An 85902-nucleotide genomic window follows, 5' to 3' on the forward strand; every position below is an offset into this window, starting at 1 on the left:
GCTATACGAACGAAATCGTCCTGCCTATGGACAGCCAGCAGCTGACCAACGTGGCACTCGGTGCCAATGGCCTGATCGATGAACGTACTGGCGGTATTGATACACAAATCGGTCAACAGCTCGACGTAATTATGCATGCGCAGAATTTTCAGGCATTGGAAGCGACCTGGCGCGGCCTCTCTTATGTCGTATCGCGCAGTGAGACCGGTAACTTGCTCAAGCTTCGTGTGCTCAACGCGAACAAGGATGACTTGCGCAAGGAACTGGAGAAGGCCGCTGATTTCGATCAGAGCTGCATCTTCAAGATGATCTACGAGGCCGAGTTTGGCACCTACGGTGGTTCGCCGTACAGCTTGCTGCTGGGTGGCTACGAATTCGACAATTCACCGAACGACATGTCACTGCTGAGCAAAATGACCCAGGTCGCAGCGTCTGCGCACGCTCCGTTCATCGCCGCAGCGGCACCGGGTCTGTTCGGTCTGGACGGTTTCGACAAGCTGGCCAAGCCACGTGATCTCAGCCAGTTGTTTGAATCGCCTGAGATGGCCGAGTGGGCCGACTTCCGTAATAGTGAAGATTCGCGCTACGTCGCGCTCGCGCTGCCGCATGTCTTGCTGCGATTGCCCTATGGCAAGGATTCCCGTCCAGCAGAAGGGGTGAAATACGAAGAAACGGTAACCGGCGACAACGGTCCGGACCACAATGCCTTCCTCTGGGGCAATGCGGCCTACGTGATGGCCGAACGCATTACGTATGCCTTCGCGCTCTATCACTGGACCGCCGCGATTCGCGGTGTGGAAGGTGGCGGTCTGGTCGATGGCTTGCCGATTTATACCTATCGCGACGATGCCAATCTGGTGAACATGATCTGCCCGACAGAGGTGTCGATCACCGATCGTCGTGAGAAAGAACTCAACGACCTGGGTTTCATCGCCTTATGCAATTGCAAGGGGACGGGGCAGGCGGCGTTCTTCGGTGGTCAGACCACCAACTTGCCACGTCAGTACATCAGCGACGAAGCCAACGCGAATGCAAAGCTATCAGGCATGCTGCCCTACATCCTGGCCGCATCGCGCTTTGCGCATTACATCAAGGTGATTATGCGCAAGAAGATTGGCGCATTTCTTACCCGCGGAAATATCGAGGGATACCTCAACACCTGGATCGCCCAATACGTGCTGCTGGACGACAACGCCGCGCAGGAAGTGAAAGCGAGTTATCCGTTGCGCGCTGCGCAGATCACCGTCACCGACGTGCCCGGCTCTCCAGGTTCATACAAGGCGACGGTATTCATCAAGCCGCATTTTCAGCTCGAGGAGCTGACCACCTCGATTCGCCTCGTGGCGGATTTGCCCGCTGGCTAAGCGTGCTCGGTACACACGCAGGCCTCGGATATCACACCTGGAGCGAATATGGATCTCATTCTCTTGCAACCCGGCGACGCATCCATCTTTGGTGGCGCGAACGGCTGGAAAGGCGGTGGCAGTCTGATCGACAACACCTGGCGCGACAAAGTGCTCAATCTCGGTCAGTGCTTTGAACTGGTATCCGTGCATCAAGGCATGAAGCAGCAGATCACCACCGACGTAAGCAACTCGGCACGAACCTCCGGACGTCCGATCATCACTGAATTCACCTGTGTGAAATACGTCGACAAGACATCGGTGAAACTCTACGAATATTGCCTGAGCGCGAAGCCGCTCGGGAAGGGCGACAAGAGTCCATCGAAGATCTACATCGCGCGCAACTCGGGCGAAGACACCGCCAACATTCTCACGATCGAACTGCGCGACGCGATTATCAGCGAGATTCAGTTCCAGTCCAATCCCGACGATATGCCGACCGAGCAGTTCAAGCTCAACTTTACCGAAATACTCTGGACCTACACCGTGCAACAGGCGGATATGGATCCTGCCGGCAATATGCACTCCGGCTGGAGTATCGCGCGCAACCGTCCGATCGGTCAGTTCACTACGTAACGGTCAATCAGCGCCGATGGGGAGGTGTGTGTGCAATTCCTGATGGAGCGATTGGTCAACCGCACCGACCCTGCGATGGGGCTGGAGCCACCGTTCGATCTTGCGGCGGCTGTCGCTGAGCAAATCCAGCGCATCGTGGAATGTCGTCCGTTTGCGGGTGGGCGCGGTATGCGCGTTTGCGATTTCGGGATGCCGAATATCGTCGAGTCCAGCATTGGCATGAACGATCACGAGCGCTATGGCGCGCGACTGGCAGAAGCGATTGCACATTACGAACCGCGCTTGCAAGACACGCGTTTGGAATGGGTATCGACCGGAAAGCCTTTGCGTCCACGTTATCTCATCGTGCACGGGCACTTGCTACAGAACAGCGGAGCAAGCGTGTTTCGCTTCGAGCTGCCATGTCCGGACGACGTGACATGAATACCGATGCACCACGTCTGAAAATGTGGTTCGAGCAGGAACTGGCCTCGTTACGCAACGAGGCCGTGGATTTTGGTACCTCGTTTCCAGCTATCGCGAAAACGTTGGAGCTGAGTGCCGGTCGTAGCAATGATCCGCATGTCGAAATGCTGATGCAGTCGTTTGCCTGGCTGACCGCTCGATTGCGCTACCAGCTGGAAATCGACCAGGCGGTCTTGCCCAATGCATTGCTGGGTTTGCTGTATCCGCATTTGGAAGCGCCGTTGCCTTCCATGCTGGTCGGCGAGATCGAGGTGCGCCCGGACGGCGCCAATTTTGTCCATGGTGCAACGCTCGAACGCGGCCGTTACGTCTACGCGATTGCTACCAATGATATCGGTCAGCAAGTACGTTGCCGCTTTCGCACATGCTACGACACGCCGTTGTGGCCATTGAAAGTGACGGATCTGAGCGCGGTAGCCGCGAATGCATATGCGTTGGATACGGCCGACACGCGCACGCTCTCGATCGTGCGCGTAACGATCACGGGCATGGGCAAAGACCCGATCCACGCGTTGAAAATGCCGTTCCTGCGCTTTTGCATCAATGCCGAACACAAGCAGGCTTATTCGCTCTATGACGCGCTGTCCACGAATCTGGTGCGGATGGCCGTGCGCATTCCCGGAAGCGGCGAACTGCGCTATCTCGACGCCGCACAATTGACATGGTGCGGTTTTCGGCAGGATGAGGCGATGCTGGGTATCAATCCGCTCACGCATCCCGGCTATCGCCTGTTGCAGGAGTATTTTGCCTTTCCGCAGAAATTCATGTTCTTTGAAGTGGCTGGTATGGATCTGACCAGCATCGACAAGAAATTCGAGCTGCTGTTTCTGCTGGATATACCGCCATCCAGGCATAACACGCTGGATAGCGAACTGCTTCGACTCAATTGCCTTCCGCTGATCAATCTCTATCCGCAGCGCATCGAGCCGTTCGTACTCGACCAGCAACATTACGAGTATCGAATTATCGGCGATCAACAGAATCATCGTTTCTGCGAAATCTACAGCCTCGAAGAGCTCGTCTCGATTCGTCCGGATCGAAGTCCACGTCCGATCGCACCCTATTTTTCGCTGGACGATTTCCAGCAGATGGACAAGCTCGATTATTTCTACGCGCCGCGTCGCGAGGTCAACCAGACCGGTGCAGTGCATGGCACCGAAATGTATGTGTCATTTCTCGATCCGGAATTCGATGTCATCCAGCCTGCCGAGGAAATGATCGCTGGTACTGCGCTATGCACGAACCGACGCCTGCCGTCGCAGCTATTGATTGGTGGTCTGCTCTATCTGGAAGGTGCTGGCCCAGTCGCTACGCTCAAGGTAGCGAGCAAGCCGACACCGAACCAACCACCGCAAATGGTTGGCGACCGACCGTGGGCGTTGGTGTCGCAGCTTTGTCTCAATCATCTCTCACTCGTGGATGGTGAGCAGGGCCCGCCGGTGTTGAAGAACATGCTGCGATTGCATGTGGGGCCGGCAAGCCTGACCGGTTACCGACAGATCGACGGTCTGCGCAGTTTGCAGAGTCGGAGGATTCAGAAACGCATGCCGCGTCGAGAAGCGTGGCGTGGTTTTGTCGAGTGTCTGCAAGTGCGCTTGCAGGTAGACCAGGGGCATTTCGAGAGCGGTAGCGCGGTGCTGTTCGGCAGCGTGCTGCATCGTTTCCTGGCTTTGTATGCGGAAGTCAACACCGTCGTTGAACTGATTCTCGAATCGTCCGATCGCAGAGGAGAACTGAAATCATGGGAACCGCTGACTGGCGCACAGGTGAACCTCTAGCCAGTCGTTTGCAGAAACGGCCGGCGAGTTTCGATTTCTTCCAATGGGTGCGCATGGCATCGTGGCCGAATCGCGATACCTCAACACCCGATGTGGCGGAGCGGGGTGCACGTCAGGTCGGGGGACAACTGCGTTTTCGTGGGGAAATGTCGTCGGCGTTTCCCGGCTGCGAAATTTCAGCGGGTCGTCTGCGTACGGTCGTGCGCGGGAAAGCAAAGTCGCGCCGGGTCGAATTGTTCGTCTCCAACTTCGTATTGTCCGGCGTGCTTGGGCCATTGCCCGATAGCTTCGCGGAATGGGTGCGACAGCGGATGTCCGAGCGCGACCCGGCGATGGCGGAGTTTCTGGATATTTTCAATCACCGCATCAGTACGCTGCGTTATGAGCTGAAAGCGGCAAGTGTCCCCGCATTCGATGCGCTGCGTCCGGAATACACTCGTTACGCCGAAGCCGTCGGTGCGTTGATGGGTCTGGTGGCATTTGAAGGCGAGGGTGCGCGCATACTCGCTCGACGCGTACCCATCCCCAAACGCGCGCTGCTCGCGCTATGCGGTCTGATCGGCGATGGACGCAAGAGTGCAGCGCAGGCAGTGATCGTGCTCGGTATTTATCTGCGCTCGCCAGTACGGGTTGAAGAGTTGCTTGGTGCATGGCGCGATATAGAGCCGCGCGATTACACGCTGTTGGGTAAACGCAAGCTGGTGGATACCGCGCCGCTTGGACGGCGGTTGTGGGTCAATCATGCCGCGGTAGGCCTCGCGGTCGGGCCCGTTCCGTATGCACGTTTGTGCATGCTGGTTGCCGATTACGCAAAGCTCGAAACCGGTGCGCATGACAACCGATTCGGTAACGGTTATGTCGGCTTCGCGGCGATGGTGCATTATCTTTTCGATCGCCATGTCGATGTCGTGGTGACGGTAACCGTCGATGAGCAGGGAATCCCACCAGCCATGTTATGGCGGCCGCGGCGCATAGCCGGCTTTGGTAGCAGTCAAGGGTTGCGCCTCGGTCAGACGGCATGGTTGCGCGGGCAGCCTGCGTCGCCGCGCCAGGTGCGCTTCACCATCCCCATGGATGCCGTGGTGGAGGCCGCATGAACGCCCTGGCTGCCGATACTGCCGGGCGCACAGCGATCAAGCCGATCGGCAAGATCGGCAGCGCCGATTCGCCTTTGTTGTATCTGCATTGCGGTATCGCCTTGGCGGGTAATCAGTGGTTGGGCGACGAAACATTCCGACTGCTTTCCTTTGAAGGGCAGGAGACTGCTTCCGAACCATTCGATTACCAATTGCAGTTGCGCGGCAATACATCGCCACGGCACGGTCGTGCGATCAACTTCGACGCCGTGATCGGACGCCCGGTCACTGTGGGTATCAACTATCCGACTCCAGGCAGCCAACCTGACGCGGCAGCGCGCTTCTTCCAGGCCTTGCAGACTGGCTCTGCACCGGATATCACTCTATACAACGGTCTGGTGACGTCATTCGCGATGGACGAACCGGGCGTGTATCGGCTCGGCATGAAGCCGGCATTGTGGAAACTGACACTGACCAACCGTTACTGCGTGCATGCGCAAATGAACGTGCATGACGTGATCACCAAGCTGATGCGTCTGCATTACATCGATTTTTCGCTGGATGCCGTTTCGGGCAACGACAATATAGCGATTGCCCGCGTGCAGGACTGGTTGCAGGCGGGTGAGAGCGACTACGAATTTCTGCGCCGCATGATGACCAAGGCGCATATCTACTATTACTTCAAGCACACCGGCAATACGCACACGATTGTATTCGCCAATCGCGCGGCGTATCCCAAGGCATTCGGCGATCGACCGTTGCGCTATACACATACGTCGATGGATGAGTCCGGCTTGCAGCAAAACGATGTCGTGTTTCAGTACAGCTACCAACAATCGCTGACGAGTACCGGTGTCAACGGTGTGTTTGCGCATCAGGAAAGTGCGTCGGAACAGGATCCGGTTGCCACCTATCAAACCTTTGCGTCGCACACGCCTGCCGATGCGGGCGAGCTTCCTTTCAACCAGTACCGCACTTACCAGTATGGCATGAGTAGTGCGGAAGTGCGCCAGTACATCAAAAGCACGGCATCGTGCATGGCTGCATCCGCGCAGCAGCTATCGGGCGCCAGTACCTGCACAGGTTTCCGGGTCGGCTATCAATTCAGCCTGAGTGGCGAAGTCGCGTCCGGCGTGCATCCGTCACCGGTTCGTCCTTCGCTGGAAGGCAAGCAATTCGTGCTGAGCAAGGTGCAACACAAAGCCAGCGCAGAGGGCGGCTATACCAACAACTTCGAGGCAACCGATGCCGGCCGCATACTTACGATGTTTTCGGTGCAGGACACGCAACAAGGGGCCATCCTCGCGAAGGTCATCGACGTGGCCGGCCATGGTCCGACCGACTGGCGCTACTACGAACCGAGCAACTTCGATCCGGAACTGAGTCGTCTGCGCGATACCGAGGCGGCGCCGCCCAACCTGCTTGCCAAAGGTGTCTACGTCGAGTTTTCCAGCCCTGGCGCCGCCAGCGGACCGGTGTGGGTGAAACTTGCCTCGCACATGCTCACCGTACCTGAAATCGGTGTCATGGTGCTGGTGACACGTGCGAACGACGAGTCCGAATTGCCTGAGGTGCAAAGCATTGTGCAAGCCAATGGCACCCTGGTGGTCACGCCATCGGGATGGACAGCCAACACACATGTCGGCAGCAGCTATTCGACAAGTTACGGCGACGGGCAAAGCATCCGCTTCGGGCGTACATCGGCTTATGACCTCGATCGCGCCATCGGCATCGTGTCATCCACCTACGAGTCCGGCGAGTATCGCGACACCAGCTATTCGCAAGGTGGCAGCTACAGTTATGCCACGTCCGAGAATGCCGCGGATGGCCTGCTCAGCCGCTCCGATTCCTTCGGTTGCACCTACAGCACGCATGAAGGCAAAGAGGTATGGAGCAAGAGCACGATAGGCGGCAGCAGCAGTTACAACACCGTCAATGGCGATACCTACAGCGAAGACACGGTCTCTGGCACCAGCACACGTTTTTCCACCCAAAACATCGTGAAGAGCCAGTCGACGACGAATCAGCAAAGCAACGTCAACGCGATTGGCACCAATACCAGCATTGACGCAATAGGAACGAGTACCTCGATGTCGACAACGGGCGTGAGCCTGGGCCAATCGACTGTGGGCATGGCCACGCAAGTAGCGATGACCGGTACGCGCCTGGATGCTTCCGTCACGGGCGCATCCAGCAACACCTCAGTGACAGGGTTGGCGCATGCGATATCCGCTACTGGAACGAGCGATTCGACGTCCGCAACCGGTAGCAGTACACAGACCAACCTGACCGGGTCCAGCGTCAGCACATCACTGACCGGTAGCGCTGTGCAGACGAATCTTACCGGCAGCAGTGTAGATACCAGCATCGTCGGTGACGCGACACGAATGAGCGTCACCGGTAGCAGTACGGGTATCAGCGTGACCGGCACGACGACCGACGTCAGCGTGACGGGCGATGAGACACGCGTAGGCGTGCATGGGAGTTCCACTACCGTGGACATCACCGGCTCAGGCATGGCCGTAACGATCGCTGGTGCACGTCTTTCCATGGAAATCGTCGGCATGAGCATTTCGATTCCAGTGATGTACATCTACGTATGAGGCGTGCATGAAGATCGTCAAACCCATGACATTGGGGCTTATGCACCGGCCGTATCTCTGGCGGGGGCAGCATCGGCTGCTGGTGGCAACGCTGGGGTTTTTTACATTGGGCGGCCGCGCCGAAAACTTGCTGCGCGATAACTTGCAGTGGCGCAAGGTGATGGCTGCGCTGCCTGCGGGAAGGCCACTCGACGAGCTCATGCCCAAGGTGCGTGGCGAAGTACTGCTGGCCGGGAGTGCGTATGCGTCGCAGGGCCTGGCAACCACCGAACAAATGGTGCGGATGCAACTGGGCACGCTCGACAAGCGTGTGAGAGTTATTGGCGATCGGCAATGGCTGTACGGCCTGCTGCCGTTGTATCAAGTCACCGCGCCAGTGCCGTTTACGCAAATGCCGCTGACTTGGGACCGTGCCTTTGGGGGCGTACGTCATCCCGGTAATCCGCAAGGCTGCGGTTATGCACCTAATCCGTTCGCTGCATTTCTGGGGCGCAATCAGGGGCGCATGCCGAATCTGGAAGACCCGCATCAACCGGTGCGTCGACATGGCCATCGTTACCAGCCGGCCGGTTTTGGCGCACTCGACGTCGGCTGGTGGCCGCGACGTCAATGGATAGGCACCTATGGCCGGCATTGGCAGGCCAAGGCGTTTCCAGGTCTAGCCGACGATACCGATCCGGAGTTTTTCAACGCGGCACCGCAAGACCAGCGCATCGACGGGTGTTTTCAAGGTGGCGAAGCGTATCGTCTCGAAGGCATGCACCCGACACTGCCGCTGATCGAGGGTTGGTTGCCCGAGTTGCGGCCGCGCGCGTTCGTCCATCGCAAGAGCACAGCCGCCGATGCGGTGGAGGAGGTTGCGCTTGCCTTCGATACGGTCTGGTTCTTTCCCGATGCCGAACTCGGTCTAGTGATTCACCGTGGCGAAGTGCCAGTCGAAGATAGTCTGGCGCTGGATATCGAAGCCCTGATGGCCGCCTACGAGCATGCCGCCGATACGCCACGCACACTCGTGCACTACGGTGAGGTGCTTGCGCTGCGCCTGAATCGGGACACGGCGGGGCGCCATGTGTTCAACGAAGCACAACTGACACCGGAACCGGACGCTGCCGTGCGTGCTGCACGCAGCCTCGAAGATCAGCAGGAGCATGCACAACGTCATGCCGCACGCGTTGCACGAGATACTGCGCTGGCGGCCGAGTTTGAATCCGCCAGCGGCATGCCCGCACCGATGCCACCGGTATCGTCTGCACCGACACTTCCGATTCCATCGGCTGCTGCTTTGCAACGTGGTGACTTCGATCTCGGTCCGTTACTCGATAGCGCCGATCAGCTGATCGCACAGACGCGCGATCGCGCGCAAGCCAGTCAACAAGAAGCCGCCGGGCAGCTCGCTCAATTGCCCACTGCGACAGCGAATGCCGCGACATCTGTCGAGCAGGCGCTTGCGCGCGCAAGTGGTATCAGCGAATCGCTGAGTACCCTGGCTGAATTTGCCACGCTGCTTTCCTTGCCAGCGTTATCGATCGAGCCTTTACAAGATCTTCAGCGCCGCGCGCGACTGGCGGCGCCTAATCCTACTGCGCCGATTACGCCGCTTTCCACCGAAGCGGCGGTGGCGATCGGTCAATGGGTACTGTTGCGTGTACGCGAAGGCGCGTCGTTACATGGCTGCGATCTGGCTGGTGCCAATCTGCGCGGCGCGATGTTATCGGGTGCCGACATGCGCGGCGCGCTGCTTGAAGCCTCAGACCTCAGCGGTGCGCAACTCGACGGTGCCGATCTGAGTGAGGCGGCTCTGACCGGTGCGAATATGGATCAGGCCAATTGCACCTCTGCGCGATTCGATGGCGCCAATCTCGCGCAGACTCACGCGCGGCAAGCCGTCTTTCGTGGTGCCAGTTTCTGCGGCACCCAGGCGCCCGAGTCCGACTGGTCCAACGCGGATCTGACGGGCGCACGTTTCGAGCAATGGCTGGCTCCCAATATTGTGCTGCACGACGCGACCATGGCACACACCACCCTCAACGATTGCGTGCTGTTGCATGCCAAGGCCGATGGCAGCGACTGGTCTCACACGGTATGGCGGAGTACGGTCGCCCTGGGTTCCTCGTTCCATGACAGCGAATGGAACGAGGCGAGCCTGAGCCGTTGTGTCTTGATGGAATGCCGTCTTACAGATAGCCGCTGGTACAGCGCAGAGCTGAGCAGGGTGCAAGCAGGCGGCGGCGCTGACTGGAGCCGGGCGGACCTGCGCCGCATGACAGCCAGTCATAGCAGCTGGCGCGATGCCACGCTCACCGATGCCAGCCTTGCCGATGGCGAATTCCGCGAATGCGATTTCAGTGGAACGCGACTGGACAAGGCGATTCTCGAACGCACGTTGTTCTATCGCTCGTTATTCATGGGCGGTGTATTGACGGCCTGCCACGCCGAAGCCGCCGACTTCTTTCAGGCCATATGTCGTCGTGCTGATTTTCGCGATGCCGATCTGCAAGGTGCAAATTTTGTTCAGGCGGAATGCACGGAAGCCCGTTTCGATCATGCGCGTCTGGAGAATATCCGTATCGAGCCCGGACGGAGGCTGCGCGAATGATCCAGTGGAGCGATATCGACTATCTGCAACGACTCGGTCGGCCCGTTCACGACGTGGACTTGGGGGCGCTCGACGGTCGCGGACGCGTCATCGACCATCTCGTTGCCAGTCATGTGACGTGGCGGACAGCTGCTTTATGCGGGAGTCGCCTCAGTGGACTCACGTTCGTTGACTGCGATCTGCGCGGCGCCGATCTGCGCGATACGGTACTCGACACATGCAGCTTCACACGCTGCGATCTTGGCGACACGCGCTGGGAGAATGCACGCGGCAACCAGCTGACATTCACCGATTGCACGCTGACGAATAGCCAATGGCAAACAAGCGACTTGGCTATGAGTGCGTTCATCAAGTGCGACTTGCGACTGGCGTCTTTTGCAAAAGCCTCATGGCAACGAACCGTCGCGACCCAATGCACATGGGATGGTGTTTCACTGGAACAAGCGCAAATCGGCCAGTGCGTCCTGGTCGACATGGATTTTCGTCGGGTCGATATTGTCGGATTGGTCGCTCAGGCGACCGTCCTGCGCAGTGCGTGCTTCGACGGTATGGACTTGCACACATTGAGTCTCCCACGTTGCATGCTGGATGAAGCTAGCTTTGTCGAGGCTGATTTGCGTGGTGTCGATTTACACGAAGCCAATTGCCGCAAGGCACGGTTCGTGCGCTGCAACCTGCAGGGGACCAATCTTTCGCGTGCCTTGATGCTTGAGGCCGTGCTTGAAGATGTCGACGCACGCGGAATGATCTGTGCGGGCACAATTTTCCAGAACGCATCGTTGCAGCGCGTTTGCCTGGTTGATGCCCATGCAGGAAGCAGTGTGTGGGATCACTGCCAATTGCAGGATGTGGAGTTCGTGCGTGCTGACTTGAGCTACACACGTTTCGATCATGCAAGCGGTTCCGACATCAATTTTCGGCATGCGAACCTCGCGTATGGCAGCCAGCACAACACGCAGTTCGCGCAAGTAGATATGCGTCACGCAAAACGTACCCGTTTACGCAAAACCTCATCCGCACGGCTGATTGCCGAAGCGCGATCACTTTCCCTGGAGACACGCTAATGTTTGCCGCCAACCGCCGGAGTTTCTCGCGTACACGCAGTACACCTCAATTATCTGAAGCTGTTATCCACGAAGCTGTGGATAACGAGATGTGGCGACTACAAGACGGCCGTTGCGCAAGACAGGCCACATCGTGCCTTATCACGCCACAGGCAGGCGATCGCGTGTTGCTGGTATGCATGGCCGATGACAGCCATTACGTATTGCATGTGCTTTCGCGACAGGATAAACGCAGCGCAACCCTGGCCGTTCCGGGTACGGAGCGATTGTCGATCCAGCAGGGAAGTATCGATGTGTCAGCGACCCAAACGATCGCGATGCGTGCTGGCGGTGAGGTAGCGATCACTGCCTTGCATGGCCCGCTTTCGCTGGGGGCGCCCAATATTTTCACCAGTGCGACGGAGTCGCTGGTTCACACCGCACGTAGCTATGTAGGACAGGTCGAGCAGCTGCTGTTCAAGGCAAGCCAGCTACTGCGCTTGCATGGTGAGCAGGTGATCGTGACGGCGCGACAAGACGCCAAGATTGATGCCGAACGCATCAGTCTGGGATGAGCGATGTTTGTCAACATTAATCTCGGCGTACTCAGCTTCGCGTTTCCGGACGTGTGCTTCGTGCCCGTACTCGGCGTACCGGTGCCGACACCGTTTCCGAACATTGCACTGTCCTTTGCGGACATACCTGTGCAGTTTGAAATCATTATCGGCGGTGGTCTCGCGGAGAACCTGCTTACCATCGGAGCCATCAGCAACGGCGATCAGGTTGGTGCGGAAGGTGGCGTGGTCTCTCATCTTTTCATGGGACCGTTTCGTTCGCTGCTTGGCAGCTTCAAGGTATTCATGGGCTGCATCCCATGCACGCACATGCTTGGCATCGTGGGGCAGAATGGTCTGTTGCCCAACATAGTGGGTATCACGCTCACGCCTGCACAGATCTGTGTACTGGTGTTCGGTTGATGCGGGCGCCAACCAACAGTTCCATGTTGAAACTAGTGTTTGCATGCACATGCTTTCTGTTGGCAGGTTGTAGTGCTGTCGCGAACCTGTTGCCGTGGCATACGCAAACCACGCGCCTGTCGAGTGTGCGCGTAGCGGCCCCCCCGGGCGCGAATCTGAATTCGGCCACGGCACTGGACCTGGTGTACGTCTACAACACCGCGAGTATCGCCATGTTGCCCAAGACCGGACCGGATTGGTTTTCGCAAAAAATCGCCTTGCAAAACGGACTGGGCCTCGCGATCGACATCGTGTCGTTGCAAGTGCCGCCGGCCACGGTGATCGATCCGGTCGTACTGCCGAAACGTGCCAGCAAGGCTGTGGCGGTTTTCGCATTCGCCAATTATCTGGCTCCAGCTGGACAGGCACGCAGCGACCTTACCCAATTCCGTCGCGCCGTGATCTGGTTGGCACCAACACAAATCACCATCACCGAACAGTAGGGCAAACCATGAACGCTATCGCCGACAACTTGCCCGCATTGCCCGAAGCCGTGTCCTGGTCGGAGGGCATGTTGCTGTCGCCGCAACACTTTCAGCAAAACGATATCTATTGGAATAATTACCTGCATCACCAGTTGTCCGTGTTGCAGCCTTATTGCTGGGGGGTGCTCGATCTGGCTTTGGACGGCGCCGAACTACTCAAGGGCAGGGTGGTCTTCGAGCGACTGCGTTGCGTGATGAATGACGGTCTGCTGATCGACTTTCCCGGTCACTTCGTACCGCAGGACATGTCACTGGATCTTTCCAAGCATGACTGGAATGTAGAACCACGCGTCGTTGTGCAATTGCGCGTGCCGATTCGTGGAAAGGGTGCTGCCAGCAATATCGGAGACATGCAACGCTATACCACCGAGCCCGGCAGCCTGGAGGCGGACGAAAACACAGGCAAGGACGAGATAGCAGTCGATCGTCTGCGCCCGAAGATGAGTCTGGTCGCTGGTGTGTCCGTCGCCAAGTGCTATTGCTCGTTTCCACTGCTGGAGCTGCGCGGTGACTCGCGTGGTGTACACCTAACGGAATACCACCCGCCGTTGCTGCGCTCGGATGCGTCGCTCTATCTGGGCGACGCGTCGCTGCAACGTGTCCTGAAAAACTTATCCGAAGCGATGTGGAAAAAATACCGTGAGTTGCTGGGTGTGCGTATCGATGATCGCGGCGAGTCGCGTTACGACGGTGAATCGAGCGCACAAGTGATGGCTGCACGTTACCTGGTCATGGGCCTCCCGCGTTTCGATGTGCTGCTGCAATCGGGAACCACGCATCCCTACGATCTCTATGTCGCGCTATCGCAACTGGTTGGCTTTCTCGCTGCCACGCCCGGTGCGTCGCAGCCACCAGCCATGCTGGCCTACGATCACAATCAATGCATGCCGCTGTTTCAACGTGCCATCGACTATGTTCTGGTACAGCTTGCACGCATGAATGCGGATTACAGCGTGATCGACTTCCAGCAAGTCGGTGTCTCTGGTTTCCGTTGCATGTTGCCGCAAGGTATTGCAACCGACAAGCTGCTGATCGAGCTGCGTCCGCGCGCGGGACAAAATACCAAGACGCTCGACACCTGGTTAAGTGGAGCGCGTATCGCAACCGAGGAATTGATTTATATCCTTGTGCGTCGTCGTTTCTCCGGTGCCACGGTAACAGCTGCCGATGCCGCAACGGTCGCCGCACTGAATCTTCGTCCGGGTGCATTCGTCTACGCGATAACCGGCGGCAGTATCGACGTCGATGCAAGTACCGCGAAACCACTGATCCTTGACGGACACACCTTGGTGATACTTGGCGAACCAGATGACAAGGTACCGGCTGGCATTACGCTGTATTTGCCGCGTAAACCGGCAACGGCAATCAAGGTGGGAGCATCTTGACCGATGGCGACTGCCAACCCCGATCCTGCGCGCAGTTTTCTGGTGACCCGTTTCGCGGGTTTCTATGAGGAAGTGGCGCGGATAAAGGTCGCCGTTGAGAAAGGTGAGCTTGCACGGTTGTTGCAACCGGATTCGCCTCTCGAGCAGATTGCGCCAAGCGATCAAGCTGAACGTGTTGCCAATCGATTGCTCGCGATACTGGATCGCCAAACGCGCGCGGTCGCTGCTGTCGCTACCGAAGCGGAGATGGAAGCCTATCGCCGCACACGCTACATCATGGTCGCGCTGGCCGATGAAATCTTCATTCTCAATCTTCCGTGGGATGCCGCAGAATATTGGCCGAAGTACCTGCTCGAATACAGCGTCGCACACACGCGTATTGCCGGACGGCAGTTCTTCCTCTACGTCGAGGAATTGATGGGATGCCGTGACCGCACGCCATTGGATGCGGATTTTGCGGCGGTATTGCTGCTCGCGATGCAGCTCGGCTTTCAGGGAATGTATCGCGGAAACGATGGCCGTGACACGCTCAGCGGATATCGAAGCAAGCTTTACCCGATGGCGAGTGGTCTCACTCTCGAAGATCGCCGTGGCCATATGTTTCCACAAGCCTACGACTACACGGTGGTATCCGATCGCGACAATACGCGGATAGCGCTCGCACCATGGGTAAGGGCGACGGTGTACGGTGCGCTCGGCTATCTGGTGCTGTCATCGCTGATCTGGCTGGCGTTGACGTGGTCCTTGCTCGGCGTGATAGATGGTGCAACACATCAAAACTGCGTCATGAAAAACGACAGCATGGTATGTCGTGTCACGTCCGGATCTGCGAGCACCCAATGACCCCCGTGTTCGCCGCCAGCCTGATTCTTGCGGCGATCGCCTTTGTCCTTGTTGCGTGGCTTCTGTGGCGATCGCGTAGTACCAAGGCGGTGCAAGGACCGAAGCCAGCTGTTGCCACTGCACCGGATAAGCCTTCGCGATGGGTGAACGTGCGCAACGCGTTACGGCGCAGCTATCAGACGATCGATCGCGCGGTGCGTTATGTAATGGCGCGCCGCGATTGGCGTTACCGGAATTCATGGCTATTGCTGATGGGCTTTTCCGGTGACGGCAAAAGCAGTATTGCCGCATCGATCCCGCAGGATCTCGAGCGTGCGTTGCAACGACGCGATGCAAAAAACGAAGCTTTTTTAATAACGGCGGTTCCCAATTCGAAATGGCACTTCCTGGAAAAAGGCATTCTGATCGACCCGAGTTGCAGCATCGGGACGCCTGCTGCGGCACAAAACACTGATGCACGCTGGCCGGACATGCTGGCGAACATCGATAGCTTGCGACCAGACCGCGCGCTGGACGGCATCGTCTGGGTGATCTCCGCGGCTCGTCTGTTGGCTGCCAGCGATGCAGAATGCGCCGCGCTGGGTCGCTACGCGTTTGCACGTATCAACGAGATGCAGGATGCGTTCGCCTTTGCGCTACCCGTCTATGTGGTGGTCAGTCAATGCGACGCCATACAAGGCTTCAGCGCGTTCTGGACCGTGCAGGACAAAACGTTGCGTGGCGAAATGGCGGGATGGTCCAGTCCGAGCATCGACGATAACGGGCTGCCTTCAGAATGGGTCGGCAAGGCTTTCGACAAGCTGATTGACGGTTTGCGCGCATTGGTGCTTAACGCAGCAGCCGTAAAGGACGAGATTGATGACGTCGATGACTTCTTCTTGTTTCCGCGTTATATGCGCACCTTGCAAACATCGGTGCAGGCATTTCTGGAGGTATTGTTCAAGACCAACAGCTATGAAACGCGTGCGTTTTGCCGTGGCGTTTACTTCACCGGCGTGGTCGCCAGCGAAAAAGCGACGAGCGTGGTCAGCACTGCCCGCAAGGATGTCGCTTTCATCCAGGGGCTGCTGGAAGACAAGGTATTCGCCGAGCGAGGACTCGCGCAACGCACTCAAAAGGGTCTGCTCGCGCGCAATCATTTGATACGGCGGCTACAGATCGGTTTGATTTTTGCCAGCATTTCGCTTGGCATAGCGTTGCCGTGGAGTGCGTCCCAAGTTAATCAACGGGCACAGGCGTTGCGCGATACCGTGGTGAATATTTCGGTCAACAGCAAGACCCTCAGTCAGCATAGCTGTCTGGATGAACAGCGCGTCTACCAGCTCATCACGCAAGTCACCGCGCTGGATCAACGTACGCGCTACATAGCCATTCCGTTGTCGTGGATCGACCGCCGTATCAATAGCGGCATTACCAAAGTCATTTCCATTAATGCATTGCAACAAGTCGTGTTGCCGTCATTGTCATGCAAGCTGCAACAACGCATCGACATGTTGTCAGCGACTACCCTGAACGTTGCTGCGTTGCAATCGGCACCCGATGCGGCCTACGCAAATGACCGTTTGCAACTCAAGCGACAGCTGGCTGATCTCGGCACGCTGGAGGAAAACCTCGATCACTTTGCTGCCATCGCTGAACCTGGCTTGCAAGTTGAAAAGCGTCAACTTCTTCTCTATTTCGGCGCGCTTTGCGAATACGCCTATGGTGACCCACTGCCGGCGAATGCATTGAAAGAGGACGGAGCACTCGCTGACGCACTGGTTCCTGCGACGTACAGCGATGAACCGAAAATCAGCGCGGCGTTACGCACTCAGCTGGTGGAAAAGTTCGACAAGATGGCCGCCAACGCACAGGGCGACTTGCTCAAGCGCATCGGGGAAGGCGTGCCGCTGCTGGCGTCATTGCAAGCCGCAGCCAATACACCACAAGAGAACAAGCCACCGATACTGCCGCAGCTGCGCAACTTCAACAATTGGCTGAAATGGGTTCGCGGTGCGTGGTTGTTATCGACGCCGACCGAAAACCCATGTACGCGCATGAGCGATGAGGTCAAGCCTGGCATCGAAACGCTGATCAGCAAATATCATTACGACGCGAACCTGCTTGCCACGCTCGATCATTTCAATGTTGAGCAATGCTATCAGCCGGTGGTCGATAGTTTGCGTAGCGCGACACTCGCACCTTACAACGCATTGTTCTCCGTCAATCCGTCCACACAGGAGTTGGATGGTGTAAGCCCAGGCCTCGGTAATGAAGCCACTGGCTTGAATGCGCTCGCTGACGTCGATTATATGCAGCTGAAGTCGACGCAAGCCTATAGTTGCAATGGTGCTGGTGCAGGATGGCGCAGCGGCACTTTCAGCGAAGTGCTTGGGGAAGTACGCCAGTATCAGACATTCGCAAATCTGCAAAAGACAGCGACGCTGGGGCCTGCTCCCGCAAACGATCCGTTATACGATCAGTTGGCGCGAGCACAGTTGCAAGTAGCGCTCGAAGATAGCTTGGCACGTAATCAGCGCACGCAAGTCAGCGAAACGGTCGATGCGGGGCTGGATGCAACATCACAGCTCGATCGCGAACTATCGACCGAGAGCGTCAACGTTTCCTCCTCAATAGGTCCGTTGCTTCAATCCTTGCGCGGCTTCCGGCAATTGGGGCTCGACAATCTCGCGGGCGAGGTCAGTCAATGCGCGCAGAACTACGCATCAAGCATGCTGCTGGATGTGTCGGAACTGGTGTCATCCAGTCATTTGTATGACCCATCCGTCCAGGACAGCTCCGATGATTCCGCAGTAATCTTTGATCTCGGTGCCACTCCGGTTCTGCAAGGTTATCTGGATCAGCAACTGGCGCGCGTGCAGGTGCTGTCCAGCTATGCGGCGCCGTTCGTGACGTTGTTGAAGGGCTCCAATGGCGTCAACAACAGCATGCGTGCCAACACGCAAACGGATGTGTATTGGGGGAATACGATCAGTGAATTGAATCGAGCCGTTCAGTTCGCCGATCCCGCGGGGCAAGTGGGTCAGCTCAATGATCTTTTCCTCAAGCAACTTTCTGCAATGAGCTACAGCAATTGCTCGAACACGCTAAATGGGTATATAGCACCAGCGATCGGCAATGACCTGTTTTCGCTGCGGCGCCAGGCCGTGGTGCAAATCGCGCAGACCGCCTGTTCAAATCACGGGCTGGATAATTCCAATCTGCACTATGTACGGATCGGCATGTTGTTCAACAGCCAGCTGGCTGGTCGTTATCCGTTCGGTCCGGCAACCTCGCATGAAGTGTCACTCGCGATCGTCAAGGCGTTCTTCGTTTATTACGCAAAGGAAAAGCCCGAACTGGAAACGTGGCTTGCGACGGCCACTAGCGACAAGGCTAAGCGAATGAAGACGTTTATAGATCAGCTTGACACTGTGCAGTCTTTCCTCAGTGGCAATCTTTTGGCCATGCCACAGAGTGCGCCGATCACCGTCGATGTGGGTTTCCGCGCATTGCCCGCCAATTCGCCAAACAGCGATCAGCTGATCGCATGGGCCATGCGCAGCGGTGACAACACCATCGGCTGGCCCGGTGCCACTACTCGCGTATTGTGGAATTTTGGTGATCCAGTGTCGCTGGATATGCAGTGGGCAGACCGCTCGCATTACACACCGTTGCCGGACCCAGCTCAATCGGACCTGACGGTGAGTGGTTTTCATGCGACGTTTCAGGCTACGGGGTCATGGGCGCTGTTGCAGTTGCTCGATCTGCACAAGTCGAATGCCAGCGCCTCCAACGCACTTGATTCCAATCTCCAGTTATTGCAGTTCCAGTTGCCGCTATTGACCAATGCCGATGTAGCGCGCAGCCAGGGCAATACCACCAAGGCGCAGTTCTATCTCACACTGAAATTCGCCGCCCCCGATCCGGTCAGCAAGGCTGTTGTGCCGCTTTCTGTGCCGATATTCCCGCGGGAGGCGCCTGTTTTGTGGTGATTTCCATCAATCGCAAGGAGTTCCGCTCATGAACATGCCTGCATATGTGATGCAAGGCGACGATACGTTGCCGCAAGGACATGTCGCCAAAGCTATGGATGATAACGGCTATTTCAAGCGTTACTTCGATACGTCGCTGGAAGCGCTGCTGGCGCCACTGGACGGTGAGCATCCAACCGGGCTGCCTGTACGCGGCACGATGATCTATCGCATGGTGGAGCAGGCACGCCGCAGCGACGACGTGACGCTGCCGATGGGCTCGTGGGCGGTGGATCTGAAACGTGCGAACTGGCCTAAAGTTTCGACGATGATTGTCACCGTCCTCAGCGGAACCGCCAAGGATCTGCAACTGGCGTCGTGGCTGCTCGAAGCGGAAATCCATCAGCGCGGCTTTGCGGCGATTGCACCGTGCATCACTTTGCTGCACGGACTTTGCGATCAGTGGTGGAGCGCATTGCATCCGCAGCCAGACCACGGCGACTACGATGCGCGCATCAATATCGTGCAATGGGTGAACGAAAAGCTGCTTGCTACGTTGTCGCTGATACCGTTGGTGAGCGAAGGTGAACATCGTGCAAGCTGGTCGCAATGGGAATTGGCGTATTACAACGAGCGCCTGATTGCGGTGCATGGGACGTTGCCCGAAGAAGCCCGCGACGCAGCCACGTTGGAAGATTTGCACGTATTGCTAGGCGTCATAAAGCTGGATATTTTGCGCGGGCGTTATGCCGAACTGACTGACGCACGTACGGCGATTGCCGACTTCGAGGAAAACTTGCGTATCCATCTGGGATACGAAGCTCCGTCGTTGGGCAAGCTCGACGATTTGCTGGTACATGTCCAGGCGCCCATCCGTGGCGAAATTGCCCGACGAGGCGAACCGCTGGAATATTCAACGGTCGCCACAACACCCGATGACCGCATGTCGGATGTTGCGGCCGTAGCGCATGGCGGCGCAGATGACCGGCATGCGCAGACGGAACACGACGACGAAGCTTTTACCGATCGTGAAAGAGCCTATCGGGCTCTGGCTGACGTCGCCGACTTCCTGCTTCAGATCGAACCGCATAGTCCGGTTCCTTATTTGATTCGTAGGGCAATCGAATGGGGCAGTCTTAACGCCGCCGAGTTGTATTGCGAGGTTTTCCAGAAGTCTGGCGGTCGGATCGATATCGTCGACCTGTTCGGTATCGGTGGACAACATGAGTCGCGTCAGGAGGGTGCATGAACACGGCACAGGCATGGACGCCAGCAAGCACCGCTGTTTCCGAGACGAATAAGCTTGGCGATGGCATCGAATTCACCGAGTTTGCACAGGCCATGCATGCACCGTCGCTCACCGTGGATGCCATGGCAACGCCTTGTTTGGCTGACGCATGGGCGAAGGCGATAGTGGAAGTTTGGCAGCTTGAATATGAGGCAAGCAGCCTCGATCCGGAACAGCCACTTTACGTGCTCGATCTGAGCCCCGGCAGCGGCCATTTCGCACGACTGATTTTGCAAGCCTTGCGCGAGCATATGAGTCGATCCGATGCGCATACACACAACTTGCGATACCTGGCTTGCTTTGATCAGGAAAGCATCGAGGTGGATTGGATCGTTGACGCAGGCTTCGCCGGCGATGAGGGAATTGACACTCTGACGTGGGATCCTTCGTGCGAGTCAATGAACCCGGTGCCACCGAGTACGCAGTACAACTATCGATGGAATGCGGCGGGCAATCCCGTCGCGGTGCTGGCGCTCGGATATCTACAGCGCCAGTCTGCCCAATTGCGCGCCGTGCACTACGGTCAATGGCTCGAAGGGCGCGTATGCATAACGGCCAGCGATGCATTGCATTACGACGTCAACTATCAGTGGGAAGATATTTCCGGAAGCAACGATATGGCGTTGCCCGAGTCACTGCGACAACGCTACCTGCGCACGTTGCAAAGCGTGTGCGTGCTGATTCCCGATGCAGGCCTGCGTGCATTGCACTGCATAACAAAGATATCCGCTGGCAGATGTTTTTGGCTGGCTGCGGATAGGGGTGTAATGAACGAAACGCAATTGCGCTGGGGTGCATCGTCGCCGCCCGCGCAGTGGCAACGCTCCGGTGTCGCGTTGCCAGTCAATTTCCACGCGCTCGCCTACGATCAGATCAGAGAAGGCGCATGGTCAAAGCATTGGCAGCTTGAAGATGTCGGTATCGTTGTGCAGGTACTCTGGCGCCACGATGGTATCGATGTTCCGCCGGTATGCTACCAAACGCTCGCAAGACTGCTCGGTGCTTACCATCCCGATGAAGCGCTTTGCTGTCATGAGATGGCATCGGCTTTGCCGATGGAAGCGTCGCCCGCATTGCGCTTGACCCTCATGCGCGCAGCAGGTTACGACCCAAGAGTACTGCGTTCTACATGGTCGGTTTGGGCTGAAACACCGCCAGAATTTTCCGATGCCGAGCGTCAAAGTTGGCGCGATGCACTGCCGTATGCGTGGAAGTATTGTCCACGCTCAGGCGATGAATCGATGTTGCGCCATCAACTCGCTGTCGTTGCGACACACCTTGGGTTATTTCAACTTGCCAGGGATATCTTCGCGTTCGACGCCAACGCCAATTGCGTCGCATGGTGCGATGCGATGTGTGGTGATCTTGAGCGTGCATTGGAACGTTTAAGCGGGCAGGCTGATGCTGATGACTTCGCGATGTTGTTGCATGAAGAGTTCGCTGCCCGTGCCGCACACTGGCGGACTTTGGACTGGTATCACGCTGCTTGCGCACGCGATGGCGATCTCGCGCTCGAACCGCTGGGCGCTGAGCACGTGGATGCTTTTTTTGACCAGTATCGCGACCCACAAATAGGAATACTCACAGGGTTACCTGATTTCGAGTCGCCTGATGCGGTGCGTGCGTGGATCATCTCACGAGGCAACGACGCCGGCCGTGCGAGCTACGCCGTGATGCATGCTGATGCAGGGTTCGTCGGTGTAGTCAGCCTGCATGCCAGTGAGGGTAGCGGGTATTTCTATTTCTGGATTGGTTGCGACTATCAGGGACGTGAATACGGTCGCCGTGCGGGACGACTCTTGCAATTGCAGGCAGCGGCATGGGGTGTCCCCTATCTGTTTACCTCAGTCTACACAGATAACCAGCGCTCTCTGGACGCGTTGGAGTCGCTGGGGTTTCGACGCATGAACACCCGTGCAAAGCCACCAGATGACGAGTTGATTTTTATGCTTTGCGAGCTATCCGATGGCATAGAGAACCGGGTGTCGCAAAGCACGGTGAATCGCCTGGCGAATCTTCTGATAGCGACGGAATCGCATCTCGTTGTGGACTCTGCGACGTCAGACGTCGGCACTTTGACCATGACTATCTGAGGCAATGACCTATGCCAGGTAAAAAGAAGGTCAAGCGTCTTTAGTCGATGAAATGCATTCGCATAACGAAAGCGATTGGTTCGACAACAAATCGTCAACGAAAGGATCAGGCGCATGGCTTCAAATCCGAAGAAACGACCACGTGATTCAACGGCGTTACCGAAAAGTGCCCCGCCGACAAAGCTGCATGCCTCGCGAATGCCCGCGCTCAAATTTCCGCATGAGGCTTTCAATAGCCAACAGATGGCTGCAGGCCAAGGGCGGAAGTTTCACGAATTTTCCAGTTTCTCACTGGCAAGCAGTGCCGATCGGGACAAATACATCAAGGACACCGGTCTAAAACGCATCAGCACGACGCAAAATTGGGGAATCCCCTCTGGGCCTCCGAGTACACCGTCGCTTGAGGCGCCGAGAATGTATCGATCGCGGCGGGGTTCGATCAGTGGGCTTGCACCGATGCCGGATGGCTCCGTTGGAGGGTGGCGTCTGCACTCGCTGCCGACTTCCGAAGCATTGCGAAACCAGGATGTTTCGGACAGCACGGAGTTCGCCGATGCTTACAGCAAACGGGCGAAGATTTTGACCAAGCCAATATTGAATAGCCGAAACAAGGAGCAGACGGTCAATGCGGTTCTTTCGGATTTCGGAAAAGTCCGCTATGACACCAGCCAGAAAGCATTTCAATTCACCGATGTAACGCACGCGATGGGCGTTTCCGGTAAAGGCATGAACAACAAGACTAGCAGTCCACCCGAGGAGATATACGCACCGAGCATCTCCGTATCCAAGGCTGATGGTAAATCCGGCACGCCTGCGCAAACGTATCACTCTGAACCCATGGCAATAACGCTCCATAACGGCGCCCGTACAACGAAGCTTGAAGACGAGTCGGGCATGGTGGGCATTTTCGCAAGTATTCCCAACCAGGTATGTTTTCAGTGCGGGCGCATGTTTCAGGAAAAGGTAGGCAAGAATGCCGTAATAACTGGTGTTCCGGGTCGCCCTTTCGGCGGCCAGATCGAAGGAGATACTTTCATGGATTTAAGCAAAACAACCGTGTCACGTGCCGCACCCATGACGGAGTTGGAGGGAAACAGTAAGAACGCTTCGGAAGTAACGTCCATTTACGAACATCACAAAAGGACGCATGCAATCGCCATGAGTGATTGAAGCAATGATGCGGTTCCGCAACCAAACGAGGCTAACGGTATATGGATAATTCAAAGCCAAAACGCGGCGGCTCACAAACGGATATGGGGCTGTCCATGTTTCACGCCGCCAAGGCATCCGGCACGATGGCTGACATGGCTCAGATGGGAATTCGTAAAGAAAGCCAGAAGCGAGCCGAATCTAAGCGGATAGGTGATGTTACTGGTCAGCGTAAGGCAGCACGGAACATGTTTGTACAAGCCGTCAAGACGGTCATCCATCGGAATCGCGAGCTGAAAAATCTGGGCGGCCTGGTCGCGAGTGCGGATGTACGAACCTTGCCGAATCGCACTTTCTTCTGGAGTGGCGACACACAGGATTCATCGGGAAATACCGTCAAGAGCGCGATGGCGACCGCCCAGCATCTCGCCCAAAAGTCGAGCGGAAGTACCGTTGAGATGACACCTGGTGGAAAGCTTCTGGATAACTACGCTGGACACCCGAACAGCTTCAATTACCTCAAGGAACGCTTTCAGTACACCACGTCGGCAAAATGGAAAGAGCCCCAAGCATTACGTGAAAGTCTGATTACCAAAGGTGCAACAAATGCGGGCCGGGATGTTCGTCAGGAAATGGATGCTGGCTTATTCGATCGCTTGACCACGACAGATAAAGCAGGGAAAAAATATGGTCCGTTGGCACGCCCGGGTTCCGCTGCGGGCGCCTTATGGGATGTTGTTTCCGTCCGTTTTGCCAAGCAGGCAGTCGGCAGGGTAGATGTAATCCACGCTGCACCAAGCACTGATCCCTATTTCAAGAGCAACACCTTTCAAGACAGTACATGGATTACGAAAGAGCAGCCCACCTTGAAAGATCAAGGTAGAACAACCATCACCGAGCGCTTTGCGGAACACTTGCAGGGACATCTGCAAGGACCAAAGCATACGGGACTGCCAGATTGGTCGGGAACAGGGGGATTCAGAGGGAATTTGCGTACGCAGACGAGCGGAAGCTTGACGCCTGGAGTGCAAAAACCGCGCTCCAAGCTTTAATTGTCGTACATCAGCTAACTGAGCCTTTCAATGATAAAGATGACAGGGGTAAAGGAGGGATAGCGATCCAGACGCTGTTGCATCTGGACGCGAGCGCAGTTTGTTTCCGAAGTGCTATATGATAATCATCATATTAAATTTCAAGCGAATGCCAACATGGTTGCTCTCAGGCACAAGCAGGGACGAGGTGCTTCAATGCCGCTTTCAGCAGCGCGTCGGAAAGTTTGGGGTCGTCGACAGCGCGCGCCATGACCAATGCGCCAACCATCGTGGCTGCAGTGACCAGCGCGTGCTCATGCGCACCGGGCTGCCCCCAGTCGGGCGACTGACGGGCAACGACATCGATCATTTCCTTGATGCGGCGCGTGGCGGCTCGCCGTACCTCGGGCGCCTGGCGTGGCATCTCCGAGCCGAGGGCAGCAACCGGGCAGCCCATTTCAGGGCTTTTAATGTGCTCCTTCGATAGATAGGCGCGCAGCAGCGACTGTAATGCTTGTTCCGGCTGCACGCTGGCGGCGATGCGCGATGATGCGGCGACGGCCTCCGCGCCAGCGCGATCGGCTGCTTCGGCAAGCATCGCCTCGCGTGAAGGGAAGTGAGCATAGAAGCCACCATGCGTGAGGCCAGCCTCCTTCATGATATCGGCGACGCTGGTGCCGTCATAACCACTACGACGGATGGCGCGCGCGGCGGTTTCGACGATGCGTTCGTGCGTAGCTTCTTTGGATCGGGTAGCGGTTCTTTTCATATGACGTACATCATATATAATGTAGCACCAAACGCAAGACTGTATCTCCGCCTATACCAATCGTATTTGACGATAGCTCACTAGATGGCCTTCCATTCAGCGATCCACTAAAAGCCAAACTGGCTATCGCTCAGCCTTCAGCATTGGTCATTCGGCGGTTCATTACAGGGTCTTCACGACGATCTCTCGGAAAAAAAGCAAATGCGATTAGTCGCAATCGCAACTCTGCTTCGATCAAAAAGAGGAGGGCGTTGGGGCCGCAGCGTATGGCACGAAAATATAGTGACGCTGGTCGCACCTTTTCGCTATACGCCTTTTATGCATGCACTAGTCTTTCATAAGATCGATCTAAAGCTGCAAAGCATTCGGATTGGACACTCAGCGACCACGGGTGGTTGGATGTCGTGTGTTTCGGGAAGTGCAGGGCAGCATGGCTTTACATGCAGATGCCTATAGCGGGCAGCAGCATGGCTCTACACGCAGATGTCTATAGGGGGCATCGGAAGCAGGTTTCAGCAAATTCGTAGGTCGAACATCCCAGGCTTCGGCGCAGGGCATCATGTCCAGTCGTTGCGGGGAAGTGTTTGCCTCACGTGAGCCGAGTCCCGCAGTCGAACTCTTCGGTGACTCTTCGAGTCGTGATTGCGTGCGTGGCGTAACGGAATGACGGAAGCCCGCCTATGTCTCCAATTCCGACCGATTCGTTCATGCCGTCGCGTGGCCTGGATGCCATGAATCAGCTGTTCGACCAATGTAAGTTCGAGGCGGTTGCGCTCAGGGGGAGTGGATTGCGCGGACTATCCGGCAGTCGCCTGCACGCCGGTGCGTCGCTCTGTAGTTTCGTGTTCGATTTTCCGTGTCACGGTCGTTTTCCAGTGCCGCACGGCAACTACCTGCTTTGCCACGTTCATCATGCAAGCCCGGAAAGTTGGTGCACCGGTATGCCGTTGCGCTCAGGCACAACCGTGATCGGGCTGCCCGGCAACTCCTGCGAAATGATGCTAAGCGCACATTCGATGGTCAGCGTATTGATGGCTCCTCTACACGATGGTGTCATGCGCGTCCTCGAAAGAAATCCGGTTTCGTTCGGCTTGATGGGCCACCGGTTTTCGATATACGGGCCGGAGTGTCTCGCCGGTACACCTTGGGGGTTCCGCTGCGAGTCGGCGTTCCATGCGCTGGTTTGTACACGAGGTGGTGAAGGCAACGCGGTGGGTGAAGACTTCTTTGACGCCTTGCTCGATCCACGCGTGCTGGATGATCTAGCGGCCCGGCCGCGTGGTCCGGTGTCAAATTTCGGTCGCCACCGGGCGCATTACCGTTCCTTTCGGCGTGCGGTGGATTTCATGCGTGCGAACTTGCAAGACGATATCTATCTCGACGAACTGGCGCGCTCCACTGGAATGAGCGAACGCGCCTTGCGCTACGCCTTCGCCGACCTGCTTGGCGTATCCCCCGCGCGTTACCTCGCCTTGCTCAGGTTGCATGAAGCCAGCCGGCGGCTTTCTGCTGCAGGTGTCGGCCGTCTTTCCGTGAAGTCGGTGGCGATGAGTTGCGGCTGGTGGGATCTGTCGCGTTTTGCGGCTAACTACCGGCGGGCCTTTGACGAACATCCCAGCGATACGTTGATGCGCGCTTGCGGCGTCGCTTGCTGAGATACCGCACGTAGGTTGGGCTGATCGCGAGCGAAGCCCAAAACATCGTACCTTCCCGGTTTACTCATCCGCACAAGTGCGTGTCATCCCATCTATGGCCACATATATGGCCATAGATGGGATGTCGGTATTCGCTTGCGTGCAAACCAATCGGAGTGCGACATATCGCAAACGTGCGCTCCGACACACCTTGCCAAATTTGCTTAGCAATTGCCGAGTTCGCGTTGCATTCGCGCTGAATTTGCCTGTTGTGTCACGCAAGCTTCCGCTTCAATGAAACCCACGCCGGACGATGCTTGTGGGAGAGCGTCGTTATCGCGCAGGCACAGGGAGTGAAGAGGGTGATCATGCGCAATTTCCATCTTGTCGATACCCGTGCCGGGACGCTTGTCCCGGTATCTGCACAGTACTCGAGCGCAGCTGCCGGCACCCGCATGCGTTTCGTTCCAATAGATGGGTCATCTGACGTGCATCGACCGAATGGGAGCTGCTTCCACGCGCGTGGGCGGCCTGCGTCGGCACGTCGACACTGACGTCATGCGCGAGAGTTCGTTCCCTGAGATAAGTCTCAGATCTTTTGTTTTTGTGGGGATTTTTCGACACGATTTTTGAACCAGCACCGGGACGGCCCGCTGCTCTTCCAGCGCCCGTGAAACCGGGTTTCGGAGAAGTCTATGAACAGGATCTATAGCAAAGTCTGGAATGCTTCGTTGCATCAGCTCGTGGTGGGTTCGGAGCTGGCGACATGCCGTCAGGGCACCGCCGTCGATCGACGCGGCGTGTCCAATCGTCCACCCCTGAGCCGTATTAGCGCGAGCGTTCTGACTGCGCTGATCGCGCTGGGCTGGGCGGATTGGGCCAGTGCGCAATCGGTGGATTGCACCGCGTCGCCGTACAATGCCTACAACAGCACCGCGTCGTGTATAGGTTATGGGGCCACCGCCAGTGGGGTCGGAGCCACGGCGCTGGGTTCGATCTCCAATGCTTCCGTATTGGGTGCGACCGCAGTGGGGTACGCAGCCCAGGGTACGGGGCAGAACGCTGTAGCCGTCGGTTTTCAAGCCTATGCCTCGGTCATCAACTCCATTTATATCGGAGCGCGTTCCGCTACCGGCACTGGCGCGACTGCGGGCGGAGCGATTGGTATCGGTACCGATGTGACGGCTTCCGCTGCGAATGACGTAGCGATAGGAACGCAATCCGCTGCGAGCGGTACGCAATCGGTAGCTCTTGGCTATGTGACGAATGCGGTCGGTGCCAACGCCGTAGCTTTGGGTGCCGGAGCCAATGCCAACGGGCAGGCGGCCACTGCCCTTGGCAGTAACGCTATTGCGACTGGCCTCAATACCGTCGCCTTGGGGCCCGGAACTGCCGCCACCGCGCAGGCGGCAGTTGCACTTGGTGTCAACTCCGACGCGACGCAGGCCAATGCCGTTGCCGTAGGATCGGGCGCTATATCCAATGCGACCTATGCAACCGCAGTGGGTTCCGGCGGCACCACTGCTGCTACGGCGGTGCAGGCCACTGCTGCTGGCGCGGTCGCGCTCGGCGGTAACTCGACCGCGGGCGCCGTGGCATCGGGCGTCAATGCTATTGCCATCGGCGCTCAGTCAACCGCAACGCAATCCAGCGCCATTGCGGTCGGTCTGCTGGCGAATGCTACCGCGGCCAATGCCATTGCAGTGGGAGCCGCGGCCAATGCAACGGCCGGCGAAGCGACTGCCCTTGGGTATGGATCAGTCGCCAATGGCACCGGAGCCACCGCGCTTGGTTACATCAGCAATGCAACTGGCAATGCTTCGCTCGCTGTGGGCTATAACAATTCCGCCAACGGCACCCATGCGATAGCCATGGGTTTTACTTCGAACGCGACCGGACTCAATGCCACGGCGATAGGCGGAGCAGCCAACGCCAGCGGAACGGGAGCAACGGCCTTTGGCGTTAACTCCGTGGCAAACGGCACTTCTACAATTGCCATCGGCGAGACCGCCAATGCCTCGGCAACGAACGCTACGGCGATCGGCAATGCTTCGAGTGCGCTGGCTGCATCCACGGTGGCTATCGGCGATACAAATACCGTCGCTGCCACGGCCGGCGCGGGTTCCTTCGCTGGCGGACAAAATTCCCAAGTGCTCGGCGGTACGGGTGCGGTGGCCATCGGCCAGGGCCAGGTCGCCAACGGCAACGGCGCGGTAGCGATTGGCGATCCCAATAGCGCCATCGGCAATGGTGCCGTTGCCGAAGGTGCGAACAACACTGCCACTGGCAATGGTGCAGTCGCCATTGGCAACGGCAACGTCGGCAATGGTCAAGGCGCGGTGGCATTAGGCAATGCCAGTAATGCAACAGGGGCAAGCGCCATTGCTCTTGGCGATACGGCGGCCTCCAGCCAGACAAATGCTGTTGCATTGGGCGCCGGTGCGACAGCGGGTGCGCAAGCAGGCGATGTGGCGCTGGGTGCAGATTCGACCACCGCGACTGTCGTGGCGACGACGGGCACGACGATCGGCGGCACGGCCTACACCTTTGCCGGCATCTCGCCGACCAGCACGGTAAGTGTGGGTACGGCGGCCAGCCCTCGCACGATCACCAATGTGGCGGCGGGTCGCATCAGCGCAACGAGTACGGATGCTATCAACGGTTCGGAACTGTATGCGACGAACCAGGCGATCGATAGCCTCGATACGTCGCTTTCCGGCCAGCTCACGCATTACTACAGTGTCAACGATGGCGGCACGCAGCAGAGCAACTACACCAATAACGGCGCGACAGGTACAGATTCGCTCGCGGCAGGCGTAAATGCCTCCGCTACGGCGACGAATGCCGCGGCGATCGGCTTCGGCTCGCAAGCGTTAGCGGCGTCGACCGTTGCGATCGGTGACAGCAATACGGTGGCGGCCGGATCGGGCGCCGGCTCCATCGCTGGCGGCTATCAATCGCAAGTATTGGGTGGCACCGGTGCGGTGGCGATGGGCGCGAACAACACGGCCAATGGTAATGGCAGCTTGGCGATTGGTGACGCCAACACGGCGACCGGCGATGGCGCGATAGCCTTGGGCAACGCCTCGTCCGCAGCGACGATGGGCAGCCTGGCTATCGGACAGGCTGCTACAGCAACCGATCAGGGGACGATCGCCTTGGGCAGAAATGCAAGTGCAAGCGCTCTCGAAGCGATTGCCATAGGCGATCAGGCCGTCGCTTCGGCTCAGTCGACGACTGCATTGGGCGTTGCAGCCCAGGCAACGACTTTCTCGGCGACCGCTATTGGCAACGATGCGCAAGCCAGCGGGATGTTTTCAACCGCTTTGGGTGAACTTACCGCGGCGACTGGTGTAAGTTCGACTGCCTTGGGAGTAAACGCGACAGCAACAGGCAACAGTTCTGTGGCACTTGGCGACTCGTCCGTAGCAAACAATGCCGGTGACGTGGCACTGGGATCGAACTCGACGACGGGAGTGGCCGTTGCCACGGCCAGCACGACGATCAACGGCACCACATACAACTTCGCCGGTACCACCCCCACCAGCACGGTAAGCGTGGGCAGCGCCGGCGACGAGCGCACCGTTACCAATGTGGCGGCCGGTCAGATCAGCGCAACCAGCACGGATGCGATCAACGGTTCGGAGCTGTACGCAACAAACCAGGCGGTCGACAGCCTTAGCACGACCGTCACCAATGGACTGACGCACTATTACAGCGTCAACGATGGCGGCACGCAGCAGGCCAACTACAGCAACAACGGCGCGACAGGTACGGATTCGCTCGCGGCAGGTGTGGCGGCATCGTCCACGGCGACCAACGCCTCAGCGCTGGGCTACAACACGCAGGCGACGATCGCCGATAGCGTGGCGCTGGGTTCGCAGTCGGTTTCCGATCGTGCACTGACGCCGGCCAGCGGCACTATCGGTGGCACGATCATTCCCTACAACACCACGGACCGTACGCTGCTCGGTGCCGTATCGGTAGGCAGTTCCACCACCTACCGACAGATCACCAACGTGGCCGACGGCACGCAATCAAACGATGCGGTGACGGTGCGGCAGCTCACTGGCGCGCTGACCTCATTCGCCACAACCACGACCAAATATTTCCACGCCAACTCCACCGACCCCGACTCGCTAGCGGCAGGCAATAATTCGATTGCGGTAGGCCCGAACACCGTGGTCAACGGCGACAACGGCGTTGGCATGGGCAATGGCGCGCTGGTACAGCAGAACGCACCGGGTGGTGTAGCGATCGGCGAAAACGCCACGTCGAATCTGCAGGATTCGATCGCCTTGGGCACGAATGCCACGGCGAGCGGCATCCAGTCGATTTCCATCGGTGCGGGAACGACGACCGCCAATCCCACCGATGTGGCGCTGGGGGCAGGCGCATCGGCCTCGGCGCAGGCCGGTGACGTGGCCCTGGGGGCGAACTCAACGACCTCGACCGTGGTTGGCACGAGCAACGTGACGGTGGGCGGCACTACCTACGCGGTAGCGGGCACGGCGCCCACCAGCACGGTAAGCGTGGCCAGCGCCGGCAATGAGCGCACCGTGACGAACGTGGCGGCGGGTCAGATCAGCGCCACCAGTACGGATGCGGTGAACGGCTCGGAACTGTATGCGACCAATCAGCAGGTGAGTGCCAACACCACGGCGATCAACAATCTCGACAACACGGTCACCAACATTTCCAACAACTCCAGCAACAAGTATTACTCGGTGAATTCCACCGGCAATGCGGCTTCCTCGACGGGGTCGAATGCGGTGTCGGTCGGTCCATCGTCGTTGGCCTCGGGCAACAACAGCACGGCTGTCGGCAGTGGTTCGACAGCGAGCGGCAACAACTCGGTGGCCCTGGGTGCCGGTTCCACCGATGGCGGCCAGTCGAACGTGGTGTCGGTCGGCTCACCGACGCAGCAGCGGCAGATCACCAACGTGGCAGCGGGCACCGCGCCCACGGATGCAGCGACTGTCGGGCAGGTGAATGCCGGCGTCCAGACCGCGGAGAACTGGGCGCAGAACTACACCAACCAGCAGCTGGCTGGTCTCAATCACGACTTGAACACCGTGGGGGCGCGTGCCAATGCCGGCGTGGCCTCGGCCATAGCGATGGCGGGCTTGCCGCAGGCTTATCAACCGAACCAGAGCAGCGCGGCGGTAGCCCTTGGTTCGTTCCACGGTGAGGCGGGTATTGCCGTCGGTCTGTCGACCATTACCGAAAGCGGCCGCTGGGTCTACAAGCTCAATCTTAGCGACGACTCGCGCGGTGATGCGGGTGCGAGTGTCGGCGCGGCAATGGTCTGGTGAGGAGAGATAAAGCCATGATGACAAAACACTGCAAATCCGCCGTATCGAGCCAGCGCCTTGTGCTGGCGTGGACCCTCGTGCTTGCCTGCCTGCTGCTGGACGGATGCGGCAACGTCAGCCAGGGTGTCGCCAAGGATGGTTCGGGCGCGCAGCAACTGGTATGGCCTGCGCCGGGAGATGTCACACCGATACATCACGGCGGTACCTTTCCCGAGCTTGTCGCCTTGCGTGCCGTGCATGCCGGCATGAACAAGCAGCAGATTGCCTTGCTGATCGGTTATCCGCACTTCGAAGAAGGCATATGGGCGGTGCACGAATGGAACTACGTGTTCAACTTCCGCGATGCCGATTCCGATCGCGTCACCGTCTGCCAGTACAAGATTCTGTTCGATCAGGAAAAGCTGGCGCGCAGTTTTTACTGGAAGCCGGAGGACTGTTCGCGCTACCTGAATCCGCGTGTAAATCCACCGGTTGCCACGGTGGTCAGCAAGACGACGGAGCAGGTCACGACGCTTTCGGCAGATGCCTTGTTCAAGTTCGACCGTTACTCGCGTGCAGACATTACGGACGGTGGGCACACGCAGCTCGATCGTCTGGCTGAGGCGCTACTGGCCGAGCAAGATCACATCGTGCGCATCCGTGTGTTGGGATATACCGACAGGCTCGGGAGCGATGCTTACAACGAGACCTTATCGCAGCGCCGCGCCGATACCGTGGCGGCCTATCTCGTCGAGAAGCACGTGCCATCGGATCTGATTGGGACGGAAGGCCATGGCAAGTCCGATCCGGTGGCGCAATGTCCCGACGATAAATCACGCACCAGGTTGATCGCATGCCTCGCGCCAAACCGGCGTGTGCTGGTGCGCGTAGAGACGCGCGGTGGCTGATGCCGCCGTGCTCACTCAGTTATAAGAAAGGTGACGCCATGTTTAGAAAAAGTCTCTTGTCCGTTGTGCTGTGCACGGGTGCATTCGCGGCTTACGCGCAATCTTCGTCACCGGTGGCTCCAGCAGCTCCACAGCCCACGCCCGAACAGCAACGCCAGAATCAGCAAATGGAACGAGCGGCGCTGCAAGTGATCCAGATGGTTGATCAGAAGCAGGCTGCCCAGGTATGGGATGGGGCTTCTACCGTCACCAAACAGATCGTCAGTCGCGATGCTTTTGTACGAGGGGTGGATGCCGACCGCAAAACCGTTGGTTCACCCGGGGCACGTAATCTGGCCTTGCTGACGTACAGCCAGTCTGACGGCAGAAAACTTCCGCCGGGCTTGTTCGCCAATGTCGCTTTTGCCACGCACTTTGCCAATGAAAAGCAGCCGGTGCGCGAGTTGATTTCATTCCATCTGGACAATGATCACGTATGGCGTGTGACCGGTTACAGCCTGCGATGACGTGCATGGATCTTTCGGCCTGAATAAGAGCTCAAGGAAAAACCATGCTTGACCCCTCAGCGCTGCAATCCATGAACGTATTGTGGGCCACGCCCTGTTATGTCTCGGCAGTGTCCATGCACTATGTCACCAGCATGTTCGAGCTGACCCATGAAGCAACGCGGCTTGGGCTGAGGTCTTCGTTGCACATGCGCGCAGAAAGCTTGGTAACCCGAGGAAGAAACGAGATCGTAAAGTTTTTCCTGATACACCCGGAATACACACACCTGTTCTGGATCGACGCGGACCTGGCGTTCCAGCCCGCCGCCGCTATGCGCCTACTGCTCTCCGATCACGATGTGGCCGCAGGGGTCTACCCGATCAAGCGCTTCAACTGGCCCGCACGGGGCCTGCCGGAAGGCACCACGCAAGAAGCCTTTGAGACGCTCTACACGGACTATCCCTTCAACGCGGTCAACCACGGCACCGAACCCTTGCAGAAGTTCATAAAGAACGATGGCTTTGTGGAGGTTGCCGAGGCGCCGACAGGTTTCATGGCGATCAAGCGCCAGGTCTTCATCAAGATGATGGCCCACTATCCTGAGCTGAATTATGTTCCGGATGGACCGCCCAATAATCCGGAAAAATCCTATTACTGGCTGTTTTTCGACTGCATGATAGATCCGGACACGCGCCGTTATCTCTCCGAAGACTACGCCTTCTGCCATCGCTGGCGCCATATCGGCGGCAAGGTGCATGCCGATATGCATTCCAATCTTGGTCACCTGGGGCAGCACTTGTTTCATGGCAACCTGGCCGAAAGCATCCGCTTGCGGAACGGGCCGTTGGTATCGATGTGCGAAGTGCCATAGGATCGAACCAGGCTAGGGCGTTTCGTTATGCACAGCATACGGGCCCTTCTTGCGCTTATACGGCGGCGCACCTGCAGCTTGGCCAGCGCATAGAGCCGGTCCACCCGTTTGTGATTGACGATCAGGCCGTCCTGACGAAGCTTCAGGTAAATCATGCCGGCACTGTAGCGGCGATGCCGATGCGCCAACGCGATGATGCGCTCGCGCAACGCCCCATTGCGATTGCCTCTCATAGCGCAGCGCACTGGCACTCATGCGCACCACACGCAATACCCGGCGTTCACTCAATCCGCTGTTCTTCATTTGCCACACCGCTCATCGTCGTACCGGTGTCGCTTGAACCGATTGGTCATCCGATAAGTGCCTACTGAAATCAGCTAAGAAGGGAAAATGCCGAAAATCAACCTTCTCACGGAGACGAGTCAGGCGTTGAGTTGACCAATCAAACTGCCAAAAAAATCTGGAGTAGATCAAAATATCCGCGTTAATGGGGCAGAACCTTCAGGCTGCTTTTTCCGCCGCGAGAAAGACCATGCGCGGCGGCGGGTGCATGAGAAACTGTTGGTGCGAGATGTTCCATGCATAGGCACCGGCCAGCGGAAATACCACGCGATCTCCGGGTGCCAGCGCTTGCACCGGCTGCAAGCGTGCGAGTACATCCTTGGGCGTGCATAGCTGTCCGACCACGGTGACGTGCTGATGCTCGATCGTCGGGGTGGCCGCGCCGCGCAGCACGAAGAACGGATGGTCATGACCCTGCGCTGGTGGCGTGCGGAAATGGTGGGTGCCGCCGCGAGCAATGGCAAACCATTCGCCGTGATTGCGTTTGATGTCCAGTACTTCCATGACGTAGTAGCCACAGGCAGCCGTGACGTAGCGGCCCGGCTCGAAACGCAGTATGGGATCGTTATCACGTCCAGCCAGCAGCTGCCGCAAGCCGTCGCAGAAACGCAGCCAGTTGAACGAGCGGACTGGATCGGCATAGTCGACGCCGAAGCCGCCGCCAGCATTGAGTACCTGCACCTCGACCGCGTGCTCGCGGCGCCAGCGTGCCACGATGTCGAGATAGGCGCGCACGAGTTGCAGCTGCATACCGGCATCCAGCTGGTGCGACATCAGGTGAAAATGAAAACCCTCCAGGTGCAGCCACGGGCTTTGCCGAAGACACGCCAACGCCTGTGGCAAGGTGTCCTCTTCCATCCCGAAGGGCGTGGGTTTTCCGCCCATCATCAGACGTGTATCGGCGATGCCGGGTACCACCATATTCATGCGAAGGTATATCGACACGCGTTTGCCCACCCCAGCGGCGATGCGTGCCAGCCGTTCCAGTTCGCCGAGGCTTTCCACGTGAAGACTGCAATCGGGCAGCGCGACTGCCAGTGCCAATTCGCTGTCAAGCTTGCCCGGACCACCGAACAGCAGCGGTGAAGTGGCCTGCTGTTGATGCAGCCAGCGTAGCTCGCCACCGGAGGCCACTTCGAAACCATCCACCAGTGGCGCCAAGGTATCCAGTACAGCAGGCTCGGCATTTGCCTTCACGGCGTAGTACAGCTGGCACCGTGGCGGCAGCGCGTCACGCATCGACTGCGCGTGGCGTCGCAGGTTCTCCAAATCGTATATGTAGGCACAGATCGGCTCGTCACCATCGTGGCCCAACCCGGCGATCGTTTCGCGGACGCGGCGGGATTCGATATCCAGACTCATGCGGCCACTCGTGCCGCGCCGCGTCGGCGGATCGGATTGGGCAGGTCGGTGTAGTCGGCATCGCGGTCGGCACGCTGGAACAAGCGCGTGCGCAGGTTGTTTTTGCTCGGCAGGGTTTCCCCGTTGAGAAGTCCGCGCAATAGTGGTTGCTCGCCGTGAACACGCTGCCAGTCTTCGGCGATTCGCGCCACGCACTGCCATAGCCGTGCTTCCAAAATCTCGTCGCCATCGGCGAGATGGAACATCGCCTCGGCGAGGTTGTTTACAAGGGCACAGTAGCTGATGCGCTTCCAGCCAAGCGCACGTGGATAGTGTACGGACTCGCGCGCATGCGCGGACAGCTGCGTGAGTCGGTTAGCCGGCCACTGCTCGGCAACCAGTTTGGTGCCTTCCAGATCACGTATCCAGACTCTTGTCGGAAGGCCACGATCGAAGCCGATCAAGGTGTTCTGCAGATGGGGTTCCAGCACCGTACCGTGTTTGAAGAAAGCGAGCCAGACGCCGTCCAGCAACAACCGCGCATAGGCTTCGAACCAGTTCTCGACGACGTGCGCATAGCTGCCAAGGCTTTGCGCCTGACGCTGCAGCAGGCGGCGACAAATGCTGTCGCCGTTGCGATCACGAGCGAACAATGAGCCGGCCATCTGCGGCCGGTAGCGCTCGCGCAGCAGTGCGGGAAAATTGTCGCGGTAAAGGATACCGAAGCTCTCGCCAAGCTCTCGCTCCGCTTCCGGACTATCACCGAAGGCGCTGAAATCCAGCGTCGTGGCGGCCGGCTCGGGCAGCACGTCGAAACCTGGCACGCGGTGGCGTACGTCTTCCCATACCGGCGCCAACAGCGAGGTCAACGCCACTGCACTCTCCAGTTCGTACCAAGCGTTCTTGCGTACGCAGTTGGTCAGCCGCACGTGGATGGAAAGCTTGAGAAAGTAATCCAGCTGCGGGTGATACAGCGTACGCACCGACGAGGTCGGCCACATGGCGGTGCCGCGTGGCCCCAAGGGTTCGATCCAACCAACTGCACGGGCTTTGCGGAACAGGGGATTTTCCAATACACGGGTTGCCTCCCACGGGTGGCATGGGTAGCAATGTTCATCGCCTGCCAGTTGGCTCAGGCTGGCACGCACGTCGGTGCCGCGTTGATGCAGCAGGCGTGGATCGATGCGAAACCAGAACAGCGAAAACAAAGTGCGCGCTTCCGGCGAACAAGCCAACACTTGTTCGATATCGACACCTTCGCGGCTTTTGGGGGTGGGATGTAATGCATGCCCCCACGGCATGCCTTGCTCGGCATCGAGCAGCACATCGCCGGTTTCCTGAGTTTGTGCGGCGTGTTTCAGCAGGCGACGGGTAATCTCCACGCTGTTCGTGCTCTGCGCCAGCAGCGCGTGGTTGAAGCCGCATTCGGGTGCCAGCCGGTCGAGCAGAAAATGCACCAGCGCTGTCGCATCGGCGCAACGCCAGGGTTCACCCGGCACTTTGAGATATGGCGCGCCCAGATATTCGGCGCGGCCGAGTCGGCTTATCCGTGTTGCCTGCACGAGCAACCGGTAGCCGGGTTGAGCAAAACGGATCGCGATCAGCCGGCCGACATCGCGTCTGAGGCTCATCGGACGGTCGTTGCCGCGATAGTCCAGTTCCGCTTCATTGCGTGGCAACGCAAACTCGCGCAGATAACAATTCAACCAGCAGGCAATCGCCTGCGCTTGGGCCTGGCCGTCGTACCACTGTTCAAGCATCGCCTGCTGCAACATAGGGCTGTCTCTGTTTGCCGGAATAGAAAACCAGGGTGGCAGCGGTCAACGCGATGGCGCCAGCCAAAGCAGCCGCGAAGAAGGGCATAGCCAGTCCGTAACGATGAACCAGTGCGCCGGCGACAATGCCGCCCAGCGCACCGGCCCATTTGCCGCAAGAGTCGAACAGGCCGAACAGACGACCGGCCGGTGCATTTGCCGCGCAGTGGCTGAGCGCACGATTCAAGCCGCAGATTGCCAGGGTCATACCCACACCATAAAACACCCGTACGGGGGCCAGCAGAGCGGTATGCGTCAACATGGCCTGCATCAGGCTGGTGCAAGCGAGCAAGCCCAGCCCAAGCAGTAGCAGCCGTTGCGGCATCAATGAGTTGGAACGCTGCCACGGCAGAATCAGCAAGTAGACCAAGTGGGGGAGGCTGTAAATCAGGCCGGCCATGCTGTCGCTGGTAATCCCCAGGTTTCTGCAATACAGGATGAAGTAGGGAAAGGTGACGACGACCGCGAAGTAATAGAGAAACTGCACCGTCAGCAGCCCCCACAGTTCGCGATGGATGCTGTTCGCGGATTGCGCCATGGACCTGCCAGGCGAATGCTGCGTGTGGGTTTCCACTGTATCGGGCGGAAGCCTGGAGGTGATCACTAGCCCCAGCAGCGGCAGCAGCGATAAATATCCATACAGGCTTTGCGCTAGGCCGCGGTCAATCGCCACGCCGAGCAGGATCGGCGCAGTCAACATCGCCAGGCGTGCAGAGAATTGGGTCCAGTCCAGTGCCCTGGCTAATGCGGGTCCTTTCGATTGCGTGGAGAGATACGCATTGGCCGCGGCGAGTGAACCGCCACAGCTGCCCTGGATGATCAAGGCGACGACAAATACCATCAGGTTCGGTGCACAGCCTGCGAGCATAAAGCCGAATGCCAGCCCCACTTGGGCGCGCATCAACGACAGCTTGCGCCCGTATCGGTCGGCCAGCCGGCCCCAGCCGGTGGCGGTGAGGGCGGTGCAGATGGTCGGCAACACATACAGTGTTCCAGCCAGCCAGTCAGGTGTGCCTGGTGCCAGTTGCGCCAATACGCTGGGCATGAAAACAGGCATGCCCAGCGCGGTGAACGCGGCCAGATAGTGGGCTGTGAGGACAGCGCCAAGTACGCGCATCAGCCAAAGTCTCCGGCGTGTTGAGCGAGGTTGCTGTGTGCAATCGTTGTGTGCGTACCCTCAGGTGCCAACATGAAGTTGGGTGCACTCGTGCCATAAAATTTCTGGATGTCGGTGGCGCCCGTGGTCTGCTTGCTGAGCAGGCTGCCTGCACTCAACAGATACTTCACTGGCAATTTCGGCGCACTGAGCAGCGTGTGTGCCGGGCCGGTATCCACGCCTTGCTGTTGCAGATTCTGCAATGTCTGGGTCAAGCTCTGACGCAGTGCGTCGTACATCGTGCCGCGCAAGGGTTCGTCGTCGGCAGCCAGACCTTCCAGCACCGCGAGTAGATTCAGTTGCAGGGTGATCGTGCAGAACATCTGCCCGAGTGCGGTTTCTTCCTGCACCAGGATGCGTTCGTTGTGCAGCGGACCGAAGCCATCCAGATCAGGCAGCTGGGTTCGCAGGCGCGGAGCCCATACGCGACCGGCATCGTTGTCCTTCATCAGCAGGCGTAATGGCGAGCCAGTGCGGTAGATCAAAACGGCGTTTTGCTGGTTGGCTTCCAGTGCGATGCCATAGACCAGCCACAGGCGCAAATGTATGTTGCACAGAAGATCGAGGTATTCGCGCCACCAGGCGAGTGTGTCGCCATCGTGATAGCGATCGACCAGATGCGCGGCCAATGCTCGTCCATCGGGCATCGTTCCACATAGTGCAGCTACTGGTATCAAGCAGTCTTGCTCGATCGAGGTTGGATAGACGCGCACAAGGTAGGACAGGTGCTTGCTATCGGCAGCGTGTCCATAATGGCTTTCGTCGACATGCAGATAGCGATCGCGTAAATGGACATCGCGGCTGCCGATGTCGGTGAGCACACGTTGAAACCAGAGTCCGTCGTACAGCGACGAGGGTTTCATCATGCGCAGGCTCAATGCGCCCAGCGTATACATCAATAGCGGTAGCTTCAGATGATGGCGCGGGTGCTCGATCGGGATTACCGTGCGTACCGACAGCGTAGGGCGCACGCGCAGGTAGGTTTTGGGTGAGCACAAACTACCCGCAGGCAATGCCAGTTCGTGTAGGCGTGACCATGTCATTGGATGTACCGGCCATGCGACGTGTGTGTCGTCCAGCGATGGATCGAGGCCCAGGTCGTCCATCCGCGGCCAGAATGCCGGCGCGTATGTAGAGACAGTGATTTGCTCGCGTGGAACGGCCAGCCAGTGCAACTCGAACGAGGGATTGAATTCGGGGGCGTAGGCGCGCATGGCCGTTTCGTCAAGACCGGTCTTGGCGCGGGCGGTAGGGTAGAACGGATGGTCGCGGTAGCTGGCGACCTGATCGGCACGCAACAAGCGCTCACCCCATTCGGGATGGTCTAGGACCTGAGCAAGATGACGGGCATGATGCTGGTAAGCCTCGCGCGCCAGTGCACGATGGTCGGCGGCAAGTATCGCTTCGTCGACGTAGCGGCGATGAAGCGCCTGTGTTTCCTCGTCCAGTCCTTCAGCCAGCAGGGTCAGCCATCGCTCGGCGCCATATTCAAGTTGTGCGTCTTGTGCGGTCTGTCTTATCCACGCATCGCCGAGTGCGTTGACCGGCTGCATGTAATCACTCTGGCGGATCGGCAACCAGAGGATGCCTCCAGGCCAGTGCGCGATCCGCCACCATGCAGGAGGCTCGCTGCGAGTTCTCCATGCGTGTTTTACCAGCGGCGGCGCTATCGTTTCACGGCCTGTGCTGACGATGCCTCGAAGATTTTCGCGCAGACAGCAATCGATGATGCGCTGGGTGATATAGGCGTGATCCGCATCGCGGTCGAGCCAGATCATGCCGGTTGCTCCAGCGCTGGGAAGGCTATCGATTGGATCTGCCAATGCAGCTGCGACTCGATCTTTGCGACGGTCTGGACCAGGCTGTCGTGATTGTCGGCGACGACACTGAGTACACCCAGATAGTCCTTGTTGGAGTGGCTGAGGCGAATGACTTCGCCTTTCTGGCGTAGGCATCGATAAACTGCATGCGCCTGATCGGTTCGTTCGATATGCGGATCGCTGGTCTCGATCAGTCGTCCTTCCTGCTCAGCCACATAGAAACGCAACATCGCCTGCCGCGCGGTTGCCAGCTCCTGGTGGATTTCTTCCTGGTCGAGTTTCTGACCAAGGTGCAGTCGCAAGATCCATTCGAACCAGAGGCCGCCAAACATGCGATCGAGCATGAATTCGCAACCATCGCCGATGCTGCGATAGTTGATTTCGACTAGCACGGGACCCTGCGCAGTCAACGCGAATTCGCTGTGACAGACGCCAAAATTGATACCGAGCGCCACTACTTGCGCCAATGCCTGCTGGCGATAAAGCAGGATATTCGGACCGTTCCAGACCGACTCCAATTCGATGAAGTGCGGCGGTACGGATAAACGAGTATCAAAGCCGCCAACAGCGCAGATGTGTCGGCCATCGCCCAGCGTTTCGAGGCTGAACAAAGGGCCGTCCAGAAAACCTTCGAGCAGTATCGTGCGATGCGGATGCTGATTCCAGAAAGCGCGGCTGTATGCCTGCAACTCCGCTGGCGAAGCACAAAGCTGGACATCAAGTCCGGCGACGCCTTCGCGCGGTTTTACGATCAACGGATAATGCAGATCGATTGGTAGCTCTTGTCCTTCCACCAGCGCATGGAACCAGGGTGTCGGCAGATCAAGCTCGCGCAATCGTCCGCGCATCGCGGCCTTGTTCTTGGCGGCATAGCACACGCGCCAGTCCTTGCCGGGCAGGCCGAAAGCCTGCGCGACGAGGGCGGTAGATGTTTGCAGATGATCACTGTTGGAGAACACTGCGGCTGGGCGGATGCCCGCATCATGCAATACGTCGATCACGCCTAGCGGACTGAACACGTCGCATTCGATGATTCGCTGCGGTGCATAAGCCGGTTCGCGACTGAAATACTCCAGATGATCGAGCCGGTGATCGGTCAACAGCACGACAGGTAGGCCCAAGCGCTGCGCGGCGGGCAGAAAACCTTCGGTGATCGCGGCATGGCGGATATGGGTAAGGATGACCAGGGGCGAGACATTCATGTTCTGAGGATCGCTTGGGAAAGGGAGATCAAAAAGTCAGCTCGGCTCCGGCGGTGAACGTGCGCTCGGGCCCTGGCTCACGGCCCCACGGGCTGGTGTCGATGCCTCGGAACCAATAGTGCTTGTTGAAAATGTTGTTCATCGCCAGCGTGCCCTTGAGCACACTGCTGCCCTTGCGCAACAGAACGCGGGTGAGCTGGGCATTCCAGATCCAATAAGCCGGCAGTTGGCCGACAGAGGCGATCGCGTTTTCCTGACGAGTGTTGGCTGCGTCGGTGTAGGCCTTGCTGAAGTAGTAGCTGTTCAACGCGATGTTGGTATCGCCCAGTGTGTAGTTCGCACCCAAGTTGAACTGGTTGCGCGAGGTGAAAGGCACTCTTTTGCCTTCGTACTGCCCCGATTCCTGGCTGGCATCCAGGTATGCATAGCCGGCGTCGAGTTTGAGTTGGCGCAGCCACGCCGGGTTCCAGTCCAGTTGTACTTCGGCGCCCTGGTTGCGGGTCTTGCCGATGTTGTAATAGCTGGCGGTGGTGCTGTTGTACTGGATCTGTTTGTCGAAGTTGATTCGATAGAGGTCGAAGTTGACGTTCACGCCTTCGTTGGGGTGGTAGCGCGCACCGACTTCGTAGTTCCAGGCCAGTTCCGAATCGAGATTGTTGCCGTAGACGATCTGCGTAACCTGCGGCGCGCGCAACGAGCGCTGGGCGTCGGTATAGACGTACCACTGTGAGCTGGCCTGATAGCCGACGGTAAGCCCTGGCAACAGGTTGCGGATATTGTTCTGGTACTGGTTGACGTTGATCAGATCGCGAAAATTCGAATCCAGGTGCTCATAGCGCAGGCCTGGTGTAACGACCAGTTGGTCGTCATAGAAGCCGACGGCATCGCTCAAATAAGCGCTCCAGGCGTGGTTCTTGAATTGCCAGTCGCGGAACAGCGAATAGCTGCCGTCGACCAGACTGGTGGCATCGGCGAGATAACCGATGCTCTCGCTCTCCGCGCGTGCGCCGAGTGCCCATTGCTGACTCACGCCACCAGACTCCATATGCAGATTGAGTTGTGGCTGGGTCCCGTAAACACTGAAAGTACGAGGGCCGCCGTTATCCAATTGCGGCGGCAGGTTGGACAGCCACGTTTGCGCCGATGAGATACGCGTGCCGAATTCGAAGTTGCGATCACTTCGCCAGTCGAAGCTTGTCCAGGAAAACTGCGATTGATCGAACGGGCCCCAGGCACCGAGATCCTGCTGATAGGTCAGTGAGCTGCGCGTGGTACGGCCGTCGAAGGCGTCGAGCGGGCGGGTCGCCTGGCGCGGGTTCTGCTGATAGTCCGCCACTGACAAAGCACCGGCCAGATCCATGTCGGCGACATAACGTTCCACGCTGGCTTTCAGCAGCTTGTCGTCGGCAAGCCACCATTCCGCACGCAGACGTACATTCTTTACATCGGTGTCGCTGTGATCGCGCCAGTACTCGCCCTTGAGCGAATCGGCGTCGAGCTGCAAGCCAAAGTTTGGAGTGAGATAGCCGCCGGTGCTGAGCGACGTGTCGCGCAAAAAGTGGCCGGCACCGCCGGCGGTAATTTTCTCGCCCAGCGTGGTGGTCCATTTTTCCGGAATCGGTTTGCTGACCAGGTTGATCACTCCACCGACGTTGTTGGGCCCGTACTGCACTGCTGCGCCACCCCGTACGATATCGATGCGCTCGATCTGATTGAAGGTGACCGGGAACAGCGAGAGACTGGTCTGGCCGTAGGGCGCTAGCGACAGCGGAATACCATCCTCAAGCAGTTGTACGCGACCGCTGCGGCTTTCGTAGAGGCCGCGCAACATGATTTGCGGCAGCACACCGGTACCGGTCTCGTCGAAGATCTTTATCCCCGGCACGTGCTGCAAAGCGTCGTCCAGCGAGCGGTAACCGCTGTTGACCAACTCATCGTGGCCGATGACTTGGCGACTGCCCGCATAGTGGCTCACTGCGGTTTTGCTGGAATCGCCCAGCAAGGTTCCGGTTACCGTCACGGTATCGAGCTTGTGTACCTTCGGATCGTCCCGTGTCTCGTCGGTGCTATCTGCCGCAAGCAAGGGGCCTGCGATCAGTGTGCAACCGATCGCGATACCGAGCAAACGGGCGCGGGGCAGGTCTCTCATGGATTTGATACCTTGGTGTTAGTTGAAAGGTGGTAGTGATCGATCAGGCTTCACGTAGAGCGAGCTGGCGCGTCCTCAAGGCGGTTTGCAGCAGCCCACGGTCTTCGCCAGCGAATAGCCAGTGGAGGTTTTGTCCGAGCCAGTGGTCACGCTGTTCGTCATTACGTGGGTTGGCGCAGAAGGGAATGTCGGCGAGACGGCAGTGTTCGGCCATTTGCTGCAGTCGTGCCCAGACGTCTGGATGCTGCGGATGCGGCCCCAGCCCCAGATCGAGGGCCAGGTCAAACGCGCCTTCCATGATTAGCGAGACGCCGGCCACGGTGAGGATTTCAGGCAGCGCATCTAGGCCAGCGGCGCTTTCAATCATCGGTACGATGCGGATCTCATGACGGGTACGCTCGATGTATTCGGCCATCGGAATCTTGCCGAAGCCCGTGACTCGCCCGCCGGTGATGCCGCGTCGGCCCCACGGCGGAAAATGTGCGGCACCTACGGCACGTCGCGCTTGTTCGGCGGTCTCCAGGCGCGGAATCACGATGCCTTTGGCGCCAGCGTCGAGTACGCGCCCAATCAGCTTTTCATCGACCTCCGGTACCCGCACCCATGGCTCGCAACCACCCAGCTCGCAAGCACGGATCCCATGCTGAAGCTGGTCCGGCGAGACCAGCAGATGTTCCAGATCAAGCACCACGAAGTCGTAACCGGCGTGGCCGATCATTTCGCAAAGCAGAGGCGCGGGCAGTGAATTGAGCAGCCCGATGGAGCGACGCATAAAAGGTATCCATGGGAGTGACGGAATGCGGTGCACCTTACATATAATGAGAATCATTATCAATAAGAATGTTCGTCTTTTGTGCATTCGGTCATATGAGTCAATCGCTACCTAGTCGATCCGGTAAACACCGATGCGCAGCGGCAGTACAAACGAAAAAGCCCACTTGATGAAGTGGGCTAAATCATTGATATACATGTGGCTTAGGAGGAGATCAAACCGTTGGAACGGGAATTTTCAATCCTCTCCTCAACGTGTTGGATCAACGGGATCGAGTAACCACGCCGCAGGGTAATTAGCATCGATAAGGACAGTGATGGCAGGCAAGAGCTGATTTACCACGGATCAGATCATCGAGGTGCTTCTTTGCCGCATTGCTTCAGTGTCTGTGCCGTATGACGCATTACGAGTATTTGTCTAGACGGTGATTCGCGTCTACTGGCGTCAGTCCGCACTTGATTTGGAAATGATTGTTTTCTATTATCCGGCGATGCGACCCGTACCAATTGCATCAGCACCGCGCTCGCGAGGCCCTGGCCGACCGCGTGAGTTCGACATGGACGATGCGCTGGACAAGGCTATTCGGGTTTTTCGTGAAAGCGGTTATCACGCAACGTCGATCGAGAGTCTTGCTACCGGCATGGGACTGGCGTCGGGAAGTATCTACAAGGCGTTCAAGGATAAGCGCGAGGTCTTCATTGCAGCTCTGGATCGCTACATCATGTTGCGCAATCAGCAAGTGCGAGCAGTGGCCGATACCGGCAAGTCCGGTCTGCGTCGGTTGCGCGACGTGCTAACTTTCTATGTGGCATCGTCACAAGGTGCAGAAGGACAACGTGGCTGTCTGGTGGTAGGCACCGCTACACAACTCGCTACGTTTGACGGTGAAATTGCCAAACGCGTTAGTACCGTGTTGAAAAGTAATCATGCCTTTCTGACAACACTGATTGTGCGAGGCCAGGCAGATGGCTCTATCCGTCAGGATCTGAATGCGTCTGCCACGGCGGGCCTGATGGTCTGCATGACGCAGGGTATGCGCGTTGTCGGGAAGACCGGTAGCACCATTGTCAAATCATCCAGCCTTGTGAATTTGGCCCTGAAATTGGTGAGTTGATTTTATTTTCCTAATTAGGAAATAAATAGTTCCTAATTAGATATGGCCCCTTGCGATATAGACAAAACGAGGTCTCGTCATGAATGTCATTCAAGATCGCGATGCATCTAGGGCTCAGCCTGCCAACCTGCCAGGTTTTCCACTGCATTTCATCGACATTGACGGCGTGCGTGTGGCTTACCGGTTGGGCGGTCATCCAGATGGGTTGCCGGTGTTGCTCTGGCACGGTTTTCTTGGCAGTAGTTGGACGTGGCGCAAGGTAGCACCGCTGCTCGCCGCACAAGGGTGTGCTGTGTTGATACCGGACATGCTCGGATATGGCGATAGCGACAAACCAACTGAAGACGAACGCTACGACGCCCGCGCACTTGCAGGTCTCTATCGAGCACTGGTCAACAAGACCGGATTCGGTGCCGGTCGCCCACTGTTCGTTGTCGCGCATGACATGGGTGCCACTTCCGCGTTGTTGTGGGCGGCGGATCATCCGGATGATCTCGCCGCGCTGGCCTATCTGGAAGAGCCGGTATTGCTGCCCGATTTACTTAGCGAGGCCATCCGTTACACGCCACCAACCACGCAATGTGGCGGTTTATGGTGGTGGATGATGGCCTTGGCGCCAGGCATGGCCGAGCTGCTTATCAGCGGACACGAGCGCGAGTTTCTCAACTGGAACTTCCAGCGCAACACGTTCGACACGACGGCGATCCAGCCCGCAGCTGTCGATGAATATGTGCGCAGCTTGGCGGGGCCTGGTGGTGTTCAAGGCGCATTCGGTATCTACCGCGCTATCCCACGAAGCGTTGAGCAAACGGCACCCCTGGCCAACGACAAAATCAAAGTACCCGTACTGGCCTTGGGGGGACGTAACAGCAAAGCCGAAAGCGTTGGCGAGATGGTGCGTCGTGTTGCTGCGCATGTGGAAAGTGGTGTGCTCGAAGACTGCGGCCACTTCATGCCGGAAGAACAGCCGGAAGCATTGGTGCAGCGACTGCTGCAGTTTCTTGATTGCCACCTGCCCGGGATCAGGATTGTCTCCGATAACCCTCCCTTATCGTCGCTACGTTGATGGGATTAGTGCGGAAGTTTGGGGGCAAGAAAGTATCTACGATAGAAATCCATATGAATTCGATACGCGCCTTTTGCGCACAAGTCGGTCTTCGTGCACTCTTGGCTGCGGGGATGCGACGGGGCTGATCCGCCACGCTCGGTTTCGATTTCTTCGGAAGAGCGCCCTCGATCACTGGACGGTTTAGCAATGTCTGTTTCTAATATTCGTCTTGCGGTTGCCACGTCAGTGATCGTTCCGGGCGTCCATCCGGACGATAACCACCTCATGGCCTCGCTCCGGCGCCTCAGCATCGAACCCACCGCCTGCATTTGGAACGATCCCCGTGTGGATTGGGCGGCATTCGACGCCGTGTTGATACGTTCGACCTGGGATTATTTCAAGCACTATCCAGCCTTTAGACAATGGTTGGACCAGCTACCCATTCCGACGATCAACAACAAAGACCTGCTGCGCTGGAATAGCGACAAGAGTTATCTGCTCGACCTGGCAGAGCAGGGGGTCGATATCATTCCAACGCTGATCACACCCGCGAAGAAATTGCAGCAGACGTTGGCCACGATGCCCGCGCGCGAGGTCGTAATTAAACCGACGATCAGCGGCACGGCCTGGCATACAGCGCGCGGTGTGGTTGGCGAAACAGAGTTCAATCGCGTCATCGCACAACTGCCGTTGGAATTCGACTATCTGGTTCAACCTTACGTGCCAGAAGTTGTCAGCGATGGCGAGTGGTCTCTGCTATTTTTCGATGGTGAGTACAGTCACGCGGTGATCAAGCAACCGGCGATGGGCGATTACCGTGTGCAATCCGATTTCGGTGGCACTGCAAACCCCATCGAGCCTGATGCGTCGCTTATCGCCAGCGCAAAACGTGCTCTGGTTGCTGCGGCGGCGATTGGCCACGCCGACATTGCCTATGCACGGGTGGACGGCGTAATTTCCAGGGGGAGTTTTCTGCTGATGGAGTTGGAAATGATCGAGCCCTTTCTGCATCTCAAGGCCTGTCCTGAGGCAGCGGAACGCTTTGCCAGCAATCTATGGAAGCGACTGGCTGTCTGACTCCCAGCCGGGCAGTGTGTTTGCTCCTGGTAGCCAACGTCACCTCGGCGAACCCACCATTGGCGCTTGAGACGTAACCGTCTATTTGGTGCACACCGATTGAGACTTGGCGTGGTTGCGATGCCGGAACGAAGCGCGACCTTCTGGACTGCAGATGGGTTTAAAACGCCCACATTCTTTTGAATCCTCACACCTCACCGCGCAAAACCTTGGCAAGCCGCGGTATGGAAAATTCCAGAAAGAGACGTGTCGCCAAGGCGATACCGCGCCGCGCGGGCTGTATCGCGTATATCTGCGCAGCATCCGATAGCCAGCTGGCTTGGCTATCGAAGGCATCGATCAGCTGCCCTGTCGCCAGCGCATCTCTGCACAGGTAACGAGGCAAGCACGCCGCCCCCATGCCTGCGATAGCGGCGGCTTGCAATACGCTGATGTTTCCGCTGCTTAGACGCGGCGTGTAGTGGAGCGTGTGCACATTCCTCCCGCCTTGGGAAAATTGCAGACTCTTGACGCCATCGTGCGTCGCGTGGGCGAGCAGGCCCAGTTCAAGCAACTGATCGGGATGCTGCAGCCTATCCTGCGATGCCAGCAGCGTCGGGTTGACCACTACCATCATCGGGACATCACCGATCAATCGCGCCACCATGCTCGAGTCGTCAAGCGGCGCGCCTTGTGCGCGAAACGCAAGCTCGAATCCTTCGCCGATCAGATCAGTTTTCCGATCGCTGGCATCGATCAACACATGCAATTGCGGATGCAGCCGGCAAAATTCAGCGACCACGGTCGTCAGTGCCGCCGCTGCGAACGGTGCCGGGCAGGTGAGACGCAAGGCGCCGCGCGGCTCTCCATTCCACTCAGCGGCGACATTGAATGCAGCACGCGCCTGCTCAGATACCGTCCGTGCATGGCCGTAGACCTGCTCGCCGGCCGGGGTCATCGAAACACGCCGTGTATTGCGCTGGAGCAGGCGCACGCTCATCCGTTGTTCCAATTCGGCGATACGCCGGCTCAGCTTGGATCGCTGCATGCCCAGGCTACGCGCCGCTGCCGCGAAACCTGCATGCTCGACTACTTCCGCAAACAAGACGAGGTCATCGAGTCTTTCCATACATTCTGTCCTGAGATGTATTTACCAAAATTGTCCTGATTTACAGGACATAGCATGGCTGTTCTTGCCAGTTCACGCCATTAACGGCGACAGATAGTGTGCCGTCACCTAATCCGAGGAGACGCTCCATGAACCGCCTGACATCCCGCCTGATCCTGTCGATTCCCCTGTTGGCCCTTGTTGGCATCGCCCTGAACCAGCCGGCTGTGGCGCTAGAGTCCAGCTCCACCACGCTGATGACATCCGCGCCCAGCCGCTACACACAGCGTCTGACACCCGACAACTCAGTCATCCTGCTGGTGGATCACCAACCGGGACTGATCTATGGCGTCAGGGATATCGATTCGATGCAACTGGTACGCAACGTCGTGGCCCTGGCCCGCGGCGCCAAGGCACTCGGCGTGCCGGTCGTGGTGACCATGGTCACCGGTGGCCCGTTCGGCGACACCATTCCCGAGTTGACCGATGCACTGCCCAATGACAAGCCAATCATCCGCAGCACGGTCAGCGCGTGGGACGACCCACGCGTGGTGGATGCCATCAGGCGCACGGGCCGCAAGAACCTCATCATTGCCGGCGTATCCACGGATGTCTGTGCCACATTCCCCGCCTTGGGCGCGCTGGCGGATGGTTATAACGTCTACGTCGACATGGATGCCTCAGGCACCTGGAGTCCTAGCCTGCAGAACATCACGCTGGCCCGCCTGACCCAGGCCGGCGTCATTCCGGTCAACACGTCGGCCGTGCTGGTCGACATGCTGAAGGACAACCATTCCGCGAAAGCGGGCGCCGTGTACGGCGCACTGGATCCATCCATGCCGGTTTCGCACTTCATGGGTCAGGCCATGCAAGGCAAGTGAGCGACCAGAGCGGAATCGCCGCCATAGCGGTTCCGTCTCTTGCCAAGTCCAAAAGCACGCCACTACACCAACACCACGAGAACCTACATGTCCGCGTCTCTCTTCACTTCATCGGGCCTGCGTTTTTCGCACGTGGTCAAGCGTGCGCCGCATCCCGTCGGTGCGCATTGCGATATCCGCCAGTTCCGCCATACCGACTTCAGTGGTGCGATGAGCCCCCTGGTATTGGCTGATCACTTCGTGATGACCGGTCCGACATTCGAACTGCATCCGCATGCTGGCATGTCGGCCGTCACCATCCTGTTCGAGAACACTCAGGGATGGATGAGCAGCCATGACAGCGTGCACAACGATCACCATATCGGGCCCGGCGACCTGCACTGGACGTTGGCGGGCAAAGGCATCGTGCATACGCAGCAACCGGAGGGCGAACACGCCCGACTGGATGGCCTGCAGTTATTCGTCAACCTGCCACAACGTCTGAAACGCATTGAACCAGCCACGATGCTGTTGCGCGCCAGCGATGTACCCACGGTCGAGTGCCGCAACTTACGTTTACGCGTACTGGCAGGGACTCTCGATGGATTGACCTCTCCTTTGCATACGCCAGAGCCCATTCTGATCGTGGACGGATCGCTCGATGCCGATGCTCACACTGCAGTGCCGTTGCCATCCGGCTGGAATCTATGGCTCTACGTCCGTAGTGGGGGTATGACGGTACGTGAACGTAACGAACCTGAGAGTGCACTCAAAACCAGCCTTTCATCGGGCGATGCCATAACGGTCTCGGCCAGCGAAGATGGCGTCGTCGAGTTGCATGCTTTATCCACTGCAACAAAGTTTGTGGCGATTGCCGGTCCGGCCATCAACGAACCCATCGTGCAACGGGGTCCTTTCGTGATGAACAGTCAGGAAGAGGCCACGCAAGCCGTGGCAGATTTCCAGGCTGGGAAGTTCGGTTCCGTGATGTCTTTTAGATGAGTCTGCTGGTCTTCTACAATCGAACCTGCCGTCACAGTCATCTGGCCCTAGGCCTTTGAGCAGATCCAGTGTGAGGAGGGCAAGTGTCTTGAATTTCCGAAGCAGTCCAGTTATGCGTTAGGCGCGGGGTAGGGGGGGCAATGCCGAAAAATATTGTCATTTGCTGTGACGGTACCGGCAATCAGATCGACAGCACTATTTCGAATGTGCTCAAGCTTTACCGAATTCTCGAAAAGGGCGATCGCCAACGCGTTTACTACAATCCTGGCATCGGGACTATTGGTCAGAAGAATGCCTGGCAACGCTTCAAACAAGAGGCGCGTGGTGTATTTGGCCTGGTGACTGGCTATGGGCTCGATGACGATGTGCTGGGTGCTTATCGCTTCTTGAGCCAGACCTACGAGGAGGGCGACAAGGTCTGGCTATTCGGGTTCAGCCGAGGTGCCTACACGGTGCGCGTTCTCGCTGCCTTTATCCATGTCATCGGCGTGCTCCGTCCCGATCAACTCAATTTGGCCGGATACGCGCTTACAGCCTTCAAGAGATCAAGCGCCGACAGCCAGCGCGTGAATCGAAGAAAGCCTGGGGATGGCAAGACTGACACGGGCGATGAAAACCACAGCACGGAACTTGAGGCGGCCTGGCATTTCAGCCGGGTCGTCGGCGTCAAGACGATTCGTATCGAGTTTGTAGGCGTGTGGGATACGGTTGCATCGGTCATTATTCCCAGCGAGGATACGTTTCTGCCTGACCTGCAAACGCTGCGTTTCACTCGGACCAATTCAAGCGTCAAGACCTTTCGACAAGCGATGGCGATCGACGAGCGTAGGAGAATGTTCCGGCTGAACGCATGGAAGGAAGGGCAGCCATATCGACCGGCTCCCTTTAACCCGGCTTCTGAAATCCCCCAAGATGTCCTTCAGGTTTGGTTCGCAGGTGTCCATGCCGATATCGGTGGCGGTTATCTCGAGTCCGAAAGCGGCCTTTCAAAATATCCGCTCCTCTGGATGATCGAGGAAGCCCATGCCAAAGGTCTCCTTGTCAATCGTGCGATGGTGAATCATCTCGTTCTTGGGCGTCCAAGAAAGGGAAGCAATCATGTATATGTTGCTCCAGATGCGACGGCAAAACTTCACGTGTCGATGACTACGGGATGGAAGCTTCTTGAATGGTTGCCCAAGAGGGCCAAATGGCGGGAATGGAAGTCGCGCCGTTCGTTACTCGGTTGGTACCTGCCGCGTGCCGAGCCGCGTGTCATTCCGGATGGGGCATTCATCCATCAAACGGTGTTCGAGCGGATCGAGCGGCTAACGGCCTATCGACCAGTCAACCTGCCAACTGACTACCGAGTGGCACAGTGGCCAGAGGTGGTCAGATCGGAGGAATAAGAGCCGCGAAGGACTTGCCGCATTCGATGGTGCGCATGCGTTCGTCATGAGTCCCCGTCGACGTTGGTCTGGGCAGACTCACGGTAACCGACGGCTGGCTTTGATCCATTTTGCGAAAGGTTCGGCAGTATGGATGCCAGCGTGAATATGCTGCGTTATTGCAGAAGTGTCTCGGCAGGGTGCGTCTTTGCTTTTGCACCAGCAAGCGCGATTTGTTGTGCAACTGACGGTGCCAAAGCGGAGCCAGAATCCAGCAGTCGCTGCAGATGTCTCCAGCTTGTTGAAGCTTCCGCATAGTCTCTTTGCTGGAACTCACTTATCCCGACTAGCCATAGCGCGCGCTGATTATCTGGTTCCAACGCGATGGCTTGTTCGAGCAGCTGACGTGCGTGCGCGCCGATAGCGTAGTTGGCATGCTGTTCCATGTCTGCCTCGACCCAACCGATCATCGCCACGGTATTGTTGGCATCAATCTTCAGCACCTGCTCGTAAGCGCCACGGGCTTCATTCGCGCGTTTCTGCGCATCATAGGCATGCGCCATTTGCATCCACTTCTGGATATTTTGTTGTGTCTGCTGGACACGCGAATTCAATACGTCGGCTGCCGGCAGGGCATTGGAACGGACATGCGTGCCGCGAACGACCTGGTCATCAAGTGCGGCAGGTGTTCCCAGCAAGGTATATAGATAGATCGCAATTCCCGGCAACAAGACCGTGACAGCCGACGCGATGACAAACAAACCCAGGGACTGTTTTGTGTGGAGACCTTCTCGTATCAGTGGTCGGACTATCAAGAACAGTGCAAAGGTGATCATTGCCGCCGTTGCAAGATAGAAAGCAACATTCACCACTCATCCCCTTCAATGGTTCGGTGGTCGTTGTTCATCGACTCCAAGCATCGACACATGACCAGTTGTCCAACTCATGGGGTGGCTTGCCCTGCGCCGTGCAGTGCCGATACCGCCGATGCTGCGTTCACTTGAAGCGTCCCGTTGGAGACCTTGCTGCTTTGTAATAAAAGATCATGGACCGTACGCGCATCTAGTTTTGGCGAGAGCGACAGCAACAAAGCGGCGATACCGCTCACATGCGCGGCAGCCATGGATGATCCGGAAGTGAAGTCATACCCACCACCAGGCTGGGTAGTCAAAATGTCTTTTCCGGGAGCGCTCAAAACGCCGGGGGGTGCTGTAGACGTACCACTTTCACGAACGACGATGACTCCTGGTGCGTTGTCGGGGAATCCGTTGACGGTTCCATCGGGCGGCATTGCCGTCACTACGATGCGGTGTTGGGTCAGCAACTGGACAAGCAGCTTGTTAAGCAGCGGATCCGCAGGGCCACCCAAACTCATATTGATAATGCGGACATCCGTATCAATGATCGCCGCCAAAGCCTTGGCGAGTGTGAAGGAGTTGCAGCGCGCGCCGGCATTCGGAATGGGCGGATACCAGCACGCCTTGTAAATGCTGAGCACGGCCTTGGGCGCCATGCCAACAATACCTTGGTGATTGTCTCCATCGGCGCTGATAACGCCCGCGACTTCCGTGCCATGGTGATCCTGGTTGAACGCCGACGCATCGTCATCGACCATGTTGTGTATATCGTGAACCCGTCCCTGAAGATCCAGGTGCGTCAAGTCAACGCCAGTATCGACGATCGCGATATGAACCCCATTGCCTTGACTGAGGTTATGCGCGAGGGCCGCATCGGTTTCCACGAAACCGCGTTGGAGATTGACGTAGGGATCGTTGTAGTGATGCGTGTCCGGCGACTTCTCGGCGTAAACGGAATAATCCTGAAGCGGTTGCGCGAGTTGCACGCGCTCGTCCTTGATAAGAGCCTTGAGTAATACATCCCTGGCCATGCCTGGTGGCGGCTCCACTACGACGCAGTACACGTTGAGCGCTTTGATGGGCCAACCGGTGACCTCATGCAATCCGTAACTCTGCTTCAGGGCAGCGACATTGGATGCCGCGCGTTGACCGGCGCCGTACCTTGGCGGCCCATAGGCCAGAAGGTTGGAGCCAGCGTGTGTGGTGAGTGGTTCAAGCGGGTTGGCTACCGCCAGTACGATATCCCGCTGGCTATCCATGGCAGCCACGCTGGCAGCCGATGTCTGGCCGGGTTTTGCGAGCTTGTCCGCAGGCGCAGCAGAACGTGTTTGCGCGCAGCCGTTCAAAACCATCCCCATAACGACGAGCATGAGTGCAGCGTATTTCATGGCTTGACGGTGACGGGCTCTGCCAAGCGGATGCCTTTCGTGGCGCGTAGTCGCTGCAATGTATGCTGCGCCGCTGAAGCAGGGCTTGTCGGTGCAACAGTGTATGCACCAACGTCGTTCGGGCCGCCGACCACCTGTAATTGGAGCGCACGAAGCAACGCATCCCAATCGGCTAGCGTCATGGTTGCATCAGGCACAACACGGAGTGCGTCTGGTGGTGTGGATACGGCCTCCTGGCTGAGCGTGCGGTAAAGCGGGGTGCCGCTAGTCGACCAGGATTTCAAACTCAGCGCACCGATACCCAAGGCCTGGATCAGCACCACGGCGACCAGTGCCCGGCTCAACCAATTTGCCGATCGGGAACGAAGGGGGATCTCCTCAAGATCAGGTGCATCGATGCGACCCATCAAGCGCTTCAATCCGGCGCTCGCATCGACGGAAATATCCGACGGCAACGACATGGCGCGCTGCAAATAACCTTGCTGAACGTATTCCGCTCGGCATGCATCGCAGTGCGCCATATGCTCGTTCAACCATTCGCTTTGCTCGTGGGTGGCACCATGCTGCAGTACCGACGGCATCGCCTCCCATGCACGGAGACAGTCCTGGCCAGAATTCATCGGGAACGTCATCGCACGCCCTCCTTGTATATGGGTGGACTGCCAGCCAAGGCTGGAAGAACATTGCGCAGCTTGACCCGTGCATGGAACAGACGTGCTTTCACCGTACCCACGGGGCACTGCATGATGACGGCAACATCGTCCAGGCTATGACCCACGCCGTAGACCAGCTCGATCACGACACGTTGGTCGGCCGATAGACGGTCCAGTCCCTTGCCTAGCCAATCCCGCAATTCGCGATCTTCCTCTGGATCTGTTGAGGGAGTGTGCTCTTCAGGCAGCGTGTCGTCCGCGACAGGTTCGTCGCCGCGCTGCCGCAAGGCCTTCAGACCACAGCGATAGGCAATGCCCATGATCCACGTCGAAACACGTGAGTCGCCACGGAATTCACCGGCTTTCTGCCAGGCGATCCAAAAGCAATCGTTGATGACTTCATCGATGACATCGGCACGCCTTGTCAGCCGGGACAGGAAGCGGCACAACCTGCCGTGGTAACTGTGATATAGCGTCGCCAGCGCAACACGATCACCCGTCGCCATGCGTTGGAGCAGCGATCGGTCTATTGCGTCAGTGTTAATGTCGGCGTCGTTCATGGCTTCGGGAGAGCTCATCCGATTGCGGTAGATTCTGCTACGTAGGTGCAGTTTCGACGCAAAAAGGTTGCTTTTGAATCAAAAGGATCGCGAAATCGTAGCGACCCAGGGCGAAATGCTCGGACTACCCCACTGCTGTCGAACCTCTGAATCCGTCGTAATGCGGTCGAGTTCTATTCGCCAAGGACCATCATCCCATGCGAGCCCCGCGTGACCATAGCGGTAGATGCTCGCATGGCCGTAGCCATAGGGGCTATGTGGCGCGATAAGGGACTGGGCGACACCTGTCCCTGCAGAAAGGGAAAAATGCCACGGCAAAGGCCAGCGGAGATCGAGATCGGCGGCCCCCCGCGGCTGATCACTGGCACCGATGAGGTGTATGGCCGAAAGACCAAAGGTCAGAATGTCCCGATATATCCAATTGATGCTCGTTTCCGTTCGATCAAACACTCTTGAGCGGGCGTTGCCGGGGTAGCTGTAGTAAAGGACGCTCGCCTGCATTTGCCAGTCGCTGGAAAGCGACCAGTAGCGGGACGCTTGGGCGGAGGCCTCTACCAGGTGTCCTGGCGAGCGCACTTCAGTACTTCCCAAAAGACCAAATGACCAACCCGCTGGAGAGGTCCAGGATACAGCTCCCTGCAGGGTGGGCGTGGCGGGCGTGATCGCGATACCGCGATCAACCAGTTGCGAACTGAGCCCCACCGCGCCATTGATGCCGGATGACTGAGCATGAAGCGGTGCACAAAGAGCCGTCGCGATGGCCAATGAAATGTAACCAGCACCGATGCGGGCAGGAGAAACTTCACGCATGCAAAGGTAGATGCGCCTGAACTGGCGACCCCATCGGCGCAAAATAACTTTCGCAGGGAAGGGGCAAGACACCTGCATCATTCAGGCACACAAAAGCGGCGTCGTGACGGCGGACAGGCCACGACGAAAGGCACCCCATGAATGCTGACCAGGGGACTGTTGTGCAACATCACTTCATCATTTGAAGGAGCAGGTGCTGCGATAGTTTGTGGCAAAGCGACCCGACGAAAGACATGTCGGACCTATAGGTCTACCAAGGTTGGGGAATGTCATCAGTGCACAGTGCCCAGATAGGAAATGAGATCCTCGAGCTGCTTTGGGTCGTTAAGTCCATCGTATTTCATTTTTGTGCCGGGATTGGCCTGCTTCGCCGGTTGGGATAAATAGCTGTGCAGCTTTTCCGCTGTCCAGAGCCAATGGGCTTGTCGTAGTGCATCCGAGTAGCTGAAATCCGGCAGCGTACCTGCGGGACGTCCCACGATGCCAAACAGGCTGGGGCCTTTCTTGTTCCGCCCTTGCTTGACGCTATGACATTCGGAGCACTCCGTCTTGAAGACGTCTGACCCTGCGGAGGTATCACCGGCTCGTGCAGAAGGGGAGGCCAGCAACCAGCCGAAGACAAGCGTGGCGGCACATAGCCCCAATGGTAGCTTCGTCACTTTTGACTCCTTTGCATGTTTTAGAACGCCACGCTCGCGGAAACCGAAAACGCATTGAGGTCGCCCGGTTTGGTTGTCGGGTTACCCAACGGCACCCCAAAGATGTTGTTCGTCGCACCGTTGAATCGTGTGAAGCGAAACCAGGTCGCCGCGATCTTCATATTCGCTAAGGACGTAAATGAGTCGTCCTTGCCAAATGGCGCCCAGAAAATGCTGAGAAGATTGGCGGTGGTATCCGGGTTTCCGAGAGGCGCGAAACGGACGGCGTCGCGTGTTCCGTTGCTCTCCAGGTGCGCAAGCTGCACGCCATAGGTCTGCTTGAAGGTATACGTGACGCTCAATGTCTCGTCATGCAGTGCGCCGCGGGACAAGGCGGTGAGGCCTGGAACAATCGGACTTACTGGCGTGCTGCCGTATTTGCGCTTCTCAAGGATATTGACGTATGAAACCTGGACAATGTTTTCCCTATTGCCCAGGAACTGGTAGCTCAGGTCATAGCCCAGATCGGTAAGGTTGTCTGTCGGTCCCGTACGAGGCAGTTGCCGTCGGGTCGTCAGTCCCACCAGGCCTGCCGAGAAGAACTGACGCTTGAGGTCTTTCATATAGGCGAAGCGGAAATAGCCCGTATCACTTAGCCTGCCTGGATCGCCGGCGATGTTGTAGCCGAGATGATCCTGTTCGGAGGTGGGTAGCGATCGGTACGTGCCGATTTCGCCGTACCAATCGGAGTCGTACAGGCCGTAAACGCTCGCGCCAATAAGACGATCAGCCGGCGCATTGGCGCTGGACAGGTTGAGCAACGTGCCTGTCGGTCCCTGGCCACCGGGCGGCCCAAGACTTGTGGCAGCCGGCAGGACAGCAATGGGATCATCAAAGCCCGGGTTGTTGTTGACGCTCACGCCAAGCGTGAAATCCTTACCGTTGAGCTTGAGCTCCTTGGCCACGAAACGCAGATCGACATTGCTCAGTTTGGTGTTGTAGGTGTCGTGGCCGACGTGATCGGCTTCGATCTTGGCATAACCACCGACTTGGTCGGAAATGCGCCCCGCCAGGTAGAGATCGGCTTCGGTAAGATCCGTGCTGCTCGGACCACGGGCCGGCGCAGTGTGCGTTTCCGTTAACTGGCCGGATACTGGAATCTTGAAACCTTGGCCATCGGTATCGGTGTATCCGTTGAGCTTGAAGCGCATGCCATACGGTGTCAGGTTGGGTCCATTGGCACCGGCTCCATAGGCACCGGCGTGACAATCTGCACAGGCGGCTCCGGTTTGTCGTGCGAATGCCGGAATAGCTTGTGCCGTGGTACTGGCAAGCAGCAGCGCTGCAATCCCGCACCAAAGGAGCATCTTCCCGGGCCGTCGCCTCACGCGTCGGTTCAAAAAAGACAGCATGAAGTCTCCTTGGTTTCGTTAGGGTGCAACGGTGAATGAGGGGTCATGCGCCGATCAGCGACGGCGCTTGGGCAGCATCATGCGGAGCACCCCATCGCGCAGGACGAAGTGGTGCCAAAGTGCTGCAGCGACATGCAACGACACCAGGCCGAGCAACACCCATGCAGCGTCCAAATGCCATGCCTGCAATCTGTCGGCGAGATCTTCGTCAGCGCTCACAAGCGCCGGTAAGGTGACCCCAAGCAGGTGGACCGGTTTGTCTTCGGCATTGCTCAGAGCCCAACCAAGCATGGGCAGGGCGAGCAGCAATGCGTACAGGGCGACATGCGTCAGTCCCGCCAGGCCACGAACAATCCACGACAGGTTGCCGTCATGCGGCAGCTTGCCCAGCCGGATGCGAAGCACCAGGCGGACGAAGAAAAGAACAAGCACGAACAAACCGAAATGGCGATGTCCCTCTAGCAGCCACTGTCGCGCCGCGCGTCCGTCCACTTGATCCCGGGTCAAGATAAATGTCACCGCCGCAATCAGGCAAAGTACGGTTAGCCAGTGCAGGACCACCATCTTCCTGGGGCGCGCGAGTACGGTTTCTTCGGCAAGCTGATCGGGCGGGCTATGCAACGTGCCTTCCACGAGAGGAACGAATGCCATATCGCTACTCCCTTTTGGCAGAGTCTCTTTCTCCAGTTTCATATCCGTGATGCCTTCGCGCGTCGCCGTCATCTTGCCTATCCCATGCAACCCCATGACCTGCTTTGGCAGCTGACGCCAAGACTCACGAGCGATCTGAACGGGGTCTAGTGCGAGTGAGTGCCTGCAGGACGTTGAAAGGTTGCATGGCGTAGTCAGCGGATTCGGTGCGGTCTCGGTCGCGGTATGGCTTGAAAAATTCGGAAGCGACTAGCCGGGTGCTGAAGCGAGTAGTTCACTCCAGCCAACACAGGCCTGGCCATCGTCAAAACAATCAGACGCTTTAGCGCTCGCAAATGTCGAAGCAACCTTTCGTCAGTGGAGCGGCACCCACGCACGTGGTCGTCCTCTAAGCATTTACAGCGTGGCCTAAACATGGAAATCGAACGGATCCAGTTGCAAAAGCATGGCGACAGCCGCGGCATGCTTATCGCTTTGGAACAGGATCGAAACGTGCCATTCGAAATACGGCGCGTGTATTACATATTTGCTACCGAGAGCGATGTGCATCGAGGCAAGCATGCACACCGTCATCTCAATCAGCTGGCGGTGGCGGTGCGTGGCTCCGTGACGTTTCTTTTGGATGACGGCACCAAACCGGTGGAGGTGGTGCTTGACGATCCATCGCAAGGTCTGCTGCTTGGCTGCATGGTGTGGCGTGAGCTTTACGACTTCAGCGATGACTGCGTATTGATGGTGCTGGCGGACCATCTCTATGACCCAGCCGATTACATCACCGACTACGCGGATTTTCTGAGCGAACTCAGTGGCTCTTTATACGGGGAGGCCGTGGTTGCATGTCAAAGCCGCTAGTCCTCATCGGCGCGGGTGAGTTCGCACAGATCGCCTGCGAATATTTCGAGCACGATAGCAACTATGACGTAGTTGCTTTCAGCGTCGAACGCGATCATCTCGCGCAACCGTTGCTGGCGAATCGCCCGGTGGTGGCCTACGAGACATTGGAAACGTATTACCCGCCAACGGATGTCGACGTGTTTGTCGCGATTCCAGCCAGCCAGCTCAATCGTCTGCGCACACGCTTTTACCAGGATGCGAAACGCAAGGGCTACCGGTTTGCCACGTACGTCAGTACGCGGGCTTTTGTATGGCGCAATGCCGAGCTGGGCGAAAACAGCTTTATCTTCGAAGGCAACGTCATCCAGCCCTTCGTTCGCATAGGAAACAATTGCATTCTCTGGAGCGGCAATCACGTGGGGCATCGCACGGTTGTACGCGATAACGTATTCGTTGCATCGCACGCAGTTATTTCAGGGTATTGCGAGATTGGCCAGAACAGCTTTGTCGGCGTGAACGCGACCTTCAATGACCACGTGATAGTGGCGGCCGACAATGTGATCGGTGCTGGCGCATTGGTTACTCGCGATACGGAACCCGGCCGGGTCTATGTGGGTTCGCCCGCTCGTGCGGTGCCCGACAAGTCCAGTCTCGATGTGAGGCTTTGAAAGGCCGATGTTCGATTGGACCAAGAAAGGGCTGGTGTTCGAAACCGCGCGACATGGCGTGGGTGGCTGGATGTATAGCTCGGCGCTTACGCCGACGCCATATCGTGTCGATGACGACCTCATACGTGTTTACGCGGGATTTCGCGATATCGACGGCGTCAGCCGTATCGGCTACGTCGACGTACGGGGAGACAACCCTGCAGTCATCGTGCGCGTTAGTGCCGAGCCGGTGCTGAACATCGGCCGAGGCGGATGTTTCGATGATAACGGGGTGATCCTGGGCGACATCGTTGACGCGCCCGGCGGCCTGCACATGTTCTACGTCGGCTTTCAGCGCGTTGCCAAAGCCAAGTTCCTGGCATTTACCGGGCTGGCGGTTTCCAGCGATGGCGGAGATCATTTCTCACGCGCGTGGGAAACACCCATCCTGGATCGTGCGCATGGTCGAAGCACCATTGGCGCGGTGCATTCGGTCATGCGCGAAAACGGTCGTTGGCGAATCTGGTATGCCGTTGGCGATGACTGGGAAATCATCGGTGATCAGTCCTTCCCGCGTTACCACATACGCTACGTAGAGACGGACGATCTCCGGGCAATACCCCGCGAGGATCATGTCTGTCTGATTCCACGTGGCAGCGAATATCGAATCGGTCGGCCGCGCGTATATCGACTCGGCGGCAGGTATGTCATGTATTTCACGCGAGGCAATGCCAATGGCGAATACTTTCCTGGCCTTGCGTATAGCGATGACGGTATCCGCTGGGAACGCCATGATGAGGCGCTGGGCATGACGCTGTCCGCCAGCGGATGGGATTCGCAGGTTATTTGCTATCCGTCGCTGATCCGCCAGCGCGACAAATTGCTGATGTTCTACAACGGCAACGATATGGGCGTGGATGGATTCGGCGTGGCCGAGGTCAGCAATGCCCTCGTCGATGGTGCTGCAGATGCTCACGGTTAGAGCCTACGCCCAGGCCGATGCGAACGCTTGGGATGCGTTGGTCGAGCGTTCCAGAAACGGCAATCTGCTGCATCGTCGCAGCTACATGGATTATCACGCCGATCGCTTTGTCGACCGATCGCTGATGGTCGAGCGGAATGGCGAAGCCGTGGCGGTTTTTCCCGCGAATATCCAGGACAACGTGGTGACCAGTCACGGCGGCCTGACCTATGCCGGACTGATCACAACCCAGGCGCTGCGCGCCGAGTCGACGCTGGCCGTGTTTGAGCAGATGGGTAACCACTATCGAACGCTAGGCGTAGAACAGGTCATCTACAAAGCCGTGCCACATGTGTTTCATGCCTACCCGGCCGAGGAGGATCTGTATGCCTTGCATCGACTGGGAGCGCGCCTGAAGCGCCGAGACATCTCCTCGGTCATTTCGTTACGGGAAAGCTTTCACTTTACGCAGGGCCGAAGGCATTCGGTCGACAAAGCGAGAAAGGCTGGCATCCGATTGCAAGTGGGGGCAGACCTGACTGCTTTTCACGGATTGCTGTCGGAGGTGTTGCGCAAGCACGACGTGCAACCAACTCACAACTTATCGGAGTTGTGCCTGCTGAGAGACCGATTTCCGCAACAGATCGTGCTCCATGAAGCTCGCATCGGGGATGACTTGCTGGCGGGTGTCCTTGTTTATGATTTCGGCAGGGTAGTGCATACCCAGTACATGGCGGTCTCGGAGAAAGGGCGACAGCTGGACGCGCTCAGTCTTCTGTTGGCGGAGCTTATCGGCAGCACTTACGCCGAGAAACTTTATTTCACGTTCGGCATATCGAGCGAACAGGAAGGGCGCGTGCTCAACGGTGGCCTGATCGCGCAAAAGGAATACTTTGGCGCCCGTGCCGTCGTGCACGATTTTTACGAATGGGTACTTTGATGGACGTCCCATTCCTCAACGTCAGGGAAGTCAATGCACGATATGCCGATGAGCTGAAAGCGGCGGCTGCGCGGGTCATCGATTCGGGCTGGTATGTGCTCGGCGATGAACTTGAGGCCTTTGAACGGGAGTTTGCCGCGTATTGCGGCGTACGGCATGCCGTGGGTGTGGGCAATGGGCTAGATGCCCTTTCGCTGATCTTGCGTGGCTACAAGGAGCTAGGCGCTCTCGAAGAGGGCGACGAAGTCATCGTGCCTGGCAATACATTCATTGCCAGCTTTCTGGCTATTACCGAAAACCGGCTCGTCGCGGTTCCCGTCGAGCCTGATCCGGCAAGTTTCAACATGGCCCCGGCTTGCGTGGAGGCTGCCATCGGGCCACGCACACGCGCCATCATGGCCGTCCATTTGTACGGCCAGCTGGCTGACATGCCTGCGTTGGTCGCACTGGCACAGCGGCACAAACTGCTATTGATCGAAGATGCGGCCCAGGCGCATGGAGCGATGAGTGGGGGACGCAAAGCCGGAGCATTCGGAGACGCCGCCGCTTTCAGTTTTTTCCCTACCAAGAATCTTGGTGCGCTCGGTGATGGCGGCGCCGTGGTAACGGACAACGCGCTGCTGGCAAAAAGGATTGCAGCGCTGCGCAATTACGGTTCCGACGTGAAATATCACCATCTTTTCCAGGGTCTCAATTCACGCCTGGATGAGATGCAGGCCGCCCTGCTGCGCGTGAAGCTCAGGTATCTCGATGAGGACATTGCACGACGTCGTCGCGTGGCGTGTCGCTACCGAGAGGGCATTCTTCATTCACACATCGAGTTGCCGGCCGTGGCGCGGGAAGAACAGCACGCATGGCATCTCTTCGTGGTTCGTTGTCCATACCGTGACGCTCTGAAGCATCACCTGCAGGCGCATGGCATTCAAAGCCTGGTGCATTATCCGATACCGCCGCATCGGCAACCGGCCTATGCCTGCCTGCGGGAAATCCATTTGCCGCTGACCGAGCAATTGCATGACGAAATACTGAGTCTCCCGATGGGACCGACGCTAAGCGATGACGCCGCGGATCGCGTCATCGATGCTTGTCGGACGTTCGAGTGTCACGCGTGAACATCGTCCGCAGCGGTTTCTATACGGCCATCGGTACCGCGGCGCGGTTGCTGGCGGGTCTGGTCGCTATCAAACTGGTGGCATCGTTTGCCGGTCCCGAAGGCGTAGGCAAACTGGGTCAGTTCATGAGTCTCATGTCGTTGCTGGCCGTGCTTGCCGGTGGCGGAATAAGTGCGGCCATCGTCAAGTACGTTGCCGAATACCGCAGTGATCCGCAACGACTGTCGCGCCTCCTTTCCGCAGCGCTTTGGTACGCACTCTGTGCATCCAGCCTCATGGGATGTGTGGCTCTGCTATTCAGCCGGCAGATCGCTCTCTGGCTTCTGGGCGACCCGGGTTACGAAGGCCTGATTCGCGTACTCGCCGTGGCTCAGCTTGGCATTGCGCTCGTTAACTACATTCTCGCTGTGATCAACGGCTTCATGGATGTACGCCGGCTGGCTTTTATCCAGGTGCTGGGATCGCTGGTCGGCACGGTGATGATGGTCTGGCTGTCCCGCTGGCTTCATCTGTACGGTGCCTTGTTGGCTCTTGTCGTAAGCCAGGTCTTGTGGCTCGCCTTCGGTTTGCCTGCATGGTGGCGAAGTTCGTACTTCCGCCGACGCCTGCTGCGAATGCATTTCGACCGTGAAATGACCATGCGGCTCGCGACGTTTTCGGTGATGACAATCACCTCTGCGCTGCTGCCTCCCTTGATCAATATCGCGGTTCGCGATCACCTCGCTCTCCAGTTCGGCTGGGAGCGGGTCGGCTACTGGCAAGCAGTGAGCAAGGTGTCGGATGCCTATCTGCTGTTCCTTACCACAGCCATCAACATCTATTACTTGCCCAAGCTTGCATCGACCCATGAGCGTGCTTCGTTGATACACGAGCTGCGCAATGCCTACCGGTACATATTGCCAGTCGTCGTTGTTCTGGCAGCAGCGGTTTATCTCTTCAGGGGTATGGTGACACGTTTGTTATTCAGTGAGAGCTTTGCATCTGCCAACGCGCTGTACGGCCCGCAATTGTTGGGCGACGTGATCAAGATCGCCTCCTTCATTCTTTCCTACATGATGCTGGCCAAGGCCATGACACGGTTGTTCGTGATATCCGAGTGCGTGTTTGCTGCCAGCTATCTGGCGCTGGTCTATCTGTTCACCATGCACTTCGGCCTCATCGGCGCCATGTACGCCTTCCTGGTGAACTACCTTTTCTATCTCGCGTTCAATGTGCTGGTCGCACAACGTTACCTGAGGGCGCTGAGATGATGGCCGATGATGTATCGCTGAACACGGCAGCGATGCCGCTGGTCTCCGTGCTGATACCGGCCTTCAACCATGAGCGTTTCGTACAACGCTGTCTCGATAGTGTGTTGGAAGACCCTTATCCATCCAAGGAGCTCATCATCATCGATGACGGCTCGACCGACAAAACCGCCGAACGAATTGACGATTGGGTGGCGAAGCATTGCATGGCGCTTCCGATCGAGTACGTGCGCCGTGAGAACAAGGGCGTCGCGGCAACCTTGAACGAATTGGCGGCACGTGCGAACGGAGAATTTCTACGGTTGGGTGCCAGCGATGACTATCTGCTGCCCGGTGGTCTCGATGCCCAAGTCCGCTATCTGCTGTCGCATCCGTGCAAAGGCGCGGTGATCGGTGATTCGGTCGTCGTCGATCCTTACGGAAACAAGATATACGCCAGTGGCATGTGTGATTTGCACGGTGCCAACAAACGTCTTTATCGCTCCGACGAAGGAATACGCCGCGCGGTGATCAGCCAGTGGGCCATCGGCGGTCCCGTCGCCTTGATCAGATCGAACGCACTCGAAACCGTCAATCGCTGGACTGAGGGTTTGCGTATTGATGATTGGGATTTCTTCCTGCGTCTGGCGGCGCGCGACGCGCTTGGCTTCATCGATGTCAGTGTCTGCGCCTATCGCCTTCACGAAGCCAATCTGAGCAAGACCAGAAACGTAGCAACCCGCGTCATGCATCTCGCCGAATCGCGCCAAGTAGCGATACGTTTGGAAAGCTTGTTCGAGGAACCTTACAAGACCTTGCTCAGGGCGCAGTCCCATTACATCGGTGCCAAGGTCTCGTACTGTGAGAGACGGCTTTGGCCCTTGCTGTTTCACATGATGGTTTATCTGTTGCTGCTGGTTGCCTCCAAGGTCAGGTTTCCCTCGGTAAGCCATCATGGTCTGGAGGAAGTATGAAACGCTTCCTGCGCCGCCCTTCGACCTATCTTGGGTTTCCCATTCTTCTATCCTGTGGGTTTGCGCTGCTCACGTACGATCTGCCGGTCGGTTATCTGGAAGGCGTCCTGCTGCTGGCTTCAGTGTCATTGGCCGTCATGTTGTTCGATGTACTCGCCGGAGCGTGGCTTCCCTCTAGTGCACAATTTCGTTCGCGCCACTATGCCGGTACGCGCGAATCATTCGTCGCGCTGATTTTTGCGGCTCTGGTCGTTTTGTTCTGCCTACTCGATATCTCGTTTTTCCCCATTCCGTTGCTCGACAATCCTGCCGCTTATGCCGCGATGGAAAATGGCCGCGAGCACGTCCGGCACATCTCGGACATGTGCTGGACGCTTGCTCCGATCGGGCTTCTCTGCGTTAAAAGCAAATGGCTTCGCAACACTCTCATCGCCATTAGTTTTGTATTTCCGGTGCTGGTGATCGACAGGAACAGAATCTTCGCCACCTTGTTTTCGTTCGCACTCGTTCTCGTCTTGCGAAGAGACGACGCAAAACCGTTGCCGTGGAAGGCGATTGGCTTTCTCGCCTTTTTGGGCGGCAGTGTTTTCTCGATCTTGGGTGCGCTGCGGTCAGGATCATTGGATGCTATTACGTTGCCTTTCAGCGCCATGTATCGCGCTGCTCCGGCGGGCGTCAAGTGGCTGCTGCTTTATATCAGCGCCGGCCCGTATAACTTCAGCGCGATGTTGGCCAAGCATTACTCGAACGCGAGCTTTCTTATCAATCAAGTGGTCCCCATGAGTGGCTCCGTCGCAACGGCAGGCACAGACATCCCTCTGGATGCATCGACTATCAATGTGGGATCGGAGTTCTTTCCATTCCTGCTGGCGTTTGGCCCTTTCGGCGCGATGTTTTCGATGTTCGCGTTGTACGCATTGCTGCTTTGGAGCGCGCGGCGTCTCTTTCCAACAGTCTCGTTGTTTTCCCTGCTGATTTTCTTGCGCGTTTCCTATGTATGCGTGATGTCGCCTTTTGCACCGCAGGCATTCACCTGGACGAACGTTGGCTTTATTGGCTTGTGCCTTTTGATGCAGGTTCTGGCGTCATGGCTGCCTGACCGAACAGCGCGGAATCGGGTATCCGACGGTCATGCCGATGTGAACGCGATCACCGATAGAGACATGTTTTCGCCACTTTCCCAATGAGTCAAAATTATGCAACGAGATGAGATTTATCTGATCGACATGTATCGAATTTTCGTCCGCGAGCGGCGATGGTTTGTGGGCGGGTTGGTTTTTGTCCTTGCCTGTACATTCGCGTTTACGCATGTCGTGAAACCCCAGTGGCAAGCAACCGCCTGGATACAGATCGGGCAGGTGGGGCAGGTCTTGACGGGTCAAGATCCAAAGGTTGAACCGTTGCTGCGGGTTATCGAGCGTCTGCAATTGGTGCCGTTCGAAAACGACATCATGAAAAGCATTGGCTATTCACCGACTACGCCCGAGGCACAGCTCTTTCGCGCGAGTCTGAAATTGGAGCCGTTGCCTTATGAAGGTCCTCTGGTCCGGTTAACCGTTCGTGGGAAATCGCCGCAACAGGCTCGCCAATTTGCTGAGGCAACGGTCACTCAGCTGCGGGCAGTCCACCGGCAGATTGAAGCGGTGCCGCTCGCGCTGGCTCGCGCACGTCTTGATCAAGCTCAGGCCGATCTGGCGAGTGCCGTTGCCGATCGGGACCGGTTGGTGCAAACCGCGACTTCAAAAGACAAGGATGGTACGAAAAGCGAAAGCAATTCAGGTTCTTTAGCAAGTGTACTTTTGGCCAAAAAGGACGAAGAAATTCGAGACTTGCGACAGGCAAGGGACGATCTCATCGCTCGCCTCAGTACGACGTATACCTATGAAACATCGATGATGTGGCCTGTCTATGTACCCGATAACCAGGTGTTCCCGAACATCACCTTGATGTGGGGTATCGGCTTCGTGTTGGGCGCCTGTCTGGGGGCGTTTGCAGCCATAGCGAGAAATGCAGTGAGGCGCCGGAAGCAGATGTAGTTCGCATCCATCCGCCGCGGCGGGTATGGCGGTCGAGTCATCTTTGATGAATGAGCTCGGATATTCATTCGGCACTCCACTCAACCAAATTGGCCATTTCAGGCACTCACCGACATGAGCTGACGGAAATGTCGTTAACAGCGCGGAGGCCGGTCCGCGCTTTGCAGCGAAAGTCTCGGCGAATTTAAGTGCTGCGTTTCGGTGCAGCGGAGATCGATATGAGTGGGCAGCAGGTTGAAGCTAGTCAGAAAGAGATGTCTGCCTGGAGCGTTCGCAGGCAAGGAATGGGTACACCTTTAGATGAGGGACAGTTACTCGAGACACAGCACGCTTTTGACAGCGTAGCCGCCGACTATGACGGTCCACGAGGTAATAACGAGCTGATCCAGCGCATGCGGCTCGCCATGTGGGATGCCGTGTACAGTGAGCTGCAGCCCGAATCTCGACTGCTCGACCTGGGTTGTGGCACTGGCATCGATGCGCTCGAATTCGCAAAACGAGGCCATGAGGTCGTTGCCACCGATTGGTCGCCGCAGATGGTCGAGCGCACACGGGCTCGTGCCGCGGATGCGGGTATGGAGTCGCGTGTCAGCGCGGCGCACCTTGGCATCCAGCAACTCGATAAGCTCGATGATACATTCGACGTCATCTATTCGAATTTTGGGCCGCTGAATTGCGCGCCGGATCTCGGCGCGGTCGCGGCCGAATGCGCGCGCCTGCTCCGACCCGGCGGTCGATTGGTTTTTTCAGTGATGGGTCGACTCTGTCCCTGGGAGCTGGGGCACTATGCCTTGCGGGGTCGTTTCAAGCGGGCGGCGGTACGGGCTGCGCGCGGTGCGACGGCGGTGGGAATGAATCGCCGTACGATCTGGACTTATTACTATTTCCCGCGCGAGTTCTACAGCGCGTTCGCCGAGCACTTTTCGTTGGAGAGCTATCGCGGACTGAGCTTGTTCATGCCGCCGCCTTATCTGGTGGACTACTACCGACGCCGTCGCCACTGGTGCGACCGTCTGGGACGGTTGGACGATCGCTGGGGCGCGCTGCCGCTACTTCGCGATATGGGCGACCATTTCCTGATCGTGATGCGGCGGCCCTGAGTTCATGGAACTTCTCCAAGCCGCGATGGATGTCACGTTATGCCGTGCCATCACGATGGCGCCAGACGGCCTCACTCGCGTGCCGCTGCCGATCAGGGCAGGGCGGATCGGTTCGTCGCTGGCTGCGCGGGCCTATCGATTTGATCTCCGAGAGCACCTGATCTTTCCCGGCCTGATCAATGCGCACGATCATCTGCACATCAATGCCGTGCCGCCGTTGGACGCAGGCGCGCCATTCCCCAACAGCTACGCCTGGATCAACGCGTTTCAAGCGCACTTCGAGGAGCCCGCCGTCAGTGCCGCGCTAAGTGTGCCGAAGGCTTTGCGGATGCGGCACGGCGCACTGAAGAACTTGCTCGCCGGCACAACTTGCGTGGCACATCACGATCCATGGCACCCCGCGTTTGACGCATCGGATTTTCCGGTCGCGCTGCTGCGCGATTACGGCTGGAGCTATGCGTTGGGCTGGCCGGAGTATGGCCCGCCGGCTCAGCAGAGCTTTGCCGCCACGCCAGCGGAACGACCCTGGATGATTCACCTGGCCGAGGGTACCGACGTCACCGCCCAGGCGGAACTGGCACAGCTGGACCACATGGGATGTCTGGCGGCGAACAGCGTGCTGATTCATGGCGTGGGTCTGCGCGAGCAAGATGTCGATCGCGTGATTGCCGCCGGTGCCGCAGTGGTCTGGTGTGCGGCCAGCAACCGCGCCTTGCTCGGGCAATCGCTTGATCCGCGGCGTCTGTGTGAAGCCGGCCGCCTTGCGCTGGGCACCGACTCGCGGCTTAGCGGAGCGCGTGATCTGCTCGAAGAAATGCACGGTATCGCGACTCGTGGCGAGCTCAACCACAAGCAGCTGCTGGAACTGGTCACGACACAGGCCGCCCGCATCTTGCGTCTGCCTTTGCGCGGCAGCCTTGCGCCGGGTTCACGAGCGGACCTGGTAATTGTCGAGGATCGCGGCGGCGAGGAGCAGAGCCTGGTGGGCATTCAACGCAGCCACATTCGCGCCGTGGTCCGGGACGGCATTCCATGGATCGCCGATCCGGATTTCGCCGAGTGGTTTGCGATCACCGGCATGGACCCCGTGCCAGTGATGTTGGACGGTAGACCCAAGCTGATGGCCCGGTCGCTTGCCGAACCGGCACTGGTCGCGCTTGAACCTGGGCTCGAACTGATCCCTGATCGAAGCGAGCGGAAGCATGATCTTGCCATCGAAGTTCAGTGCAGCTGATGTCACGCCTCCCGATCCTTGAACCCGCAGAGGCATACGCCTTATGGGCGCCCAGCTATCCGGCGCACGCGCACAATCCGGTCATGCAGGCGGAAGAGCGCGCCATGCTCGGGTTGATGCCGACGGAGCTCGGAGAACTTGCCATGCTCGACGCTGGCTGTGGCAGTGGACGCTACATGCTGCATGCGCTGCGGCGCGGCGCGGCGCGGGTGAGTGGCGTGGATCTTTCGCCGGCGATGCTGGATCGCGCCTGCACAGAGCTGGGTGGATTTCAGCATGACGCCAAGGTCGAGCTGATGCTGGGCAGTCTGGACGCCCTACCGGTGCCGGACGCCTCAGTAGACCTAACGGTTTGCAGTCTGGTCATTGGACATCTTGAAAGTCTGGAGCCGGCGCTGGCCGAACTGCGTCGGGTGACCCGGCCGGGTGGCAGGGTGCTGTGCAGCGACGTACATCCGATCGGTCATGCGCTTGGTTGGCTGCGCGATTTCAAATCCGCCGGGCGGCACTACGCCGTGCGACATACGCAGCACCTCTACAGCCATTGGCATGCTGCCTGTGCAGCGCTGGGGCTTGATGTCGAGCGCGTGCTGGAACCCATGCTGGATCCAGCCGACATCCCTGTCGGTGCACACTTTGATCCTGTCGCGCTCGACGTTCCCGTCGCACTGGTGTTTCAGCTGCGGCGCGCGCCCGGATTTTCCTTGGTTACCGATCGATGCCCATGACACGCCTGCCTCAAACATTGCTGATCAATCCGACCATCACTTCGCGATCGAGTGCGCGGTTTCCGCTATCGCTTCTGCATCTCGCGGCGGCACTGGATCAAAGCGGCAACAGCACGATTATCGATGGCAACGTCGACCGCGACGTCATCGGCGCAACCATGCACGCGATGGAACAGAACGCGTTCGATGCCGTGGGCATCAGCGTGATGGGAGGGCCGCAGATTGCACCATCCATCGACGTGTCCAAAGCGATACGCGAGCGCTATCCGGCGATACCGATCATCTGGGGCGGCTATTTCCCGACGCTCTACACGGACACGGCGCTGGTGGCGCCGTACGTCGATTACGCGATTCGCGGCCAGGCCGAGGAAAGCTTGCCCGAGCTGATTGCCGCGTTGACTGGCCCGGCAGTACCCGATCTGGCGAAGATTGGAAGCCTGTCGTGGAAGCACGACGGTGTGGTCATGCATAACCCGAATCGCCGTTTCACGCTCGGCGACAGCGGGCTGGTGTTGCCTTACGACAAGCTCGGCGACCCGCGGCGCTATCTGGCGCGCACCTTTCTCGGTCGCCGTACCGTCGCTCACCAGGCGGCCATTGGTTGTCGGTTTCGCTGCACCTTCTGTGGCGTTGCCGCCATGTTTGGTGGTACGACGGTGCTACCCGCCGTGGCAAGGCTCGAGCGCGACCTGCGCTATCTCAAATACGAGCTCGGCGCCGATTCCGTCCAGTTCTTCGACCACAATTTCTTCGACCGCGAACAGGACATGATCCCGCTGCTGGAAGTGATGGCGAAACTCGAGATGCCATGGTGGTGTTATGCGCGCTCGGATGCGCTACTGGGCCTGTCGGAGAGTACGTGGAAACTGGTGCGCAAGAGTCGGCTGCGAATGGCGTACATCGGCGCGGAATCGCCGAGCGGCCAGATGCTCAAGGAAATCCGCAAGGGCACGCGGCCCGACCAGACACTGGAAGTGGCTGAACTGTGTCGACGCAACGGCGTCATTCCCGAGATGTCCTTCATGGTTGCGCCGCCTGAGAACACGGAAGAAGAAACCGAGTTGACCTTCGAGTTCATCCGCGATCTCAAGCGGATCAATCCGGAGTCGGAGATCATCGTCTACATCTACACGCCGCTGCCGGAAAGCAGCAAGCACGAAAAGGATCGCAACAAGCGGCCCGGGATGGCACTGCTCGACCTCAACGGTGAACCCGTGGTTTTTCCGAAAACGCCCGAAGAGTGGATGGAGCCGCGGTGGGTCGACTACGCTTGCCACGCCGACGCGCCCTGGCTTACCGACAAGCTGCGTCGGCGCATCCTCGACTTTGTGACGGTGCTGCGCTGTCGCTTCCCGACAGTGCAGGACTTGCGGTCGCCGCCATGGACCAAACGCAGCCTCAGTGCGATGGCCAGTTGGCGCTATCGTCAGCGCAGGTACGACCGACCGTGGGAACTGAATCTGGCTAACCGACTCGTACGCCTGCGCATGCCGCAGGTATCTGGCCTCTAGATCCATGCCGGCATTGCATGTTGCACAGATCAATTTTCAGCTCGTTCCGGATGGCCTCGCACCCGGGGAAATCTTTGAAAAATGGCCTTCCATGGTCGATATCGCTGAAGTGGCCCTCTGTTCCGGAGCGCGGATTTCGGTGATCCAGGCGGCGCCGTATGCGGAGAAAATCACGCGTAACGGCATCGATTATCACTTCATCGATGTCAGTGGAAAGCTGGCAGCAACCCATCGTGGCCGTTCTTTCGCCAGTCTGCTTGATTCAATAAAGGCAGACATTTTGCACGTGCATGGTCTGCGGTTTGTCGAAGACGCATTTGCCATTGCGCAATGCCTGCCCGAGTTGTCGATCATCATCCAGGACCATGCCGACCGACCGCCGCCCTGGTGGCGGCGGTCGCAGTGGCGGCGCTGGTATACGGCCGCCTCAGGCATCGTCTTCACCGCACCGGAGCTCGCGCTGCCTTTCACCACCATAGGCATGTTCGCGCCGCGGACGCAGTTGTTCACGGTTCCCGAATCCAGCACAGGCTTTGTCATGGGCAGCAATGCCATCGCCCGCGCGGAGACCGGGCTTCACGGCAACCCCTGCGTATTGTGGGTAGGGCATTTGAACGCCGGCAAGGACCCATTGGTCGTGCTGGACGGCATAGCCAAAGCCATGCCTAGCTTGCCCGGGTTGCAATTGTGGTGTGCCTTCGGAAATGCGCCTCTGCTTGCCGAGGTTCAAACGCGTATAGAGCGCGACCGATGGCTTGCCGGGCGCGTACATCTTCTGGGATGCGTCCCGCACGCACGCATTGAGCAATTGATGCAGGCCGCGGATCTGTTCGTCTCGGGCAGCCACAGGGAGAGCTGCGGATACGCGCTGCTGGAAGCGCTGGCTTGTGGCGTGGCCCCGGTGGTTACCGATATACCGTCATTTCGCATACTGACTGGCGAGGGTTCTATCGGGGCGCTGTGGCCTCGCGGTGACGCAGGTCGATTGGCCGAGGCGCTGGTCACCACAGCGAAAAACCCGCCGACACGGCAACAGGTGCGCGCGCACTTCGACGCTGAGCTGTCATTCACCGCCGTGGGTCGACGTTGGGCTGGCGTGTATGCGCAAGTCATCGAAAACCATGCACGGAGGATACGGTGAAGCTCGCGATCGTGGTTCCCGGTGGGGTGGATCGTACCGGCGAATTCCGCGTGATCCCGGTGTTTCTGGCCCTGATCAAGCGACTTGCTCTGGTACACGAAGTGCATGTCTTCGTCTTGCGACAGGAGACCGTCGCGGATTGCTGGGAATTTGCCGGCGCCCGCATCCACAACATCGGCGACGGCTGGACTCGTGTACGCGCGATCGCAGCGATCTGGGACGAGCATCGGTCTGCACCATTCGATGTGGTCCATGCCATCTTTTCGGGTTCCTGCAGCGAGGTCGCGGTTGCTGCGGCAACCCTGATGCGGGTGCCAAGTCTGGTGCACATTGCCGGCGGTGAACTCGTTGCGCTGCACGAGATCAGCTACGGCGGAAGACTGAACTGGAAAGGGCGATTGCGGGAGGCGGTCGTGCTGCGCGCTGCGCATGCCATTTCGGCAGCCAGTGCGCCAATCATTGAATCGCTCAATGCGCTAGGACTGCAGGCGAAGCGCATTCCACTCGGCGTCGATCTCGAGATCTGGCCTCCACTCGCCCCGCGCAGGCGCAACATCGGGATGGCCCGGCTGGTTCATGTGGCCAGCCTCAACGCGGTCAAGGACCAGTCCACGCTCCTGCGGGCGCTGGGGCTCCTCGTCGACGCGAAGGTAGAGTTCCAGATGGACATCGTCGGCGTAGACACACTGCAGGGCAGGGCATATGCGCTGGCCGAACAACTCGGCCTGGAACGGTACGTGCGCTTCCTTGGCTTCAAGACGCAGCGGGCGCTGCGTCCGATCATGGAGGAGGCTGACCTGCTTGTGATGTCGTCGCTCCATGAAGCCGGGCCGCTGGTCTTGCTCGAAGCGGCTGTGGCAGGCGTGCCGACTGTAGGTACTGCGGTTGGACATATTGCAGAGTGGTCGCCGTCTGCGGCCGTGGCTGTGCCGGTGGGCGATCATGTCGGCCTGGCGAACGCGATCTGCCGAGTGCTTGCCGATGAAGAACTACGACTGCGCTTGGCTCATGCCGCGCAACGTCGGGCGATCGTCATCGATGCAGATCACACCGCTCGAGCGTTCGAGATTCTGTACCGGCAGATGCTGACTTGACTATGGCAGCGGAGCTGCGATCGTCCTAGCCAGAGGGAGGCGGAGCCTCCAACGCCGCACGCACCACGTACAGCGTATCCATCCGAGGGAGAGGGCGGGTGAGTAACGCCAAGGCGCGTTGGCCACGAGACAGCGTCACCCAGCTTTTCTCCTGGAGCCAGATCTGCGTCCGGACCAGGTCGGTGTGTTCCTTCAGGGCTTCGTCCGTAGGCCTGACGCGATTCCTGACGTAACGCCCGATATCACGAAAAGAGCGGAGCCATTCGACGCCGTGAAGCGTGTGGTGCCAGAGTTCCGAGCACGACACCTGGGTCAGGGTCTGGCGGCGCGAAACGATCTTCAGCAACGGGTGGCAGTGAGACGCGAGTCTGTCCAACACGTTTTTGGGGATGGTGTTTGCGTAATAGCGTTCGACCAGGCGCAACGGCGGCAGCGCCCACCAGGGAGCATCAACGCTGTGCGTGTCCCACAAGGAGTCCCAGTCGCTTGGCGACATGCGCGCCGACAGTCGTGCAATGTCGTTCAGATGCAGCAGGCGCAGGCTGCGGTGACAGATGTTGCCTGCGGCGTGCAGCAGCAGATGGCTCATCAAGGCACCGTCCGACGGATAAGGATTCAGGCCTGAGTGGGGTTGCCGCGGATAGATCCGCCGTGTGATGTCGACGGCCGTTACCGGTAAGCGTTCCTGGATACGCGTATGCAGTTCGATATTGATCGGAGTGTCGCGGTGTTCGCCCAAACCCACCACTGGCTCGCCCTTCGCCGGCTTGAACACATGGTGCTTCCACACGACGAACGATTCCACGTAGCCGAGCTCTTGCAGCAACTTGATCGCCCGTCCCGCGTCCTCCTCGCGGACCAGCAAATCGATGTCGGCCATGGGACGGTCGCCGGGTTCATAGAGCCGCAGGGCATGCAATGCCGAACCCTTCAGGGGAACGATCGCCAGCTCGACGGCACGGGCGTCGGTGTCGATGCGTTCCAGTAGCGCTGCAATACGTCGATGGCGATGCTCAACGTGGGCTTGCTGACTTGCCAGAAAAAACTTCCATCCCGGGTTTTGCCATTGGGACGACTTGCAAAGTAGAGGTGATACGCCGTGCGCGACGGCGGCGGCGGACGCCAACTGCCATTCGAGATCGCTCCACTCGGGTGCGGTGTCACTGGGCTGTGGAAGCGCCAACTCCAAGGCAAGCGCTTCCGTAGTACGGTGCAAACCCTCCTTAACGATTTTGAGAGAAGGCGGCATGACGCTTCACCTGGACATTGGTTTGCACCGTTGCAAGCGGTAGGGTCGGATCGTCGGAACGGTGTGATTGCTCGCTTGCAATCAGTGCATCCCAACGTGCATCAAGCGCCAGTCCAGCTTGACTGCGGAGCTCTGGTGGTTCACCGGTAGCCAATTGCTGAAACGTGACCTGCTCATGCAGCAGATCGCGGACGCTGCGGTAGAAATCCGAGTCGTAGGCGCCACGGAACATCATGGCCAAGTCGCCGCTGTCCTGCCAATGCGTCTTTGCGCCCAGTTGGGCTTTGACCTGCTCGTAGAATTTCGTTCCTGGCAGCGGATACGAAACGCTGACGCCGATATCGTCCGGAGCAGCCTGTCTGATCAGTTCGCGCGTCATCAGCAGATCAGCCAGTTGCTCGCCGAGATAGCCCAGCTGGATGAAGAATCCCACGCGAATACCGTGCTCACCCAGTCGTCCGCGTGCGACGATGAGTTCTTCGACCTTCGTGCCCTTGGTCATGGCATCCAGTACGCGCTGACTGCCGCTCTCCGCACCGATCCAGGCTTCGGCACATCCGGCCTGTTCAAGCGCATTGGCCATGCGTTCGCTGATCAGGTCAGCGCGCGTCTGGATCGTGAATGGAACGGATCCATCGGCGTCGATCAAATGCGCACCGAACTCTGCCACCCAGTCGACATGGAAGCCGAAGATGTCATCGGCCATCCAGATGTGATCAGGCTTGAACGTCCGTTTCAGATAAGTCATTTCTGCGGCCACATCCTGAGCACCACGTTGCCTGTAGTGGTTTCCCCAGATCGGCTTTGCGCACCAGTTGCAACGGAAAGGGCAGCCGCGGGATGCTGCCATGTTGAGGCTGAAGTAGCCATGCCGTTCGAGCCACATTGTCCGATAGCGTTCGATGTCGACCAGGTCCCACGCGGGGTGGCCGATCAATCGCAGATCCGGCGGTTGTACACCGATGCGCATCAGGCGAGTCTGGCCGCTTACCAGCGTAGCGATACCCGCGATATCGGATACCCAACTTGCCGCGTCGACGCCTGGGTCGCGTTCGAGCCGCCCGATCAATTCAATAAGAGCCCCAATGCCTTCGCCGATCAGGACGGCGTGAGCGCCCGCCGCAAGAAAGGCATCCGGATGATCGGAAGCGTCGGAACCCGCAACGATAACCCGGGCGCCGTGAGCGCGGGCTTCGGTAATCATCTGGCAAGCCGCCTCGCGCATGCGCCCAAGGCACATTTTCGTCAGGTAGTTGAAGTTGTCTTCGTAGATGACGACGACGTCCGGTCGCGCAGCTTGCAGTGACCCTTCATAGTCCTCTACGCCGTCGGCAAGCATCGCGTCGAAGAGTGAGACGTCGTGGCCTACTTGCCTTAAAAGTGCGGCGATCTGGATCGTGGCGAGTGGAGGGTAGGGCTTGCCACGTTCCCACTGTTTTCGGTCGTAGCTCAAAAAGTAGGAGTGGCCAACTTGAATCTTTAGCATCTCGGCGAGGCCTCGGTCGTAGCCGTGGGAATAAGCTGCAGCACGCATCGACGTCGGGCCGATCTGAAGGCTCCATCGTTCGGCGTTATGTTCTGAGGGGTGAGTGCCGCGGCGCAGCCTTTCGGTTGCCTTGTGCAGCAAAAACATTTGAATCCCTGGGCCTTGACGGCCATCCATGCGTAGCCATCGAGGCGCAGCGGCTGCCTCTCGAAAAACTCTCCGGAGAGCATGCGGCACCTACTCACGGCACCTACTCAGGGGCAACCTTTTTTCTTTGATGTCGCACACACGAAGCCAACCTATTTGGAATTCGTGCAGTGCTGCGCAGTGACATCCAGACGACTGAAACTTTTGAACGACGACGATGGCCTTGACCGCACGCCATGGCGGTCGAAAGGATGGCGCCGACCCATTTTGCGAGCGATCCGGTCACAACTTCTCTATGCGCATGCAGATTTTGGGAGGAAAGTTCCGCTTCGAAAGCACCAGCGCGTCTCTGCTTCGTCTGGTCGAGATCGCCTATGGCGGCCTGCCGCGCTATCAGTTGCCGATGGCTGTACCCGAATTTCGCATTGAATTGCGCCTTTCGCGTCGACAGGCTGTGCCGAACGCGTCCGAGCCTCCTCCCGTAGAGACGACATCGGGTGCAGGCTTTCTCTGCGGCGTCATGGACGCGTCGAACTATGTAGTCATTGCGCCCGAGCAGCATAAGGCTCTGGTGGTGGCCTCTGAAGACATGCTCAGTCGTCCTTACCACTTGCGTTATGAGCTGATCGAATTCGCGGTCTTCATTCTGGCGACACGCGGATTAGGGCTGGTGCCACTACATGCTGCCTGCGTTGGCCGGCAGGGTCGTGGAATCCTGTTGCTGGGAGCGAGTGGATCAGGCAAGTCGACGCTGGCCTTGCACAGTTTTCTGGATGGCTTGGAGTTTCTCGCCGAGGACGCCGTGCTAGTGCAACCAGAGAGCATGCTCGCCACGGGCGTCGCCAATTACTTGCACGTGCAGTCCGACGCATTGAATTTCGTCGAGGACGATAAGATCAGGCGCTGGATCAGCCAGGCGCCAATCATTCGTCGCCGCAGTGGCGTAGAAAAATTCGAAGCCGATTTACGACAGGATCATGGACGCCTCGCCGCGGTTCCGCTGCAGCTGACTGGCGTGGTTTTCGTCTCCAATCAATCGGCCGACGACCCGGATGTCTTATTGAGCGCGGTCCCCGGAGACGAAATCGCCGCAAGGCTGTCCGCCGATCAGCCCTATGCGGTCGGACAACCAGGCTGGCAACGCTTCGAACAACAGTCGATGCAGTTAGGCGTTCATCAACTGCGTCGCGGTCGCCATCCGCGAGCGTCCGTCGACGCGCTGCGACATCTTCTCGACTGATTTTCCGGATCGCTTGCGGCGGTCGCGTCGATGCAACTTTTCCCCTCTGAGATCGCACTTACCAGCATGGGAATTTTCAACCTGCGGAGAGGCGTTCTTCTGAGCCTTAAAAAGCATCAGCGAAGTCATTGTTCCGTACCAGCCGAATGAGCGCATAAACATGCCTAACGAGCCGCTGGTGCCCAACGACCTGCTGCGTTCGCTTGCGCACAGACTCAAGGGTGTCGATCTTGCGGAAACTGTAGCGTACGTCGTGCTATCGCTGGGTGCGGCATTTGCCGGCAGCTTCGCGACGGTATTTCTGGTGCCTTTGGTTCAGCCTGGCCACCCGTTGCTATTCGGCGGTAGCCTGTTTGACGCAGGTGGTAGCGTCGAAATACATGTTGCAATCTTCGCTGCCGCAACCGGCACGTTTGCTTTAATGCGTTGGCAGGCGGCGCGGTTGGGAGCGCGTCTGGTTGGCCGTTACGGTATGAGCCTGCGACGCACAGTTCACGCACGCCTGATCGACGCTCCGTTGGCTTCGCTGGCAGACTCCACATCCGCGGAAATCGCCAATGTCCTCACTTATAACGTCGAAATCATTGTTCAGGGTTTCAGTGCGCTGCAGCTGCTTCTGGTAGCCGGCGTCACATCCGCCGTCAGCCTGGGATTTGCGTTCTGGGTATCGCCGCCATTGATGTTCGGAGCACCTTTGCTGGTGGGTTTTGGGCTCATTGCATCGCGTGTCTTTGGTCACGAGCAAGCCTCGGTCAGCCGAAAGTACGTTGCAGACATGACACAGTTGTTCTGGCACAGCGAGGATTTTCCGCGACGCTTGCGTCACGTTCGTTCGTTCGAACGGGAGGACGCTGAAAAAGCAAGTTACGGCGCCATTTCCGCTCGGCTGTGCCATGGCTACGAACGTCAGCTGGAGCTCATTGCCTCCGGACGGCTTTTGCTCGAATTGCTGGCGGCGATCGGGATCGCGGTGGTCTTCGTGCTCGCCCACCGCTGGCACGGAATCGATCAGCCATCGCTCATTGCCGTGTGTTTGTTGCTCGGACGCGTGTTGCCTTATATGGTCTCGACCCGGCAGAGCTTCCAGCAGCTGCGTTCGGCTGCCCCGGCATTCGAGCTTTGGCAGAGATACATGCGTCTGGATTCAGTCCGATTGCCTGTTGCACCGTCGTGCACGGCGACTTCCGTCAGTACGCTGCACATCACGCGAATGCGGCTGAGGCCGCCATCAACCGGCCTCGATGTGGGTGATCTGGTTTTGGTACCCGGCGAACTGACTCTTGTTTGTGGTGACTCCGGCATCGGAAAGAGCAGCCTCGTCGATGTCCTGGCAGGCATGATGATTCCCGAGGATTTTGCGGCACGCGTCGGCGAACGGCAGATCGATTTTGACGAGTACCGCGCACTCGTGCGAAATGGAGCTTATGTCAGCCAGAATGTCCGACCTTGGCAGCATTCCGTGCGCGAATGTCTGCTGTGGGCTGCGCCCGAAGCCTCCGATGAGATGTTGCTGAGTGCGCTGATGGACGTCGGTCTCGACAATCGATTGGCCGGCTCGCGTCATGGACTCGATACAACCTTGCACAGCTCTTCGAGCCGGCTTTCCGGTGGTGAGTTGCAGCGGTTGCTGCTGGCACAGGTCATTCTGCGACAGCCCTTTCTGGCGTTGCTGGACGAAGCAACGAGCGCGCTTGATACAGCCTCCGAGATAGCGGTCCTTTCAGCAATAAAGCATCGTTTGCCACAGACGATCTTGATCGTGGTCTCGCATCGGACCAGCGTGGCGGCGATCGCGGATCAGTGCCTGACCATTGGCAATGACCGCATCAGAACGGCTACGGTGAAAGCTGACTCACCGCACGCGGCACCCTTATTTGGTTCGTCGAATCGCCTTAAATCGTAATGACGCGATTCCATTGCTATTTCAAGGTGAAGGTCAGAGTGCCGTAGCCAAGCTGATCAAAGCCACCGCTATTCGGTCCATAGTTGCCACCGCCACCCTCGGGGCGCACCTTGTTAGCCCACGTAGTTATATATGGCGCATCAAGGCCCTTCAGCACCACATAGTGATTGTAGAAAAGCTCCCACGTCGGGCGGGTGGCGCCCCTTCCCATATTGGAGATGACGTCCTGTGTGACGTCACTGTTGGCGTACGTAGTGTATGGAACGTCATAGCCAAGGTTGTACTTTGCGATGTATTCAACACCTTTCAGGATACGGTTATCGTCATAACCGAAAAGGTCATCGTGCTGATTCCAGGCCATCTGGCTTAGCACGCCAAGCTCGGAGACATCGAGCGTGCTGTGACCTTGATCGCGTCCGCTTTCCTGAGTCTGCGCAAGACCATCCGGGTAGATCTTCCACACCATCTTGTCTATGGCGCCATTGCCCTTGCCATGCTTGAAGTAGTCGACCGCCTCGTCATAGATGTCGCGTCGATCTGTAAGGATGCCAATGGCCATCATGGAGTCCAGGTTGCACAGGTCCCAGTTGGCCCAGTAGTGGTCGATCTTCGCGCCGTTATGGTTCAGCAGAAAGTCGTGATTCATTGAATAGAAAACGTCGAGCATCATCTTCTTGAAACGATCGAAATCACGCGCTGGCCATTTCCTGTAGGTGCGCATGATCTCTGCCGCATTGGCAAATTCATAACCGTAGAGGCCAGACGCCAGGTATTTGTCTGAGGTTCCATCGATCTTGGTCAGCGTGTTTGACCAAGCATCCAGGATGCCCACGGCTTTGTCGGCATAGGCGTCGTCGCCACTCACCTTCCAGCGCAAAGCGAGTGCGTAAGCAGCGGCAGCGTCGTTAAACAGCGCAGAGTAATTTTGCGGATAATTCCCGATCTTGCCTCGATAGACGACGTCGACGGGGTGTGGTGTCCAGCTCAAGGAGGCATGCGGGTTCTTGATAAGCATGTCCCACCCGGCCAGCCACGGCTGCGCGCCTTGTGCAACCTTGGTTTTCATCCGCTCGAAGTCAGCCTGAGTATGCAAGGCGCCAGGGTGAACGAAGGACTGTGCCAGTACAGAAGGTGCGCTCAGCACGGTCATCATCACAACGCCGAAATAGCAAGCGATAATCTTGAATGGAAGATTCAATTTTCAGCTCCGTCTTGTAAGAGCTATTTGCATTCCCCGGATGCTCGCGTAGAAGCATCCGGACAAAGTCGAAGAAGGTCGCGAATGTATATGTCAGTACATGACTGAGTAATGACGAGTCACGAATCGATGCCAGGAGCGGCCCACTTCTCGTTTCAGCGTTTTTGAAAATCGAAGCGACATCACGGCAGATGAAACTCTACTTCGGGCTGGCTGGAATTGACGAGAGCATCGCAAATTGGGAAAACATGAATCGCCATACGCGATTTCATAATTGTTGCTGATCTTTTGACATCGCAGGATGCGCCAGATCGATGCTGGGGGCATCGCAAACAATCGCTGGATAAAGGCAGGCTCAGGGGTCTTCGGACCGAGGTCGTGCTTCTTGATGCATTGGCTTGCCGCGTGAAGCCCCTAGACATCTTCATTTGAGAAATCTAGGTCAGGGGACAAGCAGATGAAGCACGTTGTCGGTGTCGGCAATAACGGTCGTTGGCTGAGAGAAAAGCCTGGCCAGGGCGAGCCCGCTAGAAAGCGACTCGTGGTGATGCTTGGCATCGCGCTGGCTGCTACCAGCGTCGACGCATTCGCACAGGTCACGGCACCCAGCGCCGGTGGTGACATCACCAGCCTGGTCACAGCAAATGACGACATTTCGCTACAGGGTGGCAACTACACCGTCAACTTGCCGACCGGTGTCACTACCTACAGCGGCCTCATCTCGGGTACGGGAACGCTAACAGTCGATTCGCCCAATGGGGCCTCGACGCTCGTCCTTACCCAGACACCGACCTATACGCTGCCCGCCGCGCAAAAAACGCAGACCACCTACTACGACTACGTCAACTTTCTGCCTGTTACCTACGACGGCCTGACCAGCCCGAACGTCTTCCATGGCGGTGTCACCGTCGTCAGCAATCCAGATCCTGCGTCGCTGACGATCGGCAACAACACCACGCTGCAGCTTGGCAATGCCACAGCAAATAACGTGACGTTGAACAACGATATCCTCGACAACGGCACGTTGCTGTTGAACGAGGGCAGTCGCACCAACCAGGGAGGGATCATCAGGCTCGGCGGAACGGTCAGCGGTAGCGGCGGCATCACGGTGCTCAGCCCGGGCGGCAATGGCGGTATAGGTCTGTCTGGCGTGAACACGTATACGGGACCCTCGCTCTTCCTGTCGGACGGCGCCAACGTCGGCGGCGACCACGCGTACGCAAGCACCCCCGATACGGATTTTATTGTTATCAAGACTTCGTATCTGCCAGAAACGCCCGTGCCAGTGCTGGGTCTGCCGGGCAAGATCGATATCACCCAAAACATCTGGGAGGTCTATTACGAAAACGACATCAATCTCGATGCCTATACCGGCCTCGTCATGTTTCGCGGGGTCTACAGCTACACCGACTCCGGCGACGATGACAATCCGAGCTTGAGCAATCCCAAGCTGAATTTCACCTCGTTGCCCGGTAATGCCTCCGAACGCGGGGTAAACATTGAAGGCTCGATCGTGCAGTTCGGCGATGGCACGACCAGCCAGATGTTCATCTCCGGCAATGCGGATAACACCTATATCAACCTGCACAACAACGGCATTCTCGGGTTCGACTATAACGGCACAACCACGCTCAATACTGCCATCGGCGGTGGCCAATACTTTGGCTCACTCAGCACGCCCGGTATCGGCGATATCGTCATCACCGGCAACGCGTCCAATGCCAACCACGTGATTTTTACCCAGGGCGAGTATTACAACGGCCTCACCCAAATCGATGCCGGCACTACCCTGCAGCTCGGCGACGGTACGCAAGGCGATGCCAGCGGCACGCCGGGCCAGGTTGGCTATTACAACAGTTCCGGCGGCAACAGCAGCCTGCTCACCGCTGACAACGCCAATGGTTTGAGCACGGATCGCATCACCGATAACGGCACGCTGATTGTCGACAACACGGTCGGTGCCGTCGATGGCATCACCGCTGTCTCGCTCTCCAATATCGGCGGCAGCGGTTCGCTGCAACAGATCGGCAACCTGCCGCTCACCTTGCTTGCCAACACCACATACACCGGCGCCACGACGATCGGTGCCGGCAGCACACTGTATCTGGGCACTAACAGCAGTGGCGTTGCCGGCAGTATCGCCTCCAGCAGCGGTGTCGCCCTGACCGGTACCGGTGCCACGCTGGATATCTCCCAGGCGACCGCGGAGACATTGCAGGATCTCAGCGGTGCAGCTGGAAGCATCGTTGCTCTCGGCAGTCATGCCTTGACCGTCGGCACCGCGGACTCCACGGTGTTTGCTGGCGCCATCACGGATGGCGGCATCGGCGGTGGCAGTGCAGGCAGTCTGATCAAGGTCGGCAGCGGCACGCTGGTGTTGAGCGGTGCCAATACCTACACCGGTGGCACCACGATCAGTGGCGGCATGCTGCAGCTAGGTACGGGCAGCAGCAGCGGTAGCGTGCTGGGCGATATCGTGGATCAAGGCACTCTCGCTTTCGATCGCTCCGATAACGCCATCTTCAGCGGCGTGATTTCCGGCAGTGGTGGTCTGTTGCAAGCCGGTAGCGGCACTACGGCGTTGACCGCCGTCGATACCTACACGGGCACCACCGAGGTCGCGTCCGGTGATTTGCAGGTGGACGGCACGATCACCAGCGACGTGCAGGTCGATGCGGGCGCGACACTGTCAGGTACCGGCCAGGTGGGCGGCATCAACGTCTTTGGCAACCTGCTGATCGGCGATGCGGCCGCCGCCGCGAAAGTGATGTCGGCCACGCGTACTGTCACCTTCAACCCCGGCTCGCAGTTCCAGATCTATATCGATCCCACCGGTGCGCACAGCTTGCTGCAGATCAACGGCAGCGCCGTGCTCAAGGGGGGCAATGTCAGCCTCAGCGCGGCAGCCGGTACCTATACGGCGAATCAGTCGTATCAGATCCTTGCCGCCACCGGTGGTGTCACCGGCACATTCAGTGGGGTGCTGGTCAACAGCCTCAACCTGACGCCGACGTTGAAATATCAAGCCGACGGCGTGTATCTGGTGCTGGAGGCGGCTAACGCCGGTAGCACCGGGTCATCAGGGAGTGGGACAACATCGTCAGGAAGTGGGACAACATCGTCAGGGAGCGGCACGGCGTCGTCAGGAAGTGGAACAGTGACCGTGCCCACGGGCACCGCATCCCTGACACCGTTGTTCCCGTGTTCGCAGCTGACGCTCAACCAGTGCCATACCGAGCGCGCACTACAAATGATTTCGGCTCAGCCACCGACAGC

General features: G+C 58.1%; 67 protein-coding genes and 1 pseudogene (1 of these 68 only partly in view). 47 read left to right on the forward strand and 21 right to left on the reverse strand.

The genetic code is table 11. From position 1 onward, the window contains the following. From tssC to HDE80_RS08420, 18 genes are all read left to right on the forward strand, one after another. A protein-coding gene (tssC, locus tag HDE80_RS08335; protein ID WP_184669755.1) for a type VI secretion system contractile sheath large subunit crosses the window boundary here: on the forward strand, positions 1–1364 show its 3' portion. 997 nt of this gene lie to the left of the window's left edge; 1364 of the gene's 2361 nt are visible here — the last part of the coding sequence; its start codon lies beyond the left edge, outside the window; the stop codon is at positions 1362–1364. A 48-nt stretch (positions 1365–1412) separates the two neighbouring features. Continuing rightward, complete coding sequence (locus HDE80_RS08340) at positions 1413–1979, forward strand: type VI secretion system tube protein Hcp (protein ID WP_184669757.1); 567 nt, start codon at positions 1413–1415, stop codon at positions 1977–1979. 30 nt (positions 1980–2009) lie between these two features. Next, on the forward strand, positions 2010–2402 hold the full coding sequence (locus tag HDE80_RS08345; RefSeq protein ID WP_184669759.1) for a GPW/gp25 family protein: 393 nt from the start codon (positions 2010–2012) through the stop codon (positions 2400–2402). Next, positions 2381–4222: a type VI secretion system baseplate subunit TssF gene (gene tssF / locus HDE80_RS08350; RefSeq protein ID WP_184669767.1), complete on the forward strand. Its 1842-nt coding sequence runs from the start codon at positions 2381–2383 to the stop codon at positions 4220–4222. Before HDE80_RS08345 ends, tssF begins: the two co-directional genes overlap by 22 nt. Beyond that, positions 4186–5319: a type VI secretion system baseplate subunit TssG gene (gene tssG / locus HDE80_RS08355; protein ID WP_184669777.1), complete on the forward strand. Its 1134-nt coding sequence runs from the start codon at positions 4186–4188 to the stop codon at positions 5317–5319. The genes tssF and tssG overlap by 37 nt, the downstream gene beginning before the upstream one ends. Next, positions 5316–7901 (forward strand): contractile injection system protein, VgrG/Pvc8 family, encoded by a 2586-nt coding sequence (locus HDE80_RS08360; protein WP_184669786.1) that lies wholly within the window; start codon positions 5316–5318, stop codon positions 7899–7901. Before tssG ends, HDE80_RS08360 begins: the two co-directional genes overlap by 4 nt. Positions 7902–7908: 7 nt before the next feature. Beyond that, entirely contained in the window at positions 7909–10497 is a 2589-nt protein-coding gene (locus tag HDE80_RS08365; protein ID WP_184669795.1) for a DUF2169 domain-containing protein, read from the forward strand. Further along, a complete protein-coding gene (locus HDE80_RS08370) occupies positions 10494–11561 on the forward strand; it encodes a pentapeptide repeat-containing protein (protein ID WP_184669797.1) in 1068 nt (355 codons plus the stop codon). The genes HDE80_RS08365 and HDE80_RS08370 overlap by 4 nt, the downstream gene beginning before the upstream one ends. An 89-nt stretch (positions 11562–11650) precedes the next feature. Then, a complete protein-coding gene (locus tag HDE80_RS08375; RefSeq protein ID WP_184669799.1) occupies positions 11651–12115 on the forward strand; it encodes a DUF3540 domain-containing protein in 465 nt (154 codons plus the stop codon). A gap of 3 nt (positions 12116–12118) precedes the next feature. Continuing rightward, positions 12119–12517, forward strand: a complete 399-nt coding sequence (locus HDE80_RS08380) for a DUF4150 domain-containing protein (RefSeq protein ID WP_184669801.1) — start codon at positions 12119–12121, stop codon at positions 12515–12517. Between the two features lie 23 nt (positions 12518–12540). After that, on the forward strand, positions 12541–12999 hold the full coding sequence (locus HDE80_RS08385; RefSeq protein WP_221437475.1) for a hypothetical protein: 459 nt from the start codon (positions 12541–12543) through the stop codon (positions 12997–12999). A gap of 8 nt (positions 13000–13007) precedes the next feature. After that, positions 13008–14426, forward strand: coding sequence for a type VI secretion system baseplate subunit TssK (tssK, locus tag HDE80_RS08390; protein ID WP_184669810.1), 1419 nt, complete (start codon positions 13008–13010; stop codon positions 14424–14426). 3 nt (positions 14427–14429) lie between these two features. Continuing rightward, entirely contained in the window at positions 14430–15269 is an 840-nt protein-coding gene (locus tag HDE80_RS08395; RefSeq protein WP_184669812.1) for a DotU family type IV/VI secretion system protein, read from the forward strand. Beyond that, on the forward strand, positions 15266–19243 hold the full coding sequence (locus HDE80_RS08400; protein ID WP_184669814.1) for a type VI secretion protein IcmF/TssM N-terminal domain-containing protein: 3978 nt from the start codon (positions 15266–15268) through the stop codon (positions 19241–19243). The genes HDE80_RS08395 and HDE80_RS08400 overlap by 4 nt, the downstream gene beginning before the upstream one ends. Before the next feature lie 28 nt (positions 19244–19271). Then, positions 19272–20471: a type VI secretion system protein TssA gene (gene tssA / locus HDE80_RS08405; protein ID WP_184669816.1), complete on the forward strand. Its 1200-nt coding sequence runs from the start codon at positions 19272–19274 to the stop codon at positions 20469–20471. 713 nt (positions 20472–21184) lie between these two features. Further along, positions 21185–22603 carry a GNAT family N-acetyltransferase gene (locus HDE80_RS08410; RefSeq protein ID WP_184669818.1) on the forward strand — a complete coding sequence of 473 codons (1419 nt, stop codon included), beginning with the start codon at positions 21185–21187 and terminating at the stop codon, positions 22601–22603. A 114-nt stretch (positions 22604–22717) separates the two neighbouring features. Next, on the forward strand, positions 22718–23773 hold the full coding sequence (locus HDE80_RS08415; RefSeq protein ID WP_184669820.1) for a hypothetical protein: 1056 nt from the start codon (positions 22718–22720) through the stop codon (positions 23771–23773). Between the two features lie 41 nt (positions 23774–23814). Next, complete coding sequence (locus HDE80_RS08420; protein WP_184669822.1) at positions 23815–24804, forward strand: hypothetical protein; 990 nt, start codon at positions 23815–23817, stop codon at positions 24802–24804. A 166-nt stretch (positions 24805–24970) separates the two neighbouring features. Here the strand turns inward: HDE80_RS08420 and HDE80_RS08425 are convergent, their stop codons facing one another. Next, a complete protein-coding gene (locus HDE80_RS08425; RefSeq protein ID WP_184669824.1) occupies positions 24971–25552 on the reverse strand; it encodes a TetR/AcrR family transcriptional regulator in 582 nt (193 codons plus the stop codon). 680 nt (positions 25553–26232) lie between these two features. Between HDE80_RS08425 and HDE80_RS08430 the strand changes: the two genes are divergently transcribed. From HDE80_RS08430 to HDE80_RS08450, 5 genes are all read left to right on the forward strand, one after another. Then, the gene (locus HDE80_RS08430) at positions 26233–27207 is read left to right on the forward strand and encodes an AraC family transcriptional regulator (protein ID WP_184669826.1); all 975 of its coding nucleotides are present in this window, start codon (positions 26233–26235) and stop codon (positions 27205–27207) included. A gap of 674 nt (positions 27208–27881) precedes the next feature. Then, on the forward strand, positions 27882–32501 hold the full coding sequence (locus tag HDE80_RS08435; RefSeq protein ID WP_184669827.1) for a YadA-like family protein: 4620 nt from the start codon (positions 27882–27884) through the stop codon (positions 32499–32501). A gap of 14 nt (positions 32502–32515) precedes the next feature. Next, complete coding sequence (locus tag HDE80_RS08440; RefSeq protein WP_184669829.1) at positions 32516–33388, forward strand: OmpA family protein; 873 nt, start codon at positions 32516–32518, stop codon at positions 33386–33388. Between the two features lie 38 nt (positions 33389–33426). Further along, positions 33427–33894 carry a DUF4019 domain-containing protein gene (locus HDE80_RS08445; RefSeq protein ID WP_184669831.1) on the forward strand — a complete coding sequence of 156 codons (468 nt, stop codon included), beginning with the start codon at positions 33427–33429 and terminating at the stop codon, positions 33892–33894. Between the two features lie 44 nt (positions 33895–33938). Next, on the forward strand, positions 33939–34745 hold the full coding sequence (locus HDE80_RS08450) for a hypothetical protein (protein ID WP_184669833.1): 807 nt from the start codon (positions 33939–33941) through the stop codon (positions 34743–34745). 2 nt (positions 34746–34747) lie between these two features. On the opposite strand, the pseudogene HDE80_RS08455 reads toward HDE80_RS08450, so the two are convergent. The 8 genes and pseudogenes from HDE80_RS08455 to HDE80_RS08490 all read right to left on the reverse strand — a co-directional run. Continuing rightward, positions 34748–35036, reverse strand: a pseudogene (locus HDE80_RS08455) (IS3 family transposase); the annotation flags it as partial. A 210-nt stretch (positions 35037–35246) separates the two neighbouring features. Then, complete coding sequence (locus tag HDE80_RS08460) at positions 35247–36449, reverse strand: type III PLP-dependent enzyme (RefSeq protein ID WP_184669835.1); 1203 nt, start codon at positions 36447–36449, stop codon at positions 35247–35249. Then, positions 36446–38203, reverse strand: coding sequence for an IucA/IucC family protein (locus tag HDE80_RS08465; RefSeq protein WP_184669837.1), 1758 nt, complete (start codon positions 38201–38203; stop codon positions 36446–36448). The genes HDE80_RS08460 and HDE80_RS08465 overlap by 4 nt, the downstream gene beginning before the upstream one ends. Further along, positions 38181–39362, reverse strand: a complete 1182-nt coding sequence (locus tag HDE80_RS08470; protein WP_184669965.1) for an MFS transporter — start codon at positions 39360–39362, stop codon at positions 38181–38183. The genes HDE80_RS08465 and HDE80_RS08470 overlap by 23 nt, the downstream gene beginning before the upstream one ends. Next, on the reverse strand, positions 39359–41176 hold the full coding sequence (locus tag HDE80_RS08475; RefSeq protein ID WP_184669839.1) for an IucA/IucC family protein: 1818 nt from the start codon (positions 41174–41176) through the stop codon (positions 39359–39361). The genes HDE80_RS08470 and HDE80_RS08475 overlap by 4 nt, the downstream gene beginning before the upstream one ends. Continuing rightward, on the reverse strand, positions 41173–42420 hold the full coding sequence (locus HDE80_RS08480; RefSeq protein ID WP_184669841.1) for a siderophore biosynthesis protein PvsA: 1248 nt from the start codon (positions 42418–42420) through the stop codon (positions 41173–41175). Before HDE80_RS08480 ends, HDE80_RS08475 begins: the two co-directional genes overlap by 4 nt. 28 nt (positions 42421–42448) lie before the next feature. Further along, positions 42449–44569, reverse strand: a complete 2121-nt coding sequence (locus HDE80_RS08485; RefSeq protein WP_184669843.1) for a TonB-dependent siderophore receptor — start codon at positions 44567–44569, stop codon at positions 42449–42451. Positions 44570–44612: 43 nt separating this feature from the next. Continuing rightward, a complete protein-coding gene (locus HDE80_RS08490; RefSeq protein ID WP_184669845.1) occupies positions 44613–45341 on the reverse strand; it encodes an aldolase/citrate lyase family protein in 729 nt (242 codons plus the stop codon). A 556-nt stretch (positions 45342–45897) separates the two neighbouring features. On the opposite strand from HDE80_RS08490, the gene HDE80_RS08495 reads away from it, so the two are divergent. The 3 genes from HDE80_RS08495 to HDE80_RS08505 all read left to right on the forward strand — a co-directional run bounded on the left by HDE80_RS08495 (position 45898) and on the right by HDE80_RS08505 (position 48580). Continuing rightward, on the forward strand, positions 45898–46455 hold the full coding sequence (locus tag HDE80_RS08495) for a TetR/AcrR family transcriptional regulator (protein WP_221437476.1): 558 nt from the start codon (positions 45898–45900) through the stop codon (positions 46453–46455). A gap of 79 nt (positions 46456–46534) precedes the next feature. Further along, a complete protein-coding gene (locus HDE80_RS08500; protein ID WP_184669846.1) occupies positions 46535–47521 on the forward strand; it encodes an alpha/beta hydrolase in 987 nt (328 codons plus the stop codon). Between the two features lie 189 nt (positions 47522–47710). Continuing rightward, complete coding sequence (locus HDE80_RS08505) at positions 47711–48580, forward strand: hypothetical protein (RefSeq protein WP_184669848.1); 870 nt, start codon at positions 47711–47713, stop codon at positions 48578–48580. A gap of 187 nt (positions 48581–48767) precedes the next feature. Here the strand turns inward: HDE80_RS08505 and HDE80_RS08510 are convergent, their stop codons facing one another. After that, a complete protein-coding gene (locus tag HDE80_RS08510; RefSeq protein WP_184669850.1) occupies positions 48768–49688 on the reverse strand; it encodes a LysR substrate-binding domain-containing protein in 921 nt (306 codons plus the stop codon). 128 nt (positions 49689–49816) lie between these two features. On the opposite strand from HDE80_RS08510, the gene HDE80_RS08515 reads away from it, so the two are divergent. From HDE80_RS08515 to HDE80_RS08525, 3 genes are all read left to right on the forward strand, one after another. Then, a complete protein-coding gene (locus HDE80_RS08515) occupies positions 49817–50548 on the forward strand; it encodes an isochorismatase family protein (RefSeq protein WP_184669852.1) in 732 nt (243 codons plus the stop codon). Positions 50549–50635: 87 nt separating this feature from the next. Further along, on the forward strand, positions 50636–51529 hold the full coding sequence (locus tag HDE80_RS08520; protein WP_184669854.1) for a pirin-like C-terminal cupin domain-containing protein: 894 nt from the start codon (positions 50636–50638) through the stop codon (positions 51527–51529). A gap of 140 nt (positions 51530–51669) precedes the next feature. Continuing rightward, entirely contained in the window at positions 51670–52917 is a 1248-nt protein-coding gene (locus HDE80_RS08525; RefSeq protein WP_184669856.1) for a DUF2235 domain-containing protein, read from the forward strand. Positions 52918–53072: 155 nt separating this feature from the next. Here HDE80_RS08525 and HDE80_RS08530 read toward each other — a convergent pair whose 3' ends face one another. From HDE80_RS08530 to HDE80_RS08565, 8 genes are all read right to left on the reverse strand, one after another. Continuing rightward, positions 53073–53765 carry a C-type cytochrome biogenesis protein gene (locus HDE80_RS08530; RefSeq protein ID WP_184669858.1) on the reverse strand — a complete coding sequence of 231 codons (693 nt, stop codon included), beginning with the start codon at positions 53763–53765 and terminating at the stop codon, positions 53073–53075. A 74-nt stretch (positions 53766–53839) separates the two neighbouring features. Next, positions 53840–55141 carry a S8 family serine peptidase gene (locus HDE80_RS08535; RefSeq protein ID WP_184669860.1) on the reverse strand — a complete coding sequence of 434 codons (1302 nt, stop codon included), beginning with the start codon at positions 55139–55141 and terminating at the stop codon, positions 53840–53842. Further along, positions 55138–55773, reverse strand: a complete 636-nt coding sequence (locus tag HDE80_RS08540) for a zf-HC2 domain-containing protein (protein WP_184669862.1) — start codon at positions 55771–55773, stop codon at positions 55138–55140. Before HDE80_RS08540 ends, HDE80_RS08535 begins: the two co-directional genes overlap by 4 nt. Further along, complete coding sequence (locus HDE80_RS08545; RefSeq protein WP_184669864.1) at positions 55770–56354, reverse strand: sigma-70 family RNA polymerase sigma factor; 585 nt, start codon at positions 56352–56354, stop codon at positions 55770–55772. The genes HDE80_RS08540 and HDE80_RS08545 overlap by 4 nt, the downstream gene beginning before the upstream one ends. Before the next feature lie 78 nt (positions 56355–56432). After that, positions 56433–57164 carry a TorF family putative porin gene (locus HDE80_RS08550; RefSeq protein WP_184669866.1) on the reverse strand — a complete coding sequence of 244 codons (732 nt, stop codon included), beginning with the start codon at positions 57162–57164 and terminating at the stop codon, positions 56433–56435. Between the two features lie 272 nt (positions 57165–57436). Next, positions 57437–57808 carry a c-type cytochrome gene (locus HDE80_RS08555; protein ID WP_221437496.1) on the reverse strand — a complete coding sequence of 124 codons (372 nt, stop codon included), beginning with the start codon at positions 57806–57808 and terminating at the stop codon, positions 57437–57439. A gap of 35 nt (positions 57809–57843) precedes the next feature. Further along, the gene (locus HDE80_RS08560) at positions 57844–59214 is read right to left on the reverse strand and encodes a cytochrome C (protein ID WP_255483637.1); all 1371 of its coding nucleotides are present in this window, start codon (positions 59212–59214) and stop codon (positions 57844–57846) included. Between the two features lie 54 nt (positions 59215–59268). Then, entirely contained in the window at positions 59269–59778 is a 510-nt protein-coding gene (locus HDE80_RS08565; protein WP_184669971.1) for a cytochrome b/b6 domain-containing protein, read from the reverse strand. A gap of 501 nt (positions 59779–60279) precedes the next feature. Here HDE80_RS08565 and HDE80_RS08570 point away from each other — a divergent pair. From HDE80_RS08570 to HDE80_RS08640, 15 genes are all read left to right on the forward strand, one after another. After that, positions 60280–60717 carry an FdtA/QdtA family cupin domain-containing protein gene (locus HDE80_RS08570; protein WP_184602187.1) on the forward strand — a complete coding sequence of 146 codons (438 nt, stop codon included), beginning with the start codon at positions 60280–60282 and terminating at the stop codon, positions 60715–60717. After that, entirely contained in the window at positions 60702–61367 is a 666-nt protein-coding gene (locus HDE80_RS08575) for an acetyltransferase (RefSeq protein WP_184669868.1), read from the forward strand. Before HDE80_RS08570 ends, HDE80_RS08575 begins: the two co-directional genes overlap by 16 nt. A 7-nt stretch (positions 61368–61374) precedes the next feature. After that, positions 61375–62328, forward strand: coding sequence for a hypothetical protein (locus HDE80_RS08580; protein WP_184669870.1), 954 nt, complete (start codon positions 61375–61377; stop codon positions 62326–62328). Then, on the forward strand, positions 62315–63247 hold the full coding sequence (locus tag HDE80_RS08585; protein WP_184669973.1) for a GNAT family N-acetyltransferase: 933 nt from the start codon (positions 62315–62317) through the stop codon (positions 63245–63247). Before HDE80_RS08580 ends, HDE80_RS08585 begins: the two co-directional genes overlap by 14 nt. Then, on the forward strand, positions 63247–64359 hold the full coding sequence (locus tag HDE80_RS08590; RefSeq protein WP_184669872.1) for a DegT/DnrJ/EryC1/StrS family aminotransferase: 1113 nt from the start codon (positions 63247–63249) through the stop codon (positions 64357–64359). Before HDE80_RS08585 ends, HDE80_RS08590 begins: the two co-directional genes overlap by 1 nt. Then, the gene (locus HDE80_RS08595) at positions 64356–65609 is read left to right on the forward strand and encodes an O-antigen translocase (RefSeq protein WP_184669873.1); all 1254 of its coding nucleotides are present in this window, start codon (positions 64356–64358) and stop codon (positions 65607–65609) included. The genes HDE80_RS08590 and HDE80_RS08595 overlap by 4 nt, the downstream gene beginning before the upstream one ends. Beyond that, a complete protein-coding gene (locus HDE80_RS08600; protein WP_184602182.1) occupies positions 65609–66559 on the forward strand; it encodes a glycosyltransferase in 951 nt (316 codons plus the stop codon). Before HDE80_RS08595 ends, HDE80_RS08600 begins: the two co-directional genes overlap by 1 nt. Beyond that, complete coding sequence (locus HDE80_RS08605) at positions 66556–67746, forward strand: hypothetical protein (protein WP_255483638.1); 1191 nt, start codon at positions 66556–66558, stop codon at positions 67744–67746. Before HDE80_RS08600 ends, HDE80_RS08605 begins: the two co-directional genes overlap by 4 nt. A gap of 9 nt (positions 67747–67755) precedes the next feature. Then, a complete protein-coding gene (locus HDE80_RS08610) occupies positions 67756–68595 on the forward strand; it encodes a Wzz/FepE/Etk N-terminal domain-containing protein (RefSeq protein ID WP_184669874.1) in 840 nt (279 codons plus the stop codon). 284 nt (positions 68596–68879) lie between these two features. After that, positions 68880–69695: a class I SAM-dependent methyltransferase gene (locus tag HDE80_RS08615; RefSeq protein ID WP_255483639.1), complete on the forward strand. Its 816-nt coding sequence runs from the start codon at positions 68880–68882 to the stop codon at positions 69693–69695. A gap of 4 nt (positions 69696–69699) precedes the next feature. After that, complete coding sequence (locus tag HDE80_RS08620; protein ID WP_184669875.1) at positions 69700–70929, forward strand: amidohydrolase family protein; 1230 nt, start codon at positions 69700–69702, stop codon at positions 70927–70929. Continuing rightward, positions 70929–71657 carry a class I SAM-dependent methyltransferase gene (locus HDE80_RS08625; RefSeq protein ID WP_184669876.1) on the forward strand — a complete coding sequence of 243 codons (729 nt, stop codon included), beginning with the start codon at positions 70929–70931 and terminating at the stop codon, positions 71655–71657. The genes HDE80_RS08620 and HDE80_RS08625 overlap by 1 nt, the downstream gene beginning before the upstream one ends. Then, complete coding sequence (locus tag HDE80_RS08630) at positions 71654–73168, forward strand: radical SAM protein (protein ID WP_184669877.1); 1515 nt, start codon at positions 71654–71656, stop codon at positions 73166–73168. Before HDE80_RS08625 ends, HDE80_RS08630 begins: the two co-directional genes overlap by 4 nt. 4 nt (positions 73169–73172) lie before the next feature. Next, positions 73173–74309 carry a glycosyltransferase family 4 protein gene (locus HDE80_RS08635; RefSeq protein WP_184669878.1) on the forward strand — a complete coding sequence of 379 codons (1137 nt, stop codon included), beginning with the start codon at positions 73173–73175 and terminating at the stop codon, positions 74307–74309. Beyond that, positions 74306–75403 (forward strand): glycosyltransferase family 4 protein, encoded by a 1098-nt coding sequence (locus tag HDE80_RS08640; protein WP_184669879.1) that lies wholly within the window; start codon positions 74306–74308, stop codon positions 75401–75403. The genes HDE80_RS08635 and HDE80_RS08640 overlap by 4 nt, the downstream gene beginning before the upstream one ends. Positions 75404–75428: 25 nt before the next feature. On the opposite strand, the gene HDE80_RS08645 is transcribed toward HDE80_RS08640, so the two are convergent. Then, positions 75429–76652, reverse strand: a complete 1224-nt coding sequence (locus HDE80_RS08645) for a nucleotidyltransferase family protein (RefSeq protein ID WP_184669880.1) — start codon at positions 76650–76652, stop codon at positions 75429–75431. After that, positions 76627–78138, reverse strand: a complete 1512-nt coding sequence (locus HDE80_RS08650) for a radical SAM protein (protein WP_184669882.1) — start codon at positions 78136–78138, stop codon at positions 76627–76629. The genes HDE80_RS08645 and HDE80_RS08650 overlap by 26 nt, the downstream gene beginning before the upstream one ends. Positions 78139–78580: 442 nt before the next feature. Between HDE80_RS08650 and HDE80_RS08655 the strand changes: the two genes are divergently transcribed. Both HDE80_RS08655 and HDE80_RS08660 read left to right on the forward strand, forming a co-directional pair. Further along, on the forward strand, positions 78581–79525 hold the full coding sequence (locus HDE80_RS08655; protein ID WP_255483640.1) for a serine kinase: 945 nt from the start codon (positions 78581–78583) through the stop codon (positions 79523–79525). Positions 79526–79685: 160 nt separating this feature from the next. Next, the gene (locus tag HDE80_RS08660) at positions 79686–81428 is read left to right on the forward strand and encodes an ABC transporter ATP-binding protein (RefSeq protein ID WP_184669886.1); all 1743 of its coding nucleotides are present in this window, start codon (positions 79686–79688) and stop codon (positions 81426–81428) included. A gap of 16 nt (positions 81429–81444) precedes the next feature. Here the strand turns inward: HDE80_RS08660 and HDE80_RS08665 are convergent, their stop codons facing one another. Further along, positions 81445–82626 (reverse strand): alginate lyase family protein, encoded by a 1182-nt coding sequence (locus tag HDE80_RS08665; protein WP_221437479.1) that lies wholly within the window; start codon positions 82624–82626, stop codon positions 81445–81447. 457 nt (positions 82627–83083) lie between these two features. On the opposite strand from HDE80_RS08665, the gene HDE80_RS08670 reads away from it, so the two are divergent. Beyond that, positions 83084–85902 (forward strand): autotransporter-associated beta strand repeat-containing protein (locus HDE80_RS08670; RefSeq protein WP_184669888.1); only part of this gene is annotated, 2819 nt, incomplete at its 3' end.

Origin of the sequence: Rhodanobacter sp. A1T4 (assembly GCF_014207185.1) — a bacterium.
Taxonomy (GTDB): Bacteria; Pseudomonadota; Gammaproteobacteria; order Xanthomonadales; family Rhodanobacteraceae; genus Rhodanobacter.

What these genes read in the sequence shown, in the direction of transcription:
- HDE80_RS08485 (WP_184669843.1), bottom strand. Translation starts at nt 44,569, where the DNA reads ATGAGAGACCTGCCCCGCGCCCGTTTGCTCGGTATCGCGATCGGTTGC.
- HDE80_RS08370 (WP_184669797.1), top strand. Translation starts at nt 10,494, where the DNA reads ATGATCCAGTGGAGCGATATCGACTATCTGCAACGACTCGGTCGGCCC.
- HDE80_RS08460 (WP_184669835.1), bottom strand. Translation starts at nt 36,449, where the DNA reads ATGAGTCTGGATATCGAATCCCGCCGCGTCCGCGAAACGATCGCCGGG.
- HDE80_RS08605 (WP_255483638.1), top strand. Translation starts at nt 66,556, where the DNA reads ATGAAACGCTTCCTGCGCCGCCCTTCGACCTATCTTGGGTTTCCCATT.
- HDE80_RS08655 (WP_255483640.1), top strand. Translation starts at nt 78,581, where the DNA reads ATGCGCATGCAGATTTTGGGAGGAAAGTTCCGCTTCGAAAGCACCAGC.
- HDE80_RS08645 (WP_184669880.1), bottom strand. Translation starts at nt 76,652, where the DNA reads ATGCCGCCTTCTCTCAAAATCGTTAAGGAGGGTTTGCACCGTACTACG.
- HDE80_RS08495 (WP_221437476.1), top strand. Translation starts at nt 45,898, where the DNA reads ATGGACGATGCGCTGGACAAGGCTATTCGGGTTTTTCGTGAAAGCGGT.
- HDE80_RS08505 (WP_184669848.1), top strand. Translation starts at nt 47,711, where the DNA reads ATGTCTGTTTCTAATATTCGTCTTGCGGTTGCCACGTCAGTGATCGTT.
- HDE80_RS08395 (WP_184669812.1), top strand. Translation starts at nt 14,430, where the DNA reads ATGGCGACTGCCAACCCCGATCCTGCGCGCAGTTTTCTGGTGACCCGT.
- HDE80_RS08360 (WP_184669786.1), top strand. Translation starts at nt 5,316, where the DNA reads ATGAACGCCCTGGCTGCCGATACTGCCGGGCGCACAGCGATCAAGCCG.
- HDE80_RS08515 (WP_184669852.1), top strand. Translation starts at nt 49,817, where the DNA reads ATGAACCGCCTGACATCCCGCCTGATCCTGTCGATTCCCCTGTTGGCC.
- HDE80_RS08560 (WP_255483637.1), bottom strand. Translation starts at nt 59,214, where the DNA reads ATGCTGTCTTTTTTGAACCGACGCGTGAGGCGACGGCCCGGGAAGATG.
- HDE80_RS08580 (WP_184669870.1), top strand. Translation starts at nt 61,375, where the DNA reads ATGTTCGATTGGACCAAGAAAGGGCTGGTGTTCGAAACCGCGCGACAT.
- HDE80_RS08375 (WP_184669799.1), top strand. Translation starts at nt 11,651, where the DNA reads ATGTGGCGACTACAAGACGGCCGTTGCGCAAGACAGGCCACATCGTGC.
- HDE80_RS08430 (WP_184669826.1), top strand. Translation starts at nt 26,233, where the DNA reads ATGTCTCCAATTCCGACCGATTCGTTCATGCCGTCGCGTGGCCTGGAT.
- HDE80_RS08615 (WP_255483639.1), top strand. Translation starts at nt 68,880, where the DNA reads ATGGGTACACCTTTAGATGAGGGACAGTTACTCGAGACACAGCACGCT.
- HDE80_RS08420 (WP_184669822.1), top strand. Translation starts at nt 23,815, where the DNA reads ATGGATAATTCAAAGCCAAAACGCGGCGGCTCACAAACGGATATGGGG.
- HDE80_RS08400 (WP_184669814.1), top strand. Translation starts at nt 15,266, where the DNA reads ATGACCCCCGTGTTCGCCGCCAGCCTGATTCTTGCGGCGATCGCCTTT.
- HDE80_RS08525 (WP_184669856.1), top strand. Translation starts at nt 51,670, where the DNA reads ATGCCGAAAAATATTGTCATTTGCTGTGACGGTACCGGCAATCAGATC.
- HDE80_RS08500 (WP_184669846.1), top strand. Translation starts at nt 46,535, where the DNA reads ATGAATGTCATTCAAGATCGCGATGCATCTAGGGCTCAGCCTGCCAAC.
- HDE80_RS08660 (WP_184669886.1), top strand. Translation starts at nt 79,686, where the DNA reads ATGCCTAACGAGCCGCTGGTGCCCAACGACCTGCTGCGTTCGCTTGCG.
- HDE80_RS08585 (WP_184669973.1), top strand. Translation starts at nt 62,315, where the DNA reads ATGCTCACGGTTAGAGCCTACGCCCAGGCCGATGCGAACGCTTGGGAT.
- HDE80_RS08650 (WP_184669882.1), bottom strand. Translation starts at nt 78,138, where the DNA reads ATGCTAAAGATTCAAGTTGGCCACTCCTACTTTTTGAGCTACGACCGA.
- HDE80_RS08480 (WP_184669841.1), bottom strand. Translation starts at nt 42,420, where the DNA reads ATGAATGTCTCGCCCCTGGTCATCCTTACCCATATCCGCCATGCCGCG.
- HDE80_RS08590 (WP_184669872.1), top strand. Translation starts at nt 63,247, where the DNA reads ATGGACGTCCCATTCCTCAACGTCAGGGAAGTCAATGCACGATATGCC.
- HDE80_RS08440 (WP_184669829.1), top strand. Translation starts at nt 32,516, where the DNA reads ATGATGACAAAACACTGCAAATCCGCCGTATCGAGCCAGCGCCTTGTG.
- tssF (WP_184669767.1), top strand. Translation starts at nt 2,381, where the DNA reads ATGTCCGGACGACGTGACATGAATACCGATGCACCACGTCTGAAAATG.
- HDE80_RS08550 (WP_184669866.1), bottom strand. Translation starts at nt 57,164, where the DNA reads ATGCGTGAAGTTTCTCCTGCCCGCATCGGTGCTGGTTACATTTCATTG.
- HDE80_RS08450 (WP_184669833.1), top strand. Translation starts at nt 33,939, where the DNA reads ATGCTTGACCCCTCAGCGCTGCAATCCATGAACGTATTGTGGGCCACG.
- HDE80_RS08445 (WP_184669831.1), top strand. Translation starts at nt 33,427, where the DNA reads ATGTTTAGAAAAAGTCTCTTGTCCGTTGTGCTGTGCACGGGTGCATTC.
- HDE80_RS08565 (WP_184669971.1), bottom strand. Translation starts at nt 59,778, where the DNA reads ATGGTGGTCCTGCACTGGCTAACCGTACTTTGCCTGATTGCGGCGGTG.
- HDE80_RS08535 (WP_184669860.1), bottom strand. Translation starts at nt 55,141, where the DNA reads ATGAAATACGCTGCACTCATGCTCGTCGTTATGGGGATGGTTTTGAAC.
- HDE80_RS08635 (WP_184669878.1), top strand. Translation starts at nt 73,173, where the DNA reads ATGCCGGCATTGCATGTTGCACAGATCAATTTTCAGCTCGTTCCGGAT.
- HDE80_RS08575 (WP_184669868.1), top strand. Translation starts at nt 60,702, where the DNA reads ATGTCAAAGCCGCTAGTCCTCATCGGCGCGGGTGAGTTCGCACAGATC.
- HDE80_RS08385 (WP_221437475.1), top strand. Translation starts at nt 12,541, where the DNA reads ATGTTGAAACTAGTGTTTGCATGCACATGCTTTCTGTTGGCAGGTTGT.
- HDE80_RS08520 (WP_184669854.1), top strand. Translation starts at nt 50,636, where the DNA reads ATGTCCGCGTCTCTCTTCACTTCATCGGGCCTGCGTTTTTCGCACGTG.
- HDE80_RS08380 (WP_184669801.1), top strand. Translation starts at nt 12,119, where the DNA reads ATGTTTGTCAACATTAATCTCGGCGTACTCAGCTTCGCGTTTCCGGAC.
- HDE80_RS08425 (WP_184669824.1), bottom strand. Translation starts at nt 25,552, where the DNA reads ATGAAAAGAACCGCTACCCGATCCAAAGAAGCTACGCACGAACGCATC.
- HDE80_RS08630 (WP_184669877.1), top strand. Translation starts at nt 71,654, where the DNA reads ATGACACGCCTGCCTCAAACATTGCTGATCAATCCGACCATCACTTCG.
- HDE80_RS08570 (WP_184602187.1), top strand. Translation starts at nt 60,280, where the DNA reads ATGGAAATCGAACGGATCCAGTTGCAAAAGCATGGCGACAGCCGCGGC.
- tssK (WP_184669810.1), top strand. Translation starts at nt 13,008, where the DNA reads ATGAACGCTATCGCCGACAACTTGCCCGCATTGCCCGAAGCCGTGTCC.
- HDE80_RS08545 (WP_184669864.1), bottom strand. Translation starts at nt 56,354, where the DNA reads ATGAACGACGCCGACATTAACACTGACGCAATAGACCGATCGCTGCTC.
- HDE80_RS08465 (WP_184669837.1), bottom strand. Translation starts at nt 38,203, where the DNA reads ATGTTGCAGCAGGCGATGCTTGAACAGTGGTACGACGGCCAGGCCCAA.
- HDE80_RS08540 (WP_184669862.1), bottom strand. Translation starts at nt 55,773, where the DNA reads ATGACGTTCCCGATGAATTCTGGCCAGGACTGTCTCCGTGCATGGGAG.
- HDE80_RS08610 (WP_184669874.1), top strand. Translation starts at nt 67,756, where the DNA reads ATGCAACGAGATGAGATTTATCTGATCGACATGTATCGAATTTTCGTC.
- HDE80_RS08415 (WP_184669820.1), top strand. Translation starts at nt 22,718, where the DNA reads ATGGCTTCAAATCCGAAGAAACGACCACGTGATTCAACGGCGTTACCG.
- tssG (WP_184669777.1), top strand. Translation starts at nt 4,186, where the DNA reads ATGGGAACCGCTGACTGGCGCACAGGTGAACCTCTAGCCAGTCGTTTG.
- HDE80_RS08600 (WP_184602182.1), top strand. Translation starts at nt 65,609, where the DNA reads ATGGCCGATGATGTATCGCTGAACACGGCAGCGATGCCGCTGGTCTCC.
- HDE80_RS08490 (WP_184669845.1), bottom strand. Translation starts at nt 45,341, where the DNA reads ATGCGTCGCTCCATCGGGCTGCTCAATTCACTGCCCGCGCCTCTGCTT.
- HDE80_RS08475 (WP_184669839.1), bottom strand. Translation starts at nt 41,176, where the DNA reads ATGATCTGGCTCGACCGCGATGCGGATCACGCCTATATCACCCAGCGC.
- HDE80_RS08435 (WP_184669827.1), top strand. Translation starts at nt 27,882, where the DNA reads ATGAACAGGATCTATAGCAAAGTCTGGAATGCTTCGTTGCATCAGCTC.
- HDE80_RS08365 (WP_184669795.1), top strand. Translation starts at nt 7,909, where the DNA reads ATGAAGATCGTCAAACCCATGACATTGGGGCTTATGCACCGGCCGTAT.
- tssA (WP_184669816.1), top strand. Translation starts at nt 19,272, where the DNA reads ATGAACATGCCTGCATATGTGATGCAAGGCGACGATACGTTGCCGCAA.
- HDE80_RS08620 (WP_184669875.1), top strand. Translation starts at nt 69,700, where the DNA reads ATGGAACTTCTCCAAGCCGCGATGGATGTCACGTTATGCCGTGCCATC.
- HDE80_RS08625 (WP_184669876.1), top strand. Translation starts at nt 70,929, where the DNA reads ATGTCACGCCTCCCGATCCTTGAACCCGCAGAGGCATACGCCTTATGG.
- HDE80_RS08340 (WP_184669757.1), top strand. Translation starts at nt 1,413, where the DNA reads ATGGATCTCATTCTCTTGCAACCCGGCGACGCATCCATCTTTGGTGGC.
- HDE80_RS08510 (WP_184669850.1), bottom strand. Translation starts at nt 49,688, where the DNA reads ATGGAAAGACTCGATGACCTCGTCTTGTTTGCGGAAGTAGTCGAGCAT.